General features: G+C 62.1%; 97 protein-coding genes, 3 tRNA genes, 7 rRNA genes and 2 other RNA genes (2 of these 109 cut by a window edge). 70 read left to right on the forward strand and 39 right to left on the reverse strand.

What is annotated here, in order from left to right; all coding sequences use genetic code 11:
* From fabI to gloB, 3 genes are all read right to left on the reverse strand, one after another.
* A protein-coding gene (gene fabI / locus P8T11_RS23145) for an enoyl-ACP reductase FabI (protein WP_268079832.1) crosses the window boundary here: on the reverse strand, positions 1-429 show its 5' portion. The gene continues 357 nt to the left of window position 1, outside the view; only the first 429 of its 786 coding nucleotides appear in the window; the start codon lies at positions 427-429; its stop codon lies beyond the left edge, outside the window.
* 123 nt (positions 430-552) lie between these two features.
* Entirely contained in the window at positions 553-1971 is a 1419-nt protein-coding gene (locus P8T11_RS23150; RefSeq protein ID WP_268079831.1) for a transglycosylase SLT domain-containing protein, read from the reverse strand.
* Between the two features lie 7 nt (positions 1972-1978).
* Positions 1979-2800, reverse strand: a complete 822-nt coding sequence (gene gloB, locus P8T11_RS23155; protein ID WP_268079830.1) for a hydroxyacylglutathione hydrolase — start codon at positions 2798-2800, stop codon at positions 1979-1981.
* A 20-nt stretch (positions 2801-2820) separates the two neighbouring features.
* On the opposite strand from gloB, the gene P8T11_RS23160 reads away from it, so the two are divergent.
* The 7 genes from P8T11_RS23160 (at position 2821) to P8T11_RS23190 (ending at position 9861) form a co-directional block, all read left to right on the forward strand.
* Entirely contained in the window at positions 2821-3600 is a 780-nt protein-coding gene (locus P8T11_RS23160; RefSeq protein WP_268079829.1) for a class I SAM-dependent methyltransferase, read from the forward strand.
* 52 nt (positions 3601-3652) lie between these two features.
* Positions 3653-4114: a ribonuclease HI gene (rnhA, locus tag P8T11_RS23165; protein WP_268079828.1), complete on the forward strand. Its 462-nt coding sequence runs from the start codon at positions 3653-3655 to the stop codon at positions 4112-4114.
* Positions 4115-4303: 189 nt separating this feature from the next.
* Positions 4304-5389 (forward strand): efflux RND transporter periplasmic adaptor subunit, encoded by a 1086-nt coding sequence (locus P8T11_RS23170; RefSeq protein WP_268079827.1) that lies wholly within the window; start codon positions 4304-4306, stop codon positions 5387-5389.
* 33 nt (positions 5390-5422) lie between these two features.
* The gene (locus tag P8T11_RS23175; RefSeq protein WP_268079826.1) at positions 5423-8539 is read left to right on the forward strand and encodes an efflux RND transporter permease subunit; all 3117 of its coding nucleotides are present in this window, start codon (positions 5423-5425) and stop codon (positions 8537-8539) included.
* Positions 8540-8542: 3 nt separating this feature from the next.
* A complete protein-coding gene (gene dnaQ, locus P8T11_RS23180) occupies positions 8543-9265 on the forward strand; it encodes a DNA polymerase III subunit epsilon (protein ID WP_268079825.1) in 723 nt (240 codons plus the stop codon).
* 61 nt (positions 9266-9326) lie between these two features.
* Positions 9327-9401, forward strand: a tRNA-Val gene (locus P8T11_RS23185).
* A gap of 292 nt (positions 9402-9693) precedes the next feature.
* Entirely contained in the window at positions 9694-9861 is a 168-nt protein-coding gene (locus tag P8T11_RS23190; RefSeq protein WP_268079824.1) for a hypothetical protein, read from the forward strand.
* On the opposite strand, the gene P8T11_RS23195 is transcribed toward P8T11_RS23190, so the two are convergent.
* The 5 genes from P8T11_RS23195 to P8T11_RS23215 form a co-directional block, all read right to left on the reverse strand.
* Positions 9848-10300 (reverse strand): YaiI/YqxD family protein, encoded by a 453-nt coding sequence (locus tag P8T11_RS23195; protein WP_268079823.1) that lies wholly within the window; start codon positions 10298-10300, stop codon positions 9848-9850. The genes P8T11_RS23190 and P8T11_RS23195 overlap by 14 nt on opposite strands.
* Positions 10301-10306: 6 nt before the next feature.
* Positions 10307-10573 (reverse strand): hypothetical protein, encoded by a 267-nt coding sequence (locus P8T11_RS23200; protein ID WP_088590330.1) that lies wholly within the window; start codon positions 10571-10573, stop codon positions 10307-10309.
* A 42-nt stretch (positions 10574-10615) separates the two neighbouring features.
* Positions 10616-12118 carry a TAXI family TRAP transporter solute-binding subunit gene (locus tag P8T11_RS23205; RefSeq protein ID WP_268079822.1) on the reverse strand — a complete coding sequence of 501 codons (1503 nt, stop codon included), beginning with the start codon at positions 12116-12118 and terminating at the stop codon, positions 10616-10618.
* Complete coding sequence (gene gltS, locus P8T11_RS23210; protein ID WP_268079821.1) at positions 12115-13323, reverse strand: sodium/glutamate symporter; 1209 nt, start codon at positions 13321-13323, stop codon at positions 12115-12117. Before gltS ends, P8T11_RS23205 begins: the two co-directional genes overlap by 4 nt.
* 163 nt (positions 13324-13486) lie before the next feature.
* Positions 13487-14020 (reverse strand): GNAT family N-acetyltransferase, encoded by a 534-nt coding sequence (locus P8T11_RS23215; RefSeq protein WP_268079820.1) that lies wholly within the window; start codon positions 14018-14020, stop codon positions 13487-13489.
* Positions 14021-14257: 237 nt separating this feature from the next.
* Here P8T11_RS23215 and P8T11_RS23220 point away from each other — a divergent pair, with 237 nt between their 5' ends.
* On the forward strand, positions 14258-15358 hold the full coding sequence (locus tag P8T11_RS23220) for a glycosyltransferase family 2 protein (RefSeq protein WP_268079819.1): 1101 nt from the start codon (positions 14258-14260) through the stop codon (positions 15356-15358).
* Between the two features lie 20 nt (positions 15359-15378).
* Here P8T11_RS23220 and P8T11_RS23225 read toward each other — a convergent pair whose 3' ends face one another.
* The gene (locus tag P8T11_RS23225) at positions 15379-15771 is read right to left on the reverse strand and encodes a GtrA family protein (protein ID WP_268079818.1); all 393 of its coding nucleotides are present in this window, start codon (positions 15769-15771) and stop codon (positions 15379-15381) included.
* Between the two features lie 36 nt (positions 15772-15807).
* Here P8T11_RS23225 and P8T11_RS23230 point away from each other — a divergent pair, with 36 nt between their 5' ends.
* On the forward strand, positions 15808-16617 hold the full coding sequence (locus P8T11_RS23230) for a ChbG/HpnK family deacetylase (RefSeq protein ID WP_268079817.1): 810 nt from the start codon (positions 15808-15810) through the stop codon (positions 16615-16617).
* 18 nt (positions 16618-16635) lie between these two features.
* Here the strand turns inward: P8T11_RS23230 and P8T11_RS23235 are convergent, their stop codons facing one another.
* Complete coding sequence (locus P8T11_RS23235; RefSeq protein ID WP_268079816.1) at positions 16636-17514, reverse strand: LysR family transcriptional regulator; 879 nt, start codon at positions 17512-17514, stop codon at positions 16636-16638.
* Positions 17515-17607: 93 nt separating this feature from the next.
* Here P8T11_RS23235 and P8T11_RS23240 point away from each other — a divergent pair, with 93 nt between their 5' ends.
* On the forward strand, positions 17608-18147 hold the full coding sequence (locus P8T11_RS23240; RefSeq protein ID WP_268079815.1) for a multidrug/biocide efflux PACE transporter: 540 nt from the start codon (positions 17608-17610) through the stop codon (positions 18145-18147).
* On the opposite strand, the gene P8T11_RS23245 is transcribed toward P8T11_RS23240, so the two are convergent.
* From P8T11_RS23245 to P8T11_RS23255, 3 genes are all read right to left on the reverse strand, one after another.
* Positions 18144-19031 carry an alpha/beta hydrolase gene (locus P8T11_RS23245; RefSeq protein WP_268079814.1) on the reverse strand — a complete coding sequence of 296 codons (888 nt, stop codon included), beginning with the start codon at positions 19029-19031 and terminating at the stop codon, positions 18144-18146. The genes P8T11_RS23240 and P8T11_RS23245 overlap by 4 nt on opposite strands.
* A gap of 100 nt (positions 19032-19131) precedes the next feature.
* Positions 19132-19776 carry a LysE family translocator gene (locus P8T11_RS23250; protein WP_268079813.1) on the reverse strand — a complete coding sequence of 215 codons (645 nt, stop codon included), beginning with the start codon at positions 19774-19776 and terminating at the stop codon, positions 19132-19134.
* On the reverse strand, positions 19773-20693 hold the full coding sequence (locus tag P8T11_RS23255; RefSeq protein ID WP_268079812.1) for a DMT family transporter: 921 nt from the start codon (positions 20691-20693) through the stop codon (positions 19773-19775). The genes P8T11_RS23250 and P8T11_RS23255 overlap by 4 nt, the downstream gene beginning before the upstream one ends.
* A gap of 177 nt (positions 20694-20870) precedes the next feature.
* On the opposite strand from P8T11_RS23255, the gene P8T11_RS23260 reads away from it, so the two are divergent.
* The 4 genes from P8T11_RS23260 (at position 20871) to fusA (ending at position 25648) form a co-directional block, all read left to right on the forward strand.
* Entirely contained in the window at positions 20871-22286 is a 1416-nt protein-coding gene (locus P8T11_RS23260; RefSeq protein ID WP_418910318.1) for a PLP-dependent aminotransferase family protein, read from the forward strand.
* Between the two features lie 29 nt (positions 22287-22315).
* Positions 22316-22660, forward strand: a complete 345-nt coding sequence (locus tag P8T11_RS23265) for a TIGR01244 family sulfur transferase (protein ID WP_100853148.1) — start codon at positions 22316-22318, stop codon at positions 22658-22660.
* 87 nt (positions 22661-22747) lie between these two features.
* Positions 22748-23212: a universal stress protein gene (locus tag P8T11_RS23270; RefSeq protein WP_050449174.1), complete on the forward strand. Its 465-nt coding sequence runs from the start codon at positions 22748-22750 to the stop codon at positions 23210-23212.
* Between the two features lie 324 nt (positions 23213-23536).
* Positions 23537-25648: an elongation factor G gene (gene fusA / locus P8T11_RS23275; protein ID WP_268079810.1), complete on the forward strand. Its 2112-nt coding sequence runs from the start codon at positions 23537-23539 to the stop codon at positions 25646-25648.
* Positions 25649-25675: 27 nt separating this feature from the next.
* Here the strand turns inward: fusA and P8T11_RS23280 are convergent, their stop codons facing one another.
* Entirely contained in the window at positions 25676-26485 is an 810-nt protein-coding gene (locus tag P8T11_RS23280) for an alpha/beta fold hydrolase (RefSeq protein ID WP_268079809.1), read from the reverse strand.
* 158 nt (positions 26486-26643) lie between these two features.
* Between P8T11_RS23280 and P8T11_RS23285 the strand changes: the two genes are divergently transcribed.
* The gene (locus P8T11_RS23285; protein ID WP_268079808.1) at positions 26644-27141 is read left to right on the forward strand and encodes a YbaK/EbsC family protein; all 498 of its coding nucleotides are present in this window, start codon (positions 26644-26646) and stop codon (positions 27139-27141) included.
* 41 nt (positions 27142-27182) lie between these two features.
* Here P8T11_RS23285 and P8T11_RS23290 read toward each other — a convergent pair whose 3' ends face one another.
* The 10 genes from P8T11_RS23290 to P8T11_RS23335 form a co-directional block, all read right to left on the reverse strand.
* The gene (locus tag P8T11_RS23290) at positions 27183-27980 is read right to left on the reverse strand and encodes an ABC transporter ATP-binding protein (RefSeq protein WP_268079807.1); all 798 of its coding nucleotides are present in this window, start codon (positions 27978-27980) and stop codon (positions 27183-27185) included.
* Complete coding sequence (locus P8T11_RS23295) at positions 27977-29020, reverse strand: FecCD family ABC transporter permease (RefSeq protein WP_268079806.1); 1044 nt, start codon at positions 29018-29020, stop codon at positions 27977-27979. The genes P8T11_RS23290 and P8T11_RS23295 overlap by 4 nt, the downstream gene beginning before the upstream one ends.
* Positions 29020-29706: a tol-pal system protein YbgF gene (gene ybgF / locus P8T11_RS23300; RefSeq protein WP_268079805.1), complete on the reverse strand. Its 687-nt coding sequence runs from the start codon at positions 29704-29706 to the stop codon at positions 29020-29022. The genes P8T11_RS23295 and ybgF overlap by 1 nt, the downstream gene beginning before the upstream one ends.
* A gap of 85 nt (positions 29707-29791) precedes the next feature.
* The gene (pal, locus tag P8T11_RS23305; RefSeq protein WP_268079804.1) at positions 29792-30295 is read right to left on the reverse strand and encodes a peptidoglycan-associated lipoprotein Pal; all 504 of its coding nucleotides are present in this window, start codon (positions 30293-30295) and stop codon (positions 29792-29794) included.
* A 31-nt stretch (positions 30296-30326) separates the two neighbouring features.
* Complete coding sequence (gene tolB / locus P8T11_RS23310) at positions 30327-31646, reverse strand: Tol-Pal system beta propeller repeat protein TolB (protein WP_268082288.1); 1320 nt, start codon at positions 31644-31646, stop codon at positions 30327-30329.
* A gap of 16 nt (positions 31647-31662) precedes the next feature.
* Positions 31663-32829 (reverse strand): cell envelope integrity protein TolA, encoded by a 1167-nt coding sequence (gene tolA / locus P8T11_RS23315; RefSeq protein WP_268079803.1) that lies wholly within the window; start codon positions 32827-32829, stop codon positions 31663-31665.
* 39 nt (positions 32830-32868) lie between these two features.
* The gene (locus P8T11_RS23320) at positions 32869-33330 is read right to left on the reverse strand and encodes an ExbD/TolR family protein (RefSeq protein ID WP_268079802.1); all 462 of its coding nucleotides are present in this window, start codon (positions 33328-33330) and stop codon (positions 32869-32871) included.
* On the reverse strand, positions 33330-34010 hold the full coding sequence (gene tolQ / locus P8T11_RS23325; protein ID WP_268079801.1) for a protein TolQ: 681 nt from the start codon (positions 34008-34010) through the stop codon (positions 33330-33332). The genes P8T11_RS23320 and tolQ overlap by 1 nt, the downstream gene beginning before the upstream one ends.
* Before the next feature lie 2 nt (positions 34011-34012).
* A complete protein-coding gene (gene ybgC / locus P8T11_RS23330; protein WP_268079800.1) occupies positions 34013-34435 on the reverse strand; it encodes a tol-pal system-associated acyl-CoA thioesterase in 423 nt (140 codons plus the stop codon).
* Between the two features lie 59 nt (positions 34436-34494).
* On the reverse strand, positions 34495-36225 hold the full coding sequence (locus P8T11_RS23335; protein WP_268079799.1) for a proline--tRNA ligase: 1731 nt from the start codon (positions 36223-36225) through the stop codon (positions 34495-34497).
* A gap of 65 nt (positions 36226-36290) precedes the next feature.
* Between P8T11_RS23335 and P8T11_RS23340 the strand changes: the two genes are divergently transcribed.
* The 6 genes from P8T11_RS23340 to P8T11_RS23365 all read left to right on the forward strand — a co-directional run bounded on the left by P8T11_RS23340 (position 36291) and on the right by P8T11_RS23365 (position 42335).
* A complete protein-coding gene (locus P8T11_RS23340; RefSeq protein WP_006217428.1) occupies positions 36291-36863 on the forward strand; it encodes an RNA pyrophosphohydrolase in 573 nt (190 codons plus the stop codon).
* Positions 36844-37533: a response regulator gene (locus tag P8T11_RS23345; RefSeq protein WP_100853137.1), complete on the forward strand. Its 690-nt coding sequence runs from the start codon at positions 36844-36846 to the stop codon at positions 37531-37533. The genes P8T11_RS23340 and P8T11_RS23345 overlap by 20 nt, the downstream gene beginning before the upstream one ends.
* Positions 37530-39062, forward strand: a complete 1533-nt coding sequence (locus tag P8T11_RS23350; RefSeq protein ID WP_268079798.1) for a sensor histidine kinase — start codon at positions 37530-37532, stop codon at positions 39060-39062. The genes P8T11_RS23345 and P8T11_RS23350 overlap by 4 nt, the downstream gene beginning before the upstream one ends.
* A 264-nt stretch (positions 39063-39326) precedes the next feature.
* The gene (locus P8T11_RS23355; protein WP_268082287.1) at positions 39327-39755 is read left to right on the forward strand and encodes a tripartite tricarboxylate transporter TctB family protein; all 429 of its coding nucleotides are present in this window, start codon (positions 39327-39329) and stop codon (positions 39753-39755) included.
* A 6-nt stretch (positions 39756-39761) separates the two neighbouring features.
* Entirely contained in the window at positions 39762-41291 is a 1530-nt protein-coding gene (locus P8T11_RS23360; RefSeq protein ID WP_268079797.1) for a tripartite tricarboxylate transporter permease, read from the forward strand.
* 114 nt (positions 41292-41405) lie between these two features.
* Positions 41406-42335, forward strand: coding sequence for a 2-hydroxyacid dehydrogenase (locus tag P8T11_RS23365; RefSeq protein WP_268079796.1), 930 nt, complete (start codon positions 41406-41408; stop codon positions 42333-42335).
* On the opposite strand, the gene P8T11_RS23370 is transcribed toward P8T11_RS23365, so the two are convergent.
* Positions 42329-43264: a LysR family transcriptional regulator gene (locus P8T11_RS23370; RefSeq protein WP_268079795.1), complete on the reverse strand. Its 936-nt coding sequence runs from the start codon at positions 43262-43264 to the stop codon at positions 42329-42331. The two genes, P8T11_RS23365 and P8T11_RS23370, sit on opposite strands and share 7 nt — an antisense overlap.
* Before the next feature lie 199 nt (positions 43265-43463).
* On the opposite strand from P8T11_RS23370, the gene P8T11_RS23375 reads away from it, so the two are divergent.
* Positions 43464-44093, forward strand: coding sequence for an FMN-dependent NADH-azoreductase (locus P8T11_RS23375; RefSeq protein ID WP_268079794.1), 630 nt, complete (start codon positions 43464-43466; stop codon positions 44091-44093).
* Positions 44094-44160: 67 nt separating this feature from the next.
* Here the strand turns inward: P8T11_RS23375 and P8T11_RS23380 are convergent, their stop codons facing one another.
* The 3 genes from P8T11_RS23380 to P8T11_RS23390 all read right to left on the reverse strand — a co-directional run bounded on the left by P8T11_RS23380 (position 44161) and on the right by P8T11_RS23390 (position 47204).
* Positions 44161-45066: an NAD(P)-dependent oxidoreductase gene (locus P8T11_RS23380; protein WP_268079793.1), complete on the reverse strand. Its 906-nt coding sequence runs from the start codon at positions 45064-45066 to the stop codon at positions 44161-44163.
* A 154-nt stretch (positions 45067-45220) separates the two neighbouring features.
* Positions 45221-46726, reverse strand: coding sequence for a tripartite tricarboxylate transporter permease (locus P8T11_RS23385; RefSeq protein WP_268079792.1), 1506 nt, complete (start codon positions 46724-46726; stop codon positions 45221-45223).
* A gap of 13 nt (positions 46727-46739) precedes the next feature.
* On the reverse strand, positions 46740-47204 hold the full coding sequence (locus P8T11_RS23390) for a tripartite tricarboxylate transporter TctB family protein (protein ID WP_054427363.1): 465 nt from the start codon (positions 47202-47204) through the stop codon (positions 46740-46742).
* A gap of 478 nt (positions 47205-47682) precedes the next feature.
* Here P8T11_RS23390 and P8T11_RS23395 point away from each other — a divergent pair, with 478 nt between their 5' ends.
* The 4 genes from P8T11_RS23395 to P8T11_RS23410 all read left to right on the forward strand — a co-directional run bounded on the left by P8T11_RS23395 (position 47683) and on the right by P8T11_RS23410 (position 49508).
* Positions 47683-48129, forward strand: a complete 447-nt coding sequence (locus P8T11_RS23395; protein WP_268079791.1) for a hypothetical protein — start codon at positions 47683-47685, stop codon at positions 48127-48129.
* Positions 48129-48440, forward strand: coding sequence for a cell division protein ZapA (locus tag P8T11_RS23400; RefSeq protein WP_006217444.1), 312 nt, complete (start codon positions 48129-48131; stop codon positions 48438-48440). Before P8T11_RS23395 ends, P8T11_RS23400 begins: the two co-directional genes overlap by 1 nt.
* Before the next feature lie 32 nt (positions 48441-48472).
* Positions 48473-48655, forward strand: a non-coding RNA gene (gene ssrS / locus P8T11_RS23405) — 6S RNA.
* A gap of 91 nt (positions 48656-48746) precedes the next feature.
* A complete protein-coding gene (locus P8T11_RS23410; protein WP_268079790.1) occupies positions 48747-49508 on the forward strand; it encodes an SIMPL domain-containing protein in 762 nt (253 codons plus the stop codon).
* Here the strand turns inward: P8T11_RS23410 and lgt are convergent.
* A complete protein-coding gene (gene lgt, locus P8T11_RS23415; protein ID WP_268082286.1) occupies positions 49483-50271 on the reverse strand; it encodes a prolipoprotein diacylglyceryl transferase in 789 nt (262 codons plus the stop codon). The genes P8T11_RS23410 and lgt overlap by 26 nt on opposite strands.
* Before the next feature lie 131 nt (positions 50272-50402).
* On the opposite strand from lgt, the gene ilvD reads away from it, so the two are divergent.
* The 3 genes from ilvD to msrA all read left to right on the forward strand — a co-directional run bounded on the left by ilvD (position 50403) and on the right by msrA (position 53038).
* Positions 50403-52088 carry a dihydroxy-acid dehydratase gene (gene ilvD / locus P8T11_RS23420; RefSeq protein ID WP_268079789.1) on the forward strand — a complete coding sequence of 562 codons (1686 nt, stop codon included), beginning with the start codon at positions 50403-50405 and terminating at the stop codon, positions 52086-52088.
* On the forward strand, positions 52072-52407 hold the full coding sequence (locus tag P8T11_RS23425; RefSeq protein WP_268079788.1) for a c-type cytochrome: 336 nt from the start codon (positions 52072-52074) through the stop codon (positions 52405-52407). The genes ilvD and P8T11_RS23425 overlap by 17 nt, the downstream gene beginning before the upstream one ends.
* 76 nt (positions 52408-52483) lie before the next feature.
* A complete protein-coding gene (msrA, locus tag P8T11_RS23430) occupies positions 52484-53038 on the forward strand; it encodes a peptide-methionine (S)-S-oxide reductase MsrA (protein WP_268079787.1) in 555 nt (184 codons plus the stop codon).
* Between the two features lie 112 nt (positions 53039-53150).
* Here msrA and hppD read toward each other — a convergent pair whose 3' ends face one another.
* Positions 53151-54263, reverse strand: coding sequence for a 4-hydroxyphenylpyruvate dioxygenase (hppD, locus tag P8T11_RS23435; protein WP_268079786.1), 1113 nt, complete (start codon positions 54261-54263; stop codon positions 53151-53153).
* Between the two features lie 156 nt (positions 54264-54419).
* Between hppD and P8T11_RS23440 the strand changes: the two genes are divergently transcribed.
* The 11 genes from P8T11_RS23440 to P8T11_RS23490 all read left to right on the forward strand — a co-directional run bounded on the left by P8T11_RS23440 (position 54420) and on the right by P8T11_RS23490 (position 67972).
* Entirely contained in the window at positions 54420-54896 is a 477-nt protein-coding gene (locus P8T11_RS23440; RefSeq protein ID WP_050449203.1) for an Lrp/AsnC family transcriptional regulator, read from the forward strand.
* Positions 54897-55997: 1101 nt separating this feature from the next.
* Positions 55998-57528 (forward strand): 16S ribosomal RNA (locus P8T11_RS23445).
* 343 nt (positions 57529-57871) lie between these two features.
* Positions 57872-60756, forward strand: a 23S ribosomal RNA gene (locus P8T11_RS23450).
* Positions 60757-60958: 202 nt separating this feature from the next.
* A 5S ribosomal RNA gene (rrf, locus tag P8T11_RS23455) occupies positions 60959-61071 on the forward strand.
* A gap of 705 nt (positions 61072-61776) precedes the next feature.
* Positions 61777-63307 (forward strand): 16S ribosomal RNA (locus P8T11_RS23460).
* 132 nt (positions 63308-63439) lie between these two features.
* A tRNA-Ile gene (locus P8T11_RS23465) sits at positions 63440-63516 on the forward strand.
* 22 nt (positions 63517-63538) lie between these two features.
* Positions 63539-63614, forward strand: a tRNA-Ala gene (locus P8T11_RS23470).
* A gap of 293 nt (positions 63615-63907) precedes the next feature.
* Positions 63908-66792: ribosomal RNA gene (locus tag P8T11_RS23475) — 23S ribosomal RNA — on the forward strand.
* A gap of 202 nt (positions 66793-66994) precedes the next feature.
* Positions 66995-67107, forward strand: a 5S ribosomal RNA gene (gene rrf / locus P8T11_RS23480).
* A 181-nt stretch (positions 67108-67288) separates the two neighbouring features.
* A 5S ribosomal RNA gene (gene rrf / locus P8T11_RS23485) occupies positions 67289-67401 on the forward strand.
* Together the 16S, 23S and 5S rRNA genes with 2 tRNA genes alongside form the textbook arrangement of a ribosomal RNA operon.
* Positions 67402-67552: 151 nt before the next feature.
* Entirely contained in the window at positions 67553-67972 is a 420-nt protein-coding gene (locus P8T11_RS23490; protein WP_268079785.1) for a DUF4870 family protein, read from the forward strand.
* Between the two features lie 458 nt (positions 67973-68430).
* Here P8T11_RS23490 and P8T11_RS23495 read toward each other — a convergent pair whose 3' ends face one another.
* A complete protein-coding gene (locus P8T11_RS23495; protein WP_006217453.1) occupies positions 68431-68709 on the reverse strand; it encodes an SWIB/MDM2 domain-containing protein in 279 nt (92 codons plus the stop codon).
* Positions 68710-68856: 147 nt separating this feature from the next.
* On the opposite strand from P8T11_RS23495, the gene P8T11_RS23500 reads away from it, so the two are divergent.
* Both P8T11_RS23500 and pyrC read left to right on the forward strand, forming a co-directional pair.
* Positions 68857-70050, forward strand: coding sequence for a M20 aminoacylase family protein (locus tag P8T11_RS23500; protein ID WP_268079784.1), 1194 nt, complete (start codon positions 68857-68859; stop codon positions 70048-70050).
* A 12-nt stretch (positions 70051-70062) separates the two neighbouring features.
* Positions 70063-71127, forward strand: a complete 1065-nt coding sequence (pyrC, locus tag P8T11_RS23505) for a dihydroorotase (RefSeq protein WP_268079783.1) — start codon at positions 70063-70065, stop codon at positions 71125-71127.
* Positions 71128-71253: 126 nt separating this feature from the next.
* Here the strand turns inward: pyrC and P8T11_RS23510 are convergent, their stop codons facing one another.
* Positions 71254-73080, reverse strand: a complete 1827-nt coding sequence (locus tag P8T11_RS23510; RefSeq protein WP_268079782.1) for an ATP-binding cassette domain-containing protein — start codon at positions 73078-73080, stop codon at positions 71254-71256.
* Positions 73081-73208: 128 nt separating this feature from the next.
* Here P8T11_RS23510 and rnpB point away from each other — a divergent pair.
* From rnpB to lpxC, 16 genes are all read left to right on the forward strand, one after another.
* Positions 73209-73614, forward strand: an RNA gene (rnpB, locus tag P8T11_RS23515) — RNase P RNA component class A.
* Between the two features lie 352 nt (positions 73615-73966).
* Positions 73967-74395 (forward strand): division/cell wall cluster transcriptional repressor MraZ, encoded by a 429-nt coding sequence (gene mraZ, locus P8T11_RS23520; protein WP_006226256.1) that lies wholly within the window; start codon positions 73967-73969, stop codon positions 74393-74395.
* Between the two features lie 8 nt (positions 74396-74403).
* Positions 74404-75501: a 16S rRNA (cytosine(1402)-N(4))-methyltransferase RsmH gene (gene rsmH / locus P8T11_RS23525; protein WP_268079781.1), complete on the forward strand. Its 1098-nt coding sequence runs from the start codon at positions 74404-74406 to the stop codon at positions 75499-75501.
* Positions 75501-75788 carry a cell division protein FtsL gene (gene ftsL / locus P8T11_RS23530; RefSeq protein ID WP_268079780.1) on the forward strand — a complete coding sequence of 96 codons (288 nt, stop codon included), beginning with the start codon at positions 75501-75503 and terminating at the stop codon, positions 75786-75788. Before rsmH ends, ftsL begins: the two co-directional genes overlap by 1 nt.
* Positions 75785-77515, forward strand: a complete 1731-nt coding sequence (locus P8T11_RS23535; protein WP_268079779.1) for a peptidoglycan D,D-transpeptidase FtsI family protein — start codon at positions 75785-75787, stop codon at positions 77513-77515. Before ftsL ends, P8T11_RS23535 begins: the two co-directional genes overlap by 4 nt.
* Positions 77512-80370: a bifunctional UDP-N-acetylmuramoyl-L-alanyl-D-glutamate--2,6-diaminopimelate ligase MurE/UDP-N-acetylmuramoyl-tripeptide--D-alanyl-D-alanine ligase MurF gene (murF, locus tag P8T11_RS23540; protein WP_268079778.1), complete on the forward strand. Its 2859-nt coding sequence runs from the start codon at positions 77512-77514 to the stop codon at positions 80368-80370. The genes P8T11_RS23535 and murF overlap by 4 nt, the downstream gene beginning before the upstream one ends.
* Positions 80360-81529 (forward strand): phospho-N-acetylmuramoyl-pentapeptide-transferase, encoded by a 1170-nt coding sequence (gene mraY, locus P8T11_RS23545; RefSeq protein WP_268079777.1) that lies wholly within the window; start codon positions 80360-80362, stop codon positions 81527-81529. Before murF ends, mraY begins: the two co-directional genes overlap by 11 nt.
* Positions 81526-83058 carry a UDP-N-acetylmuramoyl-L-alanine--D-glutamate ligase gene (gene murD, locus P8T11_RS23550; protein ID WP_268079776.1) on the forward strand — a complete coding sequence of 511 codons (1533 nt, stop codon included), beginning with the start codon at positions 81526-81528 and terminating at the stop codon, positions 83056-83058. The genes mraY and murD overlap by 4 nt, the downstream gene beginning before the upstream one ends.
* Positions 83055-84248 (forward strand): putative lipid II flippase FtsW, encoded by a 1194-nt coding sequence (ftsW, locus tag P8T11_RS23555; protein WP_268079775.1) that lies wholly within the window; start codon positions 83055-83057, stop codon positions 84246-84248. The genes murD and ftsW overlap by 4 nt, the downstream gene beginning before the upstream one ends.
* Positions 84245-85321, forward strand: coding sequence for an undecaprenyldiphospho-muramoylpentapeptide beta-N-acetylglucosaminyltransferase (gene murG, locus P8T11_RS23560; RefSeq protein ID WP_268079774.1), 1077 nt, complete (start codon positions 84245-84247; stop codon positions 85319-85321). The genes ftsW and murG overlap by 4 nt, the downstream gene beginning before the upstream one ends.
* On the forward strand, positions 85318-86724 hold the full coding sequence (murC, locus tag P8T11_RS23565; protein WP_268079773.1) for a UDP-N-acetylmuramate--L-alanine ligase: 1407 nt from the start codon (positions 85318-85320) through the stop codon (positions 86722-86724). The genes murG and murC overlap by 4 nt, the downstream gene beginning before the upstream one ends.
* A complete protein-coding gene (locus tag P8T11_RS23570; protein WP_268079772.1) occupies positions 86721-87671 on the forward strand; it encodes a D-alanine--D-alanine ligase in 951 nt (316 codons plus the stop codon). The genes murC and P8T11_RS23570 overlap by 4 nt, the downstream gene beginning before the upstream one ends.
* A gap of 12 nt (positions 87672-87683) precedes the next feature.
* Positions 87684-88508 carry a cell division protein FtsQ/DivIB gene (locus P8T11_RS23575; RefSeq protein ID WP_268079771.1) on the forward strand — a complete coding sequence of 275 codons (825 nt, stop codon included), beginning with the start codon at positions 87684-87686 and terminating at the stop codon, positions 88506-88508.
* Between the two features lie 4 nt (positions 88509-88512).
* Positions 88513-89739 carry a cell division protein FtsA gene (gene ftsA, locus P8T11_RS23580; RefSeq protein WP_006217473.1) on the forward strand — a complete coding sequence of 409 codons (1227 nt, stop codon included), beginning with the start codon at positions 88513-88515 and terminating at the stop codon, positions 89737-89739.
* 192 nt (positions 89740-89931) lie between these two features.
* Positions 89932-91116, forward strand: a complete 1185-nt coding sequence (gene ftsZ / locus P8T11_RS23585; RefSeq protein ID WP_268079770.1) for a cell division protein FtsZ — start codon at positions 89932-89934, stop codon at positions 91114-91116.
* 239 nt (positions 91117-91355) lie between these two features.
* On the forward strand, positions 91356-92279 hold the full coding sequence (lpxC, locus tag P8T11_RS23590; protein ID WP_050449964.1) for a UDP-3-O-acyl-N-acetylglucosamine deacetylase: 924 nt from the start codon (positions 91356-91358) through the stop codon (positions 92277-92279).
* A 197-nt stretch (positions 92280-92476) separates the two neighbouring features.
* Here the strand turns inward: lpxC and P8T11_RS23595 are convergent, their stop codons facing one another.
* Complete coding sequence (locus tag P8T11_RS23595) at positions 92477-92884, reverse strand: DciA family protein (RefSeq protein ID WP_083447561.1); 408 nt, start codon at positions 92882-92884, stop codon at positions 92477-92479.
* A gap of 127 nt (positions 92885-93011) precedes the next feature.
* On the opposite strand from P8T11_RS23595, the gene P8T11_RS23600 reads away from it, so the two are divergent.
* The 9 genes from P8T11_RS23600 to P8T11_RS23640 all read left to right on the forward strand — a co-directional run bounded on the left by P8T11_RS23600 (position 93012) and on the right by P8T11_RS23640 (position 103744).
* Positions 93012-93998, forward strand: a complete 987-nt coding sequence (locus P8T11_RS23600; RefSeq protein WP_268082518.1) for a M23 family metallopeptidase — start codon at positions 93012-93014, stop codon at positions 93996-93998.
* A gap of 175 nt (positions 93999-94173) precedes the next feature.
* The gene (secA, locus tag P8T11_RS23605) at positions 94174-96909 is read left to right on the forward strand and encodes a preprotein translocase subunit SecA (protein WP_277549616.1); all 2736 of its coding nucleotides are present in this window, start codon (positions 94174-94176) and stop codon (positions 96907-96909) included.
* A gap of 15 nt (positions 96910-96924) precedes the next feature.
* On the forward strand, positions 96925-97653 hold the full coding sequence (locus tag P8T11_RS23610; RefSeq protein ID WP_268079769.1) for a VOC family protein: 729 nt from the start codon (positions 96925-96927) through the stop codon (positions 97651-97653).
* Positions 97654-97973: 320 nt separating this feature from the next.
* Complete coding sequence (locus P8T11_RS23615; RefSeq protein WP_268079768.1) at positions 97974-98729, forward strand: GntR family transcriptional regulator; 756 nt, start codon at positions 97974-97976, stop codon at positions 98727-98729.
* The gene (locus P8T11_RS23620) at positions 98726-99712 is read left to right on the forward strand and encodes a tripartite tricarboxylate transporter substrate binding protein (RefSeq protein WP_418910278.1); all 987 of its coding nucleotides are present in this window, start codon (positions 98726-98728) and stop codon (positions 99710-99712) included. The genes P8T11_RS23615 and P8T11_RS23620 overlap by 4 nt, the downstream gene beginning before the upstream one ends.
* A gap of 60 nt (positions 99713-99772) precedes the next feature.
* The gene (locus tag P8T11_RS23625; protein WP_268079767.1) at positions 99773-101467 is read left to right on the forward strand and encodes a thiamine pyrophosphate-binding protein; all 1695 of its coding nucleotides are present in this window, start codon (positions 99773-99775) and stop codon (positions 101465-101467) included.
* 154 nt (positions 101468-101621) lie between these two features.
* The gene (locus P8T11_RS23630; RefSeq protein WP_268079766.1) at positions 101622-102404 is read left to right on the forward strand and encodes an SDR family oxidoreductase; all 783 of its coding nucleotides are present in this window, start codon (positions 101622-101624) and stop codon (positions 102402-102404) included.
* A gap of 87 nt (positions 102405-102491) precedes the next feature.
* Positions 102492-102950 carry an Lrp/AsnC family transcriptional regulator gene (locus P8T11_RS23635; RefSeq protein ID WP_006226278.1) on the forward strand — a complete coding sequence of 153 codons (459 nt, stop codon included), beginning with the start codon at positions 102492-102494 and terminating at the stop codon, positions 102948-102950.
* A gap of 182 nt (positions 102951-103132) precedes the next feature.
* A complete protein-coding gene (locus tag P8T11_RS23640; protein WP_268079765.1) occupies positions 103133-103744 on the forward strand; it encodes a gamma-glutamylcyclotransferase in 612 nt (203 codons plus the stop codon).
* Between the two features lie 22 nt (positions 103745-103766).
* Here the strand turns inward: P8T11_RS23640 and pagP are convergent, their stop codons facing one another.
* The 4 genes from pagP to P8T11_RS23660 form a co-directional block, all read right to left on the reverse strand.
* Complete coding sequence (gene pagP / locus P8T11_RS23645; RefSeq protein ID WP_268079764.1) at positions 103767-104321, reverse strand: lipid IV(A) palmitoyltransferase PagP; 555 nt, start codon at positions 104319-104321, stop codon at positions 103767-103769.
* 160 nt (positions 104322-104481) lie between these two features.
* Positions 104482-105954 (reverse strand): magnesium transporter, encoded by a 1473-nt coding sequence (gene mgtE / locus P8T11_RS23650; RefSeq protein WP_268079763.1) that lies wholly within the window; start codon positions 105952-105954, stop codon positions 104482-104484.
* A 10-nt stretch (positions 105955-105964) separates the two neighbouring features.
* Positions 105965-106375 carry an acyl-CoA thioesterase gene (locus tag P8T11_RS23655; RefSeq protein WP_100853097.1) on the reverse strand — a complete coding sequence of 137 codons (411 nt, stop codon included), beginning with the start codon at positions 106373-106375 and terminating at the stop codon, positions 105965-105967.
* A 105-nt stretch (positions 106376-106480) separates the two neighbouring features.
* The gene (locus tag P8T11_RS23660) at positions 106481-107593 is read right to left on the reverse strand and encodes a YeiH family protein (protein WP_268079762.1); all 1113 of its coding nucleotides are present in this window, start codon (positions 107591-107593) and stop codon (positions 106481-106483) included.
* A gap of 117 nt (positions 107594-107710) precedes the next feature.
* Between P8T11_RS23660 and P8T11_RS23665 the strand changes: the two genes are divergently transcribed.
* Positions 107711-108604, forward strand: a complete 894-nt coding sequence (locus P8T11_RS23665) for a LysR family transcriptional regulator (RefSeq protein ID WP_100853096.1) — start codon at positions 107711-107713, stop codon at positions 108602-108604.
* Positions 108605-108607: 3 nt separating this feature from the next.
* On the opposite strand, the gene P8T11_RS23670 is transcribed toward P8T11_RS23665, so the two are convergent.
* Positions 108608-109804 carry a M20 aminoacylase family protein gene (locus P8T11_RS23670; RefSeq protein ID WP_268079761.1) on the reverse strand — a complete coding sequence of 399 codons (1197 nt, stop codon included), beginning with the start codon at positions 109802-109804 and terminating at the stop codon, positions 108608-108610.
* Between the two features lie 76 nt (positions 109805-109880).
* Between P8T11_RS23670 and P8T11_RS23675 the strand changes: the two genes are divergently transcribed.
* A complete protein-coding gene (locus P8T11_RS23675) occupies positions 109881-111566 on the forward strand; it encodes an AMP-binding protein (protein ID WP_268079760.1) in 1686 nt (561 codons plus the stop codon).
* Here P8T11_RS23675 and P8T11_RS23680 read toward each other — a convergent pair.
* Positions 111563-112450, reverse strand: a complete 888-nt coding sequence (locus P8T11_RS23680) for an inositol monophosphatase family protein (RefSeq protein ID WP_268079759.1) — start codon at positions 112448-112450, stop codon at positions 111563-111565. The genes P8T11_RS23675 and P8T11_RS23680 overlap by 4 nt on opposite strands.
* Positions 112451-112595: 145 nt before the next feature.
* Here P8T11_RS23680 and mnmC point away from each other — a divergent pair, with 145 nt between their 5' ends.
* Positions 112596-114051, forward strand: the 5' portion of a protein-coding gene (mnmC, locus tag P8T11_RS23685; protein WP_268079758.1) for an FAD-dependent 5-carboxymethylaminomethyl-2-thiouridine(34) oxidoreductase MnmC. Its footprint extends 419 nt past the window's final position; only the first 1456 of its 1875 coding nucleotides appear in the window; it begins with the start codon at positions 112596-112598; the stop codon falls past the right edge of the window.

Raw genomic sequence — 114051 nt, forward strand, 5'->3', positions numbered from 1 at the left:
CAGCACCGACCCGTTGCGGCCTTCCATCAGCGGCAGCGCGGCCTTGGCCATGGCGGCAAAGCTGTAGGCGGAAATGTCGTGGGCGATGCGGAAGCCTTCACGCGACAAGCCGTCAAGGAAGTTGCCGGCGATGGCCTCGCGGGGGGCGAAGCCGATGGAATGCACCAGGCCGTCCAGGCCATCCCAATGCTGGGCCAGCTCGGTGAACGCGCCTTCAATCTGGCTGTCTTCGGCCACATCGCAAGGCAGCACGATCTTGCTGCCGAATTCTGCGGCGAATTCGACCACGCGATCCTTGAAGCGGTCGCCCACATAGGTGAACGCCAGTTCGGCGCCTTGCTGGTGACAGGCGCGCGCAATGCCGTAGGCGATGGATCGGTTTGAAAGCACTCCCGTAACGAGAATGCGCTTGCCGGCGAGAAAGCCCATGATGGTTCCTTTAGTTTTTTTCCTGCGGAAAGACCGCCCATTTTAAGGAGTTTGGCGGTATCCGCGTACGTGTAAAAACGGCGCCCACAGGGGGCGCCGTTCTGTGGTGACGACTGGCGGATATCAGCCGCGGGCGTTGGTGCCCGGCACACGCAAAGGGGTGCCGATCTTCAGGGCGCTGCCCTTGATGTTGTTCAGGGCGCGCAAGGCGTTGACCGAGGTGCCGTACTGCTTGGCCAATGAGAACAGCGTGTCGCCCTGGCGGACCTTGTGGGTGCGCACATTGGGGCGGGCGCTGGCAACGCGGGCCGCGGGCGCCGGTGCGGCGCGGCCGCGCGGGGCGGCAGCCTTGTTGTCGGATGGCGCCTGCTCCAGTGCGCCCACCGGCGCTGCCAGTGACGCCAGTTGCACGCCACCGTTGCCGGGGTCGCCGGGTACCAGCAGAGCCTGGCCCGACGCGGACTTCTGGCGCGAGCTGATGTCGTTGGTTTCGCGCAGTTCGGCCAGGGTCACGCCAAAACGCTTCGCGATCGAGGCGTAGGATTCGCCACGGCGCGAGTGATAGATCTTCCAGGCGCTCAGGTCGCCCTTGTAGTTCGTGAGGTTGGCGTTGAAGATTTCGACGCGGTCGGCCGGCAGCAGCAGGGTCGGGCCGTGATCGCCACGGATGACCGGGCGGTTGAACGACGGGTTCAGCGCCTTGAATTCGTCCAGCGGCATCTCGGCCAGCTTGGCGGCGATTTCAACGTCGATGTCGCTGTTCTTCTGCACCGTCACGAAGTAGGGCGTGTTGCCCACGGGGGGCAGCGACACCGCGTAGCGTTGCGGGTCGGCGATGATGTTCTTGATGGCCTGCAGCTTGGGCACGTAGTTGCGGGTTTCGCTGGGCATGTTCAAGGACAGGTAGTCCGTGTTCAAGCCGGCCGCTTCGTTCTTGGCCATGGCGCGTTGCACCGAGCCTTCGCCCCAGTTGTAGGAGGCCAGCGCCAGGTACCAGTCGCCCTGCATCTCAAACAGCTTTTCCAGATAGTCCAGCGCGGCGTTGGTCGACGCGATGGGGTCGCGGCGTTCGTCACGCCACCAATCCTGCTTCAAGTTGAAGTGCTGGCCGGTGGCCGGCACGAACTGCCACAGGCCCGAAGCCTGGGCGCGCGACAGGGCGGTGGGGTTGTAGGCGCTTTCCACGAAGGGCAGCAGCGCCAACTCCGTCGGCAGTCCGCGGCGGTTGATTTCGTCGACGATGAAGTACAGGTACTTGCCCGCGCGTTCGGCCATGCGCTGAACGGACTCGGGGTGGGACGCGTAGTAGTCGGTCCACTGCTGCGAGAGCTCGGTGTTCAGGTTGGGGATGGCGAAACCGCGGCGGATGCGGTCCCAGGCGTCGCTCGGCGGGTTGGTCAGGTCAACCGTTCGGGACGTATCCCGGGCGATGTAACGCCCTTGGGAATTGGTGGTGAGATTTTTACTGTCGGGGGCTTTCGTTCCTGCGCAACCGGCGAGGACTGCCACCATGAGTGGCAGAAGGAGTCGGGATAGATTCATCAGGCGGTCACTTGAAATCGTTCTTCCATTCACGCAGGGAGGCAAAGACCTCTACCGGCGTAGGTTGAGTGTGTCCGGCCCAGCTGGCTGCGGCACGGATGACGTCGACTTGCTGCGTACGCAGAAACGGGTTCGTCGCGCGTTCCTGGCCGATAGTCGACGGAAGCGTGGGACGTCCTTCTGCACGTAATTGCTGGGCTCGCTGATACCACTGAAGCAGGGTGCGGTTGGCGGGATCCACAGCCAATGCCCAGCGCAAGTTCGCTAGAGTGTACTCGTGCGCGCAAAAAACCTGTGTATCTGGCGGTAAAACAGAAAATTTTTCCAAGGATTCATGCATTTGCGCGGGAGTTCCCTCGAAAAGCCGACCGCAGCCCCCGGCAAACAGCGTGTCGCCACAGAACAGAACGGGTTCTATTCCGGCCGCCCGACCGGTGTAGGCAATGTGTCCGGCGGTGTGCCCCGGCACGTCCAGCACGCGCAGATCCAGATCCAGCTCGGGCAGCGCCACGCGGTCCCCTTCGGCCAACGCCACATCGCAGCGTGGCAGGCGTTCCCGAGCCGGACCGTATACGGTAAGGTCCGCCATGCGTGACAATTCGAGAACACCACCCACATGGTCGCCATGATGGTGCGTGAGTAGAATGGCGCGCAGCCTCAAGCCTTCCTGCTCAAGCCATCGCAGTACCGGGCCCGCTTCACCGGGGTCCACCACGGCGGCGTTTTCGCCATGGACGATGGCCCAGATGTAGTTGTCGGTGAAGGCGGGTAGAGGCAAGACCGCGGCATGTTGCTCGCGGCCGCCTGCGGGGGCGGTCAAGGCTTGCATGAGATCCGAAGGAATAGAACGTGGCAGAAGAAACTCCGCCGATTGTAGAACTGGCCGAATGGTTCCAGACGCCACCGGGGCAGTACGCCCTGGCCTGGGAACGGGCCCAGTTCGACGCGGCTGTCGCGGATGTGTTTGGCTATTATGCCTGGCAGGTCGGCCTGGCCGACATGAATCTGCTGCGTGCCAACCGCATGCCTTTCAAGGGCTACGTGGGAACGGAAACCCCCTCGGCGGAAAGCGTTGCTGACTGGCAGTCGCGGGTGGTGCTGGCCGAACCCGAGGCCCTGCCATTCGAATCGCAAAGCGTGGACCTGCTGATTCTGCCGCATGCCTTTGAATGCACGCAGGACCCGCACAACGTCCTGCGCGAGGTCGAGCGCGTGCTGGTGCCGGAGGGGAGGGTCGTGATTTCCGGCTTCAACCCCTGGAGCATGTGGGGCGCGCGCACGCGCATGCCCGGCATGGAGCCCTGGCTGCCGCAACCTCCCTCGTCGCAAGTGTCGCTGCCGCGCCTGAAAGACTGGTTCAAGCTGCTGTCTCTTGAGGTCGAGGAAAGCCAGTTCGGCTGCTATGCGCCGGCCTGCCGCAGCGAAAAATGGCTGCAGCGCTGGGGCTTCCTGGAGTCGGCCGGCGCCCGCTGGTGGAGCGTGGGCGGGGCGGTATATATGGTGTCGGCCGTCAAGCGCGTGGCCGGCATGCGTATCATCGGGGCGCCCTGGAAGACCAAGCCCAAGCGCGCGCGCGCCGCCTCCGTGGTGGTCAACCGCCACGCGGACGACGGTGTCGACCCCTCTTGAGCGCGGCGCCGCGCGTTTTACTTTGCACGAACAAGGACTATCAAGCAGCACCATGCAGGACAACAAAGCGATCGACCAGAAAGTGGAAATGTGGACCGACGGTGCCTGCAAGGGCAACCCGGGTCCGGGCGGCTGGGGCGTATTGCTGCGCGCGGGTGGCCACGAGAAAACCCTGCATGGCGGCGAACTCCAGACCACCAACAACCGCATGGAGCTCATGGCCGTCATTGAAGGCCTGCGGGCGCTCAAGCGCACTTGCGTCGTCACTATCCACACGGACTCGCAGTACGTGATGAAGGGCATGACCGAGTGGCTGGTGAACTGGAAGCGCCGTGGCTGGATGACCGCGGAGAAGAAGCCGGTCAAGAACGCCGATCTGTGGCAGGCGCTGGACGAGCAGGTGCAGCGGCATCAGGTGTCGTGGCGTTGGGTGCGCGGCCACACGGGCGACGAGGGCAACGAGCGGGCCGACCAGTTGGCGAATCTGGGCGTGGAAGTGGCCCGGCGGGCCTGAAGACATCGGGAAATACCCTGAAATCCGCCTGGAGAGGCGGATTTAGTTCTTTCATCCGGCTTCTGGATTGTTCCAGTATGTAAGTCCGGGTGCTACAGTGCCTTCCCCATTCCAGTTCCTGCGGCGTCGTACCAGTGGGGAATTCGGCGTGCGCCGCATCATAGCCACCTTCCACCGCCACATTCGCGCATGAAAAAAGCTGTACTGCTGGCCGCTGTTGCGGCCGGGTTGGCCGCGGGGGCCGCATTGGGCGTTTTTGTGCCGCGATGGCTGGCGCCCGGCGCAACCCCGTCCGCTCAGAACGCCGCCCAGCCGGTTGCCGCGCCTGCCGCACCCGTTCGGGTCGAGGTTGCCGCCGTCAAGGAAATTCCATTCGCGCGCGGCCTGTCCGCCGTGGGAAGCTTGCGATCGGATGAATCCGTCGTGTTGCGGCCGGAAGTGGCGGGGCGGATCCAAGCCATTGAATTCAAGGAAGGCCAGCCGGTGACCCGGGGCCAGGTGCTGATCCGGCTGGACGATTCCGTGCCGCGCGCCGAATTGGCGCAGGCGCGCGCCAACTTGACGCTGGCGCAAAGTCATTACCGGCGTGCCGTGGAGTTGCAGGGCAAGGGTTTCGTCAGTCAGCAGGCGCGCGACGAGTCCGCCAGCACACTGAAAGTGCAGGAGGCGGCCGTGGCGTTGGCGCAGGCGCGCCTGGACAAGATGACGATTTTGGCGCCGTTTGCCGGCATCGTGGGCTTGCGCAGCGTGTCCGTGGGCGACTACGTCAACCAGGGGCAGGACCTGGCGCCGCTGGAAGCGATCGACCCCTTGAAAGTGGACTTTCGCGTGCCCGAAATGTACTTGAGCAAGGTGCGCGTGGGCCAGCAACTGACGCTGCGCCTGGACGCGTTGCCGGGGCAAGAGCGCCAAGGCCAGGTCTATGCTGTCAGCCCGTTGGTTGACGCGGGCGGCCGGTCCATCCTGCTGCGCGCCACGGTTAACAACAATGACGCGGTGCTGCGCCCGGGCATGTTCGCGCGCGTGCAGTTGATGTTCAATCAGGACAAGGCGCTGGTGGCGCCGGAAGCCGCATTGTCGCCGTCGGGTGAAACGCAGTACGTTTACCGGGTCAAGGACGGCAAGGCTGAAAAGCGCGAAGTCACCATCGGCGAGCGCCGCGAAGGCCGCGTGGAAATCCTGACTGGCGTGGCGGTGGGCGACCAGCTTGTGGTGGCGGGCATACAGCGCGTGACGGACGGCGCCGCCGTCAACGTCGTCGGCGGCGGCTCGTGAGCGCGGCCCCTCTCTCTTTTTAGCGGTGACGCAATGCGTATCTCGGAAACCTGCATCAAGCGGCCGGTGTTTGCGTCGGTACTGTCGCTGATCATTGTCCTGATTGGGCTGATCTCGTATTCGCGCCTGACGGTGCGCGAATATCCGAAGATCGACGAACCCATTGTTTCGGTGGATACGACCTACAAGGGCGCCTCGCCCGAGGTGATCGAATCCCAGGTGACCAAGCCGCTGGAAGACCAGTTGGCCGGCATCGAGGGCGTAAACGTGATGACCTCGCGCAGCCGCTCCGAACGCAGCCTGATCAACATCAAGTTCAACCTGTCTCGCGACCCCGACGCGGCGGCCGCGGAAGTGCGCGACAAAGTCTCGCGCGCACGGCGCTTTTTGCCCGATGAGATCGACGAGCCCATCATCGGCAAGGTCGAGGCTGATTCCCAACCCATCATGTACATCGCGGTGGAAGCGGGGTCGTATTCGGCGATCCAGACGTCCGACTACATCAACCGCTACATCAAGACCCGGCTGTCCGTGCTGCCGGGGGCGGCGGAAGTGCGTGTGTTTGGTGAACGCCTGCCGTCCATGCGCATCTACGTGGACCGCGACAAGCTGGCCGCCTACGGCTTGACCGTGCAAGACGTGGAAGCCGCGCTGCGCAGCCAGAACGTGGAGATTCCGGCCGGGCGCATTGAATCGCGGGCCCGCGAGTTTTCGGTGGTGTCATCGACCGACCTGCAAACGCCTGCGCAGTTCGAAGACGTGATTGTCGCAAACGTGAAGGGTTACCCGGTACGCCTGCGCGACGTTTCCACGGTAGAGATCGGCGCGGCCAACGACCGCATACTGTCGCGCTTCAACGGCAAGCCCGCCATCAATATCGGGCTCACCAAGCAATCCACCGCCAACCCGCTTGAGCTTTCCAAGGCGGCTCGCGAGGAGGTGGCGCGACTGAACGAAACGCTGCCGGCGGGCATGAAGCTGAACATCGCCTACGACTCGTCGGTGTTCATCGAGCGTTCCATCGATTCCGTGTTCCACACCATCGGCGAAGCCATCGTCCTGGTGGTGCTGGTGATCTTTTTCTTTTTGCGTAATCTGCGCGCCAGCATCATCCCCATCGTCACCATTCCTGTGTCGCTGGTGGGGGCCTGCGCGCTGATGTACCTGTTCGGCTTCTCGATCAACACGCTCACGCTGCTGGCCATGGTGCTGGCCATCGGGCTGGTGGTGGATGACGCCATCGTAGTGCTGGAAAACATTTTCCGGCACATCGAGGAAGGCATGCCGCGCAAGGAAGCGGCGCTGCGAGGGTCCAAGGAAATCGGCTTCGCCGTGGTGGCCATGACGATGACGCTGGTGACCGTTTACGCGCCGTTGGCGTTTGCCACGGGCCGCACCGGGCGGCTGTTCATTGAATTCGCGTTGGCGCTGGCCGGCGCGGTGCTGGTCTCGGGTTTCGTGGCCCTGACGCTGACACCCATGATGTGCTCGGTGCTGCTGCGCCATAAAAGCAGCCACAACCGCTGGTACAACCTCATCGAAGGCTGGCTTAACGCCTGGAGCAACGGCTATCGCCGCCTGCTGGGCGCGTCGCTGCGTCATCGTTGGCTGGTGGTGGTGATTGGCGTGGCGGTGGCGGCGGGCAGCGGCGTGCTGTTCAAGGTCGTCAAAAGTGAATTGGCGCCTGTGGAAGACCGTGGCGTGGTGTTCGGCATCGTCAATGCGCCCGAAGGCGCCACGCTGAATTACACGCTGGACAGCATGCTGGGCATCGAGAAGTTCTATGCAAATATTCCCGAGGCCAGCGGCAGTCAGGTCACGGTGGGCTTTCCCACCGTGACGGACGGCACCGCGATTCTGCGTCTGAAGCCCTGGGAAGAGCGCAGCCGCAAGCAGCAGGAAATCACCCGGCTGTTGCAGCCGCAATTCGCTTCCCTGCCGGGCGTGCGGGCATTTCCCACCAACCCGCCATCACTGGGCCAGTCCGCCCGGTCCAAGCCGATCGAATTCATCATCATGAGCCAGGCGTCCTACCCGGAATTGGCGCGTCTGACCGAGGTCTTCCTGACCGAGCTGCGCAAGTATCCCGGCCTGCTCAACCTGGATACGGACCTGCGCTTGAACACCCCCGAATTGCGGGTGCGGGTGGACCGCGACAAGATGGCCGACGTGGGCGCCAACGTGGACACCGTGGGCCGCACGCTGGAGTCCATGTTGGGCGGGCGCCAGGTCACGCGCTACAAGGACGAGGGCGAGCAGTACGACGTGATTGTGCAGGTCACGCCACGCGACCGCGCCAACCCCACTGATATTTCCGGCATCTACGTGCGGGCGCGCGATGGCAGCATGGTGCAGTTGGACAACCTGCTGGGCGTGCATGAAGGCGTGTCGCCGCAGTCGCTGAACCACTTCAACCGTCTGCGCGCGGTCAAGATCGATGCGGCGGTCGCGCCGGGCTACGCGCTGGGCGAAGTGCTGACGCACATGCACCAGGTGGCGCGCGACGTGCTGCCCAACACCATCATCACGGACCTGGATGGCCAGTCGCGCGAGTTCCGCGATTCATCGGGCAGCATTTACCTGGTCTTTGGCATGGCGCTGGCCTTCATCTACCTGGTGCTGGCCGCGCAATTCGAAAGCTGGCGCAACCCCTTCATCATCATGTTGTCGGTGCCGCTGTCCATGACGGGAGCGCTGCTGGCGCTGTGGTTGACGGGCGGCACGCTGTCGATTTACAGCCAGATCGGCCTGATCACGCTGGTGGGCTTGATTACCAAGCACGGCATTCTGATCGTGGAGTTCACCAACCAGTTGCGCGACGAAGGCAAGGAACTGTTCACCGCGGTGATCGAGGCCAGCGTGCTGCGGCTGCGCCCCATTTTGATGACGACGGGGGCGATGGTGCTGGGCACCGTGCCGCTGGCCTTGTCCACGGGGGCCGGGGCAGAATCGCGCCAGCAGATCGGCTGGGTGCTGGTGGGTGGGCTGTTGCTGGGTACACTACTGACCTTGTTCGTCGTGCCGGTGGCCTATACGCTGATTGCCACCGCACGCAAGAAACCCGGCCACGCCGGTAGCGCGGAGCACCCGCCGGCCCACCCGCCGGGCGCCCACACGCCGCCGTCTTCGGCCAATGCAGCGTCGGAATAAGTCATGCGCCAGATCATCTTTGACACGGAAACCACCGGACTGGACCCCGCACAGGGTCACCGCATCGTTGAGATCGGCTGCGTGGAACTGGTCAACCGGATGCCCACGGGCAATAACCTGCACATCTACTTGAATCCGGACCGCGACAGCGACCCCGAGGCCCTGGCGGTACACGGGCTGACGACGGAGTTCCTGTCCGACAAGCCGCGCTTTGCCGAGGTGGCGGACAAGTTCGTCGAGTTCATCCAGGGCGCCGAACTGATCGCGCACAACGCCGCGTTCGATGTGAAGTTCTTCAACGCCGAGCTGGCCAAGACGGGCCGCGGCCCGATCTCCGAGTTCTGCGAAGCCATCACTGATTCACTGCTGCACGCTCGGTCGCTATTCCCGGGCAAGCGAAATTCGCTGGACGCCCTGTGCGACCGCTTCGGCATTTCGAACGCACACCGCACGCTGCACGGCGCATTGCTGGACTCGCAATTGCTGGCGGAAGTGTGGCTGGCCATGACGCGCGGGCAGGACGCCCTGCTGATCGATGTGGACGACAACGATGGCGCGGGCAGCGACGGCATCGTGTTGGCGAAGTTTGACGCTTCGGGTCTGATCGTGCTGAAGGCCAGCGATGAAGAGCTGGCCGAGCATGACGCCTATCTGGCCGCGCTGGACAAATCGGTGGGCGGCGAGTGCGTGTGGCGCAAGCTGGATGCGCCGGTGACGGCGGCGTAAATAATCGCCCCGTTCCGCTTGCGCACGTTTTTAAATCTATGCTATTATTTCGCCTCTTTCAGGGTGGTTAGCTCAGTGGTAGAGCACTGCCTTCACACGGCAGGGGTCACAAGTTCGAAACTTGTACCACCCACCAAAGACCCTTGGAAGGCTGCGCGGGAATTCATTTATTGCCGTTGTTGCCCAAGCAAAGCGTGAAAGCGCAGTGTCATTTGGAACTAGCAAACCAGTTGAAAAACTGGAGAGCAAAGAAGAAAGAAAAAGAAAGGAAAAAAAAAGCAAAGCAAGCCAACCCTAACCGGTTGGCTTTTTTGTTTTCTTGACCTGGCGCAAGCACCGCGCTTGCCGTTGTGCGCGATCGCGTCCCGGCGTCCCTATGATTGTTTTGCGGCAACCTGAGCTTGCCGGAACATAGGCGGGAGACGTCCATGCATGCCCACACCAACACCATGTTGATCATTGTCGTCACGGGCGTGGCGATGATGCTGATCGGCTTCGGCTTTCGCGACCGCAATATCGGGATGGGATTGATGGGCGTTGGCCTGATCACGGCCATCGGCACCATCTTGTACAAGGCCTACATCACTTTTTATTGAGACGCGCCAGCAGCGTATCCAACTGATTGGCGAACGCCTTGCGGTCGGCCTGGCTGAACGATGACGGGCCGCCCGTATCGATACCGGCGGCTCGTAGTTCTTCCATCATGTCGCGCATCGCCAGCCTTTCCCGGATGGTTTCTGGCGAATAGCGCTCGCCCCTCGGGTTAAGCGCCATCGCGCCTTTGGCCAGCACTTCGGCGGCCAGCGGAATGTCGGCGGTAATGACAAGGTCGCCGGGTTCCGCGCGTTCGACGATGTGTGCGTCGGCCACGTCGAAGCCGCGCGGCACCTGTACGGCGCGGATCAGTGGCGAAGGGGGCGTGAATAGCGCCTGGTTGGCCACCAAGGTCAGCGGCACCTGCCAGCGCTGCGCTGCGCGGAACAAAATGTCTTTGATGACTACGGGACAGGCGTCCGCGTCGACCCAGATGTGCATAAAAGCTTATTCGCCCAAGGCTTTCTGCAGGACGTCGGCCACGATGTCATTCGTGGACACGCCGCGTTCGGCGGCCAGGGCACGCAGCTTGTCAGCGTGCGCCTGCGACAGCTTCAGCGGAAACGGCACCAGGCCAGCCGCTTGGTCCAGCTTGCGCTGTTCACGGCGGTCGGGCGCCTGCGAGGCCACGCCGAAGCGGTCGGGGGTGGCGGACTGCTTGAGCTGGCCGGCCAATTTCAAGGCCTGGTTCTTTTGGAGGTCGAATTTATTCATGGGAATTCCTGATTAGGAGCGCAATCATAAGCGCATCCGCGATCAGCGCGGCGTGGCGCGCTCCAACCCGGCCAAACCTTCCTCGGCGCCGTCATGCAGCGGCACGCTCAGGCCGCGTCGCGCATTGGCAACCGACACCTGCGCGCCTTGCGCCGAGCCAGCGGCGAGCAGGTCCTGGCCAGTCTGGTAAACGGCACGCACCATCACCAGTGCTTCGTCGCGGGTCAGGTTTGCCGTAGTGAGCAACAGCGCGGCCGTGCCGACGGTGGCGATGGGGGCGGGCTGATTGGGATACGTGCCTGCCGCGATCTCCAACGGCATCAGGTCGCCATTGCCTGCCGTCAGCGATTTGATGGCGGCGGGGTCCAGGGGCAGCAGTTTCAACTGCGCCTGGGTCAGCGCATCGCGTAGCGGCGTGGCGGGTACGCCGATCACTTGAGCCGCCGCATCCACCGTACCGGCGTTCAGCGCGGGCAATGACGTGGCGAAAGGCGTGTCGGCCACCGTGTAATCGCGCCCCGGTTGCAGCCCGTGGGCGGCCAGTACCGTTTCCAGCGTGGCGCGCACGGCGGAACCTTCTGGCCCCAACGCAATGGTCTTGCCCTTCAGGTCGCGCACGCCCCGTATCGCGGGGTCGTCGCGCACCACGATATGAACCAGTTCCGGATACAGGCTGCCCAGCGCGCGCAGGCTACCGAAGGCTCCTTGTGCGGCGAACGGGCCGCGGCCTTCATAGGCCAGGCGCGCGGTGTCGGCTTGCGCCAGCCCCACCACGGCGTCGCCACTGCGCAGCAATGCAATGTTCTCGGCACCGCCGCCGGTAATGAGCGGCGTTACGCGGATTTGGCGGGCGCGTGCCACGGCGCTTAGCGCACGCGCGAACGCCACGTACTCGCCACGATCGGGGCCCCCCGCCAGCGGGTAGCCTTGTTGCAGACGCGCCAACCGGCCGTTGATGCGCGCGACCGACCGTTCCAGTTCCTGTTGCACAACATTCTGTGCGGTGCTTGACGCGCTGTAGGCGACGGAATGGGTGATCTGATCCAGCGCGTCCAGCAATCGCCGGGTGACGGGCGGCGGAGCACCAGTATCCAGCGATGGCGCTTCCGCTGCCTTGAAGCCGGCCGGCGTGACGCGCTTCCAGGTGTCGCCCTCTTGGCGGTAGATGGCGCTGGCGTGCGCGACCAGGCGGTCGCCGGCCTGGTTGCCGCCGGACTTCACGCCGATGATGCTGCGCGGACCCGCGCCCAGCAATGTCACCAACGACGCCGCGCCGGGTTGGTCCCAGGCTCCCAGTGCGATGTCGCGCCCCAAGGTCAGTTCGACGTCGTAATACACCACGCGGCGGCTTTCGCCCGCCGGCGCATTGCTGTCGGCGGCTGAGCCGCGTCGTTTCAGGTCGGTAATGCGGAACAGCCCTTCGCCATAGGTGGTGGCCAGGGCGGTGTCGACGTCGGCACGTAGCGCATCGGCGTCGGGCGCACGGCTGCAAGCGGCCAGCATCAGGCAGAGCGCGATCAGGACAAGGCGTTTGAACATGGTCACATGCCCCCCACGAACGGCAAGGAGATCAAGGACGTCAACACGATGACGTTCAGGATGTCGACCAGGAATGCGCCCGTGACCGGCACCACGATGAATGCTTCCGGCGCGGGGCCGTGCCGGCGCGTCAGGGCTTGCATGTTGGCGATGGCGGTGGCGGTGGCGCCCAGGCCGAAGCCGCAGAATGCGGCCGACATAATGGCTGCTTCGTAGTCGCGCTTGAGCAGCCGGAACACCACCCAGGCGGCGTACAGCGCGCAGAACAGCGTCTGCACCAGCAGCATCAGGGCCAGCGGGCCGGCCAGCCGCGCCACGCTGGACAGGTCCAGCGTCATCATGGTCATGCCCAGGAAGAGCGACAGCGCGATGGTGCCGATGATCTCAGTGGCGCGGTCGTCCAGCTTCAGGCCGAGGCGGGCGCCGCCATTGCGGATGAGCACGCCGGTGGCCAGACACCACAGGAAGTTGGGCAGGCTGACGGGGGCGCCCTCGACCAGCATGGCCAAATAACCGCCCACAACCAGGCAGACAAACGCCGCCGTCATCGACCCGATGAACGACCCGGCGGTGGCGGGCTGCGTGGGCTCGGCAAGGTCGGGCACGTGGTTGCCGGCGTGTGCCTGGGGGTCCAGGCTGCCGGCCAGCTTGTGCCGGCGCATCAGCCATTCCGCCACCGGTCCGCCCACCACGCCGCCCAGCACCAGGCCCAGGGTGGCGGACGTCATCGCCAGCGCCATCACGTCCTGGATGTTGTTGAAGTCGGCGAAGCGCGTTGCATAGGCCGCGCCGGTTCCATGTCCGCCCACCAGGGTGATCGTGCCACCCAAGAGGCCCATCAGCGGATGCATGTCCAGCAGCCAGGCCATGCCCAGACCCAGGGCGTTCTGCAAAACCAGGAATGGGATCAGCGCCAGCAGAAAGGCGATCAGGCGGGGGCCGCCCTTGGCCAGCAATTTCAGGTTTGCCGTGAGGCCAATGCAGCCGAAGAACAGCAGCAGCAGGGTCGGCCTGATGCTGGTTTCCATCGACACGGAAACGCCGCCCCAGTTCGCCAGTGCGTAGGCCAGGATGGCAAACAACAGACCGCCCACGATGGGGTCGGGAATGCTGTAGCGGCGCAGGATGCCGATGTTGTTGGTCAGCACGCGGCCGATGACTAGCACCAGGCAGCAGGCAAGCAGGGACTGGACGGGCGAAAGCGAAATCATATAAACCTTCGCGCCCGGGCGGGGCGCAGCAAGTCAGACTATCGGAACCGTTGCCGCCACTTCTTTTGGACTGCGGCCCTATATTACGGCTGCGCATGTCCCGATGTATAGAAAAGAAGCGTCAACGCGGGGCGCTTGCAATGCAAGGCCCGGGAAGGGGCGGCTACAGCGGAAAGCTGCGCGCCATGTAGCTGGCTTGAGGGCCGTAGCCCGCCAATTTGTCGGCCAAGGCCAGATCGTTTTGATCAGGCCCGGCATTTTTTTCGGACGCCCCGTTGGCGGCGGATACGGGGCGGTAGCCATGGCGGTGCCAGTAGCTTGCCGCCGACGCCAGCGACACCAGGCTTGCGCGTTGTAGTCCGCATTCCATGGCGCGCGCGGCCGCGGTGCGCAGCAGCGCCTGGCCCACCCCCAGCCCTTGCGCCGACGGCGCCACGGCGCAGTCGTGCAGGAACCAGTGGTCCGCTTGCGGGGGCAGTCTCGTCAACGCCACGTCCAGGGCAGGCGGCAAGCCCGCGTCCCAGGGATACGAAATCAGATAGCCCAGCAGGGCGTCATCGTCTGACCCGCAAGCGACCCAGCAGTGATCGGGCGCGAGCGTCCAGCGATTCAGGAAAAACGCAGCGCTTTCCAGCAGAAAGTCGGGATAGGCAAGGGCCTGGGTATCCAAGATGCCGTCCACGTCGGTGGCAAGCATAGGTCGGACTCGATATTGCATGACGGCCTGTAAAGATAAAAACTGGCGCGCATTTTAACGATGCGGGCCGGGATGCCACTACGCGGGGCGTTACGAATGGGGGACGTATAGCAGCGGTCACGCGGTTTGCGCCGGGCGGTCTGGCAGGGCGCGCGCTGGGCTATTTCATGAAAATTCGACGCAGTGCCGCACATACTTCGCGTCATTGCATTCCCTGCATTTCTAGACCAGCGTCTTATGCATCTTCATCTCCGGTCTGACCCGATCCCTCGGCGCGCGCTGCCCCACCCGTACCCGCTGGAAACGCCCCGGTCAGCGAAAGCGGCGGTCGTCTCCGCCGACGCGCCAGCCTTGGTGGCCGCGGTGGTCCCCGTAGCGGTGCCATATGACAGTTGTATCTCCTGCGTGGTTCCCTGCCTGAACGAAGCCGAGAATCTGCGTGTCCTGTTGCCGCTCTTGCGTAGCCGGCTGTCGGCGCTCTGCACCCGCTGGGAAATCATCGTTGCGGACGATGGCAGCACGGACGCCACGGAATCGCTGATGGCCGAATGGACGCAGCACGCGGGCTTTCGCTACGTGCAGCTATCCCGCAACTTTGGCAAGGAAGCCGCGCTGAGCGCCGGGCTGCAAGACGCGACCGGCGACGCCGTGATCTGCCTGGATGCAGACCTGCAGCATCCGCCCGCGTTGATCGAACAGATGCTGGCCCGCTGGGCCGCGGGCGCGGAGATGGTTTACGCCGTGCGCGAAAGCCGGCATGACGAATCGTGGTTCAAGCGTTCCGGCGCGCGCTGGTTCTACAAGCTGTTGAGCAGTGCTCGTGGCGTGGATGTGCCGGCGCACGCGGGCGACTTCCGCCTGATGGACCGGGGCGTGGTGGACGCGCTGAACGCCTTGCCCGAACGCACCCGCTTCATGAAGGGCTTGTACGCCTGGGTCGGCTTCAAAGGCGAGGCGCTGCCTTACACGCCTGACGAACGCATGCATGGCGACAGCCGTTTCGGCGGCCTGCGCCTGTTTCGCCTGGCGCTGGACGGTTTGACGGCCTTTACCACCTGGCCGTTGCGGCTGGTAAGCCTGGCAGGCGTGGCCTTCGCGTTCGCCGCGATGTCTTATGCGGCCTATCTGGTGGGCGACTACCTGCACTCTGGCAACCCCGTTTCGGGGTGGACGACCATCGTCACTGCCGTGCTTTTCTTTGCCGGCGTGAACCTAATTTCGTTGGGCGTCGTGGGCGAATACGTTGCCCGCATCTTTGACGAGGTCAAGGGGCGACCGCTTTATGTGGTCCGCCAACGGCGCGGCCAAACCATGGACGCCGGCAAGCCCGGGGTCTGAGCCCGGGGCACGTGCGCCGTTCAGGTGGCGGGCTTGCGAAACGCCCACAGCCTGCTGGCCACGAATGTGGCGAACGCCAGGGCGATCAGGATCAGGGCCAGCAAGACGTCGTAGCGGATGTTGGTGGTGTGCAGCAACAGCGCATAGGCCGACTCGTTGATGACGAAGCCCGCTGCTGAAATCAAGAAGAAACGACGGATTGCTATGGTCCAGGGAATTTGGGCATGTTTGAACGTCAGCCGATAGTGGCCCGCGAACGACACCGCGAAGGCGGCCAGCCATCCGATCAGGTTGGCAGCCAGCGGCGGCATGGCGAAGGCCTCGACGCAGCCGACGGCAACCGCCCAATGAGTTGCGGCCGCGGCACATCCGACGGCAATAAAGAGGCTGATCTGATGAAGCAAGGCGCGCATTGGGCCAGCGTGAATGGGAATCTTGAGGGAAACGCAATGAGCAAACGAGTCATTGTCTGCGGCGACGATTTTGGCATGAATGCCGACATCGATGAAGGCATGATCGCGTTGGCCGACATGCGCCGAATCAGTGCGGTCAGTTGCCTGGCGCTGGGTCCCACGTTCGCCGCCAACGCTCGCCGCCTGGCCGAACGCAACGTCGACATCGGCCTGCACGTGAATCTGACCGAAGCGCTGGGCGCCGGGGCCATGCCCATGCCTTCCTTGGGCAAGCTGATCTTCAGTGCGTATGCGGGCCGCCTGGACACTGACTGGGTCCGGACGCAGTTGAACCAGCAGTTCGATGCGTTTGAGGCCGCGTTCGGCCGCGCGCCGGACTATGTCGACGGTCATCAGCACGTGCATCAGTTGCCGGGCATACGCGATCAGGTGTTGTCGCAGTTGAAGCGGCGTCAGGGCACGCACCAGCCCTGGTTACGCCAGACCGCGCCGGGCATGCTTTGCGGCATTCCGCTCAAGGAATCGATCAAGGCGCGCGTCATCGGAGCGTTGGGTGGGGGGGCGTTGGCGCGCCAGGCTAGCCGCGACGGGTTACGTACCAATCGTCGGCTGCTGGGCGTGTATGGATTCGACGGCGGCAAGCGGCGTTATGCGGATCTACTGCAGAACTGGTTGTTCAATGCGCGCGATGGGGACTTGCTGATGTGCCACCCGGCCATGCGCGTCCAGGAGGGCGATCCGATGTCGAACCAACGTCGTGCCGAGTTCGATGTGCTGGCCAGCCCCAAGCTGGGTGACTGGATGAACGCCAATGGCGTGCGCATCTCTCGGCTGCCCGCGTATTGAGTTCCGGCAAGGCGCTGATCAGCCCTGCCGGGGCGCGTCGCGCGTCAGGCTGTCCAGCAGCCACGCACCCGCCGGCCCCAAGGCGCGGCGGGTCGACCATACGGCATCGACGCGGATGTGGCGGGGCCAACCCGGTACCGTCAATTCCACGAGCTGGTCGCGGCCAAAGCGTTGAATCATCCAGCGGGGCAGTTCGGCCCAGCCAAAGCCCAGGCTCGCCATTTCCAGCAGCATCAGGTAACCCGGCGCCGACCAGGTCGCGTTGGGCGGCGCCGCGTCCTTATCGTCCAACTCGAAGGTGCTCAGGCGCAGTTCGCGTTCGAGCCTGAGCGCATCGGTGCCGACGTTGGGCTGGCTGGCAAGCGGATGGTTGCGGCCCACGCACAGCACGATCTCGGACAGCTCCGGCAGCGTTGCATGCGCCACGTCGGGTGGATAATCGTCCTGTGCGGCCATCAGGCCCAGGTGCGCGCGGCCCTGCTGCACCAGCGCCACCACGTCTTCGTATTCGGCGATCAGGCATTCAAAGCGCAGCGCGGGGTAGCGCTGGTCGATCTGGCTGAGCATGTTCTCGAATGTCTTCGACTGGAACGTGTCCGAAAGCACCACGGTCAGTCGGGGCTCCAGGCCGTCGGCCAACTGGTTGGCGCTGCGGTTGAAGCGGTCGTTGGCGGCCAGCACCTGTAGCGCCTGGCCCAGCAGCACCTGGCCGGCCTCGGTCAGGGCGGGCTGCCGCTGACTGCGGTTGAAGAGGGTGACGTTAAGGTCCACTTCCAGGTTGGCGATGGTCTCGCTGATGGTGGACTGGCTTTTGCCTAGCTTGCGGGCGGCGGCGGAGAAGGAGCCTTCAGAGGCGACCTGGGCGAACGCAGCAAGGGATTCAAGCGAATGGCGCATTTTTATCGGATTTTCCGATGGATAGTATCTTTATCGTACCGGAAATATCGTCGAAAATCGTCGCCGTTTCCTCAAATCGACCGCAGGTGGGTCATGTCGCAATCCTCCAAAACCCCAAGCACCAAAACCCTTAAAGAGCGCTTCTTCCACGCTTTCCTGTTCGAAATCCTCGCCATCGGCCTGTGCGCGCCAGCCGCCGCCTGGGCCATGGGCAAATCCTTGTTCGAAATGGGCGTGCTGACCGCGGTGATCGCCTGGATCGCCCTGGTGTGGAACATGATCTACAACGCCGGATTCGACCGCCTGGAAAGCCGCTTGGGGTTCACCCGCAACATGCGCGTGCGGGTCGTCCACGCCTTCGGCTTCGAGCTGGGCCTGATCCTGATCGTGATTCCGCTGGCGGCCTGGTGGCTCAATATCAGCCTGTGGGAAGCCTTCGTGCTGGACATCGCGCTGGTGCTGTTCTACCTGCCCTATGCCTTCCTGTACAACCTGGCCTACGACCGCTCGCGCCCGCGCGTCATGGCGTGGCTGGGCCGCGGCAAGGTGGACGCGGTGCCGCCCGCGGCCGCCACCATGCACAGCAGCGCTTCCCGCAGCGGTAGCGAAATGGCGCGCGAAGGTGGGGTTTAGCCTTCCTTGCGCGTATAGGCGCGCGAGGCGTCCTGCATGAAGGTTTTTACGGCGGCGTCGTATTGCGGGCCGCTCCGGAAGGCGCCCGAGTGCGACGCGCCTTCAATCTTTACCAGCCGCTTCAGCTCCGGTGCCACGTTGCGGGCGGCGGCGAACAACTCGTCGCTCATCGTGTGCGGCACGACGCGGTCGGCGGTGCCATGCATGAACAACATGGGCGTGCGCATGCGCGCCAGCTTGTCCACCGAGTCAAAGGGCTGGGTCACCAACAACCCGGCGCCAGGGACTTTGCCCCAGCGCAATGTGCCCAGCATGGCGCCGATGCTGGTGAAGCTGGATTCCACGATCAGACCGGCAAAGTCGGGTTGCTCGGGGCGGGCCGCCAGGTCGATGGCGATGGCGCCGCCCAGGCTGTGGCCATAGACGAAGCGGCGCGCGGGGTCGGGTTGCAGTCGGGCCAATTCCTTCAGCCCCGCCATGGCGTCTTCAAGGGCACTTTCTTCCGAGGGCAGGCGCGGCGTCGACGCCCCGAAGCCCCGGTAGTCGATGGCCAGTATCGAATAGCCCATGCGCGTCCAGCCGTCGATGCGAAAGGCGCTGCCGTTCAGGTTCCAGCGCGCGCCGTGCAGGTAGAGCACGGTAGGCGCCTTTGGCTTGGGGCTTTGCCAGTACCAGGCGCGAATCTTGTCGCCATTGGCCAGCTTTAGGTCATAGACCTCGGTGCCAGCGGCGGGTTCGCGCCACCAGGTCTGTGGTTCGGACTGGGGGGAGAAGATCGTCTGGCGTTGCCAGGAGTCCAACTGCGAGCAGCCGACCACGCTGGCGGCGGCAAGCACGGCGGCGACGAATAGTCGGCGGGGCGAAAAGCGGGGCAGGGCGGGCATGGAAAATATGACCCTGTCGGGCCGGCTGGGTTCCGCCGTCAGCATACTCCCGGGGGTGCCGGGGCCGTCAACACCCGCTCTTTCGCCTGCCGGCCCGGGTTCAGTGCAGCAGGTCCAGCGCGACCGGGTACAGGGATGCAACCAGCAACAGCGCCATGCCCACATTGAAAGCACGAATCGCCCAAGGCTTGTGCAGCACCCGGCGCAGCCCGGTGCCGAAGGTAACCCACACGCCGATGCTGGGCAGGTTGACCACGCCGCACACCAGCGTGGCGATGACCAGGTTCGCGAAAAAGCCGTTTTGCGGCGTATAGGTGGCCACAACGCCCACCGCCATGACCCAGGCCTTCGGGTTGACCCACTGGAACGCCGCGGCTTGCAAGAACGTAAACGGCTTGCCGCGCGCCTCGCCGTCTTCCATATCGCCGGAGTTGGCAATCTTCCAGGCCAGGTAAAGCAAATAGGCCGCACCGCCGTACTTCAGCACGGTGTAGAGCTCGGGCATTTGCTGGAACACCGAACCCAGGCCGATGCCCACCAGGAAAATCATCAAGGTGAACCCCAGGTTCACGCCCAGCAGGTGGGGCATGCTGCGGCGAAAGCCGAAGTTCAAGCCGGACGACGCCAACATGACGTTATTGGGTCCCGGCGTAATCGAGCTGACCAGCGCAAACAGGGCCAGCGGCCCCAACAGCGACATGGAAGCCAGGGGCACATCGGCCCAGTTGGTCGGGAACAGATTCATTTTTGGGTCCTTACGATGGCGCGGCGTCCGCCGGCAATAACGGCGATCACGGCAGCGGCAAAGACGAACGTCGACGCCTCCACGGATTCGCCAAACAACAATGCGGCCGCTACGACGGTCAGGAAGGGTTGCAGCAACTGCACTTGTCCTACCCGGGCAATGCCGCCCACGGCCAGGCCGCGATACCAGGCGAAGAATCCAAGGAACATAGATCCGATCGCAAGATACGCGCAAGCTGACACCACGGCCGCGCTTGGCCAGGTGGCTTGCGCGGCCATCCAGCCAACCGGCGCGACGACAACGGGCGCGCTGATCGCCAGCGCCCAACAAATGGTGCGCGAGCCACCCAGCGTGCGCGCGGCGCGTCCACCTTCCGCATAGCCCATGCCGCCCAGCACAACGGCCAAGAGCAACCACAGATAGCCCGTGCTCAAGGTGCCGTCGCCCTGGCGCAGCGCATAAACCGTCACCAGTGCCGCGCCCACGATCGCCCAGCCCCAAAAGGCGGCAGAGGGCCGTTCGCCGCTGCGTAATGCGGCAAAGGCAGCGGTCGACAGCGGCAGCAGCCCGTTGAACACCGCGCCGTGCGCGGCAGGCACCGTCTGCATCGCCATGGACGATGCCAGGGGCCAGCCCACCACGATGCCCAAGGCGGCAAGAATGACGCCGGGCCATTCCTGCCGGTTCGGTCGCCGGCTGCGCGTCACCCAGAGCAGGGCGACGGCCGGTACCGCCGCCACCAGCGCTCGCCCCAGTCCGACCAATAGCGGAGCCAGTTCGGCCACGGCCAGACGGGTCATGGGCAGCGTCAGGGAAAAGACCAGGACACCCAGAAAGCCGTATCCATAGCCTTCCCATACAGAAGAGGGCGCGGTGGGGACCGCCGGGGCCGGGGGATAGAGCGTGGAGCGGGTCATGTGATTACCGGAAAACAAGAGGACGTCACCCATTGCGGGCAAGCCGTATTGCTGTCACTCTACGCATAGTTATCGGTACAGTACCGGTACACTTTGGCATATCACTTTAATCACTGGCCTGGTCAAATTCCCATGACAGTTGCTCCTCCCCCCGCTTCCTCCCTGCCTTGGCTGCCCGTGCGCCAGGCCGATGCCTCGCTGGTGACGCAGTTGGCCGACGGCCTGGCCCGTCGAATCGACGAACAAGGCCTGCGTCCGGGAACGCGGCTGCCGTCCATCCGCAAAATGGCCGAGCAGTCCGGTGTGAGCCGGTTTACGGTGGTCGAGGCCTATGACCGCCTGGTCGCCCGAGGCCTGGTGCAGTCGCGCCGTGGGGCCGGCTTCTTCGTCCGCGCGCGCAGCGGCCCCTTGGCGGCGGCGGCCACGGCCCCTGTCGCATCGCTGGCGCCGCCCGCGCGCATCGATATCGCCTGGCTGCTGCGCAGCATGTTTCGCGAAACCACCGCACAGGGCATGCCGGGCGGCGCGGGCTTGTTGCCGGCCGACTGGCTGGATCCGGAAATGGTGGCCGGCGCGGTGCGCGCGGTGGGGCGGTCGGTGCGTGCCAATCTGGTCAGTTACGGCCACCCGCAGGGCTTTGCGCCGTTGCGTCAGCAGATTGCGGCCACCTTGCAGAACGACGGTGTGCCCGCGCACCCCGAACTGAATCTGTTGACCACAAACGGGGTTACGCACGGCCTGGACCTGATCGCCCGGTATCTGGTCAAACCCGGCGACACCGTATTGGTCGAAGACCCCGCCTGGTTCGTCATCTTTGGCCGCCTGGCGGCATTTGGCGCACGCCTGATCGGCGTGCCGCGCGGGCCCGATGGCCCGGATATCGCCCTGTTGGAGCAACTGGCCGCCGAGCACAAGCCCAAGCTATTCATCATCAACAGCGCCGTCCACAACCCCACCGGCCACACGCTGTCCGCCGGCGTGGCCTACGACATTCTGCGCATCGCCGAACGCCATGACTTCATGGTCGTCGAGGACGACACCTATGGCGAACTGCATCCGGGCGGCGCCATGAAACTGGCCGTGCTTGACCGGCTGAACCGCGTCATCCTGGTCAGCGGCTATTCCAAGATGCTGGCCGCCAGCCTGCGCGTGGGCTACGTCGCGGCCAACCCCGACATTCTTCAGAAATTGGCTGACTTGAAAATGCTGGCCGGCCTGACTTCGCCTGAGCTGGGCGAGCGCGTGATCCATCGCGTGCTGATGGAAGGGCAGTACCGGCGCCACATCGAGCGCGTGCGCGCAAGAGTGGACGACGCGCGCCAGCGCTGCCTGAAAGGCTTGCTGAAGCTGGGCCTGACAGTGCCCCACGAGCCCAATGCCGGGATGTTCGTCTGGGCTGACTGCGGACGCGATAGCGAGGTGCTGGCGCGCGAGGCCGCCGACCAAGGGATGCTGCTGGCGCCGGGCACGCTGTTTTCTCCTTCGCAGGCGCCGTCGACCATGCTGCGCTTTTCCGTCTCGATCGCCGATGACCGCGGGATCTGGACCCAATTGGAAAAACTCTTCGCGCAAAACGGCTCCTACAATCAATAATATGCAGCTATCTATTTGAAGGAACCGCCATGTCCGCACCGATCAAACCCCTGACTGAAAACTTCGCCGTCGCGCCGCAACTCGGCCCCGACGACATGGCTGAAGTTGCCGCCGCAGGCTACAAGAGCGTCATCATCAACCGCCCCGATTTCGAAGGCGGCCCGGACCAGCCCACCGCCGCCGACGTGTCCAAGGCCGCCGAAGCGGCCGGCCTGAAAATCGAATACCAACCCGTGGTGGGCAGCGCCATGACGGTGTCGGATGTGGTTCGCTTTGCCGAACTGTTGAAAACCCTGCCGGGTCCAGTGCTGGCGTATTGCCGCACCGGCACCCGCTGCACCAACCTCTACGCCGCCGCTCAGCAACTGGGTTGACGTGCATCAAGCACGCGGGATTCCATTGATGTGGGCCGCGCGCCTTTCCGGTAGCATAAAGATTCCTCTCAAACAGGAGCAGGCAAGATGTTCAAGAAGATCCTGATTCCCACCGACGGCTCGCCGCTGTCGGCCCAAGCCGCCAACGCGGGCATTTCCTTCGCGCGCTCGGTCGGCGCGGAAGTCGTCGCGCTGTACGTCACCCAGCCGTTTGCAGCCACCATCGGTTTTGACGGCATGGCCGCCGCCTACGCCATCACCGACGAAGACTACGAAAAGGCATCGGCCGAGCAAGCCGACAAGTATCTGAAACAGATCACCGACCGCGCCGATACCGCCGGGGTCAAGTCCGAATCGCGCGCCGTGTCCAACTTCAACGTTGCGGACGGCATCGTGCAAGCCGCCTCTGACGTGGGCTGCGACCTGATCTTCATCGGCAGCCACGGCCGCAGCGGCCTGTCGCGCCTGCTGTTGGGCAGCGTCACCGCCAAGGTGCTGTCGCTGGCAACCACCGCCGTGCTGGTGTATCGCGTGAAAGAAGACAAGAAGTAAGGCGAGCAGCAAGGCCGGGCGTGTGCGCCTGGTCTATCGCCGCACGCCTCGCGTGCCGTGCACAGCCCCTCTTCTCAAGAGGGGCTTTTTTGTGGGCGTCGCGCGCCGTTGCGGCGCCGCGGGGCGGCAGTAAAGCCGCGATGTCGGGTTTCCTTGTCGGCCGTAGTGGCAAAGCTTGAAAGTTGGCGCGCGGCGCGTAATATTCACGCATCAGCGCGGGCGCGGTTACGCATCACCCCACACGAAACGCGGCATGGCGCCCGCCGCGGCAGCGCCCGGTCGGGCCTGCCGTACTGCCTAGTGGTTTATTGCAAGGAAGAGGCCATGACTCGCAAGACGCGCATCGAGCTTTACCGCAACATCGGCATCAGCGCCCATATTGACGCGGGCAAAACGACGACCACCGAGCGCATCCTCTTCTATACCGGTATCACCCACAAAATCGGCGAAGTCCATGACGGCGCCGCCGTGATGGACTGGATGGAACAAGAGCAGGAGCGCGGCATCACCATCACGTCTGCCGCCACCACCGCCTTCTGGAAGGGGATGGCGGGCAATTATCCCGAACACCGCATCAACATCATCGACACGCCGGGCCACGTTGACTTCACCATTGAAGTTGAGCGGTCCATGCGCGTGCTGGATGGCGCCGTCATGGTCTATGACGCGGTGGGCGGCGTGCAGCCGCAGTCCGAAACCGTCTGGCGCCAGGCCAACAAATACAAGGTGCCGCGCTTGGCATTCGTGAACAAGATGGATCGCGTGGGCGCCGATTTCCTGCGCGTGCAGCGCCAGATCGCCGAACGCCTGAAAGGCGACGCCGTGCCGATCCAACTGCCCGTGGGCGCCGAAGACCACTTCGAAGGCGTGATCGACCTGGTCAAGATGAAGGCCATCATCTGGGACGACGCCAGCCAGGGCGTGAAATTCCAGTACGTGGACATTCCCGCAGCCATGCAGGACGAGGCCCAGAAGTGGCACGACAAGATGGTCGAAAAAGCCGCCGAAGCCAATGAAACCTTGCTTGAAAAGTACCTGTCGGGCGACACCCTGACGGAAGACGAGATCAAGCAGGGCCTGCGCGCGCGCACGATCGCCAACGAGATCGTGCCCATGCTGTGCGGCAGCGCCTTCAAGAACAAGGGCGTGCAAGCCATGCTGGACGCCGTCATCGACTACATGCCGTCGCCGTTGGACGTGCCCGCCATCAAGGGCCACGACGAGCGCGACGGCGAGATCGAACGCCATTCCGCCGACAACGAACCGTTCTCGGCCCTGGCGTTCAAGATCATGACGGACCCCTTCGTCGGGCAACTGGTGTTCTTCCGCGTGTATTCAGGCGTGGTGAAATCCGGCGACTCTGTCTACAACCCCATCAAGGGCAAGAAGGAGCGGCTGGGCCGCATCCTGCAGATGCACGCCAACGAACGGCGCGAAATCACCGAGGTGTACGCGGGCGATATTGCCGCGGCCGTGGGTATCAAGGACGTCACCACCGGCGACACGCTCTCCGATCCTGGCCACATCATCATCCTGGAACGCATGGTCTTTCCCGAGCCCGTCATTTCCCAGGCGGTGGAACCCAAGACCAAGGCCGACCAGGAAAAGATGGGCATCGCCTTGAACCGGCTGGCGCAGGAAGACCCGTCGTTCCGCGTGCGCACCGACGAGGAATCCGGCCAGACCATTATTTCGGGCATGGGTGAGCTGCATCTGGAAATTCTGGTCGACCGCATGAAGCGCGAGTTCAACGTCGAGGCCACCGTCGGCAAGCCGCAGGTGGCTTACCGCGAAACCATTCGCAAGGCCTGCAACGAAGTCGAAGGCAAGTTCGTCAAGCAGTCGGGTGGACGTGGCCAGTACGGCCATGTGGTGTTGAAGCTTGAGCCGCAGGAACCCGGCAAGGGCTACGAGTTTGTCGACGCCATCAAGGGCGGCGTGGTGCCGCGCGAATTCATTCCGGCGGTCGACAAGGGCATCCGCGAGTCCCTGAACGCTGGGGTATTGGCGGGCTACCCGGTTGTGGATGTGAAGGCGACGCTGTTCTTCGGCTCGTACCACGACGTGGACTCCAACGAAAACGCCTTCAAGATGGCGGGCTCGATGGCTTTCAAGGAAGGCATGCGCCGCGCGGACCCGGTCTTGCTTGAGCCGATGATGCAGGTCGAGGTGGAAACGCCGGAAGACTTCACGGGTAACGTGATGGGCGACCTGTCTTCGCGGCGCGGCATGGTGCAGGGCATGGAAGACATAGCGGGTGGCGGCGGCAAGGTCGTGCGCGCAGAGGTGCCGCTGGCCGAGATGTTCGGCTATTCGACGTCGTTGCGCTCGCTGACGCAGGGCCGCGCCACGTACACGATGGAGTTCAAGCACTACGCCGAAGCGCCGCGCCAGGTGGCGCAGGAGATCATCGCGGCCCAAGGCTCGGGGCGCTGAGCACGTACGCAACGCAGCGCTTGAGCCTTAGCCGCCGATAAATTCCTGGATCGCGCCATTGAAGGCGCGCGGGTTGCCCAGGTTCATGCCATGGGACGAACCCACGACGGTCACGCGCTGCGCATGCGGCAGCCATTGCGACAAGGCGTCCAGCACGGCGGGATAGGGGGCGGGGCTCAGTGCCCCGCCGATCAACAGCGTGGGCAGCTTCAACGTGCGGATCTGTTGCGGGGTCAGCGCTTCGGGGTGTTCGTCGGCTTGGCCGAAGAGCGTGCCCACGTTGTCGCGCACCATTTCCTTGAACCAGGGCACCATGCGCTGCCAGGTGTCAGGCCCGGTCACGGTGTCGACGAACAGCGCCAGGCCTTGCTCGACCTCGCCCTGGCGGATCAGCGCCAATGCCCGCTGGCGGAATCCCCCGCGCGCGTCGCCGCCGCCAGGCAGTGGCAGGCCAGGGTCGGCCAAAGTCAGGCTGCGCACGGCATCAGGCTGGCTCAGCGCTGCTTCAAGCACCACGCGGCCGCCACGGGAATGGCCCACCAGATGGGCGGGGCCGCGCGCCACGGTATCGATGAATTCCAATACGTCGGCGGCGTGCTGCTCAATGGAAAACCCTTCGCCTTCGCCGTCCCAGGTCTCTGGCCAATACCGGCGCAGGCATACGGCCAGCACCCGGAATGATTTGCCCAGTGGCGCCATCTGCGACTTCCAGTAGCGGCAGTCGGACAGTGACCCGTGCACCAGCACCAGCGGCACGCCGCTGCCGTATTCGGTGTAGGACATGGCGTAGCCGCCAATCAGGGCGGTTTGCAGGGGCAGGACGGGTTCGGAACGCATGGGAGAAGAAAGCGGAAAGGCCAGGCTCGCATTCTAGCCCGGCACTGGCGGCGCCCCATCTGTTCAAGCGCTCCGGGGCGGCGCTGATAAACTCTTCGTCGGCTTTCCGAACGCAGCGTCTGCATCGCTGCCGTGTTGTCTTCATGGAGTCTGTCACGATGTCCCCTGAGTCCCTTGCCCTGTTGCCCGAATCCGCCCAACGCGTCGCCCGCCTGTTGTTGGAAATTGGGCATGACAAGCCGGTCGTGGTCCTGCCGCAAACCGGCAAGACCTCAGCGGAGGCGGCTGCGGGCCTGGGCTGCGAAGTGGCGCAGATTGCCAAGTCGATCATTTTCCGGCGTGCGTCCGATGACGCGCCGGTGCTGGTGATTGCCAGCGGCGCCAATCGCGTGGACGAGGCCAAGGTGGCCGAGCAGGTGGGGGCGCTTGCCAAGGCTGACGCCAAGTTCGTGCGCGACATGACAGGCTACGCCATCGGCGGCGTCTGCCCGATCGGTCATGCCGTCAAACCGGTCATGTTGCTGGATGCGGATCTCTTCAACTACGACAGCCTGTGGGCCGCCGCCGGGCATCCGCACGCGGTGTTCAACCTGACGCCGAGGCAGCTTGCCGACATGACCGGTGCGCCGGTGGTGGACGTGGCCCAGCGCGGTTGACGACGCACATGTGGGCCAAGCACATCGGCCCAGCGTCCATGTCAGCGCGGGTGTTCGTCCAGCCCGTCGATCAGCACCTGCCGCAGTCCGCGCGAACACGCTTCCACGCGGCCCTGCACGCCATACACCGCGGCCAGTGAATCCGGCGTGATCACCTCGGCCGGCGTGCCTTGCGCGTGTAGCCGACCGTGTTGAATCATCACCGCCCGGTCTGCGTGTTGCAGCGCGACGTTCAGGTCATGCAGCACGATAACGCTGATCAGCCCATGTTCCTGCGTTTCCTGCTTCAGCAGGCGCATCACGTGAAACTGGTAATTCAAGTCCAGCGCAGACAAGGGTTCGTCCAGCAGCAGCACGCGGGGTTGCCGGATCAGTGCTTGCGCCAGCCCCACCAACTGCTTCTGGCCCCCGGAGAGCGCATCCAGGTAGTGCAGCGCAAGATGCGCAATGCCCAACCGCTCCAGCAGACGGTCGATGTCCGTCAATGCCAAAGCTGGCGTCGCGGCGTGCCGGCTGGCGTTGGCAGCGACCAGCACGGATTCAAACACTCGCAAATGCACGGCGGCGGGCAGGCTCTGCGGCAGGTAGACCAGATGCCGGGCGCGTTCTCCCACCCCCAGCCGGCTTAGATCCTGGCCGTCCAGCAAGACACTGCCGCTGCGGGTGCGCACCAGTCCCGCCAAGGCTTTCAGCAAGGTCGATTTACCGCTGCCGTTAGGCCCGAGCAGGGCGGTGACCTCGCCCGCGGCCAGTGATGGGATCGACAGCGCATGCAGCACATCGTCGCGGGCATAGCCCGCACTCAGTTGATGCACATTCAAGGCCGCACCGCGTGTCATGGTAGTTGGCGGCGCAAGATCACCGCGATAAAAAATGGAATGCCGACCAGCGCCGTGACGATGCCCACGGGCACGACCACGCCGGGCACCAGATTCTTGGACACGACCGACGCCAGCGACAGAATCAGGCCGCCCACCAATGCACTGCCGGGTAGATAAAAGCGATGATCTTCGCCGAATAGCCGTCGCGCGATATGCGGCGCCACCAGGCCGATGAAGCCGATAGTGCCGACAAACGCCACGGCCAAGGCCGACAACAGGCTTACGCGCGCCAGTGCCGCCACGCGCACGCGGCGCACGTCAACGCCGAAACTGGCGGCCCGGTCTTCGCCCAGACGCAGCGCGGTCAGCTTCCATGACTGACGCATGGCCAGCGGCAGGGCAATGGCCACGGACAGGGCCACCACCCCCGCGCTTGTCCAATTCGAGCGGGACAGGCTGCCCATGGTCCAGAAAACCAGGCTTTGCAGCGCCTCGGCGCTGGCCAGAAACTGCACCAGCGACACCAGGGAATTGAACGAGAACACCATCGCGATGCCGAACAACACGACGCCCGAGGTATTCATGCCGCGCCATCGTGCAACCACGTCCAGCAACAGCGCGGCCAGCATCGCAAACAGGAAAGCATTGCCCGCGATCAACCAGGCGTCGGGAATGCCCGGTACGCCCAGTTGCAGAACGATCGCCAGCGACGCGCCAAACGCGGCGGCCGATGACACGCCCAGCGTGAAGGGGCTGGCCAGGGGGTTGTTCAAGATGGTCTGCATCTCGGCGCCAGCCAGTCCCAGGGCCATGCCGACCAGCGCCGCCATCAATGCGGTCGGCAAACGGATGTCCCAGACAATCACACGATACGTGGCGTCGGCAGAGGCGGGCGTGGTCAAGGTGTGCCATAGATCCCGCCAGGGCAGGCCGGATGGCCCGATGGTGAAGTCGACCAGCAGCGCCATGAAAATCGCCGCCAGCAGCAGGGCGACAAGCCCTGCGCGGCGGCGCACGATGTGCCGGTAGGCGCTGACCGCGCTTGCGGCGTTCGGCATTACTGCAGCAGTTGCAGGCGGCTCTTGGCCGTGCTGGCGGCCTGGGCATTCGGGTAGTCGCGGACGATGCGTTGCAGGGTAGCCTTGGCGCCCGCGCGATTATTCAATTCGATCTGACCGCCCGCAATAATCAGCAAGGCGTCCGGCGCGCGCGCGTTGTCGGGCGACTTCTGGACCATGGTGGTCAGTTGCTCGATGGCGCCCTTGAAGTCTTTCATGCCGTAGCGGCTGCTGCCCAGATAGAACTGGGCGCTGGGCGCAAGCTGGCTGTTCGGGTAGAGCGCGGTAAAGGCGGCCAGCGACTCGGCGGCGTCCTTGTACTGGCCTTTGCGGAACAGGTCCATCGCGCCGTCATAGGCTGCCTGCTCTTGCGGGTCGCCAGCGGATGCACCTGGCGGGTTCGTGCTGCTGGGGGCGCCGGGCCGGGCGCTGGGCTGCTGGCGGGACACCAATTCCAGTTGGTCGCGCAGTTGGGCAATTTCCTGTTGCAGGGCTTGAATCTGGTCGGCCAATTGCAACTTGGCGCGTTGGCTTTGCTCGTTCTGCTGCTGAACCTGCTGGCGCAAATCCAGGATGGCCTTGCGGGCCTCATCGTCGGAAAAAGCGTGAGCGGGCGCTGCCAGAGCCGTAAGCACAAGGCCGGTGGCCACAATCAGAGGACGCAGGGACAGAACGTTATCGCGCATAAATATTCCCGGTATAAAAACAAACGTCGGGACGGCCGGCTGACCGTCCCGACGCGTGGTAGGGCTCTTGGACTAAGCGAAAATCTTAACGCAGATATTCGATATCGGCGCGGCGGTTTTCAGCAAAGTCGGCTTCCGACGTACCCGTCGACTTCGGCTTTTCTTTGCCGAAGCTGATGGTTTCGATCTGGTTGTCGCTGACGCCCAGCAGGGTCATCATGCGACGCACGGAGTCTGCACGACGCTGGCCCAGGGCCAGGTTGTACTCGGCACCGCCGCGTTCGTCGGTGTTGCCTTCGATCTTGACCTTCTGCTGCTGGTGCGAAGCCAGGTAGCGGGCGTGGGTTTCGACCAAGCCGCGGTACTGGTCCGACACGGTGTAGCTGTCGAAATCAAAGTACACCGAGCGCTGCTGCGCCAGGATGCTTTGGGGGTTAAAGGGATCAAGGATTTGGCCAGAGGCCGAAGAAGATCCTTGGCCAGCGCCTCCGCCCTGACCCGCTTTATCGTCGAGAGGGACGGAGCTGCAAGCCGCCAGAGTGGCGGCCAGAGCGGCAATGGTCAGGCTTTTGGCAATGCGCGACTTCATGATAGTTCCTTTGCAAAGAGAGTCACACGTGTTATCGGGTAAATGGGCCCCAAGTCGGTTCACGTATTTCCCCGTTCAGTACCGAAAGCGTCTGTCGTACGCGGCCATCGCTCGAAACACCCGCAAGTACGCTACGACCATTTTGAATGGCGGCGTATAGGACTTGCATGCCATTCGGCGCGAAACTTGGCGACTGATCGTCACGACCATCAGTGATCAAGGTTTCGGAGCCTGTGGACAGGTTCAACGACGCGATTCGAAACGCGCCGTCGCGTCTCGCAACGTACAGCAGCGTCGATCCATCGGGGGAAATTCGGGGTGAGATGTTGTAACCACCATTAAACGTGAGGCGGCGTGCTTCGCCACCTGTCGAGCCGGTCTGATAGATCTGCGGCCCGCCGCTGCGGTCACTCGTAAAGATAATGGAAGCCCCGTCCGGCGTAAAGGTCGGTTCGGTGTCGATCCCGGGAGAACGCGTAATTCGCGTGGGATTGGACCCGTCCGTTGAGCCAACGACGTAAATTTGCGACAGCCCGTCCCGGGTCAAGGCCACGGCAAGCTTGGAACCGTCGGGCGACCAGCCCGGTGCGCTGTTGTTACCCTTGAAGTTCGCAACCGGAACACGCGCGCTGGTGGCAAGCGTATGCACATACACGACGGGCTTGCCGGACTCGAAACTCACATAGGCAAGCTTGGCGCCATCGGGCGACCAGGACGGCGAGATGATGGGCTCGCGCGAGCGCAGGGCGACCTGAGGATTTTGCCCGTCGGCGTCGGCCACTTGCAGCTCGTAGGTGGCGCCCTTCTTCAGCACATAGGCGATGCGCGTCGAGAACACGCCACGAACGCCGGTGATCTTCTCGTAGATGCGGTCGGCGATCTGGTGCGCAACGCGGCGCAATTCCTGCTCGGTACCTGAGAACGCCACGCCGTCCAATTGCCCCTTCTTGACCGTGTCGGCCAAGCGGTATCGCACGTCGTAACGGCCATCGGCGCCGCGCGTGATGCTGCCATATGCCAGGAAGTCGGCGCCTTTGCCGCGCCAATCGTCGTGGGCAACCGGGGAGTCGACATTCAGGCCGGAGCCGGCGGCGTTGATCAGGCGGAACTGGCCCGTGCGAGTCAGGTCGGCGCGGATCACTTCAGCCAACGCGCGGCCGTGGGTATCGTCGACGGCAAAGTCGGCAATCGCCACCGGGTATTGCGTGGCGCCCGTGCCGGAAATATCGACGCGCAATTGCGCATGGGCGGGTTTGGCTGCCATCAGGCATAACGCGATCATCAGCAAACCGAGCCCATACGATCGCCAGAGAGCGAGGAGGGAACCTCGTCGGCTATAAGCGGGAGTCATATTCATCAATCTCCTGTCAATCATACATTTTGTGCACTACGTCAATGAACTTGTCGTAGCCGCCCGTCGAGGGCTTCGGGAAGGGGTTGCAACGGCGGATGCCCGTCTCGACCGCGCGGTCGAAAGCCGGATTCCCCGAAGATTGGGTCATGTTCACGCCGTTCACTTTCCCGTCAGTCCCTAACTGTACCCGGTATTGTGCGGTGGGATTCGCCGAGCCGCTGCGCGGCGGAGGCTGGTAAGCGACGCCCGGAAGAATGCATGCGCGGACCTTCGCGGCATAGCCGCTATCGCGGCCGCCGCCCGCTTGGTTGCGGTCCGCCGTGCCGCCCGGGATGCCGGCGGCGCCCAGGGCATCGTTGCGGAACGCCTCCTTCAGCGCCTTGTCCGCGGCAGCCTTCTTGGCGGCGGCGGCTTTCTCGGCGGCAGCCTTTTCAGCGGCGGCTTTTTCGGCCGCGGCTTTTGCTGCCGCAGCCTTGTCAGCCGCCGCTTTCTCGGCCGCGGCCTTTTCAGCCGCTGCCTTTTCAGCAGCAGCCTTCTTGGCGGCGTCGTCCTTGGCCTTCTTCTCCGCGGCGGCCTTCTCGGCAGCCGCCTTTTCGGCGGCAGCCTTTTCAGCCGCTGCCTTGTCAGCGGCGGCTTTTTCCGCAGCCGCTTTTTCAGCTGCGGCCTTCTCGGCAGCCTGGCGTTCCTGATCCAGGCGCTTCTTCTCTTTCAGTTCGGCTTGCTTGCGCTCTTCTTCCAGACGCGCCTTTTCCTTGGCCTCGGCGGCCTCACGTGCCTTTTCTTCCTCTTCGCGCTTTTTCTTTGCTTCCTGGATCGCGATTTCGGGGTCGACTTCCGGAGTTTTGGGCTGAACCTCGGGTTCGGGCGGCGGAGGAGGGGGAGGAGGGGGCGGCGGCTCGGGCGCCTTTTCAGGCTCAGGCTGCGGTTGCGCCTCGGGTTTGGGCTGCGGCTTGGGCTGTTCCGGTTGCGGCGTGGGCGGCGGGGCGTCTGGCGAATCGCCGTCGGCCCAGAGCTGGACTTGGACGGGGCCGGGGGCCTCCGTGCGCCAGTTCACGCCGAAGATCAAGGCGACCAGCAGCAGCAAATGCACCGCCACGGCCAGAATGAGCGCATTCCGGTTGTCGTTGTTAGGCGGGGTGGCCGGTGGGCCGCTGCGATGTCGAATAATGGGTGGCGTCATGGGCGTTGCATGCCGGCCAAGCCGGCGGAAGGCGGCGCGTTAGCGTTTAGGTGCGGATGCGGGCTGGGAAGTGCTGACGGCGGATTGGTCCACCAGCAGGCCCAGGCGGGTGATGCCGTTGGTGCGCAATTCGTCCATCACCTTCACGACCGTCTCGTACGGTACCTTGCCATCCGCCGCGATCACCACCGGCGTTTCAGCGGTAATACGCGAGCGTACCTGCGCCACGAGTTCGGGGCGCGCGATGTCCTGCATGGTGGCGCCGGGCTCGCGCATGCGCAGGGCGATCTTGCCGTCTTCCGAAATCTGGACTTCCAGCGGTTTCACGGGCACGTCCGAAGCAGCCCCGACCGAGGGCAGTTGGATCAGGCCGGGCGTGATCAGCGGAGCGGTCACCATGAAGATGACCAGCAGCACCAGCATCACGTCGATGTACGGCACCACGTTGATGTCGGCCTTCATGCGGCGGCCGGACCTGCCGCGTGAGCTTACCGAGGGCATTAGCGCACCTGCCGTTGCAGAATGTTCAGGAATTCATCGACGAAGCTGTCGAAACGGATCGAGATACGGTCGATATCATTCGTGAAGCGGTTGTAGGCAACCACGGCGGGAATGGCGGCAAACAGGCCGATGGCGGTTGCGATCAAGGCTTCCGCAATGCCGGGCGCCACCGAAGCCAGCGTGGCTTGCTGCATGTTCGACAGGCCGATGAAGGCGTGCATGATCCCCCAGACCGTACCCAAAAGGCCGATGTACGGTGACACGGAACCCGCCGACGCCAGGAAGTTCAGGTGCGACTCCAGCGAGTCCATTTCGCGCTGGTAGGCGGCACGCATGGCACGGCGCGGGCCGTCCAGCAGGGCGGTGGCGTCGCCGGCGGAATTGCCACGGCGCGCCTTCAGGAATTCGGTCATGCCGGCATCAAAGATGCGAGCCAGTGCACCTTGTTCGTCGCGGCGCGAAGCCACCGCTTGTTGCAGCATGGACAAGTCGCCGCCGGACCAGAAGTCATCTTCAAAACGGCGAGTTTGGGTGTGTGCGCGCTTGATGGCCAGGCGCTTGGCGAAAATGTAGGTCCAGGACATGATCGAAATGCCCAAAAGCAGCAACATGATCAGCTGGACGGGCACGCTGGCGTGCGAAATCAGCGAAAGCAACGACATGTCGTTGGTGACTTGCATGGTTATTCCTGAATGAATTCCAGTTTTGCGCGAACGTCGGCCGGCAACTCCGCCGGCCGCATATGAATGGCATCGACACAGCAAACTTGGATGTTGCCTTCGGCAAGCAGTTCCCCGTCGCGTTCCGCGCGCTGCGCGAAGTGTATCGAAGCGCGGCCGAGTTTGGTGATTCGGCTGCGTATGGTAAGCAAATCGTCCAGTTTGGCCGGTTTCCGGTAGGACATGTCCAAGGAGCGGACAACGAAAAGACGTTGTTCGCGGGCGGCCAGCCCGGACTGGTTGACTCCCAGGCCACGCAGCCACTCGGTGCGGGCGCGTTCCAGGAATTTTAAATAGTTGGCGTAGAAAACAACCCCGCCCGCATCCGTATCTTCGTAATAGACACGGACCTGCAGGAGGGATTCGGCGGACTTCGGATCGGTCACGGTACGGATAAGCAATGAAGCGGGTCGGGACGCGGTGAAGTCCGTATCTACTATAGGGTTTAAAGGGTGTCGAGTTTCGTCAGTACCGTTTCAAGCGCGGACTCTACCGGAATCTTGGCGGCTTCGGTTTCCCGACGAGCCTGCAATTCCACCACACCATCGTTCAGGCCGCGTTCTCCAACTGTTACACGCAGGGGCGCACCGATCAATTCCCACTCGGCGAACATGACGCCAGGGCGGGCATCGCGGTCGTCCAGAATGACGTCGACGCCCCGCGCCAACAAGGATTCATAGAGCTTCACGGCGGTGTCACGCACCGTTTCACTTTTGCCCCAGCCCACCGGGCAGATCACCACTTCGAAAGGCGCAATCGCGCGCGGCCAGATGATGCCGCGCGCATCGTGGTTCTGCTCAATGGCCGCGCCCACGATACGAGTCACGCCAATGCCATAGCAGCCCATCTCCAGAACGGCCGGCTTGCCGGTTTCGTCAAGGAAGGTGGCCTTCAAGGCTTCGGAGTATTTCTTGCCCAGATAAAAGACGTGTCCGACTTCGATGCCGCGCTGAATGGACAGCGTGCCCTTGCCGTCCGGCGACGGGTCGCCCGCGACAACGTTGCGCAGGTCGGCCACCAGCTCGGGTTCTGGCAAGTCTCGGCCCCAGTTCACGCCCTGGATGTGGAAGTCTTCCTTATTCGCGCCGCAGACGAAATCGGCCATGTGGGCGACGGTGCGGTCGGCAATCACGTGCACCGGCTTGGCCGTCTTGACGGGGCCCAGGTAGCCAGGCTTGCAGCCGAAGTACTCGACGATCTCGCTTTCCGTGGCGAAGCGGAAGCCCGCCAGGCCGGGCAGCTTGCCTGCCTTGATTTCGTTCAGTTCGTGATCGCCGCGCAGGAGCAACAACCAGATGTCGACCTTGCCCTTGTCGCCGTCGGTGGCAAGCACGATGGATTTGATCGTCTTTTCCAGCGGCAGGCCCAGCAGCTTGGCCACGTCTTCGCACTTGGCCGCGCCAGGGGTGGCGACGTCGGCCATGGCTTGGGTGGCGTCGCCGCGGGTCGGGTAAAGCGCCACGGCTTCGGCCAGCTCGATGTTGGCGGCGTAGTCGGTATCGGCGTTATAGACCAGCAGATCTTCACCGGTATCGGCGATAACCTGGAATTCGTGGCTGCGCGTGCCGCCAATGGAACCCGTGTCGGCCGCCACCGCGCGGAACTCCAGCCCTAGGCGGCCGAAGATACGCATGTACGCGGCGTACATGGTGTCGTAGCTCTTCAAGGCGCCCGCTTCGTCACGGTCGAAGGAATAGGCGTCCTTCATGGTGAATTCGCGGCCACGCATCAGGCCGAAGCGCGGACGACGTTCGTCGCGGAACTTGGTCTGGATGTGATAGAAATTCAGCGGCAGCTGGCGGTAGCTGTGGATTTCATTGCGCGCGATGTCGGTGATGACCTCTTCGGACGTCGGCTGCAGCACGAAGTCGCGCTGATGACGGTCTTTGATGCGTAGCAGTTCGGCGCCGTACTGCTCCCAGCGGCCCGATTCCTGCCAGAGCTCGGCGGGTTGCACCACCGGCATCAGCAGCTCGATGGCGCCCGACGCATTCATTTCTTCCCGGACGATGGCCTCGACCTTGCGGATGATCTTCAGCCCAAGGGGCATGTAGGTGTAGATGCCGCCCGCGAGCTTGCGGATCATTCCGGCCCGGGTCATCAGCTGATGGCTGGCGACTTCGGCTTCGGAAGGGGCTTCTTTGAGGGTGTTGATGTGGTAGTTGGATGCGCGCATGTTTAAAGGTGGCAGCAGATACGTATAATCGACTGTAATTGTATTGAATTCGGTGGGGGTGGCCCATGCTTGACCGCGAAGGCTACCGCCCCAATGTCGGCATCATTCTCGTCAACAGTCGAAACGAGGTCTTTTGGGGCAAGCGTATCAGGGAACATGCATGGCAGTTCCCACAGGGCGGCATCAAATATGGCGAAAGCCCGGTGCAGGCCATGTATCGCGAACTCCATGAAGAGGTGGGCTTGAAGCCCGAGCATGTCCGTATTTTGGGGCGTACACGCGATTGGTTACGTTATAACGTGCCCGATCACTTCGTCCGGCGTGAGTGGCGTGGCCACTATAAAGGACAAAAGCAGATTTGGTTCCTGTTGCGCCTGGTGGGACGCGACAGCGATGTTTGCCTGCGCGCGACGCAGCATCCGGAATTCGATGCCTGGCGTTGGAGCCAGTATTGGGTGCCCCTGGACGCGGTGATCGAGTTCAAGCGAGACGTCTACACCCAGGCGTTGAACGAGTTGTCGGCGATCCTCTTTCGGCGTCATCACGAAACCCGCTACCTGCGCCAGCGCGTGCATGGGCAGCGGGCAGCAGAGAATTTGCCCGAAGGAACGGACGGTCATGCGCATATTGTTGGTTGAAGACGAACGGGACATGGCGTCCTGGTTGATGCGCGCGTTGGCCCAAAGCGGATTCGTGCCGGATCACGCGGCCGACGCCCGCACGGCCGAAGCCTTCATGGCGGGCACCGAATACGACGCCATCGTCATGGACCTGCGATTGCCCGACAAGCACGGGCTGGTGGTGCTGCGCGAAATGCGCAACCGTGACGACCGTACGCCCGTTCTGTTGCTGACTGCCCAAGGCGCGCTGCAAGACCGGGTGCGCGGGCTGAACCTGGGCGCCGATGATTTCCTGACCAAACCCTTCGCCCTGGAAGAACTGGAAGCGCGGCTGACCGCCTTGGTGCGCCGCAGCCGTGGCCGTCAGCATCCGCGGCTGCAATGCGGCTCGCTTTCCTACGACAGCGAAAGCCGGGCATTCACGCTGGACGGTTCGCTGCTGTTCCTGACGCCGCGCGAACACGCCGCGCTGGCGGCGCTGCTGACCCGCAGCGGCTATCCCGTCGACAAATCCCAACTCTTCGGCAAGGTTTTCACCCACGATAGTGAAGCCAACCCCGACGCCATCGAGGTCGTGCTGCATCGACTGCGCAAGAAACTCGCCGGCAGCGACGTGCGCATCGTGACGGTGCGCGGTCTGGGTTACATGCTGGAAAGCGTGGCCAGCGAATCCACGGAAGCTGAGTGAGCCTGCGGATTCCCGGGCTGCCGCGCGTCGGCATCCGCGCGCTGCTCATCATCCTGTTGCTGCCCGGCGTGGTGACGCTGCTGGTCATCGACAGCCTGAACGACTACCGCACCCTGTCCGAGATCACCAACGAAGCTTACGACAGCGCGTTGGTGGAACCCGCCCGCGTGCTTGAAAGCAGCCTGGAATTCACGCCCGACGGCAATCTGCAGGTTGCTACGCCCCTGTACGCGCAGGTCATGCTGGAATCCAGGGCGGGCCTGCGGAAGTACTTCCGCATCGAACAGATTGACCCGCCCATCCCCGACGCTTCGACCGTACCTAAAGAGCAAGGCAAAACGCTTTTGGGCATGCCGGAGATGCCGCGCCCGCCCGCTTGGCCGCGATCAAATGGGCAGCCCGTTTTTTACGACGGTGTCTACCGCAATGATCCGGTGAGGGTCGTGGCCGTGGTGCGCGATCTTTACTACCAAGGCCTGCACCGCCAGGTGCTGGTCGTGGTGGCCGAAAGCACGGGCAAACGGATCGAAGCCGAAAACCATGCGCGACGCCAGGAAATCTTGCGCGATGCCCGCATGCTGGCATTGGTGGTGGTGCTGGTGTGGTGGGGCGTTTCCTGGGCGCTCAAGCCGTTGCGCCGGCTGCGCGCGGACATCCGCAACCGCCGTCCCGATGATCTGACGCCGCTGGATGCCTCGCGTGTACCCAGCGAGGTGGCGCCGCTGGTCGATGCCGTCAATCATCACATCGCCCGCTATCGCCGGGTGCTGGATGAACAGTCCCATTTTCTGGCCGACGCCTCGCATCAATTGCGCACGCCGCTGGCAATCATGCTGACCCAGGCGCAGTACGCCCTGCGCGAGCGCGACCCCGCGCGTACTCGCGAAGGCCTGCGCGCCATCGTCGACCAGTTGGGTCGCACCCGCCGTCTGACCGAACAATTGCTGTCTTTGGCGCACGCCAACCAGGCTGAGCCGCTGCCGCGGCAGTTGCTCGATATGAACGCGGTGTCGCGCGAGGTCGTGCTGCAATACCTGCCGCTGGCTCATGAAAAGCAGCAAGACCTGGGCTGGGTACAGGCGGGTTCCGAAGAAGGGCTGGAAACGTCCGCACCGGTGTCGGGCAACGAGGCCGAACTGCACGAAGCCTTGTCCAATCTGGTCCACAACGCCATCAACTACGCGCCAGTTGGCGCGCGCATTACGGTGTCGGTCAGCCGCCTGGAGAATCGCGCCGAGGTGTCTGTGTCGGATAACGGCCCGGGCCTGGATCCCGTGTTGCGCGGCAGGGCCTTCGCACGCTTCGAACGAGTCGGCACTGACAAGCCCGTGGTGTCTTCGGGTTCCGGGTTGGGCCTGGCGATCGCCCGGGCTTATGCCCGCCGCAATGACGGCGATATCGAATTGCGCGACGGTGAACCCAACGCGCAAGGCGGTATGGGCCTGGCGTCGGTGCTGTGGCTACCCTTGGCGCCCACGGTCTCGCAGTATCCGCGTCCGGTCGATGTTGACTTGAACGGCGAGCAATAGGCCGGCAGGCTTTCACAATTTTTCTCTTCTTCCCCGCTTCCTGGATCTTTTCCTGTCAGGGATAACCCCCGGATTCAGGAATGCGACAGCGCATAGAAAGCGGATTAGCAGCTTCCCTCCGTAACCTGCGCTCCGGTCCGTTGTTAAGGGCCGGGCGAGGCTCGTGTCGAGCGGCGCATCAAGGGCCAGCACGGTCCAGCACCCGGAAGGAGGAAGCAAGTGCAGAAAAATATAAACAGGAAGGACTACTACGGCGGTGCGCTGATGGTCCTGATCGGGTTGGGGGCGATATACGGCGGCACCAACTATCACATTGGCAGCTTGAGCCACATGGGACCTGGTTTTTTTCCGGCCGCACTTGGTGGCCTGCTTGCCTTGACGGGCGTGCTGATCGCGATGTCCGCGCGGTCGGGCGAGTCCACGCCGCCAGCCCCGGGTGACGGCCATGCACATGGTTTGCCCGACGTGCGCGGCAGCGTCTGCATCATTCTTGGCATCCTGGCGTTTCTGCTGCTGGGCGAGTATGGCGGTCTGCTGCCGGCCACGTTTGCCGTTGTCTTCATCTCGGCGTTGGGTGACCGCAAGAACACCATCAAGCAAGCCATCCTGCTGGCGATCGCGATGTCCGCGATCGCTGTCGTCGTGTTCTGGTGGGCGCTGCAATTGCAGATGCCGCTGTTTCGTTGGGGTTGAAGCGCCATGATCTCTCAGTCTTTGATGGACCTGTGGTACGGCTTCGGGGTTGCGTTCCAGTGGCATAACCTGATGTGGTCGTTCTTCGGCGTGCTGGTGGGCAACCTGATCGGCGTGCTGCCAGGCATGGGCGCCTTGTCGGCAATTTCGATCCTGTTGCCGCTTACCTACGTCATGCATCCCGTGCCTGCCATCCTGATGCTGGCCGGTATCTTCTACGGCTCGCAATATGGCGGTGCCATCGGCGCGATCCTGCTCAACCTGCCTTCGCACCCGCCGCACGCGGTGACCTGCCTTGATGGTTATCCATTGACCAAGCAGGGCAAGGGGGGAACGGCGCTGGGCATCACGATGATCTGCTCGTTCTTCGCGGCGTCGGTCGGCATCATCGTCATGATTTTCGCCTCGCCTTTGTTGGTCGAGGTGGCGTTCAAGTTCGGCCCGACCGAGATTTTCTCGATCATGCTGCTGGGCCTGCTGGCTGGGGCGACGATGTCGCGCGGCTCGCCGCTCAAGGGCGTTGCGATGACGCTCTTCGGCCTGATGTGCGGCGTGGTCGGCACGGACGTGAACACGGGCACCATTCGCTTCTCGTTCGGCCTGCTGGACTTGTCCGACGGCCTGGAGCTGGTGGCTATTTCGATGGGCCTGTTTGGCGTGGCCGACTTCCTGATGAGCGTCAACCGCATGACCATCATCGGCAGCGGCGCCAAGTTGCGCATTCGTGACATGCGGCCTTCCAGGCAGGAACTGAAGACGGCGTTCTGGCCCATGGTGCGCGGCACCGCGGTGGGCACGCTGTTTGGCGCCATGCCCGGCACGGGGCCGACCATCACCACGTTCGTCTCCTACGCGCTGGAACGCAAGATCTCCAAGACGCCCGAAAAATTCGGTACTGGCATGATCGCCGGCGTGGCCGCGCCGGAAGCCTCGTCGCACTCCAAGACGCAGGTCGACTTCATCCCCACGATGAGCCTGGGCATCCCGGGCGACGCGGTCATGGCGCTGATTCTGGGCGCGCTGTTGATTCAGGGCATCCAGCCGGGGCCGCAGTTGATCACCGAGCACCCGGACATCTTCTGGGGCCTGATCGCCAGCTTCTGGGTGGGGAACGTCCTGCTGATGGTACTGAACGTGCCGTTGATCGGCGTGTGGGTCAAGCTGCTGCAAGTGCCGTATCGCTATCTGTTCCCGTCCGCGCTTTTCTTCATTGCAGTGGGCGTGTTCAGCACACAGAACAGCCTCTTTCAGATTTGGGAAGTGTTGGCGTTTGGCGTGATCGGCGCGATCCTGATGACATTGGAGTTCTCGGTAGCCCCCATTCTGCTCGGCTTCGTGCTGGGGCCCATGGTGGAAGAAAACTTCCGCCGTGCGCTGCTGCTGTCGCGCGGCGACCTGGCTGTGTTCGTGGAGCGCCCCATCAGCGCGTGGTTCATCGGTGCAAGCGCCTTGCTGATCTTCCTGCAGCTTTGGGCCTTCGCGCGTCGTGGCAAGGGTAAGGGCAAGAACAAGCCCGAAGTACCGCAGACGGCTTGAACTAGGCCTGCTACGCAGGTACAAGACGGCCCGGCTTCATGCCGGGCCGTTTGATTTGTGAAGCGCCATCCTGCATGCTTGCGGTTTCGAAAACCGCTTTGCAGAGCCGCCACCATGCATATCCTTTTTGCTTGCCCCCTTCACGATCCCGATGTCTGGGTGCCCCGTCTGGAAGCCGCAATGCCCGGTTGCCGCATTTCGGTGTGGAACCCCGATGGCCCGCCCTCGGGGGCAGAAGTGGCGCTGGTCTGGCGTCCACCCGTGGAACTGTTCAAGCACGAAACCAATATCTCGACCTTGTTCAATCTGGGGGCGGGCGTGGATGCGCTGTTGAAGATGCCCGAGATCCCCGAGCATGTCCGCATCGTGCGGCTGGAAGACGCCGGCATGTCCGTGCAGATGGCCGAATATGCGCTGTACGCGCTGCTGCGTGTGTCGCGCGATTTCGAAGCGTTCGACCAGGCCCAGGCGCGCCAGCACTGGGATACCCGCGAAGGCACGCGCCAGGCGGATTGGCCCGTTGGCGTGCTGGGCCTGGGGCAGGTGGGCGCGCGCGTCGCGCAGACGCTGGCTGATTTCGGCTATCCCGTGGCGGGTTGGTCGCGGTCCCCGCGTGATTTGCCGGGCGTGGAATCCTTTGCGGGCGAAGCCGCCTTGCCGGCGTTTTTGGCTAGAACGCGCTTCTTGATAAACGTGTTGCCGCTGACGCCTGATACGCGCAACATCCTGAATCGCGACACGCTGTCGCAACTGCTGCCCGATGCGCACCTGGTCAATGTCGGCCGTGGCGAGCACCTGGTCGAAGATGACCTGGTTCAAATGCTCGAAGAGGGCGAGATCGCAGGCGCGACCCTGGATGTGTTCCACACCGAGCCGCTGCCCAATGATCATCCCTTCTGGCGCGATCCGCGCGTGCATGTCACGCCGCACATCGCCGCGCGTACCTTGCGAGATGAAAGCATCGAGCAAATCGCCGGCAAGGTGGCCCAACTGATGCGCGGTGAACCCATCACCGGCGTGGTCGAACGCAACCGGGGCTACTGAGCCGGAGGCGTTGCGGCTTTTTCCAGCCGCTGATACATCGACGGCAGGCGTTGCGACAGAAAATCCAGCAACGTCCTGACCGCCGGCATCATGCCGCGCCGAGACGGGTAGATGCAATGCACGATGCCTTCCGGCGATTGCCATTGGGGCAGCACCTGCACCAACTGGCCCCGGCGCAGTTCCTCTTGCGTGGCAATGGACGGCAGCAGCGCAATGCCGCGGCCACGCACCGCGGCCTCGGTCAGAACGATGAAGTCGTTGCACGACAGTTGCGGCTTTAGCTCAACCTGCAGCTCTTCGCCCTTGTCATTGCGCAGCGGCCAGCGCACGTCGTGTTGCGGGTCTGAAAAGCTCAGCGTGGTGTGCGACGCCAAGTCCTGCGGCGTGTCCGGCGTGCCATGGCGCTGAAGGTAGCCCGGGCTGGCCACCAAGGTGCCGCGCGCCGTGCCCAAGTGGCGTACCACCAGCTCTGCGTCGGTATCCAGCTTGGTCCGCACGCGCAACGCCAGGTCGACGCCTTCGCGGATCAAGTCCACGCGCCGGTTGGTCACCAACAACTGCACGGATATCGCCGGCCATGCGTCCAGGAATTCAGGCAGCAGGGGCGCCAGTACATCCTGCGCAATGGAAACGGGGCAACTGACGATCACCGGGCCGGCGGGCTCGGATTGCAGTTGGCGCATGGCGTCGTCCGCGGCGCGCGCGGATGCCGCCATTTCACGGCAGTAATGCAGATAGCGTTCGCCTGCGGACGTGAGCCGCAGGCGTCGAGTCGTGCGTTGCAGCAGGCGCACGCCCAGGCTTTCTTCAAGGTGCGAAATCCGCCGTGAAAGGCGCGATTTGGGGATGTCCAGCGCCCGGGCAGCCGCGCTGAAACCGCCTTGCTCGACGACTTGAGCGAAGTAATAGAGGTCGTTTAGATCTTGCATTATTGTTCTATTCCTGGAACGAATAGTTCATCATATCCCTGTTTATGCGAACAATGAACCGGTCTACAGTGACGCCATGCAATCGGGATCTGCCAACGCCACCCGGCGCCCAGCCCCAGTCCGGTACCTCTTTTGAATCGGACGTGGCGCTGACGGATCCCCGCCTGCTCATGGCGGGCCACCACTGGAGAAATTCGCAATGAAGACCCTTGTCATCCTGTCCTCGATCCTCGGCAACCGTTCCCACAGCAAGGAATTGGCCGATCATTTTATTGCGCGCGTCAAAACCGCCCACTCGGCCGATAGCGTGAAAATCCGCGACATCGGCGCGCAGCCCATTCCCTACTTCGATGGCAGCACTGCTGGCGCGCTGTTCACCCCGGCGCAAGCCCGCAGCGTGGAGCAGCAGCGCATTGTCGAGCTCAGCGATTCGTTGGTCGCTGAACTGATGCAGGCCGACCGCATCGTGTTCGCCGTGCCGGTCTACAACTTCAATCTGCCCGCGCAATTCAAGAGCTATCTGGACCACGTAGCCCGTGCCGGCGTCACGTTCCGTTATACGCCCGAAGGCGTGCCGGAAGGTCTCGTCAAGGGTAAGCAGGTGTTCGTGTTGACGGCGCGGGGCGGCAAGGCCGAAGGCACGCCGTCCGACACGATGACGCCGTACCTGCGCCAGATGCTCAGTTTCCTGGGGATGGACGACGTCACGTTCATCGCGGCCGAAGGCATGGCGATGGGCGAAGTGGCTGCGCTGGAGGGCGTGACGCTGGCCAAGCAGCGTATCGATGCCCTGGCGCTGGACGCGGTGCCGGACAGCCTGGCGGCCTGATCTGCCTCGTCCGCTTGTAAAAAAGGCGAGCCTGTAGGCTCGCCTTTTCATTTTCGCTTGGAAGAACTTAGTCGCGCAGTCGCTTTACCAGGCTGGATGTGTCCCAACGGCCGCCGCCCATCTTCTGGACATCGGCATAGAACTGATCCACCAGCGCGGTCACCGGCACGCGCGCGCCGTTGTTGCGCGCTTCCGCCAGCACCAGGCCCAGGTCTTTGCGCATCCAGTCCACGGCAAAGCCAAAATCGAACTTGTCGTCGACCATGGTGCCGCCCCGGTTCTCCATCTGCCAGCTTTGTGCCGCGCCTTTGCTGATCACGTCCAGTACCAACTTCATGTCCAGCTTCGCAGCCTGGCCAAAAGCCACGGCTTCGGACAGGCCTTGCACCAGGCCGGCAATGCAGATCTGATTGACCATCTTGGCCAATTGGCCAGAACCAGGTTCGCCCACCAGCGTCACGGCGCGGCCAAAACATTGGGCCACGGGCTTGATGGCTTCAAACACCGCTTCTTCGCCGCCGCACATGATCGTCAGTGCGCCATTGACGGCGCCGGCCTGGCCGCCAGACACGGGCGCATCCACGAAATTCAGGCCCAGGCCCTTGGCCTGTGCGTAGAGCTCGCGGGCGACATCGGCCGAGGCGGTGGTGTGGTCGACGAACACGGCACCGGGCGCCATGCCCGCAAATGCGCCGTCGGGTCCAAGCACGACGCTGCGCAGGTCGTCGTCGTTGCCCACGCAGGCGAAGACGATCTGGGCGCCTGCCACGGCTTCGCGCGGCGTGCCGGCATGGCGGCCGCCGAACTCCGCGACCCAGGCCTGAGCCTTGGCGGGCGTGCGGTTGTAGACCGTCACGTCGTGCCCGGCGCGGGCCAGATGGCCGGCCATGGGCAGGCCCATGACACCCAGGCCGAGGAAAGCGACTTTCTGGGCTACGACCGCGTCGTAGCTCTTGGTACCGATCGTTGCCATCGCAGGAAACTCCGCTCAATGTGAGTAAGGTAAGTCTTAGGGAAGTAACCTTAACGCAATCAAAAGCCGGCGGCGAGTCCATCAAAAAAAACCCCTGGGACAAGCCCAGGGGTTTTGGAAAGCGAAGCCGCCGCGCCGGGCGGCCTGGCCGCTTTTATTCTTCTTCGACGAAGGTCTCTTCGCGCTTCTTGCGGATGGCGGGCAGCGCCACCAGGATCACAAGGAACGCCGCCACGGCCAACAACGAAGCTGACAGGGGACGGGTCACGAAGGTGCTGAAATCGCCACGCGACAGCAGCAGGGCACGACGGAAGTTCTCTTCCATCATGGGGCCCAGAACCAAGCCCAGCAGCAGCGGTGCGCCTTCGCACTTCAGCTTTGACCACACGTAGCCGATGATGCCGAAGATGGCGGTGGTGAAGATGTCGAAAGCGTTGTAGTTCAAGGAATACACGCCGATCGTGCAGAACACCAGAATCGCCGGGAACAGGATGCGATAAGGCACTTTCAGCAGCTTGACCCACAAGCCGATCAGCGGCAGGTTCAGCACTACCAGCATCAGGTTGCCGATCCACATCGAGGCGATCAGGCCCCAGAACAGCTCGGGGTGGCTCGTCATGACTTGCGGGCCGGGCTGGATGTTGTGGATCGTCATGGCGCCAACCATCAGCGCCATCACGGCGTTACCCGGGATACCGAGCGTCAGCAGCGGAATGAACGACGTCTGCGCGGCAGCGTTGTTCGCCGATTCCGGGCCGGCCAGGCCGGCCGGATGGCCCTTGCCGAAGCGTTCCGGATTCTTCGAGATCTTCTTTTCCAGCGTGTAGGATGCGAACGACGACAGCACGGCGCCACCGCCCGGCAAGATACCCAAGGCCGAACCCAGGGCCGTGCCACGCAGCACGGCGGGAGCGGCTTCCTTGAATTCCTGCAGGTTCGGGTACAGCGAGCCGATCTTGTCGGTGATGTCGACGCGGTTTTCCTTCTGCTCAAGGTTGGTCATGATTTCGGCGAAGCCGAACACACCCATGGCCACGATGGCGAAGTCGATACCGTCTTGCAGTTCGGGAATGCCGAAGTCGTAGCGGGCAACGCCCGAGTTGACGTCGGTGCCTACCATGCCCAACAGCAGGCCCAGGATGATCATCGAGATCGCCTTGGGCAGCGAACCCGAAGCCAGAACCACGGCGCCGACGAGACCCAGGCACATCAGCGAGAAGTACTCGGCGGGGCCGAACTTGAACGCCACCTCAGCCAACGGGGGAGCAAACGCGGCCAACAGCAGCGTTGCCACGCAACCGGCGAAGAACGAGCCCAGCGCGGCGATGGCCAACGCGGCGCCCGCACGGCCATTGCGGGCCATCTGGTGGCCGTCCAGCACGGTCACCACCGCAGACGTTTCCCCTGGCAGCGCCACAAGAATCGCCGTGGTCGAGCCGCCGTATTGCGCGCCGTAATAGATGCCGGCCAGCATGATCAGGCCGGCAATTGGGGGCAGCACATACGTGATCGGCAGCAGCATTGCGATGGTCGGGACCGGGCCGATGCCCGGCAACACGCCAATCAGCGTACCCAGAATGCAGCCCAGCAATGCGTAGGCCAGGTTCTCGGGCGTAAACGCCACCGAGAAACCCAACAATAGGTTGTCAAACAATTCCATGACCGGTTGCTCCTTAGTTCATGCCCAGAAAGGACGGCCACAGCGGGAAGATCAGCCCCAGCCCCTTGACGAATGCCAGATACGAGAAGACCACCAGGAAAATCGCGTTGGCAACGGCGACCTTCAGGCTGAACTCATGGCTGGCCAGGCTGCTTACGACAACCAGGATGAATACCGAAAGATAGATGCCCAGCGGCTTGAGGATGAAGCCGTACAAGACCACCGAACCCACGACGAGAAAGACAATACGCCAGTCGAATTTGTCGACATGCGTTTCGTGGGCTTTCTTGGAAAGAGAGCCAAGCAGCACGATGGCGCCCAGCAAAGCCAGAACAATGCCTAGCCAGAAAGGAAAGTACCCAGGGCCCATTCGGGCGGCAGTACCCATTTGGTAGCTGCTGGCCTGCCAGGCGAATCCCAGTCCAAGGGCGATGAACATCACCCCCGACCAGAAGTCCTGTCGATTGCGTAGCTGCATGATTGGTTGGCTCCTATTTACAGCATGTAGATAAAAAAGTTTGTAGCCGGATGGGACCCGCTGAAAGGCGAGTGACAGGCACAAAAAAGGCACTTCGGGGTGCCATTAGTTATTCTGAAAGCGGCGGCGTGGTTTCTTGGAAGGGCGAATGGTAATGGACGCCTGCCATGCTGCAAACCCTGTAAGCTCGGTGAAAGGCTGGGGTTTTCCCTAGAATTCGGGTACTCCCGGGCCTCAGATGTAACGCCACGGGAAGAATGAGGGTTTTTTGAAAGCTAAGTGAAAGTTTATAGAAAGAAATGCGAAAGCCGAATCGGCCGGATGTGGGAATTTTGGAGGAGGCGCTTTTCTTCTTGTGCCGGAATCGGTTAGCCTCCCGCCGCCCTGATCAACACCGTATTTCCTACCGAATATTGCCGGGTTTCTCACCTTGCGTGAAGTGGCCCGGTTCACCTCAGGATGGTTTACGATAGCGCCCATGCTGCAAGACCTAGACCAACTCGCCGCCCGAATCGGGCAACTGGTGCAACGCACCCGCCAACTCCACGCAGAGCGTGATGCGTTGCGCCTCCGCCTGAATGATTTCGAAGCTGAACAGCGCGTGCTGAAGCAACGCGCGGTCGAGCGCGAGGCGGACATCGCCACGTTGCAAAGCAAGCTTCAGGATCACGACGGCGCGGTTACCGCAATGCTCGAACAAGCCCAGCAGGCCGAAGCCGCCTTGCGCGAGCAGCTTGCCCGAGAATCCGCCGAACGACAATCGCTGGAGTCGCGTTTCGCCGCCCGCGAAACCGAACTGCAGGGTAGCCTGCAAACCCGCGACACCGAACTACAGCGCTTGCGCGTGGCCGCCGCTTCGGCCCGCGAGCGCATCGACGCCGTGCTGGCCCGCCTGCCGGGTGCACCGTCTGGAGAGCAACACTGATGGAACGCGTAGACGTAACCATATTGGGACGCGACTATTCGCTGGCTTGCTCGGCTGAAGAGAAGCCCACGCTGATGGCCGCTGTGCGCCACGTCGACCAACTGATGCTTCGCATCCAGGGAACCGGCAAGATTTCCAGCAACGAACGCATCGCCGTCATGGCGGCGTTGCAGGTCGCTGGCGAGCTTCTCGCCATGAAAGCGCCCGACGGCCCGTTAGGGGGTTTGGCGGTTGGCGACTTCAAGCGTAGAATTGAGGACATGAACGCAGTACTCGATGACGCCTTGTCGGGTCAGGAAAAACTGCTCTAACGTTCATAAAGCTGTATTCAAGAATTTTCAGTTTGTCCCTGCCGTGTCCGTGACTAGGCCATACATTCTCTGAACCTATGCTTTCGGCATATGGTTGCGGGAGTGTAGAGCTGGAGTGATCGTCTCTCGTAGACGAACCCGACGCTCTGCGGAACGCGACCACCTCTTACCCTAGGGTTCGAGATGCCGGCCTTGACGGCACAGGCGGGGCATTTACCCAGCGGGCCTGCCAACAGCGCAGGTCCGCGTCGGGTGCCACAACCATCCCCCTCTCTTTCTCTCTGTCCTCCCTCCTAGGACCCGTCCATGTTTAAACACCCTGTTCTCTCGCTGACGAAACTCGGCGCAGCGTGCGCAGCCGTGGCCGCCATTGCTGCTGTTCAACCCGCATTTGCACAGACGCAGGCGCCCAGCGCACCCGCAACGGCGGAATCGTCCACGAACCGTTCGCCGGAAATGACACTGCAAGCGGCGGCCTCGTCGGAGGTCAAGCAGGACACCGTTCGCATTTCCTTGTCCGCCGAGGTCGAGGCGCCTGATCAGCCCGCCGCCGGCAAGAAGCTGACCGCGGTGCTGGACGATGTGGTCAAGCGCGCGCGCGACACCAAGGGTGTGGAAGTGCGCACGGGTGGTTTCAACGTGTGGCCCAACACGAACAGCAAGGGCAAGATTGCGTCGTGGCGCGGCCAGGGCGAGATCGTGCTGGAGTCCAAGGACTTCGAAGCCGCTGCCGCATTGGCAGCCAAGCTGTCGGACAAGACCGCCATTTCCAACATCGGGTTCTCGCTGTCGCGCCCGGCACGCGAGGCCGAAGAACGCAAGCTGCTGAAAGAAGCGGCCCAAGCGTTCAAGGATCGTGCATTGGCTGCTGCCAACGCATTCGGTTTTTCGGGTTACCGCTTGTCCAAGCTGGAGCTCGGCGGTTCGGGCGGCCCCGTGCCGATGCCGCGCATGCTTGGCGCGGCCATGGCCAAAGACGCCTCTGGCGGCTACAGCCCGGACGTCCCGCTGGAAGCGGGAGACGTCACGGTCAGCGTGGCCGTCAACGGGACGATCGTTTTGCAGTAAGGCTGAACATGATGGCGCCCAAAGCGACCATCGGCAGGGATAGCCACTGTCCCATGCTTAATCCACCCGCGAGCAGACCCAGGAAGTTGTCTGGCTCGCGGGTGAATTCCACCAGGAAGCGGAACGTTCCGTAACCCATCAAGAACAGTCCACTTACTTGCCCCAGTGGACGCGGCTTGCTCGAAAACCACCACAGCAGTGCAAACAGCACAATGCCTTCCAGACCCAGTTCATAGAGTTGGGACGGGTGGCGTGCCAGCCCGTCGCCGCTGCCGGGAAACACCATCGCCCACGGCACATCGGTCGGGCGGCCCCAAAGCTCGCCATTGATGAAGTTGCCCAAGCGGCCAAACCCCAGGCCCAGCGGGATCAGCGGCGCGATGAAATCGCTGATCGCGAAAAAGGGCAGCTTCTTCTTTCGTGCAAATAAGAGCATGACGAGGATCACGCCGATCAGGCCGCCGTGGAATGACATGCCGCCTTGCCACAAGTACGCGACTTCCAGCGGATGCGCCAGGTAGTAGGCAGGCTTGTAGAACAGCACATATCCAAGTCGGCCGCCCAGTACGACGCCCAGCACGCTATAGAAAATCAGGTCTTCCAGGTCGCGCACGTTTAGCGACGTAGTGTGCCCGCTTGTGATGCGCCGGCGGCCAAGCACATACACCAGGGCGAAGCCCGCCAAATACATCAGCCCGTACCAGTGGATGGCAAGCGGCCCGATCTGCAACGCTACGGGATCGAATTTTGGATATTGCAGCATGTTCTGCCCGACACAATGAAGTTGAATGATAATAACCGGCGAGCTCTGAAGATTCGCATGCATGCAAGCGAGCCAGCTTCCCGGGTGCGTTCGTCATGCCCGCGCCCCGACGCCGACAGGAGAGACAGACCATGCCGAACAACGAACGTTCCCGCCACATCACCGAAGGCGTAGCACGCGCACCCAACCGCGCCATGTATTACGCGCTTGGCTACAAGGAAGCCGATTTCGATAACCCCATGATTGGTGTGGCCAACGGCCACTCCACGATCACGCCCTGCAATAGCGGCCTGCAGCGCCTGGCGGACGCAGCCATTGACGCTATCCGGTCGTCCAGCGCCAACCCCCAGGTGTTCGGCACGCCAACCATTTCCGACGGCATGTCCATGGGCACCGAGGGGATGAAATATTCGCTGGTTTCGCGCGAGGTCATCGCCGACTGTATCGAGACTGCCGCCCAAGGCCAGTGGATGGACGGCGTAGTGGTCATCGGCGGTTGCGATAAAAACATGCCTGGCGGCATGATTGCCCTGGCGCGCACGAATGTGCCGGGCATCTATGTCTATGGTGGCACCATCAAGCCGGGCCACTACAAGGGCAACGATCTCACCATCGTCTCGGTCTTCGAAGCCGTTGGCGAATATACGATGGGTCGCATGCTCGAGGCCGATTTCAAGCAGATCGAAAAGTGTGCCATCCCCGGCTCGGGCTCCTGTGGTGGCATGTACACCGCCAACACCATGAGCTCCGCCTTTGAAGCCATCGGCATGAGCCTGCCTTATTCCAGCACCATGGCCAATGAAGATGACGAAAAGGTCGTCTCGGCCGCCGAGTCGGCGCGAGTGCTGGTCGACGCGGTCCGGCGCAACCTGCGCCCGCGCGACATCATCACGCGCGAATCCATCGAAAACGCCGTGTCGGTCATCATGGCCACGGGCGGGTCCACCAATGCGGTGCTGCACTTCCTGGCCATTGCCCACGCCGCCGACGTGCCGTGGACCATCGATGACTTCGAGCGTATCCGCAAGCGCGTGCCGGTGTTGTGCAACTTGAAGCCCTCCGGCAAGTACGTCGCAACGGATCTGCATCGCGCAGGCGGCATCCCCCAAGTCATGAAGCTGTTGCTCAATGCCGGACTGCTGCACGGGGACTGCATCACGATCACAGGCAAGACCATCGCGCAAACGCTCGCCGATGTGCCGGACGTGCCACGCGCCGATCAGGACGTCATCATGCCGCTGGATCGCGCGCTCTACCCGCAGGGGCATCTGGCTATCTTGAAGGGCAACTTGTCGCCGGAAGGCTGCGTGGCCAAGATCACCGGGCTGAAGAATCCCGTCATGACCGGTCCGGCGCGCGTCTTCGATTCCGAGGACGATGCGATGACGGCCATCATGGCGCAGCGCATCAAGGATGGCGATGTCGTGGTCATCCGCTACGAAGGCCCCAAAGGCGGGCCCGGCATGCGCGAAATGCTGGCACCCACTTCCGCGTTGGTCGGACAGGGCTTGGGCGAAACGGTCGGCCTGATCACCGATGGCCGATTTTCCGGCGGCACCTGGGGTATGGTCGTTGGCCATGTCGCGCCCGAAGCATTCGTGGGTGGGCCGATAGCCCTGATCCAGGAGGGCGATTCGGTTACCATCGATGCCCACAAGCTGCTGCTGCAGCTCAACATCAGCGACGAAGACCTGGCGGCTCGTCGCCAGGCCTGGGTCCAGCCCAAGCCGCGTTATACACGCGGTGTGCTTGCCAAGTTCGGCAAGCTCGCCAGCACCGCGAGCCGTGGGGCAGTTACCGATGCATTTGAAGATTAGTCTGTGGGCGGCCGTCGCCTGCGTGTTGAGCGCAGGCGCGGTCCAGGCGCAAACGACCGGCCTGGACTTGGCCAAGAGCAAGGCCTGTATGGCTTGCCATCAGGTAGAGGTCAAGCGCGTAGGTCCGCCGTTGACGAGTGTGGCGGAACGCTATGCGGGGCAGGGCGACGCCATGGTGGATTACCTGGCCGGCAAGATTCGCGGCGGTGGCCGCGGTGCCTGGGGTGCGGTTCCCATGCCTGCCCAAACCCATGTCAGCCAGGAAGACGCCCGTCTGCTGGCCGAATGGATATTGTCGCTGGCGCCGGCCAAGCAGTAGTCTTAATCTTGATGCCCCGACGTGAAACGCGGGAAGTGGGCCGCAAGGCGTGGCCCCTTATAAATGAGGAATTGCCATGACAGAACAACCATCCCCAGGCAATGAGGTTGCCGTCCTTGGCGGCGGCTGCTTCTGGTGCGTCGAAGCGGTCTTCGTCGATTTGCGCGGCGTGAAGAGCGTGTTGCCCGGCTACAGCGGCGGGCACGTCGACAACCCCAGCTACGAACAGGTGTGCGGCAAGGACACCGGCCATATCGAGGTCGCCCGAATCGAATTCGACCCCGCCGAACTGTCTTTCAGTGATTTGCTGCGTGTGTTCTTCGCCACGCATGACCCCACCACGCCGGGGCGCCAAGGCAACGACATCGGTCCACAGTATGAGTCGGCAATCTTTTGGCAGAACGAGTCTCAGCGTGAGCAAGCTGAATCGGTCATTGCCGAGGTCGAGGCACAACAGGTTTACGACGCGCCCATCGTCACCAAACTGCTGGCGCCCGCCAAATTCTGGCAAGCCGAGGATTACCACAGCAATTATTTTGCCCTGCACCCCGAGCAAGGCTACTGCCAGTTCGTGATCGCACCCAAGGTTGCCAAGTTCCGCAAGCAATTCCAGGATCGTCTCAAACGCTGACGTGCTTGGCTGCCCGTGTCGGTTTGAACGGGCGAAAAAAAACCTCACAATAAGGTGAGGCCTCAAGGCCAGTGCCGATGCTAGGGCATTTGGGCACTGGAGGGGGAAGCGCTTACTCGACGTTCTTCACCACGCCGCGGCGCATCTGGTCCAGTTCGATCGATTCGAACAGGGCCTTGAAGTTGCCTTCGCCAAAACCGTCGTTGCCCTTGCGTTGGATGATCTCGAAGAAGATCGGGCCGATCTGGTTCTCTGTGAAGATCTGCAGCAAAAGGCCGCCACCGGGTGCACCATCCAGCAGGATACGGTTTTTCTGCAGCCGCGCCACATCTTCACCGTGGTTGGGCAGGCGCCGGTCCAGCAGTTCGTAGTAGGTTTCCGGCGTATCCAGAAACACCACGCCCGACGCGCGCAGCGCTTCAATGGTGCTGTAGATATCATCCGTCGCCATGGCAATGTGTTGGATGCCTTCGCCGCGGTACAGGTCCAGATACTCCTGGATCTGCCCCTTCTCTTCGGTGCCTTCCTCATTGATCGGAATGCGGATATTGCCGCAAGGCGACGTCATCGCCTTCGACTTCACGCCCGTCACCTTGCCTTCGATATCGAAGTAGCGAACTTCACGGAAGTTGAACAGGCGTTCGTAAAATTCCGACCACTCGGCCATGCGGCCCTTGTGCACGTTGTGCGTCAAGTGGTCCACCAACGTCAAGCCAGCTCCGCGGTGGTTCAGGTCCGCCTGCGCATTGCCCGGATCCACGGGCACGAAGTCCACGTCATAGATGCTGATATCACCAATGCCGCCATGACCTTCCTTGCCAGTCCAGCGGTCAACCAAGTAGATCAGCGAGTCGCCGATGCCCTTGATGGCCGGAATGTTCAGTTCCATCGGACCGCTGTGCGAGTCGAATCCCCACGCGCCCAGTTCCAATGCGCGCTTATACGCGGCATTGGCATCTTGAACGCGGAAGCCAATTGCACAGATCGACGGTCCGTGCAGGCGCGCAAAGCGCTGGGCAAAGGAATCCGGCTCGGCATTGATCAGAAAATTTACGCCACCCTGGCGGTACAGCGTGACGTCCTTGTGGCGGTGCTTGGCGATGGCTTTGAAGCCCAGCAGTTCGAACACCTTGCGCAGCGCAGCGGGGTCCGGCGCGGCATATTCAATGAACTCGAACCCGGCGGTGCCCATCGGGTTGTCCCAGGGTTGGAAAGCGCTGCTCATAAGTCTGCTCCCTTGCATCGTTTTTCAGGACGACTTGTTATTCAAGTCTAGAAGACGATTGTAGGTAGGAACGACGAGCAGACAATTGCAAAGATGGCGTTGAAGTGCCGTGTTTGAGCAATAATATTGCCCTATGTGTAAATTAAGGGGCAAAAAATGTCTGATATAGAGCTGGATAGGACAGATCTAAGGATTTTGGCCGAATTGCAGCGCGATGGCCGCCTTAGCAACCAGGAACTGGCCGACCGTGTATCCCTGTCGCCCAGTCCGTGCTTGCGGCGTGTGCGCCGACTGGAAGAGAAGGGCTTTATCAAAAAGTACGTAGCCCTGATCAACGCTGAGAAAGTTGGGCTCGGTCTGCTTGCGTACGTCAACATCCGCCTGAACAAACATAGCGGCTCAAGTCACGCGCCGATGAGTGATTTCGCTCGTGACGTGCAGTTGTGGCCTGAGGTGGTCGAATGCTATGCCATGTCTGGCGACATGGATTACCTGCTGCGAATACAGGTGGCTGACCTGGCGCACTTTTCACGCTTCGCCATGGATACACTCATGCGCCACCCCGCCGTCGTGGACATGCGCTCTTTCTTTGCATTGCAGCAAATCAAGGAAACCACCGAGTTGAGGCTTTAGCGTGGACGGCCCCGCAATGTAAGCGGTCGCTCTATATAGAGCGTCGTCTACCTACTGTGTCGTGCCCGTATTGGCGGAGCCGCTGGGCCATCTATATAGAGAGTCAAGTTATCCGCAAAGGTGTGTCCCCATAAAAATTCATCTTTTTGCAAAAAGGGTGTCATCTGGAGCGCCTTGCCAAAATTTCCGTGCTATAGTCTCGCTCCTTCGCAGTTCAGGCAGTTTTTGAACCGCGAAGCTAAGCAAGCACAACAGGCCGTCCGGCAGGCAATCCGCAAGGAAACCTACCCAGCCTGCCGCAAAGCAGCCAGCAAGTAGTTAAGTTAATAGCTACGCCGGGAGCCAAGCGGTTATTGCATGGATTGCGGCAAATCAGGCAAAAGCCAGTTGCGCAATCTGCAAAAATCGTGCTATAGTCTTGGGCTTGGCTGGTGATGGCGATTCAGGGTTTACCCGGATCAAGATTACAAGCCACCTGGTTCAGTAACCAGCCTCTGGATTCCAGAGCCAACGCGAAGCGCAAGCGAGCGGCGGGGTTGCAAGATAGGGTGCAAATTAGGCAAGAGCCGGTTGCATAATCTGCAAAAGTTGTGTTATAGTTTCAGGCTTGGTAGTTGCCGAAAACTCAGGTTAACCCGAACGGGTTCTGATGTTTCGATAGCTGCTAAGAGAGGGTGATCTGAAGAGGTTGCAAGCAAGAGGGCGGTGGCGCGAAAGCGAACGAAGCTGACTTGACAAGCGATAAAAACTTCTTCATAATCTCGCCTCTCTGCTGCTGAAAACAGCAAGCGACGCAAAGCGAAAGCCGCAGCGAAGCTGGTGGGTTCAGCGAGTGGCAAGAAGTTGGTAGTACAGAATTTAGCAGTACCGCTCTTTAACAATTAAACAACCGATAAGTGTGGGCGCTTGATGCGATGCACTGTGATTCAGGTCTGGGGTCAAACCTTGGCTTGCTTCACAAGCACAATGAAATCAAGTGCTCACTAGAAGTGAAGTACCTTAGACGTCAAGTTTAAGAACATACCTCACTTCCTTTGAGTAGCGACGTATGACCTGGTTCGGATTTATTCGGACCAAGAATACGAAACAAATACAGAGATTAAACTGAAGAGTTTGATCCTGGCTCAGATTGAACGCTAGCGGGATGCCTTACACATGCAAGTCGAACGGCAGCACGGACTTCGGTCTGGTGGCGAGTGGCGAACGGGTGAGTAATGTATCGGAACGTGCCTAGTAGCGGGGGATAACTACGCGAAAGCGTAGCTAATACCGCATACGCCCTACGGGGGAAAGCAGGGGATCGCAAGACCTTGCACTATTAGAGCGGCCGATATCGGATTAGCTAGTTGGTGGGGTAACGGCTCACCAAGGCGACGATCCGTAGCTGGTTTGAGAGGACGACCAGCCACACTGGGACTGAGACACGGCCCAGACTCCTACGGGAGGCAGCAGTGGGGAATTTTGGACAATGGGGGAAACCCTGATCCAGCCATCCCGCGTGTGCGATGAAGGCCTTCGGGTTGTAAAGCACTTTTGGCAGGAAAGAAACGTCATGGGCTAATACCCCGTGAAACTGACGGTACCTGCAGAATAAGCACCGGCTAACTACGTGCCAGCAGCCGCGGTAATACGTAGGGTGCAAGCGTTAATCGGAATTACTGGGCGTAAAGCGTGCGCAGGCGGTTCGGAAAGAAAGATGTGAAATCCCAGAGCTTAACTTTGGAACTGCATTTTTAACTACCGAGCTAGAGTGTGTCAGAGGGAGGTGGAATTCCGCGTGTAGCAGTGAAATGCGTAGATATGCGGAGGAACACCGATGGCGAAGGCAGCCTCCTGGGATAACACTGACGCTCATGCACGAAAGCGTGGGGAGCAAACAGGATTAGATACCCTGGTAGTCCACGCCCTAAACGATGTCAACTAGCTGTTGGGGCCTTCGGGCCTTGGTAGCGCAGCTAACGCGTGAAGTTGACCGCCTGGGGAGTACGGTCGCAAGATTAAAACTCAAAGGAATTGACGGGGACCCGCACAAGCGGTGGATGATGTGGATTAATTCGATGCAACGCGAAAAACCTTACCTACCCTTGACATGTCTGGAATTCCGAAGAGATTTGGAAGTGCTCGCAAGAGAACCGGAACACAGGTGCTGCATGGCTGTCGTCAGCTCGTGTCGTGAGATGTTGGGTTAAGTCCCGCAACGAGCGCAACCCTTGTCATTAGTTGCTACGAAAGGGCACTCTAATGAGACTGCCGGTGACAAACCGGAGGAAGGTGGGGATGACGTCAAGTCCTCATGGCCCTTATGGGTAGGGCTTCACACGTCATACAATGGTCGGGACAGAGGGTCGCCAACCCGCGAGGGGGAGCCAATCCCAGAAACCCGATCGTAGTCCGGATCGCAGTCTGCAACTCGACTGCGTGAAGTCGGAATCGCTAGTAATCGCGGATCAGCATGTCGCGGTGAATACGTTCCCGGGTCTTGTACACACCGCCCGTCACACCATGGGAGTGGGTTTTACCAGAAGTAGTTAGCCTAACCGTAAGGGGGGCGATTACCACGGTAGGATTCATGACTGGGGTGAAGTCGTAACAAGGTAGCCGTATCGGAAGGTGCGGCTGGATCACCTCCTTTCAGAGCTTAAGTGCTCGTGTTAAGCGTCCACTCTTATCGGTTGTTTTTTGTAGCTGGGGTCAATCGTTATTGGCCCGGCGTAGAAGTTAACGCATAGCGCTGCTTGCAGCGCTATGCGTTGGGTTTTACTCAACAGCTATATTCGTTCTTTAACAATCTGGAAGAAGCACAACGAAATGTACTTATTAAGTACTCGACGCAAGTCGAAGAAGATAAGTACGGGTTGTGATTGCATTATTTTGTTCCAAGTTCTCAAGACTGAGGTGAATAACCTCAGACTGCTTTGAAACTTATGAACGGCACAAACGCTAATACTCAGGTCCTATAGCCTACAGCGTTATAGGATCAAGCGACTAAGTGCATATGGTGGATGCCTTGGCGATCACAGGCGATGAAGGACGTAGTAGCCTGCGAAAAGCTACGGGGAGCTGGCAAACAAGCTTTGATCCGTAGATGTCCGAATGGGGAAACCCACTGCAGCAATGCAGTATCCCTAGCTGAATACATAGGCTAGTGGAAGCGAACCGGGTGAACTGAAACATCTCAGTAGCTCGAGGAAAAGAAATCAACCGAGATTCCGAAAGTAGTGGCGAGCGAAATCGGAAGAGCCTTTACGTTTTAGCACGCAAGATAGTCGAACGGAATGGAAAGTCCGGCCGTAGCAGGTGATAGCCCTGTAGATGAAATCTTGTGTGTGGAACTAAGCGTAAGACAAGTAGGGCGGGACACGTGAAATCCTGTTTGAAGATGGGGGGACCATCCTCCAAGGCTAAATACTCGTGATCGACCGATAGTGAACCAGTACCGTGAGGGAAAGGCGAAAAGAACCCCGGAAGGGGAGTGAAATAGATCCTGAAACCGTATGCATACAAACAGTAGGAGCCTCCTTGTGGGGTGACTGCGTACCTTTTGTATAATGGGTCAGCGACTTACATTCAGTGGCAAGGTTAACCGAATAGGGAAGCCGTAGCGAAAGCGAGTCCGAATAGGGCGATTCAGTCGCTGGGTGTAGACCCGAAACCAGATGATCTATCCATGGCCAGGTTGAAGGCACGGTAACACGTGCTGGAGGACCGAACCCACTAATGTTGAAAAATTAGGGGATGAGCTGTGGATAGGGGTGAAAGGCTAAACAAATCTGGAAATAGCTGGTTCTCTCCGAAAACTATTTAGGTAGTGCCTCAAGTATTACTGCGGGGGGTAGAGCACTGTTATAGCTAGGGGGTCATGGCGACTTACCAAACTATGGCAAACTCCGAATACCCGCAAGTACAGCTTGGGAGACAGAGCACCGGGTGCTAACGTCCGGACTCAAGAGGGAAACAACCCAGACCGCCAGCTAAGGTCCCGAATTATCGCTAAGTGGGAAACGAAGTGGGAAGGCATAGACAGTCAGGAGGTTGGCTTAGAAGCAGCCATCCTTTAAAGAAAGCGTAATAGCTCACTGATCGAGTCGTCCTGCGCGGAAGATGTAACGGGGCTAAGCGATAAACCGAAGCTGCGGGTGTGCACTTTTAGTGCACGCGGTAGGAGAGCGTTCTGTAAGCCTGCGAAGGTGGCTTGTAAAGGCTGCTGGAGGTATCAGAAGTGCGAATGCTGACATGAGTAGCGATAAAGGGGGTGAAAAGCCCCCTCGCCGTAAGTCCAAGGTTTCCTGCGCAACGTTCATCGGCGCAGGGTGAGTCGGCCCCTAAGGCGAGGCAGAGATGCGTAGCTGATGGGAAACTGGTTAATATTCCAGTACCGTCGTACAGTGCGATGGGGGGACGGATCGCGGAAGATCATCAGGGTGTTGGATGTCCCTGTTGCTGTATCGAAGATGGCGCTTAGGCAAATCCGGGCGCGTAAATCAAGGGTATGGCACGAGCGAGCATTGCTTGCGAAGTGATTGGAAGTGGTTCCAAGAAAAGCCTCTAAGCTTCAGCTGTACGAGACCGTACCGCAAACCGACACAGGTGGACGGGATGAATATTCCAAGGCGCTTGAGAGAACTCAGGAGAAGGAACTCGGCAAATTGATACCGTAACTTCGGGAGAAGGTATACCCCGGTAGTGTGAAGCGCCTGCGCGCTTAGCATGATGGGGTCGCAGAGAATCGGTGGCTGCGACTGTTTATTAAAAACACAGCACTCTGCAAAGACGAAAGTCGACGTATAGGGTGTGACGCCTGCCCGGTGCCGGAAGGTTAAGTGATGGGGTGCAAGCTCTTGATCGAAGCCCCGGTAAACGGCGGCCGTAACTATAACGGTCCTAAGGTAGCGAAATTCCTTGTCGGGTAAGTTCCGACCTGCACGAATGGCGTAACGATGGCCACACTGTCTCCTCCTGAGACTCAGCGAAGTTGAAGTGTTTGTGATGATGCAATCTACCCGCGGCTAGACGGAAAGACCCCATGAACCTTTACTGTAGCTTTGCATTGATCTGTGAACCGGCCTGTGTAGGATAGGTGGGAGGCTTTGAAGCGTGGTCGCTAGATCGCGTGGAGCCATCCTTGAAATACCACCCTGGTTTGTTTGCGGTTCTAACCTTGGTCCGTTATCCGGATCGGGGACAGTGCATGGTGGGCAGTTTGACTGGGGCGGTCTCCTCCCAAAGTGTAACGGAGGAGTTCGAAGGTACGCTAGGTACGGTCGGAAATCGTGCTGATAGTGCAATGGCATAAGCGTGCTTGACTGTGAGACTGACAAGTCGAACAGGTGCGAAAGCAGGACATAGTGATCCGGTGGTTCTGAATGGAAGGGCCATCGCTCAACGGATAAAAGGTACTCTGGGGATAACAGGCTGATACCGCCCAAGAGTTCATATCGACGGCGGTGTTTGGCACCTCGATGTCGGCTCATCTCATCCTGGGGCTGTAGCCGGTCCCAAGGGTATGGCTGTTCGCCATTTAAAGAGGTACGTGAGCTGGGTTTAAAACGTCGTGAGACAGTTTGGTCCCTATCTGCCGTGGGCGTTGGATACTTGACGGAGCCTGCTCCTAGTACGAGAGGACCGGAGTGGACGTACCTCTGGTGTACCGGTTGTCATGCCAATGGCATTGCCGGGTAGCTAAGTACGGAAGAGATAACCGCTGAAGGCATCTAAGCGGGAAACTCGTCTGAAGATTAGGTATCCCGGGGACTTGATCCCCCTAAAGAGTCGTTCGAGACCAGGACGTTGATAGGTCGGGTGTGGAAGCGCAGTAATGCGTTAAGCTAACCGATACTAATTGCTCGTGAGGCTTGATCCTATAACACTGATGGTTATGACCTGGTGGTATAGCGTTCCAAGTGTCGTTCAATACAAAATCTGGCTGCACCGTCGGCAGCCAGCCAACACCAATTACATCCCCCCTGTGCGTGATCATCGAGCTAGTCTCTGGTCACCCACACGTTGTGTTTCTTCCAAGATTGGAGCCGTTGCGTTAACCCGCAGCTGCTCAACCCGTTACGCCTGACGACCATAGCAAGGTGGTACCACTCCTTCCCATCCCGAACAGGACAGTGAAACGCCTTCGCGCCGATGATAGTGGACGGACGTCTGTGAAAGTAGGTCATCGTCAGGCTTTTATTGCGCAAAACCCCACAGGTGATCCTGTGGGGTTTTGTTTTATATATAAGTGAGAACCTATACTTCTCGCCGCTGTAAGACGAAGAAATTCAGAAAGCAGCAGCGTTGCAAGACAGTGCAAATGAGCCAAGGGCCGGTTGCACAAGCTGCAAAAATGATGTTATAGTTGAAGGCTTGGCTGCTACCGAAAGTTCAGGGTCACCCCGATATTTCGATAGCCGCTAAAAAGGGAGCCCAGTAGAAATACGGGTGAGTGAGGTCTGAAGAAAGTTTGTAAGTCAGGCAGCGCAGTACTTGAGTCGCGGTAAGCGAAGCAAATGCGACACTGGTTTGACAAGCGATAAAAACTTCTTCATAATCTCGCCTCTCTGCTGCTGAAAACAGCAAGCGACGCAAGGCGAAAGCCGCAGCGAAGCTGGTGGGTTCAGCGAGTGGCAAGAAGTTGGTAGTACAGAATTTAGCAGTACCGCTCTTTAACAATTAAACAACCGATAAGTGTGGGCGCTTGATGCGATGCACTGTGATTCAGGTCTGGGGTCAAACCTTGGCTTGCTTCACAAGCACAATGAAATCAAGTGCTCACTAGAAGTGAAGTACCTTAGACGTCAAGTTTAAGAACATACCTCACTTCCTTTGAGTAGCGACGTATGACCTGGTTCGGATTTATTCGGACCAAGAATACGAAACAAATACAGAGATTAAACTGAAGAGTTTGATCCTGGCTCAGATTGAACGCTAGCGGGATGCCTTACACATGCAAGTCGAACGGCAGCACGGACTTCGGTCTGGTGGCGAGTGGCGAACGGGTGAGTAATGTATCGGAACGTGCCTAGTAGCGGGGGATAACTACGCGAAAGCGTAGCTAATACCGCATACGCCCTACGGGGGAAAGCAGGGGATCGCAAGACCTTGCACTATTAGAGCGGCCGATATCGGATTAGCTAGTTGGTGGGGTAACGGCTCACCAAGGCGACGATCCGTAGCTGGTTTGAGAGGACGACCAGCCACACTGGGACTGAGACACGGCCCAGACTCCTACGGGAGGCAGCAGTGGGGAATTTTGGACAATGGGGGAAACCCTGATCCAGCCATCCCGCGTGTGCGATGAAGGCCTTCGGGTTGTAAAGCACTTTTGGCAGGAAAGAAACGTCATGGGCTAATACCCCGTGAAACTGACGGTACCTGCAGAATAAGCACCGGCTAACTACGTGCCAGCAGCCGCGGTAATACGTAGGGTGCAAGCGTTAATCGGAATTACTGGGCGTAAAGCGTGCGCAGGCGGTTCGGAAAGAAAGATGTGAAATCCCAGAGCTTAACTTTGGAACTGCATTTTTAACTACCGAGCTAGAGTGTGTCAGAGGGAGGTGGAATTCCGCGTGTAGCAGTGAAATGCGTAGATATGCGGAGGAACACCGATGGCGAAGGCAGCCTCCTGGGATAACACTGACGCTCATGCACGAAAGCGTGGGGAGCAAACAGGATTAGATACCCTGGTAGTCCACGCCCTAAACGATGTCAACTAGCTGTTGGGGCCTTCGGGCCTTGGTAGCGCAGCTAACGCGTGAAGTTGACCGCCTGGGGAGTACGGTCGCAAGATTAAAACTCAAAGGAATTGACGGGGACCCGCACAAGCGGTGGATGATGTGGATTAATTCGATGCAACGCGAAAAACCTTACCTACCCTTGACATGTCTGGAATTCCGAAGAGATTTGGAAGTGCTCGCAAGAGAACTGGAACACAGGTGCTGCATGGCTGTCGTCAGCTCGTGTCGTGAGATGTTGGGTTAAGTCCCGCAACGAGCGCAACCCTTGTCATTAGTTGCTACGAAAGGGCACTCTAATGAGACTGCCGGTGACAAACCGGAGGAAGGTGGGGATGACGTCAAGTCCTCATGGCCCTTATGGGTAGGGCTTCACACGTCATACAATGGTCGGGACAGAGGGTCGCCAACCCGCGAGGGGGAGCCAATCCCAGAAACCCGATCGTAGTCCGGATCGCAGTCTGCAACTCGACTGCGTGAAGTCGGAATCGCTAGTAATCGCGGATCAGCATGTCGCGGTGAATACGTTCCCGGGTCTTGTACACACCGCCCGTCACACCATGGGAGTGGGTTTTACCAGAAGTAGTTAGCCTAACCGTAAGGGGGGCGATTACCACGGTAGGATTCATGACTGGGGTGAAGTCGTAACAAGGTAGCCGTATCGGAAGGTGCGGCTGGATCACCTCCTTTCAGAGCTTAAGTGCTCGTGTTAAGCGTCCACTCTTATCGGTTGTTTGATATAGCTGGGATCAGTTGTAGGCTTGGGTCGAGGGAATCTTCCCTGGGTCTTCAGCTACCTGACTGCTGATCCGAGAAGGTTTTGGGTCTGTAGCTCAGTTGGTTAGAGCACCGTCTTGATAAGGCGGGGGTCGTTGGTTCGAATCCAACCAGACCCACCAAGTATTCTGCGATGCAGGATATGGGGGTGTAGCTCAGCTGGGAGAGCGCCTGCTTTGCAAGCAGGATGTCATCGGTTCGATCCCGTTCACCTCCACCATTGATTCTCATAATCGCCCTGGTGGTGATGTAGAGGCTAACTCATAGCGCTGTTGTCAGTGTTATGAGTTGGGTTTTACTCAACAGCTATATTCGTTCTTTAACAATCTGGAAGAAGCACAACGAAATGTACTTATTAAGTACTCGACGCAAGTCGAAGAAGATAAGTACGGGTTGTGATTGCATTATTTTGTTCCAAGTTCTCAAGACTGGGGTGAATAACCTCAGACTGCTTTGAAACTTATGAACGGCACAAACGCTAATACTCAGGTCCTATAGCCTACAGCGTTATAGGATCAAGCGACTAAGTGCATATGGTGGATGCCTTGGCGATCACAGGCGATGAAGGACGTAGTAGCCTGCGAAAAGCTACGGGGAGCTGGCAAACAAGCTTTGATCCGTAGATGTCCGAATGGGGAAACCCACTGCAGCAATGCAGTATCCCTAGCTGAATACATAGGCTAGTGGAAGCGAACCGGGTGAACTGAAACATCTCAGTAGCTCGAGGAAAAGAAATCAACCGAGATTCCGAAAGTAGTGGCGAGCGAAATCGGAAGAGCCTTTACGTTTTAGCGCGCAAGATAGTCGAACGGAATGGAAAGTCCGGCCGTAGCAGGTGATAGCCCTGTAGATGAAATCTTGTGTGTGGAACTAAGCGTAAGACAAGTAGGGCGGGACACGTGAAATCCTGTTTGAAGATGGGGGGACCATCCTCCAAGGCTAAATACTCGTGATCGACCGATAGTGAACCAGTACCGTGAGGGAAAGGCGAAAAGAACCCCGGAAGGGGAGTGAAATAGATCCTGAAACCGTATGCATACAAACAGTAGGAGCCTCCTTGTGGGGTGACTGCGTACCTTTTGTATAATGGGTCAGCGACTTACATTCAGTGGCAAGGTTAACCGAATAGGGAAGCCGTAGCGAAAGCGAGTCCGAATAGGGCGATTCAGTCGCTGGGTGTAGACCCGAAACCAGATGATCTATCCATGGCCAGGTTGAAGGCACGGTAACACGTGCTGGAGGACCGAACCCACTAATGTTGAAAAATTAGGGGATGAGCTGTGGATAGGGGTGAAAGGCTAAACAAATCTGGAAATAGCTGGTTCTCTCCGAAAACTATTTAGGTAGTGCCTCAAGTATTACTGCGGGGGGTAGAGCACTGTTATAGCTAGGGGGTCATGGCGACTTACCAAACTATGGCAAACTCCGAATACCCGCAAGTACAGCTTGGGAGACAGAGCACCGGGTGCTAACGTCCGGACTCAAGAGGGAAACAACCCAGACCGCCAGCTAAGGTCCCGAATTATCGCTAAGTGGGAAACGAAGTGGGAAGGCATAGACAGTCAGGAGGTTGGCTTAGAAGCAGCCATCCTTTAAAGAAAGCGTAATAGCTCACTGATCGAGTCGTCCTGCGCGGAAGATGTAACGGGGCTAAGCGATAAACCGAAGCTGCGGGTGTGCACTTTTAGTGCACGCGGTAGGAGAGCGTTCTGTAAGCCTGCGAAGGTGGCTTGTAAAGGCTGCTGGAGGTATCAGAAGTGCGAATGCTGACATGAGTAGCGATAAAGGGGGTGAAAAGCCCCCTCGCCGTAAGTCCAAGGTTTCCTGCGCAACGTTCATCGGCGCAGGGTGAGTCGGCCCCTAAGGCGAGGCAGAGATGCGTAGCTGATGGGAAACTGGTTAATATTCCAGTACCGTCGTACAGTGCGATGGGGGGACGGATCGCGGAAGATCATCAGGGTGTTGGATGTCCCTGTTGCTGTATCGAAGATGGCGCTTAGGCAAATCCGGGCGCGTAAATCAAGGGTATGGCACGAGCGAGCATTGCTTGCGAAGTGATTGGAAGTGGTTCCAAGAAAAGCCTCTAAGCTTCAGCTGTGCGAGACCGTACCGCAAACCGACACAGGTGGACGGGATGAATATTCCAAGGCGCTTGAGAGAACTCAGGAGAAGGAACTCGGCAAATTGATACCGTAACTTCGGGAGAAGGTATACCCCGGTAGTGTGAAGCGCCTGCGCGCTTAGCATGATGGGGTCGCAGAGAATCGGTGGCTGCGACTGTTTATTAAAAACACAGCACTCTGCAAAGACGAAAGTCGACGTATAGGGTGTGACGCCTGCCCGGTGCCGGAAGGTTAAGTGATGGGGTGCAAGCTCTTGATCGAAGCCCCGGTAAACGGCGGCCGTAACTATAACGGTCCTAAGGTAGCGAAATTCCTTGTCGGGTAAGTTCCGACCTGCACGAATGGCGTAACGATGGCCACACTGTCTCCTCCTGAGACTCAGCGAAGTTGAAGTGTTTGTGATGATGCAATCTACCCGCGGCTAGACGGAAAGACCCCATGAACCTTTACTGTAGCTTTGCATTGATCTGTGAACCGGCCTGTGTAGGATAGGTGGGAGGCTTTGAAGCGTGGTCGCTAGATCACGTGGAGCCATCCTTGAAATACCACCCTGGTTTGTTTGCGGTTCTAACCTTGGTCCGTTATCCGGATCGGGGACAGTGCATGGTGGGCAGTTTGACTGGGGCGGTCTCCTCCCAAAGTGTAACGGAGGAGTTCGAAGGTACGCTAGGTACGGTCGGAAATCGTGCTGATAGTGCAATGGCATAAGCGTGCTTGACTGTGAGACTGACAAGTCGAACAGGTGCGAAAGCAGGACATAGTGATCCGGTGGTTCTGAATGGAAGGGCCATCGCTCAACGGATAAAAGGTACTCTGGGGATAACAGGCTGATACCGCCCAAGAGTTCATATCGACGGCGGTGTTTGGCACCTCGATGTCGGCTCATCTCATCCTGGGGCTGTAGCCGGTCCCAAGGGTATGGCTGTTCGCCATTTAAAGAGGTACGTGAGCTGGGTTTAAAACGTCGTGAGACAGTTTGGTCCCTATCTGCCGTGGGCGTTGGATACTTGACGGAGCCTGCTCCTAGTACGAGAGGACCGGAGTGGACGTACCTCTGGTGTACCGGTTGTCATGCCAATGGCATTGCCGGGTAGCTAAGTACGGAAGAGATAACCGCTGAAGGCATCTAAGCGGGAAACTCGTCTGAAGATTAGGTATCCCGGGGACTTGATCCCCCTAAAGAGTCGTTCGAGACCAGGACGTTGATAGGTCGGGTGTGGAAGCGCAGTAATGCGTTAAGCTAACCGATACTAATTGCTCGTGAGGCTTGATCCTATAACACTGATGGTTATGACCTGGTGATATAGCGTTCCAAGTGTCGTTCAATACAAAATCTGGCTGCACCGTCAGCAGCCAGCCAACACCAATTACATCCCCCCTGTGCGTGATCATCGAGCTAGTCTCTGGTCACCCACACGTTGTGTTTCTTCCAAGATTGGAGCCGTTGCGTTAACCCGCAGCTGCTCAACCCGTTACGCCTGACGACCATAGCAAGGTGGTACCACTCCTTCCCATCCCGAACAGGACAGTGAAACGCCTTCGCGCCGATGATAGTGGACGGACGTCTGTGAAAGTAGGTCATCGTCAGGCTTTTATTGCGCAAAACCCCACAGGTGATCCTGTGGGGTTTTGTTTTATATATAAGTGAGAACACACGCGCGTGTGATTGTCGGTGATAGCCGAAATCACGGATGTGGTTTTGTTCTGTAGTACCAGGCAGTACCCAAGATTCGAGGGGTTGACGCTTCGGTCAACCGTTCAAGCAGTTACGCTTAACGACCATAGCAAGGTGGTACCACTCCTTCCCATCCCGAACAGGACAGTGAAACGCCTTCGCGCCGATGATAGTGGACGGACGTCTGTGAAAGTAGGTCATCGTTAAGCTCTTATTTCGCAAAGCCCCGCCGGTTCCCGGCGGGGCTTTGTCTTTGGCGAAGCAGGCATGTTGTGGCTGGCAAAACTCATATGCAACGCCTCGTCAATCAGGCTGCGACCCGCGCCAATGCTGATTGTGCCGAAATAACAACGCCCGTAGATGGGCGGGTTTTGTGCGGTAAGATTGATCGAGTCAATTCGTTGGAGCGTTATCGTGAGTGATCCCCAGACCCCCTTGCCTGGTACGACTTTAGACCTGCGCACGCTGACCCATGTGGCTTACGGTTTATTCGCCTTGGGCTTTTTGACGAGTGGAATTCTGGGCATTGCGACGTTGGCGGCTGTGGTGCTGATGTATGTGAAACGTTCAGACGCTGCCGGTACGGTTTACGCAGCTCACTTCGACTGGATGCTGCGCACGTTCTGGTGGGCAATGTTGTGGTTGGCCATCAGCGGAATTGCCATCTATATCTTCATTGGTTGGATCAGCCTGATCGCGACCATAGTCTGGGTGCTGTATCGTCTGATCAAGGGTTGGCTGGCATTGCTGGATGGCGGCGCACCGACCACGTATGCTTGACGAGTAGAGACCGCTCTTTGAGCGCATGGAAAGCCGGCAGAGATGCCGGCTTTTTCACGTGTACTGGCAAAGGTTGTTCGCGATCGAGAGGGCCGCCTTGGCATGATCTCTTGCCAGGCAATGAATGGGATCTGCATGCAGCGTAAACATCGCGTGGCGGTGCCCCGCATGAGCTTGAATAGACCTCTGCAGCGGGTGAGAGCGTGCGAAGGCATGCCGAGCCGCGGCACGAGAGCCGGCAGATTTTTCGCGAGACCTGGGGGAAGTGTGGCGCCTTCAGGAGATCGGGACGATCAGGGCGACAGCAAGACGGTGCTTTGCCGCGTCCACAAGATGTGGACTGGGGTGTGGTGCGCCGAGGATGGCGCATGCATGACGGTAATGAGCTAGCCCGGCAAAAGCCAGGGCATCGCGACAATCCAAGAGGCAGGGACGTACGGGGTACGCCCTTTGCCTGCTTACTTCAGATGTGCGTTGACCAACTTGGTCAGTTCGAACATCGTGACCTGATCCTTGCCAAAGATCGGACGCAGCTTGGCATCGGCGTTGATGTTGCGCTTGTTGCTGGCATCTTGCAGGTTGTGCTTCTTGATGTATTCCCAGATCTTCTTGGTGACCTCGGTACGCGGCACGGCTTCCGAGCCGATGACAGCGGCCAATTCGGCGCTGGGGGTCAGGGGCTTCATGAATGCAGCGTTCGGCTTGCGCGCGGTCGCGGGTTTGGAGGTTGTGGCCATAATGCGGCGCTCCTTCTCTGGCTGTTGGAAAAATTGTCCTGCGGCCGGAGCATAACGTGTCTCTCTGGTAAAGACAAAGGCATTTATCCTCTGTAGCAACTAAAATGCGCAGACCGTCCCCTCTATCACGCCATTCTGTAACGTCCTATGTACGCACGATCTGCTTTGGAATCAATTCGGCTTTTTCATGACGAATTGACGGCGCTGCGGCGCGATTTGCACGCTCACCCCGAGCTCGGCTTTGAAGAAGTCCGTACGTCCGGCATCGTGGCGGGCGCGCTGGAGGCGTTGGGGATCGAAGTGCATCGGGGCATCGGCAAGACCGGTGTCGTGGGCGTGATACGCGGTCGGCGCTGCGATAGCGGGCGCATGATCGGCCTGCGCGCCGACATGGATGCCTTGCCCATGACGGAAGACAATGACTTTGGTCATAAGTCGACCAAGCCTGGCTTGATGCACGGATGTGGGCACGATGGCCATACCGCGGTGCTGATCGGGGCAGCCAAGTACCTGGCGCAAACACGCAATTTTGATGGCACTGCCGTCCTGATTTTTCAGCCTGCGGAAGAAGGGCGCGGCGGAGCGCGCGCGATGTTGGAGGATGGTCTTTTCGACACGTTTCCGTGTGATGCGATCTATGCCCTGCACAATTGGCCCGGCCTGCGGCCTGGCACCATCGGCATCAATCCGGGGCCGATGATGGCGGCTGCCGATCGCTTTGAAATCCAGATCACCGGACGTGGCGGCCACGGCGCGCATCCGTACCAAACGATTGACCCGGTGACCATTGCCGGGCAGATCATCACCGCATTGCAGACCATCGTGTCGCGCAACGTGAACCCGCTGGATTCGGCGGTGGTTTCGATCGGGTCGATGCAGGCAGGACACCCGGGTGCAATGAGCGTGATCCCGCGCGAGGCCAAGCTGGTGGGCACCGTGCGCACGTTCCGTAAATCGGTGCAAGAGATGGTCGAGACGCGCATGCGCGAACTGGTCACCGCCATCGCCGGCGCGTTCGGTGGTACCGCTGAATTGATCTATGAACGCATCTATCCCGCTACCCTCAACACGCCGCAACACGCTAACCTTGTGGCCGATATCGCCACCGAAATGATCGGCAAGGAAAACGTGGTGCGTGACCTGGTGCCCTCGATGGGCTCCGAAGATTTCTCATTCATGTTGCAGAGCAAGCCTGGCGCGTATTTCCGTCTGGGCCAAGGCGGCGCCGAGTCGGGCTGCGTGCTGCACAATTCCCATTTTGATTTCAACGATGCGGTCATTCCTCTGGGCAGCGCGATGTTTTGCGCGCTGGCAGAACGGGGTATGCCGCTGGCAGATTAAGAAGCCCTTTCCATGTCTACTCAAAGCACGACTCAGCTCACGATTACCCGCCCGGATGATTGGCACCTGCATTTGCGCGATGGCGCGGCGCTGGAAGCGGTGGTGGCGGATACCGCCCGCCAATTCGCGCGCGCCATCATCATGCCGAACCTGAAGCCGCCGGTGACCACGACCGAGCAGGCATTGGCGTACCGTGATCGCATCCTGCAAGCTTTGCGCAAGGCGGGCGGAAATGCCGATGCCTTCACGCCGTTGATGACGCTTTACCTGACCGACAACACGTCTGCCGAAGAGATCCGCACTGCGCATGCGTCCGGCCAGGTCTACGCGGTAAAACTCTATCCCGCAGGCGCCACGACCAACTCAGATGCTGGCGTCACGGACTTGCTGGGCAAGTGCACCAAGGCGCTGGAAGCCTTGGAGAAGTGCGGGATGCCGCTGCTGGTGCACGGCGAAGTCACCGATCCGGCGATTGACGTGTTCGACCGCGAGGCCATTTTCGTGGAGCGCGTCATGAAGCCTTTGCGCCGCGCGTTTCCTGCCTTGAAGGTGGTGTTCGAACACATCACGACGAAAGAAGGCGCGGAATACGTGCGCGACGCCGAAGGGCCGACCGCTGCGACGATCACGCCGCAGCACATGCTGTACAACCGCAACGCGATTTTCCAGGGCGGGGTGCGTCCGCATTGGTACTGTCTGCCGATCCTGAAGCGCGAGACGCATCGATTGGCCTTGGTTGAGGCGGCTACTAGCGGTAGCCCGCGTTTTTTCCTGGGCACCGACAGCGCGCCCCATGCGCGTGGTCTGAAAGAGCATGCCTGCGGTTGCGCGGGGTGCTACACGGCACTGCACGCAATGGAGCTGTACGCGACTGCCTTTGACGCTGTTGGCAAACTGGACAAGCTGGAAGGCTTTGCGAGCTTCCATGGTCCTGACTTCTACGGCTTGCCGCGCAACACCGGCACGCTGACGCTTGTCCGCGAGACCTATCAGGTGCCCGAAGAACTGGCCTTCGGCAATACGACGCTGGTGCCGCTCGCCGCAGGCGAAGCGCTGGCATGGCGGGCGCACGCTTGAGCCGCTAGACGCGCGGTCTGACGGCGGGACCGCCAAGGCAAACGGGGTGGACGGCATCATGCCGTCCACCCCGTTTCTTTTACCGTGCCGTCTTTGTCGGTTTGCCTATATATATAGTGGTGCGGGTTAGAGCGTGCCGTCGCGGCGCGCTTCCAGCAGTTCCCAGCGGGCGAACTTCTCTTCTAGTTCGCTTTCCAGTTTGGCGAGTTCGCCGTTGATGCGATCCACTTCTGCTGGCGCTTCGCGGTAGAGGCTGCCGTCCGCCAACTTGCCGGCTAGCTCGACCTGCTTCGCTTCGAGCGCGGCGATGGCATCGGGAAGGCCTTCAAGTTCTCGCAAGTCCCACGCGTTGATCTTGCTGGCTTTGGCCGGCTTGGCGCGGGCAACTTTGGCGCGGGCTGCGCTTTCGTCCAAAGGTTTGGACGCGGCTTCTTCGTCGGAAGGCGGGGCGGCGGGAGCCGGACGCTGGGCGACCCATTCGTCATAGCCGCCGACATAATCGCGCCAGCGGCCGTCACCTTCATACGCGATTGTTTGCGTGACGACGTTGTTCAGGAATGCGCGGTCATGGCTGACAAGTAGTACGGTGCCAGCGTATTCCTGCAGCAGCTCTTCCAGCAGTTCCAACGTTTCGATGTCGAGGTCGTTGGTGGGTTCGTCCAGCACCAGCACGTTTGCCGGGCGGGCGAACAGGCGGGCCAGCAGCAGGCGCGCGCGTTCGCCGCCAGACAAGCTGCGCACGGGCGAGCCGGCTCGGGCGGGCGAGAACAGGAAGTCGCCCAGGTAGGTCATGACGTGCTTGCGCGTGCCGCCGATTTCAACCCATTCGCTTCCCGGGCTGATGATGTCCACCAGCGAGGCGTCCTCATCCAGCTGCGCGCGCATCTGATCAAAATAAGCGACCGCCACGTTGGTGCCCAGGCGGGTCGTGCCGGTGTCGGGCTGCATCTCACCCAAGATGAGCTTGAGCAAGGTGGTCTTGCCCGCGCCGTTGGGGCCGACGATGCCGATGCGGTCGCCTCGCAGGATGGTCGTGGAGTAGTCGTCCACCACGATCTTGTCGCCAAACGTCTTGCCCACGTGTTCAAGCTCGGCTACCAGCTTGCCCGAGCGTTGACCTTCGGCCAGCGCCAAAGAGACGTCGCCGATGCGCTCGCGGCGTTCGGCGCGCTGGACCCGCAAGCTTTCCAGACGGCGTACTCGGCCTTCGTTACGGGTGCGGCGCGCCTCGACGCCCTTGCGTATCCATACCTCTTCTTGCGCCAGCAGCTTGTCGAAGCGGGCCTGTTCCAGGCGTTCCGATTCCAGCCATTGGGCTTTGCGTTCTTGCCATTGAGAAAAGTTGCCCGGGAAACTCAACAGGCGGCCGCGGTCGAGTTCAACGATTCGAGTGGTGACTGCGTCCAGGAATCGCCGGTCGTGGGTGATGATGACTGCCGCGCCGCGCCAACTGCGCAGCATGTCTTCCAGCCAGGCAATGCCTTCGAAGTCGAGATGGTTGGTGGGTTCGTCCAGCAGCAGCAGATCGGGCTGCTCAACCAGCGCACGCGCCAGTGCCACGCGCTTGCGCGTGCCACCCGAAAGCCCCGCGATTTGCACGTCGGCCGGCAGGCCCAGCTTTTCCAGCATCGCTCGCACGCGCGACGGGCGCTGCCAATCCTCGTGGTCGCCTTCCACGTTGCAGACTACGTCGAACACCGTGGCGTTTTCATCCAGTTCAGGTTCCTGTTCGACCGTAGCCACGCGCAGCCCAGAGCTGCGGGCAATGTCGCCATCGTCGGGGACGGTGCGGCCGTCTAGCAGCCTCAGCAGCGACGACTTGCCGGCGCCGTTGCGGCCGATGAGGCCAATGCGCTCGCCGGCCTGGATGGCGAAGTCGGCGTGATCCAGCAGCGGGTGGTGCCCATAGGCGAGCTGGATGTCGGTAAGAGTGATGAGGGTAGCGAGGGCCATGTAGTCTGTCTTTTCTGCGGCGTACAAGTGGATCAGGGCGTATTGTCGCAGGAACGTCGGTGGCTCGTTGGGCGGACCCAAGGGGATCTTGGGGACAGTGCCGCGACCTGTAATAGAATACGAACCGCAAGGCGGGTCGGGCGATCGCGGTGGATGCGAATCCATCGAGGAAGGTCCGGACTCCATAGGGCAGGGTAACGGCTAACGGCCGTCCGGCCGCGTCCTCGGGCGCGGTTGAGGAATAGGGCCACAGAGACGAGACTGGGAAGCGGGCGCGCATTGCGCGCACCGATACGGCCATCTCCGTATCGCGCGGTTCGGCAACGAACTACGGCGTCGCAGGGTGAAACGCGGCAACCTCTACCCGGAGCAACATCAAATAGGCATGCGTGCGGCCCTCGGGCCGCGAAGGGCGGCTCCGTCCAAGCATGCGGGTAGGTGGCTAGAGCGGCTCAGCAATGATCCGCGCAGAGGAATGATCGTCCGTCAGGGAAACCTGGTGTACAGAATCCGGCCTATAGATCCGTCTTGCATCGAATTTCTCATCCACGCGCGGACCGGGCATCGAACCGGGGCCGTGCGGCATGCTTCCACCATTTTTTAAGGTGGCCGCCGGGCGCGCTCGCTGGGAAGCCTTGTCAGCCGGGGCGGAGGGCGCACAGTAAAACAATGCAAAGGCATCGTTAGGCGCTACTTCTTACGAAGGACTTTTAGAGTGTGCCGCAACCTCCTGATATATCAGGAGGTTTTTCTTTTTGCGGTTTTACATATTGGCCTAAGTCCTTGTTGTGATTGAAAAAATTGCAACCACGCGCTTGACCGCCCCATTGCCATACCGTAGAGTGGGAAATAGTAGGAAATTGTGCAATTAAGTGGGGTAAAAGTGGTGTTTCAGGGAAGCAGCGCACTCACGCTGGATGCGAAGGGGCGGATCTCGATTCCGACCCGGCATCGTGACGCGCTGATGTCGCAGGCCGATGGCCGGCTGACCCTGACCCGCCACCCTGACGGCTGCTTGCTGGTGTACCCGCGGCCGGAGTGGGAAAAGAAGCGCGAGCAGATTGCCGCCTTTCCCATGACGGCTCGTGCGTTGCAGCGGCTGTTGCTGGGCAACGCTCAGGACGTGGAACTGGATGGCTCCGGCCGGGTCCTGATCGCTCCTGAACTGCGCAACGCTTCCGGTATGACGCGCGATGTGATGCTGCTCGGTCTGGGCGCGCACTTCGAGCTGTGGGACGCCGCTACTCTGGCCAGCCGCGAGGCGGAAGATTTGGCCAAGGGTATGCCGGATGTGTTGAACCAGTTTTCGTTCTGAAAAATTTTATGGAATTCGAACATCGGCCCGTTCTGCTGGAGCCGACGGTGGACGCACTATTGCTGCCTGACTTTGGTGGCAAAGGTGCGGCACGGTCGCCCTCCCAGACCGAGCCGGATACGGCTACGCGGGCGGAACGCGGTGTGTTTGTCGACGGCACCTTCGGTCGCGGCGGGCATAGCCGCGAACTGCTAGGACGCTTGGGCAAGTCTGCTCGGCTGGTCGTGTTCGACAAGGACCCCGAGGCGATCGCGGTAGCCAATGCGTTGGCGGCGGCGGACCCGCGGGTCACGGTAGTACATGGTGGCTTTGCCACCATGGCGGAAGAATTGCAGCAGCTTGGCATCGACAAGGTCGATGGCGTGATGCTGGATCTGGGCGTTTCGTCGCCTCAGATCGACGACGCCGAGCGCGGCTTTTCGTTCATGCGAGACGGCCCGCTCGATATGCGGATGGACACCACTCGTGGTCCCACGGTGGCGGATTGGCTGGCGCAAGCCAGTGTGGATGAGATGCGGGAGGTCATAGCGGATTATGGCGAAGAACGGTTTGCTTTTCAGGTTGCAAAGGCGATTGCTGCTCGCCGCGCAACACGGCCGCTGTGCACCACGCTCGAGCTTGCCGAGTGCGTCGCCAGCGCCGTCCGCACGCGCGAAAAGGGGCAGCATCCGGCCACACGCACCTTTCAAGCTTTACGGATTTACATCAATCGGGAACTCGAAGAGCTCGCGCGCACCCTCGCGGCAGCTCTAGACCTGCTTGCCCCGGGAGGGAGGTTGGCGGTGATCAGCTTTCATTCGCTTGAAGACCGCATGGTCAAGCAGTGCATCGTGGCGGCGGCCAGGCCGGCCGCCGCGCATGCACGCCTGCCCCTGCGCGAAAGCGAAATGCCCCAACCCGTCCTGCGGTCGCTGGGCCGCGTTCTGGCCGAAGATGATGAAGTCTCGGCCAATGCGCGTGCCCGGTCCGCCGTCTTGCGCGTCGCCGAACGTACGCACACGCCGCTGCCCCCCGAGGGCGGCTTCGCATTTGTGAAGATAGGCTCGCTGCCCGGCAGCGATCTGGCTCCGCCGCCTCGTCGCGGTGGCAAAGGGGGGCGTCGCTGATGGGGCGTGTCAACCTGATCGTTGCGGCTTTGCTGATGCTGTCGGCCATTTCCCTGGTCACCAGCCGGTATCAGTCGCGCCTGCTCTTTGTTGAGCTGGGAAGCGATCAGGCGCAGGCACGCGACCTGGAAACCAATTGGCGCCGGCTTCAATTGGAGCGCGCCGAACTCGCCCGCAATGCGCGGGTGGACGCCATTGCCCGCGACGGCCTGAAGATGATTTCCATCGTTCCGGACCGCACTTTGTATGTGAATCAAGCGCCCGCCGCTGCCGGAGGCGGGCAATGAAGCGCGTTCCTTTCTTCGATAACCCCGTGTTGCGCGGGCAGTTGCCCACATGGCGCGCGCGCCTGGTGCTGATTCTGCTGTTTGGCGGATTCGCGGTGTTGGCGGGGCGTGCTCTGTTCCTGCAGGGCTTGTCGACGGAGTTCCTGCAACAGCAGGGTGAACGTCGTTATGAACGCACATTGACCCTTGCCGCCACGCGCGGCAAGATCCTTGACCGCAATGGCGCCGTGCTGGCATCAAGCGTGCCCGCGCGAGCCATCTGGGCCATTCCCGAAGACACCAAGCAAGGCACGCCAGCGCAGATGGATGCCCTGGCGAAGCTGCTGGACACGCCCGTGGCCGATTTGCGCCGCCGCCTGGTGGACGAAGACAAGAACTTCGTCTACTTGAAGCGCCAGGTCTCGATGGACGTGGCTGACAAGATCAAGCAATTGAACGTGCCCGGCGTGCACCAGCAGCCTGAAACCCGCCGCTACTATCCGGATGGCGACGTGATGGCCCATGTGGTCGGCTTCAACAACGTTGAAGACCAGGGCCAGGAAGGCGTCGAACTCACGTTCAACCAGCAGTTGCAAGGCCGCCCGGGCAGCCGTCGCGTCATCAAGGACCGATTGGGACGTGTGATTGAAGATGTGCAGGCCGTGACCCTGCCGGTGGACGGCCGGGACCTGCGTCTGTCCATTGATACCCGCTTGCAGTACCTGGTGTTCAAGGAGTTGAAGGACGCCATGGACAAGCACCAGGCCAAGGGCGCGACCGCTGTGATCGTGGACGTGCATACGGGCGAAATCCTGGCGTTGGCGAGCGTGCCGACCTTCGATCCGAACAATCGCGAAACCTTCCACGGCGCAAAACTGCGCAACCAGGCCATCACCGACACCTTCGAGCCGGGCTCGATCATGAAGCCGTTCACGGCTGCTCTGGCCTTGGACCTGGGCCGCATCACCACATCCACGCTGTTCGAAACCGGCAATGGCCGCTTCCACTACCAAGGCAGCACGATCAGCGACGTCAGCCGCAATGGCACCCTGGATGTGGCGGGCGTGTTGCGCAAGTCCAGCAACATTGGCATGACGATGATTTCCGAGAAGCTGGAATCCCGTGAAATGTGGGACCGCTTCACTGAATTGGGCCTGGGGCAGGCGCCTCAGGTGGGATTCCCCGGCGCCGCGCCGGGCCGTCTGCGTCCGTGGGACCGCTGGCGCCTGATCGAAAAAGCGACGATGGCCTACGGTTACGGCCTGTCTGTGTCGCTGTTGCAAGTGGCGCGCGCCTATACCGTTTTCGCTCGTGACGGCGACATGGTGTCGCTGACGCTGGTCAAGCGTGACAGCGATCCCACCAGCGTCAAGATCTACACACCGAAAACCACCGCGATGGTACGCGCCATGCTGGAAGCGGCCGCCGGCCCCGAAGGTACGAAGGCCGCCCAGGTGCAGGGCTATCGCGTGGCAGGCAAGAGCGGCACCGCGCGCAAGATTGTTGACGGCAAGTACAGCATGCAACGCTACCGGAGCTCATACGTGGGCTTCGCTCCGGTGTCGGACCCGAAGATCGTCGTGGCCGTGTCCATCGACGAACCGACCGTTGGCGGCTACTACGGCGGCGCCATTGCCGCGCCCGTGTTCTCCCACATCGTCGGGGGAAGCCTGAGACTGATGGGGGTGCGGCCGGACGCGCCTTTCGAATCCACGATTGTTGCTGGTATCAAGGAGCCAGGCAGATGAGCGCCAAAGGCTCCCTCTTTCCCCCTGTCGCCACGGTTGCCGAAACCGTGGCGTGGCTACATGCCCACGTCTCATTGACGGCGCACCTCAAGCTGGACTCGCGCGATATCGAGCCGGGCGACGTGTTCGTTGCCTGCCCCGGCCTGTCCAGCGACGGACGTCTCTATATAGATAAGGCCTTGGCGTTGGGCGCCAGCGCCGTCCTGTTCGAAGCGCCTGCCAGCGACGCCATGCTGGCCGCCGCGGCCGACACGCCGATGCTGCCGGTAAACGGCTTGCGCACGCTGTTGGGCGAGCTGGCCGACACTTGGTACGGCCGCCCTTCCGCCGCGCTGGCGGTGGTGGCGGTAACGGGAACCAACGGCAAGACCTCGTCGGTGCAATGGATCGCGCATGCGTTAAGCCGCAACGACAAACCTTGCGGCACCATCGGCACCTTGGGCGCCGTGCTGCCCGACGGCAGCACGTTGGGCGGTGACCTGACCACGCCCGATGTGCTGACCGTGCACCGCACGCTGGCCGCGATGCGCGACGCCGGGGCGCAGGCCGTTGCGATGGAAGCCTCGTCGATCGGTATCGAACAAGGTCGGTTGGATGGCGTGCGCGTGGCCTTGGCTGCCTTTACAAACCTGACCCGCGACCATCTTGACTATCACGGCACGATGGAACAATACGAGGCCGCCAAGGCGCGCCTGTTCAAGTGGCCGGGCCTGACCGCCGCCGTCGTCAATGCCGACGACGAAGCCGGCCGCCGCCTGATTGCAGGCCTGCCCGCGGGCATGGCCGCCATGGGCTACAGCCTGAGCGATTCGCCCGAGATTCCCGCCGCGATGCGTGCGCGAGACCTCCAGGCTACCGCGCAGGGCCAGATTTTTACGCTGGTGTCCCCGCACGGAGAGGCCCAGATCGTGACGCGCCTGCTGGGGGCGCATAACGTGTCGAACCTGTTGCTGGTGGCAGGCGTCCTGTACAAGCTGGGCCTGCCGTTCGCGCAGATTGCGCGTGAGCTGGCCGCCACGAATCCGGTTGATGGCCGTCTGCAAACGGTGGAAACCGTGCCCGTATCCACCCAGGTTTCCGCTGGCCGCGGAACGTTGGTGGTGGTGGATTACGCCCACACGCCGGATGCGTTGTCGCGCGCGCTGACCGCGTTGCGCGCGGTGGCGGTTGCGCGATCGGGCCGCTTGATCTGCCTGTTCGGGTGCGGCGGTGAACGCGACCCCGGCAAGCGTCCTGAGATGGGCCGCATCGCTGCGGAATTGGCTGATCACGTCGTGGTGTCTAGCGACAACCCGCGTACCGAATCGCCCGAGGCGATTGTCGAACAGATCCTGGCCGGCATCCCCGAAGCGGCGCATGCCGACGTTCAAGTCGACCGCGCGCGCGCCATCATGCAGACCATCTGGTCTGCGTCGCCTGAAGACGTGGTGCTGCTGGCGGGCAAGGGGCACGAAACTTATCAGGACATCGCGGGTGAAAAGCTGCCCTTTGATGACCGCGAGTGGGCGCGCCTGGCGCTGCTGCTGCCGCAGGTCAAAGGCGTGTCGACGGACACGCGGCGCATAGGCGCTGGCGAACTGTTCGTGGCGCTGGTCGGTGAAAACTTCGACGCGCACAACTATCTGGACCAGGCCGAAGGCCGTGGCGCATGCGCGGCGGTAGTGGCGCATGCCGTGCCTGATGCCAGGCTGCCGCAACTGGTGCTGGGCGACACCCGCATTGCGCTGATGCGCATCGGTGCGGCGTGGCGCGCGCAGTTCACGTTGCCCGTGGTGGCGGTGACCGGCAGCAACGGCAAGACCACCACCAAGGAAATGATCTCGGCCATGCTGGCCGAATGGCAGGGCGAGCCGGGCCGTTTGGCCACCGCCGGCAATTTGAACAATGACATCGGCGTGCCGCTGACCCTGCTGCGTTTGCGCGCCGAACACCGCGCCGCGGTGTTCGAGCTGGGCATGAATCATCCGGGCGAAATCGCCCAGTTGGCCGCCATGGCGGCACCCACGGTTGCGCTGGTGACCAACGCGCAACGCGAGCACCAGGAATTCATGCACACCGTGGAAGCGGTGGCGCACGAGAACGGCGCAGCCATCGCGGCGCTGCCGGACGACGGCGTTGCCGTCTACCCCGGCGACGAGCCTTATTCAGAAATCTGGGACGCGTTGGCCGAGCCGCGCCGCGTGCTGCGCTTTGGTTTGCAGCCGGGGTTGGACGTCTACGCCGAGCACATTCTGGCCGACGTCGGCTCAACCCGCTGCCGCGTCGTGACGCCGGTGGGTGTGGCGGATCTGATTCTGCCGGTGCCCGGCCTGCACAACCTGCGCAACGCGCTTGCCGCCATCGCCAGCGCCATCGCCGCGGGCGTGCCGCTGGACAGCGCCGTACGCGCGCTGGCTGGCTTTGCCCCCGTCGCGGGACGCATGCAGCACAAGCAAATGAGCGACGGAACGCTGCTCATCGACGACACCTACAATGCCAACCCCGATTCGGTTCGCGTTGCCATCGACGTGCTGGCGCGTATTGGCGGCACACGTGTCCTGGTGTTGGGCGACATGGGCGAGATCGGGGACAACGGCCCCGCCTTGCATGCCGAGGCGGGCAACTATGCGCGCGAGCAAGGGCTTGACGCGCTAATCACGCTAGGCGAAGCCAGCCGGGCGGCCGCGGCCGCTTACGGTCCTGGCGCGCACGCCTGCGCATCGGTAGACGAAGTGGTGGCCGCCTTGCGCGGCTTGCGCCCGTCCAGCGTATTGATAAAGGGATCGCGCTTTATGCGCATGGAGCGGGTAGTGAAGGCTTTTTCCACGAACGACGAACAGGCTGCCAAGGCGCAGGGAGAGCAGCATGCTGCTTGAACTGGCCCGTCTGCTTTCCGATGATGTGCGCGCCCTGGGCGTGTTCGAATACATCACCTTGCGCGCCGTGCTGGCGTGCGCGACGGCGTTGCTGATCGGCCTGGTGGCGGGTCCGCGTGTGATTCGCAAGTTGACCGAAATGAAGATCGGCCAGGCCGTGCGCGCCTATGGCCCGGAAACGCATCTGGTCAAGACCGGTACCCCCACGATGGGCGGCGTGTTGATCCTGATTTCCATCGCCATCAGCACCTTGCTGTGGGCTGACTGGACCAACCGCTTCGTGTGGGTGGTGCTGCTGGTGACGTTCGGCTTCGGTTGGATCGGCTGGATGGACGATTACCGCAAGGTGGTCTATCGCGACCCCGAAGGCATGCCGGCGCGGCAGAAATTCTTCTGGCAAGCCACCATCGGCATCGTGGCCGCGGTGTACCTGGCGTTTGCCGTGTCGGCCCCCGCCAACACCGACCTTTGGCCGCTGTTCAAGGCCTGGGTGGGAAGCGGCTTCACGATGTCGTTGCCGACGCGTGCCGACCTGATCGTGCCGTTCTTCAAGTCGGTGAGCTATCCGCTGGGCGTGCTGGGATTCGTGGCGCTGACGTGGGCAGTCATTGTCGGCACCAGCAATGCCGTGAACCTGACCGATGGCCTGGACGGCCTGGCCATCATGCCCACCGTGATGGTAGGCAGCGCGTTGGGCATCTTCGCCTACGTGGTCGGTCGCGTGGACTATTCGAAGTACCTGTTGTTTCCGTATATTCCCGGCGCGTCCGAACTCATGGTGCTGTGCGCGGCGATAGGGGGCGCGGGACTCGCGTTTTTATGGTTCAACGCGTATCCGGCCCAGGTGTTCATGGGCGACGTGGGCGCGCTTGCGCTGGGCGGCGCGCTGGGCACTATCGCCGTCATCGTGCGCCAGGAAATCGTGCTGTTCATCATGGGCGGTGTGTTCGTGGTGGAGACGCTCTCGGTGATGATCCAGGTGACGTGGTTCAAGTACACCAAGCGACGTTATGGAACAGGTAGACGCATATTCCGCATGGCCCCGTTGCATCATCACTTTGAAGTGGGCGGCTGGAAGGAAACCCAGGTGGTCGTGCGTTTCTGGATCATCAGCATGATGCTGGTGCTGATTGGCCTCTCAACCCTGAAGTTGCGATGAATACGATGGAAACCTCCCGCGCTGACGCGCCGCTCGTCCTGATCCTCGGATTAGGCGAGACGGGTGTCGCCGCCGCACGCTGGTGCGCCCGCCTGGGCGCCCGCTTGCGCGTGGCCGACACGCGCGCCGAACCGGGTGGTCTGGCCGCGCTGCGCGACGCGCTGGCGCAAAACGAAGTCGAATATCGTCTGGGCTGCGATGCGTCGTTCGACGCGGCGCTGCTTGATGGCGTGACGCAAGTGGTGCTGAGCCCGGGCCTGGCGCCCACGCAAGCGCCAGCCGCCGACTTGCTGCGCGAGGCCGAGGCCCGTGGCATTGAAGTGGTGGGCGAGATCGAATTGTTTGCCCGCGCGCTGGCCGATCTGTCCGAAACGCGCGAATACCGTCCGCGCCTGCTGACGGTGACGGGCACCAATGGCAAGACGACCGTTACCGCGTTGACGCGTGACCTCATCGACGCCAGCGGCCTGTCGGTCGTGGCGGCCGGCAACATCAGCCCGGCTGCGTTGACGGCGCTGATGGACGCGCTGGACAACGACGCGCTGCCGCAAGTGTGGGTGCTGGAACTGTCCAGCTTCCAACTGGAAACGACGCGCTCGTTGATGGCTGACGCTGCCATCGTGCTGAACGTGACGCAAGACCATCTGGACTGGCATGGTGGCATGGACGCCTATGCGGCGGCCAAGGCGCGCATCTTGACGATGGCGCGCATCGCCATCGTCAACCGCGACGACCCGCTTACCCTCGCCATGGTCAAGACCGTGAACGCCTTGAATGTGCGCAGCTTCGGCCGCGACATGCCCGAACTGGTTGGCGACATGGGGCTGGAACTGGGGCAGGGCGTGGCCTGGTTGGTCGCGTGCGAACCCATCGATTTCGACGAACCCGCGCCGCCCACGCGCCGCAAGAAAGATGCGCCCGAACCCGTGCGCGCCAACGGCCGCATGAGCCGCCTGATGCCCGTGGACGCGTTGCGCATCCGTGGCATCCATAACGCCCTGAACGCCTTGGCCGCCTTGCAGTTGGCGCGGTGCCTGGACCTGGGCTGGGGCGCCATGTTGCGCACGCTGCGCGAATACGCTGGCGAGCCGCACCGCGCGGCGTTTGTGCGCCAGATTGGCGGTGTCGACTACATCAATGACAGCAAGGGCACCAATGTGGGCGCCACGGTGGCCGCGCTGGAAGGCCTGGGCCAGCCCGTGGTGCTGATCGCGGGCGGACAGGGCAAGGGCCAGGATTTCTCGCCACTGCTTCCCGTGGTGTCGCGCCATGCGCGCGCCGTCATGCTGATCGGCGTGGATGCGCCCGAGATTGCGCGCGTGCTGGCGCCCACCGGCGTCAACTGCATCACCGTTGATTCGCTGCATGCCGCCGTGCGCGGCGCGGCCGACCTGGCGCAACCCGGCGACGCCGTGCTGTTGTCGCCCGCCTGCGCCAGCCTGGACATGTTCCGCAACTATCCGCATCGTGGCCAAGTGTTCGTGGAAGAAGTCGAAGACCTGGCCCGCGACCGGGGAGAAGTGGCATGAGCCTGATCGCCGATCTCACCGCCAGCGTCAATGCCGTACGGCCCGGCCGTACCAAGATGCGCAACTTCGATCTGCCGCTGGTCATCGCGGCATCGACGCTGTTGCTGCTGGGCTTGCTGATGGTGTATTCGGCGTCGATCGCGTTGGCCGATGGTCCGCGCTACGCCTCCTACGGGCGCTATTACTTCGTGATCCGCCATGGCCTGTTCGTCAGCACCGGCCTGCTGGCGGGCGCGGTGGTGCTGGCCATTCCCATCCGCGTCTGGCAGCGCATGGCGGTGCCGCTATTCGTGCTGGCGATTGTCTTGCTGGTGGCGGTCTTGATTCCCGGCATCGGCCGCGAAGTCAACGGCGCGCATCGCTGGATTCCGCTGGGTCCGCTGAACTTCCAACCTTCCGAATTGATGAAGCTGGCGGCCTTGCTCTACGCCGCCGATTACACGGTGCGCAAGCAGGAACACATGCAAGCGTTTGCCCGCGGCTTTCTGCCGATGGCGGTCGCGCTGGCCGGTGTGGGAATGCTGCTGCTGTTGGAACCCGACCTGGGCGCCTTCATGGTGATTGTCGCCATCGCCATCGGCATCCTGTTTCTGGGCGGCATCAACGGCAAATACTTCAGCAGCCTGCTGGGCGTGCTGGTAGGCACTTTCCTGACGCTGATCTGGCTGTCTCCCTGGCGCCGGGCGCGCCTGTTCGCGTACCTGGACCCCTGGAACGAAGACAATGCCTACGGCAGCGCCTATCAGTTGTCGCATTCGCTGATTGCGCTGGGCCGGGGCGAATGGCTGGGCGTGGGCCTGGGGGCCAGTGTCGAGAAACTGCATTACCTGCCCGAAGCGCACACCGACTTCCTGATGGCGGTAGTGGGTGAAGAGCTGGGTTTTGCCGGCGTCATGCTGGTGATTACGCTGTTTGCCATCATCATTTATCGCGGTTTTGATATCGGTCGCCAGGCTATCGCCATGGAACGCACGTTCGCGGGCCTGGTGGCGCATGGCGTGGCCATGTGGTTTGGCGTGCAATCGTTCATCAACATGGGCGTGTGCCTGGGCCTGTTGCCAACGAAGGGTTTGACCCTGCCGCTGATGAGCTATGGCGGATCAGGCGTGGTGATGAACCTGTGCGCGCTGGCCATGCTGATCCGGGTAGACGTCGAAAACCGCGTGATGATGCGTGGGGGGCGGGTATGACCGTGGCCCGCACCATCCTGATCATGGCCGGCGGCACCGGCGGGCACATCATGCCGGGCCTGGCCGTGGCTGACGTGCTGCGCGAGCGCGGCTGGCGCGTGCTGTGGCTGGGCAACCCGGACAAGATGGAAGGCAAGCTTGTGCCACCGCGCGGTATCGAACTTGTGCCGCTGCGCTTCCAGGGCGTGCGCGGCAAGGGTGTGTCCGCGCTGCTGAAGCTGCCTTTCCTGCTGCTGCGCGCGTTTGCACAAGCGTGGTCGCGTCTGGCCGATGTGCGTCCGGACGTGGTGTTGGGCATGGGCGGCTACGTTGCCTTTCCCGGGGGCGTGATCGCGGCCCTGCGCGGCACGCCGCTGGTGGTGCACGAACAGAATGCCGTGGCCGGCACCGCGAACAAGTGTCTGGCCAAGATGTCGCGCCGCGTGCTCAGCGGCTTTCCAGGTGTGCTGCCCAAAGGCGAAGCCCTGGGTAACCCGGTGCGTGCCGATCTGTGCGCGCTACCTGATCCGGCTGAGCGCTACGCTGGCCGTTCCGGCCCGCTGCGACTGCTTATCGTGGGCGGCAGCCTGGGCGCGCAGGCGCTGAACATGGTTGTTCCGCAGGCGCTGGCCCGCCTGCCGCAAGACCGTCGCCCGCAGGTTGTTCATCAGTCCGGCGAACAACATCTGCCCGCGTTGCAACAAACCTACGCCCAGGCGGGCGTGCAGGCCGATTGCCGCGCGTTCATCGATGACATGGCGGGCGCCTTGGGCGATGCCGACCTGCTGATCTGCCGCGCGGGCGCCATGACGGTGTCTGAAGTGGCGGCAGCGGGCGTCGCCGCGCTGTTCGTGCCGTTGCCGCATGCCATTGATGACCACCAGACCGCCAACGCACGCTTCTTGAGCGACGCGCAGGCCGCTTGGTTGCAGCCGCAGGCCGCCATGACGCCCGAGTGGCTGGCGGACTGGCTGGGCCAGCGTACCCGACAAGAACTCGAGGCCGTCGCCGTCCGGGCCCGCGCGCATGCGCAGCCGGAAGCCGCGGTCCATATCGCCGATGTCTGCGAACAAGCAGCGGGGCGTTCATCATGAAACACAGAATTCAACATATCCATTTCGTAGGCATCGGCGGCTCTGGCATGAGCGGCATTGCCGAAGTGCTGCTCAACCTGGGCTACACGATCAGCGGTTCCGACCTGAACGAGTCGGCGGTCACGCGCCGCCTGGCCGGCCTGGGCGTGAAGATCGCCATTGGCCACGTGGCCAGCAACGTCACCGGCGCGGCCGCCATCGTCACGTCCACCGCGGTGGCGGGCGATAACCCCGAAGTGATCGCCGCGCGCGCCGCGCGTATCCCCGTGGTGCCGCGCGCCATCATGCTGGCGGAACTGATGCGCTTGAAGCGTGGCATCGCGGTCGCCGGCACACACGGCAAGACCACCACCACCAGCCTGGTGGCCAGCGTGCTTGCCGCTGGCGATCTGGACCCCACCTTCGTGATCGGCGGCCGCCTGAACTCTGCCGGCGCCAACGCGCGGCTGGGGCAGGGCGACTACATCGTGGTCGAGGCCGACGAGTCCGATGCGTCGTTCCTGAACCTGTTGCCGGTGATGGCCATCGTGACCAACATCGATGCCGATCACATGGATACCTACGGGCACGACGTGGCCCGCCTGAAAAGCGCCTTCATCGAGTTCACGCAGCGCCTGCCGTTCTATGGCAGCGCGGTGCTGTGCTCGGATGACGCCAACGTGCGCGAGATCATGCCCTTCGTGTCGCGCCCGATCACCACTTATGGCCTGAACGAAGAGGCGCAGGTGCGGGCCTATGAGGTCCAGCCGTCTGGTACGCGCATGCGCTTCAACGTGCAGCGCACGCACCTCGACACGTTGCTGCCGCCCTTGCAGGTGGAACTGAACTTGCCCGGCCTGCACAACGTGCGCAACGCGCTGGCCGCGATTGCCGTTGCCACCGAGCTGGGTGTATCCGACGATGCCATTTGCGATTCGCTGGCCGCCTTCAAGGGCGTGGGCCGCCGTTTCACGCAGACGGGCGACTTTCCGGTGCCGGCCAGCCATGGCGGTGGCACCTTCACGGTGATCGACGATTACGGCCATCACCCCGTGGAGATGGCCGCCACGCTGGCTGCCGCGCGCGGCGCCTGGCCCGATCGCCGTATCGTGCTGGCCTTCCAGCCGCACCGTTACACGCGGACGCGCGATTGCTTTGAAGATTTTGTGCGGGTGCTGGGCTCCGCCGACGCCGTGTTGCTGACCGAGGTCTACGCCGCGGGCGAGCCGCCGCTGGTGGCCGCCGATGGCCGCGCGCTGTCGCGCGCGCTGCGGGTAGCCGGCAAGGTTGAGCCGGTGTTTGTCGAAGACGTGGCTGAACTGCCGCAGGCCGTGGTCGACTTCGTGCGCAACGGCGACGTCGTCATCGTGATGGGAGCGGGTTCGATCAGCAAGGTCCCCGCCCAAGTAGGAGAGCTGGCATGAGCACGCAATTCGGCAAAGTGGGTGTGTTGTACGGCGGACGCTCCGCCGAGCGCGAGGTGTCGCTGATGTCCGGCAAGGGCGTGCAGCAGGCGCTGGCCAGCGCCGGCGTGGACGCGCACCTGTTCGATACGGGCGAACGCAGCCTGGCCGAATTGGCCGCGGAAGGCTACGACCGCGTCTTCATCGCGCTGCACGGCCGCTACGGCGAAGACGGCACGATCCAGGGCGCACTGGAACTGCTGGGCATTCCGTATACCGGCAGCGGCCCGATGGCGTCCGCGCTGGCCATGGACAAGACCATGACCAAGCGCGTATGGCTGCAGAACGGCCTGCCGACGCCCGAGTTCGAAGTGCTGGACGCCGACACGGAGCTGCGCCTGGTGCCCGACCGCCTGAGTCTGCCGCTGATCATCAAGCCGCCGCATGAAGGCTCGACCGTCGGCATCACCAAGGTTGTGGGTTATTCCGACATGAAGGAAGCCTATGCCGCGGCCGCGCGCTTTGACAGCGAAGTGCTGGCCGAGCAGTTCATCACCGGCCGCGAGCTGACCGTGGCGGTGCTGGGCTCGGGCAAGGGAGCGCGTGCGTTGCCCGTGATCGAAATAGCCGCGCCTGGTGGCAACTACGACTACGAACACAAATATTTTTCGGACGACACCGAGTATTTCTGCCCCGCAACGCTGCCGGACGGCGTTGCTGAAGAAGTGGCTGATATCGCCGTCAAGGCCTATCAGGCGCTGGGCTGCGAAGGCTGGGGTCGCGCCGACTTCATCCTCGACCGCGACAACCGGCCGTGGCTGCTTGAAATGAATACCTCGCCTGGCATGACCAGCCATTCGTTGGTGCCGATGGCCGCGAAGGCCGTGGGGATCAGCTATGCCGATCTGTGCGTGGCGATTTTGTCCGAAGCCTCGTGCAAAGTGCACAGCGCCTCGCGTAACGCTTGACCTGGATAATCCGTGTGGAACGACGCTCGCACTACCAACCTGATCGCCAACACGCTAGCCGTGCTGGCGGTTTGCGCCATGCTCATCGCGGGCGTGGTCTGGGTAGCGCAGCGCCCGTTCTTCACGTTGACGGCCATCGAGCTGGAATCGATGCCGGACACCGAATTGCACTACGTGTCGCCGCAGGCCGTGCGCTCGGCCATCGCGGGCCGCTTCAAGGGCAACTTCTTCACGGTGGACCTGGACGACGCACGCGAGATTTTCGAATCGGTGCCCTGGGTACGCCATGCCACCGTGCGCCGGATCTGGCCCAACGTGCTGCGCGTACGGATCGAGGAACAGCAGCCGCTGGCGTTGTGGAACGAGAACCAGATGATCAACACCTGGGGCGAAGCGTTCACGGCGAACACGGGCGAGGTGGACGACGAAACCGTGCTGCCGCAGTTCTCCGGTCCGGAAGGCACGGAGCCGCTGGTGGTTCAGCGCTACGCCGAGCTGGCGCGCTGGTTCGCGCCGCTGGACATGCATGTCAAACAGTTGGAACTGAGCCCGCGCTATGCCTGGCGGGTGGTGTTGTCCAACGGCATGCTGCTGGACCTGGGCCGCGATCCGGGCGCCGATGCACCGGACCCGCACGGCCTGCCCGGCGCTTTGCCGTTCGCGGCACGCATTCAACGCTTTGTGCAGGCGTGGCCCGTCGTGTCGGGGCGCCTGGAAGGGCGCACCATCACGCAGGCCGACCTGCGCTATCCGAATGGTTTCGCCCTGGCGCTGGCTCCGTTGGCCGCGTCGGAAACCAAATCCAAATCCACACCGAAACCTCCCAAGAAACGCTAACGCCATGACCCGTGACATCAAGGACCTTATCGTCGCCCTCGATATCGGCACCAGCAAGGTGGTGGCTGTGGTGGCTGAAATTTTGCCCGAAGGGCGATTCGAAGTGCTAGGCCTGGGCCAGCACGAATCGCGCGGCATGCGCAAGGGCGTGGTCGTCAATATCGAGACCACTGTGAATTCCATTCAGCGCGCGCTTGAAGAAGCCGAGCTGATGGCAGATTGCAAGATTCGCGACGTCTACACCGGCATTGCTGGCAGCCATATCCGCAGCTTCAATTCCAGCGGCATGGTCGCTGTGAAGGACAAAGAAGTCACCGCCACCGACGTTGCCCGCGTCATCGAGACCGCCAAGGCGGTGAACATCCCGACTGACCAGCAAGTGCTGCATGTGCTGACGCAGGAGTTCATCGTCGACGGCCAGGAAGACATCCGCGAGCCTATCGGCATGAGCGGCCTGCGCCTGGAAGTGCGCGTGCACATCGTGACGGGCGCGGTCAGCGCCGCGCAGAACATCGTCAAGTGCGTGCGCCGCTGCGGCCTGGAAGTGCAGGACCTGATCCTGCAACCGCTGGCCTCCAGCCTGGCCGTGCTGACGGCCGATGAAAAAGAACTGGGCGTGGTGCTGGTGGATATCGGCGGCGGCACCACCGACGTTGCCATCTTCACGGGCGGCGCGATCCGCCACACGGCGGTGCTGCCGATTGCCGGCGACCAGATCACCAACGACATCGCGGCCATGCTGCGCACGCCGACGCCGGACGCCGAAGAGATCAAGCTGCGCTACGGCGTGGCCAAGCAGGTGCTGGCCAGCCCGGACGAATCCGTGGAAGTGCCTGGCCTGGGCGATCGCGGTCCGCGCCAGGTCAAGCGCCAGGCGCTGGGCGCCGTGATCGAACCGCGTGTCGAAGAACTGTTCACGCTGGTGCAGCAGGTGGTGCGTGACTCCGGCTACGAAGACCTGCTGGCGTCAGGCGTGGTGCTGACCGGTGGTTCGGCGCAGTTGCCCGGCATGATCGAACTGGCCGAGGACGTGTTCCTCAAGCCGGTCCGCGTGGCGGTGCCTGAATACGAAGGAAGCTTGGCCGACGTGATGCGCAACCCGCGCTTCTCGACGGTGATGGGCTTGTTGCAGGAAGCTCGGATGCAGCGGGTGCGCGGCCGCAAGGTTGCCGCTCAGACAGGCAATTTCAAGAGCCTGCTAGCACGCATGAAGGAATGGTTCATGAATTAAAGAGGAAGGGGCAGGTTGGGGCCTGCTCCTTGGAACGCGTCGCGGCAGTATTGCGGGGCGGTCCAGAACGGGGAGGCGTCTCAAACCCGTGGCGGGCCATAGCAGTCGGCATCGGCTTTGAGGCGATTCACAAAATATAGGTTGTTGGGGAATTTTTGTGATTTGCAAAATCGGACTTGTGAGGGAGTCATCATGATGAACTTTGAGATGCTTGAGAACAACACCAAAGGGACCGTAATCAAGGTCGTTGGTGTGGGCGGTGCGGGCGGCAATGCCGTCGCGCACATGATTCGCAGCGGCGTGCACGGCGTGGATTTCATCTGCGCCAACACCGATGCGCAAGCGCTGGCGGCAACCAATGCCCCAGTGCAAATTCGTCTGGGCCGTACCGGCCTGGGGGCGGGCGCCAAGCCCGAGCAAGGACGTGCGTCGGCTGAAACCGCGCGCGAGGAGATCCGTGCTGCGCTGAATGGCGCTCACATGGTCTTCATCACCGCCGGCATGGGCGGTGGCACCGGCACCGGCGCGGGTCCGGTCGTGGCCGAAGTGGCGAAGGAACTGGGCATCCTGACCGTTGGCGTGGTCACCAAGCCTTTCACGTTTGAAGGCAACAAGCGCCTGAAAATGGCCGAGGACGGCATTGCCGAACTGGCCAAGCACGTGCATTCGCTCATCGTGGTGCTCAACGAGAACCTCTATGACCTGATGGACGAGGACGCGACGCAGGAAGACTGCTTCCGTTCGGCCGACGATATCCTGCACAACGCTTGCGCGGGCATCGCCGAAATCATCAACGTCGAAGGTAACGTCAACGTCGACTTCGAAGACGTCAAGACGATCATGGGCGAGCAGGGCCAGGCCATGATGGGCACGGCATCGGCATCGGGCGCAGACCGCGCGCGTGTCGCCGCCGAGCACGCCATTGCATGCCCTCTGCTGGAAGGCGTGGACTTGAACGGCGCGCGTGGCGTGCTGGTCAACATCACCGCCAGCCGCACGCTGAAGATGCGCGAAACGCGCGAAATCATGGAAACGATCCGCAGCTACGCTTCGGACGACGCGACCGTGATCTTCGGTACCGCCTACGACGAATCCATGGGTGAAAACCTGCGCGTGACCGTGGTTGCAACCGGCCTGGGCCGTGCGCAGTCGCGTCCGCAATTGGTGCAAAACACCGCTGAGGTGCTGCGCACCGGTACCGACAACATGCCCATGGGCACGATGCCGGCCGGTCAAGGCGGCGATTACCGCAATCTGGACATGCCGTCGGTCATGCGCAATCCGCGCAGCCAGGCGTCGGCTCAAGTGCGTGCTCTGGAAAGCTCGGGAATGGATCATTTCGACATCCCGGCGTTCTTGCGCAAGCAGGCAGATTGAACGAAGGAGCCGATCACAGGCTCTAATCGCACTCCCTCATCTCCGGCTCGCTTGTCCCCGCGGGCGAGCCGGAGGCGGAGCGGTCCGTGTTTCCCTTGCACGGTTCTTTTAAGGGACGGAAGTATCGGTCGGTCCGGGTCGCTTGATGGCGCCAAGGATCGGACAGCGTTACAATACGTCAGTTACGCCGGCAATCTGTACTCTTCGTGCCGGCTTCCTGGCTCTAATACCCAAGCACCATGTTCCGACAGCGCAGCATTCAGAATCTAGTCCGCACGACAGGCGTCGGCGTCCACTCCGGACGGCGGGTAGAACTCACTCTGCGTCCGGCACAGCCCAATACGGGTATTGTTTTCCACCGCGTGGACCTGCCTGAAGTCGTGGACCTGCCTGCTCAGGCCACTGGCGTGGGCGATACGCGCATGGCGTCTGTCCTGCAACAGGGCAACGTTCGCGTTTCCACGGTAGAGCACCTGATGTCGGCATTGGCCGGCCTGGGTATCGACAACCTGCATATCGACCTCACTGCCGAAGAGGTCCCCATCATGGACGGCAGTGCGGCAACCTTTGTTTATCTGTTGCGCTCGGCGGGCATTGTTGAGCAGAACGCGCCCAAGCAATTCATCCGCGTCAAGAAAACCGTGGAAGTGCGCGAAGGCGAAGGCCGCAACGAGAAATGGGCCCGGCTGGAGCCGCATGAAGGCTACGCGCTGGCCTTCTCGATTGACTTCCGCCACCCCGCCATTGATTCCACCGCCAATTTCGCCGAGATCGATTTCGCGACACACTCGTATGTGCGCGAAATTGCCCGCGCGCGCACCTTCGGGTTCGTGAATGAAGTGGAAGCGCTGCGCTCGATGGGCCTGGCCCGTGGCGGCAGCCTGGACAACGCCATCGTCATGGACGAATACCGCGTGCTGAACAGTGACGGGCTGCGCTACGACGACGAATTCGTGAAGCACAAGATCCTGGACGCCATTGGCGACCTGTATTTGCTGGGCAAACCGCTGGTGGCGCGCTATGTGGCGTGCAAGTCGGGCCACGGCCTGAACAACCAATTGGCCCGCGCGCTGCTTGCTCAGCAAGACGCCTGGGAGATGGTCACCTATGAATCGCAGGCAGAAGCGCCGCAGGCCTTCCGCCACGAGTGGAAGCTGGCATAACGCCAGGTTCCCATCCGGATGCGGATAACGGGGCCCCTGGCCCCGATTTTTTTCCGTGATCCTGCTGAATGGATGGCGCCGGCTGTCATCCCTAGCGCAAAAGCTGCCATCCGGTTGCAAACCATTGTCCTAGTCCGACAAGAACTTGGTTTCGCTTCGTTTCCAGGCGCCCCGGGCGCCGGACAAAGCCGGGTGGCTCAGCTACTCTTGTGATGCCTCAAGAGCTTGGCCACCGCATCGGCCAAGGGGCCAGGACGTAGTTTTTCGTGCAGCGTCTCGAACGCGCCCAGCGCGGTGTCGCCCAGGGGTTGCGCCTCTTTGGGAGGGCGCGCCTGACGGGCGCCGGGCTTCGGTAAACCCGCTTGTACCTTGACGGCAATTTCGTTAAGGTTCCAGCCTTGATCGGCCAGGGCGCGCGCCACGCGCGGCGCCAATTGACGCATCTTGGCGGCATGGGCGGCGCTGGGCACGACCAGATGCAGGCACTGGTTTTCCAGCTTGCCTACCTGGCAGACAGCACCTAGCGGGGCGGGCAGAACCGCCGCCACCGCATACTGAATTTGCAAGTGCTTGCGGGCGGTCGCCAACACACCGGCGCCCCGCATGTCATGACCCAGCCATCCCAGGGCGGTATTTTCTTTCCGCCGGCTGGAACCGGAACGTTGACGGTATGAAGTGGGTCTATTCATCCCGGCTCTATAGAATTAGGAAGCAATCTTGAAAATCGTGATTATGCACGCCCGGGACGGGCGGGACGGGCATTTCACCCTGGGTGGTGCGCGGCTGGCGTTGTTGCTTGGGGCGGCACTGATGACGGCAGCCATCTTTGGCGCCGCCATTCAGCGATACCTTACTCCGATCCTGCCGGCCGTACACGCCGTGGGTTGGCCGTTGGCGCAGCAGCCTGGCCGTGACACCGATTTTCTGCGTGGAAACATGAACCTGCTGGCCGCCAAGGTGGGCGCGCTGCAGGCCAAGCTGGTCAGCATTGATGGCCTGGGTCAGCGCGTGGCCAAGGTGGCGGGCGTGGCGTACACCGACCCCGAACTGGCCAAGCAACTGGCCGCGGCGCAGCCAGAGGCGCTGACGCAACCTGAAGCCACCCACGTCATGGACGACCTGTTCACCGACCACCCGCCGCCCAGCGCGGCCTCGGCTGAGGCCTTGGGGCGCCAACTGGACGAAATCCAGGCGCGCCTGGCGCAGCAGTCCGATAACCTGAAGCTGCTGGATGCGGCTCTGACCAAGCGGTCAGCGGACCAGGCGCGCATGCCGACCGCCATGCCGATTACCGATTATCCCTATCTGAGTTCGTCTTACGGCTGGCGCCGCAACCCGGTGACGGGGCGCACTGCCATGCATGAAGGGCTGGATTTCGCAGCCCCGTCCGGCACGCCGATTCTTGCCGCCTCCGGTGGCGTCGTGCTCGAAGCCAAGTACCTGCCGGGCTTTGGCAACATGGTTGAGATCGACCATGGCGATGGCTTGATCACCCGCTACGCCCACGCTTCGTCCCTGATGGTGAAGCAGGGCCAGCTCGTAGAGCGCGGCCAGCAAGTGGCCCGCGTGGGCAGTTCGGGCCGTTCCACCGGGCCGCATCTGCACTTTGAAGTCCGTCTTGCCGGGCAACCGCTAGACCCAAGATTGTTCCTGGGAACGCCACAGAATGCGCCGCCTGCCGTGGCGCAAGCCGCGGGGACTGAACCTGTGGTGCGCTGACCGGTCAAACCGCACAACATAAGTGCTCTGGCAATAGGTCCAGGCTATTACGCGCCAGGTGCGTTAAACTGGTTCGTTTCCCAGCGGACCCCCGCTCAACCAATAAATCAAAGTCACGGGAGGCGTTGCCCTTGCCTTTTGCAGGTGCGGCGTGGCTCGTGCGGCCGACATACGCATGGTTTCTCTGCTCAAAAAACTCATAGGTAGCCGCAACGACCGGCTGCTTAAGCAGTATCGCAAGCTGGTAACCCAGATCAATGGGCTGGAGCCCAAGATTTCCGCGCTTTCCGATGCGGAGCTGGCGGCCAAGACTGACGAATTCCGATCCCGATACGCCCAAGGCACGTCACTGGACGACATGCTGCCGGAAGCCTTCGCCGTTGTGCGCGAAGCGGGCAAGCGTGTGTTCGGGATGCGCCACTTCGACTCTCAGCTGTTGGGCGGCATTGCGCTACACGGCGGAAAGATCGCCGAAATGCGTACGGGGGAAGGCAAGACGCTGATGGCGACGTTGCCCGTTTACCTGAACGCTTGCGCCGGCAAGGGCGTGCACGTTGTCACGGTGAACGACTATCTGGCCCGCCGCGACGCGGAATGGATGGGGCGCCTGTACCACTTCCTGGGCATGACCACGGGCGTGGTGGTGCCGCAGCAGCCCAACGAAGAGAAGAAGGCCGCCTACGCCGCCGACATCACATACGGCACCAATAACGAATTCGGTTTCGACTACCTGCGCGACAACATGGAATACCGTGTTGAGGACCGCCGCCAGCGCGTGCTGTTCTACGCCATCGTCGACGAAGTGGACTCGATCCTGATCGACGAAGCTCGCACGCCGCTGATCATTTCCGGCCAGGCCGAAGATCACACCGAGCTCTACATCCGCATGAACGCGGTGCCGCCCCTGCTTACGCGCATGGCCAGCGAGCCCAAGCCGCAGGAACCGGAACCCGAAGGCGATTACTGGGTCGACGAAAAGAGCCAGCAGGTCCATCTGTCGGAAGCCGGGCACGAAAATGCCGAGGCCATTCTGGCCCGCCTGGGCATCCTGCCGGAAGGCGAATCGCTGTACGACCCCCGCCACATTGCGCTGATGCACCACCTGATGGTGGCCTTGCGCGCCAACAACCTGTTCTTCCGTGACCAGCAATACGTGGTCCAGGACGGCGAGGTGGTGATCGTTGACGAATTCACGGGCCGCCTGATGGTGGGTCGCCGTTGGTCTGATGGCTTGCACCAAGCCGTCGAAGCCAAGGAAGGCGTGAAGATCCAGCACGAGAACCAGACGCTGGCATCCATCACGTTCCAGAACTACTTCCGCATGTACGAAAAGCTGTCCGGCATGACCGGTACGGCCGACACGGAAGCGTACGAGTTCCAGGAAATCTACGGGCTTGAAACGGTCATCATCCCGACCAACAAGCCCATGATCCGCAAGGACCAGAACGATCAGGTCTTCAAGACCGATCCGGAAAAGTACAACGCGATCCTCGAAGACATCCGCGACTGCCACGAGCGTGGCCAGCCCGTGTTGGTGGGTACGACCAGCATTGAAAACTCCGAGCTGCTGTCGGGCCTGTTGAAAAAGGCCAAGCTGCCGCACGAAGTGCTGAACGCCAAACAGCACGCTCGCGAAGCCGAGATCGTGGCAGAAGCCGGCAAGCCGGGCCACATCACCATCGCCACCAACATGGCCGGTCGTGGTACCGACATCGTGCTGGGCGGCAGCGTGGACAAGCAGGTTGACCTGATCCGCGCCGACGAATCGCTGTCGGAAGCTGAAAAGACCGCGCGCATCGATAAGATCCGCGCCGAATGGAAGCCGCTGAACGAGCAGGTCAAGGCCGCGGGCGGCCTGCGCATCATCGGCACCGAACGCCACGAATCGCGCCGTATCGACAACCAGTTGCGCGGTCGCGCCGGCCGCCAGGGCGACCCGGGCTCGTCCCGTTTCTACCTGTCGCTGGAAGACTCGCTGATGCGTATCTTCGCGGGTGACCGCGTGCGCGCCATCATGGAACGCCTGAAGCTGCCCGAGGGCGAGCCGATCGAGGCGGGCATGGTGACGCGCTCGATCGAAACCGCGCAACGCAAGGTGGAAGGCCGCAACTTCGACATCCGCAAGCAATTGCTGGAATACGACGACGTGGCCAACGACCAGCGCAAGGTGCTGTATTCGCAGCGTAACGATGTGCTGGAAGCCGCGAGCGTCGGCGCCACGGTGAGCAACCTGCGCGACGCCGCCGTGGTCGAGCTGTTCAACACCTACGTGCCGCCGGAATCGGTGGAAGAGCAGTGGGACGTGCCGGGGCTGCAAAGGGCGCTGGAATCGGACTGGAACCTGCACCTGCCGCTGACCGAGATGTTGGACAAGGAAACCACCCTGACCGACGAAGACCTGCGTGAGCGCGTGGTAGCGGCTGCTCGCGATGCCTATCAGGCCAAGGTTGACCAGGTCGGGGCGGAATCGTGGTCGCAGTTTGAACGTTCGATCATGTTGCAGTCGATCGACACGCATTGGCGCGAACACCTGTCGTCGCTGGACTACCTGCGCCAGGGCATCCACTTGCGCGGTTATGCGCAGAAGAATCCCAAGCAGGAATACAAGCGCGAAGCCTTCGAATTGTTCTCGGGCATGCTGGATCGCATTCGCGACGACGTGGTGCGTGTGTTGATGACGGTGCGTGTGCAGTCGTCCGAGCAGGTCGAACAGGCCGAGGCCGAAGCCGCGCAGTCGCATGTGCAGAACGTGCAATACCACCACTCCGATTACGACGAAGCGCTGGCCAAGACGGAATCGGAAGAGGGCGCGCAGCCCGTGCGCAACGCCATGCCCAAGGTCGGACGCAACGATCCGTGCCCGTGCGGCAGCGGCAAGAAGTACAAGCAGTGTCACGGCAAGCTGGTCTGATCAGGGGATAACGCCATGCTGCATTCCGTCGGCCGTACCGAATTCGACCATGCCGTCGTGATGGTGCGCGATCGGCTGGATGCGCTGGCCCCGCATTTCGAGCGCCAGGGGTTTCACCTGAGCGATAAGGCGGTGCATAACCTGGGGTCGTGCAATCGCCTGATCGTGCTGGAAGGCACGTATGTCGAACTGCTGGGATGGCCCACGGGCGCCCCGCCGGCCCGCAAGGAAATCGCCGATTCGCCCTTCGGGCTGGAAGCGTTGGTGTTTCGTACGTATGACGCCGACGCCACCTACGAACGCCTGAAGGCGGCCGGCTTCGCGGTAAACCCGGTACAGGAACTGACGCGCCCGGCGATGCTGGACGGTCAGGAAGTACAGGCTCGCTTCCACACCGTGCGCTTTGCCGAGCAGCCTTTGCCCGGCATCCGTATGTATTTCTGCCGTCACCTGACACCCGAGTGTGTCTGGTCTCCGGACCTGATGGCGCATCCCAATGGCGCGCGCAGCCTGATGCGCATTGATGCCCGCGCGGCCGATGCCCGAGCCGTGGCCGAGCGCCTGGCGCTGGTGGCTGACGTCACGGCTGAAGCCGTCGATGGCGGCTGGGATGTGCCCTTGGCCAACCTGCGCATCCACGTGCAAACTGATCCCTCGGCGTCAGCCCCCACGCTGTCCACGCTGACCCTGGAAAACCGCGACGGCGCCCATTACACCCTGGACACCGGAACACCGGCGCCCTAGACACCGGTACGTAGGATGGGTGTAGCGCGCGAAACTGGCCGCTAGAACCCTGACATCACAACGCGCGAACCCATCAAGCAGCGATTGAATTCTTGGCTGGATCTGCCAGGACGCAATCGCCGCTTGATGGGTTTCGCGCGTTTGATATTGGTTTCCTTTTTAGAAATCCTTCGCGCTGCACCCATCCTATGATGGCTCCAATGGCGGTAGCCATCGCTTTGGGCAATCACGATCGGGGCAAACCCTGCTTGCATTGCAAAGTGTATGCACTTTAGTATGCACTTCATACCCGCTGATCACTCATCTCAAATCGACCAGCCATGACGCAGCCTCCTTCAGCGATTCGCCCCGCCGCCCGCACGTCTGCCGGGCAGGCCGAGCTGTATGGCGCGGTCAAGGCGATGGCGGTGCGGTTTGATTTCAAGCCGGGTGAACGCATCAACGAAGTGGATCTGGCGCGGCGCTTGAATGTCAGCCGGACGCCGCTGCGTGAAGTATTGAACCAATTGATGGTCGAAGGCTTCCTGACCCGCTCCCTGAACCGCGGCTTCATTGCCCGGCTATTGGACGCCAAGCAGATCCACAGCTTGTACGAATACCGGGCGGTGCTCGAGGCCGGGATCGTCCGAGCCGCCTGCGAACGCGCCAGCGACGAAGAATTGGCCGAATTGCGCCAGTTTGTGGAACGGTCCCGCGATGTGCCGGAAGACAGCGACGCCACACGTCTGCTGGAATTGGACGAGGCCTTTCACCTGCATCTTGCGCGCCTGTCTCGCAATGAAGAGTTTGTGCGTGCGCTGGAAAGCGTGAATGCCCGTATCCATTTCGTGCGCTGGATCGACATGCAGCAGGGCCGACGCAGCCACACGCAGGGCGAGCACCTGCGTATCGTCCAGGCGTTGGAACGGCGTGACCTGGATGCTTTGCCCGCGCTGATCAGCGCGCACATCGGACGTCGCCTCGACCAGATCACCGACGTGATTCGCACCGGATTTTCAACGATTTACATGCGGGACCAGGCCGAACCCGCCACGGTAGTGCCGGCCAACACCACAACAGCAGGGGAAAAACAATGACTCACACGATGAAGCGTATTTTGGCGGGCCTATGCACGCTGGCAGCCGCGGGGGGCGCCTTTGTCGCCGCGCCCGCCGCCGCCGAGGAACGGCCGTTGGTGCTGGTGGTGCCGTACCCGCCGGGCGGCAGCACCGACATCCTGGCGCGTATTCTGCAGCCGCGCCTGTCGCAGCAAATGGGTGGGCGCACCGTGATCGTGGAAAACCGCCCCGGCGCCGCCAGCCAGATCGCCACCGCTTTCGTGGCGCGCGCCGAGCCGGATGGCAGCACGCTCCTGGTCAGCTTTGACAACCACGGCATCAACCCCGCCGTGAAGCCCAAGCTGCCCTACGACACCTTCAAGGATTTTGTCGCCATTTCTCAGACCGTGCGGTTTCCGCTGGTCATTGGCGCCAACCCCAATGTGCCTGGGGATAACCTGAAAGCGTTCCTGGCGATCGCCGCGAAGGAATCGCCCAACAAATTCAACTACGCCTCGACCGGGGTGGGTTCGCTGAACCATCTGGCGCCCGAAGAACTCAAGCGCCTGTCGAAAGTCGAGCTGCTGCACGTGCCGTATGGCGGCGGCGGGCCGGCCATTCAGGCGGTGTTGGGCGGGCAAGCGAATATGACGTGGCTGAGTTTCGCGGCACTGCGTGGGCAGATCCAGGCCGGCAAGATCAAGCCGCTGGCGGTGGCGGGCGAAAAGCGCCTGCCGGAATTGCCCAACGTGCCCACGGTGGAAGAGTCGGGCTTCCCCGGCTTTGTCGCCTATTCGTGGAGCGGCATGTTCGCACCGAAGGGCACGCCCGAGGCAACCGTGAAAAAACTGACGGCCGACTTCAAGGCGGTGTTGGCCGACCCCGAGATCAAGAAGAAGGTGACGGAAGCGGGCTTCGAAATCGTGGCCTCGGACGGCCCGGCGCTGGATGCCTATGTGAAATCGGAATATGACCGGTGGAGCGCCTTCATCAAGAAGAACAACATCAATCTGGATAACTGAGCGACGGTTGGCCGGACGGCGCGCCCGTCCGGCCCTGTCCGCGAACCTTGTGGAGATGACATGGAAAACTTGAACGGCGCCGAAGCCATGGTGCGGATGCTGCAGCACAACGGCGTCAAACATATTTTTGGCCTGTGCGGCGACACCAGCCTGCCGTTTTACGATGCACTGTACCGCCTGGATCACGGCATGCAGCACATCCTGACGCGCGACGAGCGCAGCGCGGGCTATATGGCGGACGCCTACGCCCGTGTGACCGGCAAGGTCGGCGTATGCGAAGGCCCCAGCGGTGGAGGCGCCACCTATCTGTTGCCCGGCCTGGTCGAAGCCAATGAGTCCTCGATTCCCGTGCTGGGCATCACGTCGGACGTGGCGGTGGGTTCGCGCGGGAAATATCCGCTGACCGAGCTGGATCAGGAAGCGCTGTACCGTCCGCTGACCAAGTGGAACCGCACGATTGACCGCGCGGACCAGATTCCCGGCATGGTGCGCGCGGCGTTCCGCGCCATGACCACCGGCAAGCCGGGCGCGGCGCACCTGTGCTTTCCGTATGACGTGATGAAGCAGCAGGTGGATGCGTCCGATATCTGGGCGCAGCCCGAACACGGCCGCTTCCCGGCCATGCGTTTTGCCCCGGATCCCGCCGACGTGGCGCGTGCCGCGCAGCGTTTGATCGGCGCGCGTGCGCCCGTGATCATCTGCGGCGGTGGCGTGGTCATCGCCGGCGCCAGCGGCGCCTTGCAGGAACTGGCGGAAAGCTTGAAGGCGGCGGTGTGCGTGACCGTCAGCGGACAAGGCAGCCTGGCCGACACGCATCCGCTGAATGCGGGCGTGGTGGGCTCCAACGGTGGCGTGATGGCCACCCGCGACGTGGTGGCGGCGGCCGACGTGGTGCTGTTCGTGGGTTGCCGCGCCGGCTCGACGTCCACGGAACATTGGCGCTTCCCGAACCGCGACGTGCCCATCCTGCACATCGATATCGACCCCATGGTGATCGGCGCCAACTACCTGACCGACGTCGGCCTGGTGGGTGACGCGAAGCTGGCGCTGGAAGCCTTGGGCGCCGAAGTGCAGGCGCGCCTGGCGCACCGCAATTCGGACGCAGTGGACGGCGCAGTGCTGGCCGGCCGCGCCAAGGCCGCGCGCCTGGCGCAACTGGAGCCGCTGGCCAACAGCCTTGAAACGCCGATCCGCCCCGAGCGCGTGGTGCAATCGCTGAACCGCTTGCTGCCCGACGATGCGGTGGTGTGCGCGGACCCGGGCACGCCTTGCCCGTACTTCTCGGCCTATTACGATGTGTCGCGCCCCGGCCGCCACTTCATCACCAACCGCGCACACGGTGCGCTGGGCTTTTCCATGTCGGCCGCGTTGGGCGCCTGGGTTGGGCGGCCGCAGTCCAAGTGCGTATCCGTGATGGGCGACGGCAGCTTCGGCTTTACCGTGGGCGAACTGGAAACCATCGTGCGCCACAAGGCGCCGCTGCTGATGATCGTGTTTTCGAATTCGGTCTACGGCTGGATCAAGGCCAGCCAGAAGGCGGGCTACGATCAGCGCTACTACAGCGTGGACTTCAACCGCACCGACCACGCCCGCATTGCCGAAGCCTATGGCGTGAAGGCGTGGCGCGTGGAAGATCCGTCCAAGCTGGACGACGCCATCAAGGCCGCCATGGAACACGACGGCCCGGCACTCATCGACGTGGTGGCGCAGCCGCTGCAGGACACGGCGGCCCCGGTCAGCCAGTGGATGGGTTGATACGCGCTTGACGGCACATTGACCACCCAGTCAACGCAAGAGGCCCTTCGGGGCCTCTTTTTTTTGGTCCAAGGTGTTGGCAGCCGGTCCTATACTGATCCGCTTCGGCGCGGCGTTGCCGCGTGGTCTGCAACACGTAAAAGGGGAATCAGGCATGGATTTGGGGATCAGTGGCAAGACGGCCTTGGTGTTCGGCGGCAGCCGTGGCATGGGCCGCGCGTGTGCGCTGCAGTTGGCGCGCGAGGGTGTGGCGGTGACCATCGCCGCGCGCAATCCCGAGACGCTTGCGCAAGCCGCGGCCGAGATTTCCAAGGAAGCCGGCATCGGCGTGGGCTGGGTGTCGGCCGACCTGACCCAGGAGCACGGTCGCGATGCGGCCATGGCCGCGTGCCCGCAACCCGACATCCTGATCAACAACGCCGACGGCCCGCTGCCCGGCGATTTCCGGGATTGGACGCGCGAGGACTGGATCGCGTCGTTGGACGCGATGATGCTGGGGCCCATCGACATGATCCGGCGCGTGGTCGATGGCATGGTCGAGCGGCGCTTCGGCCGCATCGTGAACATCGTGTCGCGCAGCGTGAAGGCGCCGCATGCGGAACTGGGCCTGTCCAATGGGGCGCGTTCGGGACTCATCGGCTTCGTGGGAGGCCTGGCGCGGCAGACGGTGCGGCACAACGTCACCATCAACAACCTGTTGCCGGGGGCCTTTGCCACCGACGCGCAGGTCCGGCACGTACAGGGCATGCTGGCGCAATCGTCGGACAAGACCTTCGACCAGCTGTGGGAAGAGCGCGGACGCGCCAACCCGGCCGGGCGCTTTGGCCAGCCGGAAGAAGTGGGTGCGTTGTGCGCCTATCTTTGTTCGGCGCAAGCCGGCTACATGACCGCGCAAAGCCTCTTGATCGATGGGGGCGGCTACCCCGGCACGTACTGAAACCAGCCACGCACGGCGGCGGCTTCTGGCTGGACGCGCGCCGGACTAACGGGCAAGATTGGCTCCCATCGCGTTCGAGAAAAACTCATGGACCAGACCGACATCAAGATCCTGGCGTTGCTGCAGAAAGACGCTACCTGTTCGGTCGCTGAAATTGCCGAACAGGTGAATCTGTCGGTGACGCCATGCTGGCGCCGCATTCAGAAGCTGAAGGATGACGGCGTTATCGCGCGCAACGCCATCTTGCTGGACCCGCGTGCGCTGGGCCTGAACCTGACGGTATTCGTGTCCATCAAGACCAGCCAGCACAACGAGAAATGGACGCAAAGCCTGATCAATGCCGTCATGGCCTTGCCAAATGTGGTGGAGTTTCACCGCATGGCCGGCGATATCGATTACCTGCTCAAGGTGGTGGTCGAGGACATGGCGGCGTATGACCGCTTCTACCGCCGGCTGATCGGCGCGGTGGACCTGCTGGATGTCAGCGCCAGCTTCTCGATGGAAATCATCAAAAGCACGACTGAATTGCCGCTGGACGCGGTGTAGCGGCGGGGTGTTGTCGCGGTATTGGCTGTTGAGCAAAATTTTTTCGCGGCCGGCCACTCCGGCGGATGCAAATTTCTTTCGGCGTGTTGCGCAAGGCCTATCTCGCAATGCTTTTGCGCAGTGTGCGGCGTAGGATATCTCTCGTTCCCATCGGGGCATGAATCGGGATATCAGAGGACCCTATGTCGTTCGCAGTACCCGCCGGCTGTGCCGGTTTGGCAAAAGCGCGGCAAGCGCGATCGGTGGACGACCTGCTGGCCGACTGGAACGGCGTCGACAACTTATGGGTGTTCGCCTACGGTTCCCTGATCTGGCACCCCGGCTTTGCGTGGCGCGAGCGCCGCCTGGCGACGGTGCGCGGCTATCACCGGTCGTTGTGTCTGTGGTCGCACGATCATCGTGGCTCCCCCGACAATCCCGGCCTGGTGTTCGGCTTGAACCGGGGCGGTTGCTGCCGGGGCGTGGCCTACCAGATCGCGGCGGCTGACGTGCCTGATGTGTTCCAGGCGCTGTGGCGCCGGGAGATGGTGACCGGCGCCTACACCCCCCGTTGGCTCGCTTGCCATACCGAGGCCGCCCCGGTGCGTGGCCTGGTCTTCCTGCTGAATCGCGCCTGCGATGAGTACGCTGCCGACCTGAGTGACGACCGCTTGATCGCGTCCGTGCGCAATGCCGTCGGCCAGTCGGGGCCTTGTCTGGACTACGTGGTGGAGACCGAGCGCGCCTTGCGCGCGCACGGTATTGACGACTGGCGCCTGGGTGATCTGGTTCGCAGACTGGGCCAGGCTTTCTGAGTTCTGGCCTTGCGCCTTAGGTTTAGAAGTGCCAGCGTCCGAACATATACAGGACGTTGCCCGCGCCGCTTGAGCCGGGTATATAGGTCGCGTAGAACATGGCGTCTTTGTAGCCGGCGCCCACCAGCGGCAGGATGCCGGGAAACGGCACGTAGCTCATGATGTCGTGCCGCGCGGTCAGGAACACCGTGTAGCCCGCGCCCAGGCGAAAGTTCTCGCTGACTCGCCCTATTTTCAGGAAGCCATAGCCGGCAATGGGTTCGACCTTGCTGTGCGAATCCAGGAACGCCATGGCGTACAGGCCCTGCCAGTCGCCGTCTTCGTCGTAGAGGCTGCGGCCATAGCCACCGCCCCAGGCCAACTCGTTGAAGCTGTCGATTTTTTCTTTGCTGTACATGGCGCGGTTGTGCCAGGCGTAGCCGGAAACGTAGAGGTCGTTGCCGCCTTCGGTCCAGATCTGGTCAAGGCGATTGCAAGCGGACTGTGCCCACGAGGGCATGCTTTCACAGGCTTGCGCGGCAGCGGTGAAAGTCGAGAGCAGCAGGCAAAGCATGGCTGCTCGAAATTGGGCGGTCATTACGGGTACAGAAGGATGAAGATGACAAGTTGGTGACTGTACATGTTGTCATCGCCCGATCCCTGTCAGAACGCTGTCATCAAACGGCGTTCGTGGCCCCGGCCCCAGGAAAGAGGCGGCCAGGCGACCACAAAATCAAGAATTTTCTGTGGTGGCAGTACTACAGCAGGAAGATGGTGGCCAAGCCCAGGAAGATGAAGAATCCCAGCGAGTCGGTGGCGAACGTCAGCAACACCGACGACCCCATGGCGGGATCCTTGCCGAAGCGCGCACGCACCATCGGCACCAGTACGCCCACCGAGGCGCCGACCAGCATGTTGCAGATCATCGCCGCCATCATCACCAGCGCAATCGACATTGAGCGCGAGATCACCCAGGCGAACAACGCCGCCACCAGGCTGCCGCACAAGCCGACGAGCAAGGTCACGAACAATTCGCGCTTGACCAATTGCCACAGGTTGCGGCCGGTGATGCGGCCCATGGCCAGAGCGCGGATGATCAGCGTCATGGTCTGGTTGCCGGAGTTGCCGCCGATGCCCGCCACGATCGACATCAGGAACGCCAGGATCACGATGTGGCTGACCGTGCCTTCGAACCGCGATGCCACGAAGGATGCCGTGGCGGCGGTACAGAGGTTGAGCAGCAGCCACGGCGCGCGGTTGCGCAGCGCGGTGGTGACGGGCGCGAAGATGTCTTCTTCTTGCAGACCCGCGCGCGACAGCGCTTGTTCCTGGGAGTCTTCGCGCATCACGTCCACCACATCGGCGATGGTGACGCGGCCGATCAGGCGCCCCTGGTCGTCCATCACGGGGGCGGAGACCAGGTCGTAACGTTCAAAGGCCCCTGCCGCGTCGGCGTCGGAATCCAGCGGGTTCAGCGTCAGGAAGTCGGCGTTCATGACGGCGCGCACTTCGGTTTCCGGTTCGCTGACCAGAAGGCGCGACAGCGGCAGGATGCCTTGCAGCTTGTCTTGGCGGTCCACCACGAAAATCTGGTCGGTGTGGTCGGGCAGTTCGTGCAGGCGGCGCAGATAGCGCAGCACCACTTCCAGCGTGACGTCCTCGCGCACCCGGACCATTTCGAAGTCCATGATCGCGCCCACGCTGTCTTCCGGATAGCCCATGGCTTCCAGCAACTGCGCGCGTTCTTCTTCGGTCAGGCCTTTTTGTACTTCGGCCACCACGTCGGGCGGCAGGTCGGGCGCCAGGTCGGCGAGTTCATCGGCGTCCATGTTGCCGGTGGCGGCAACCAGGTCCTGGCGGTCCATCGCTTCAATCAGCGATTCCCGCACCCAGTCTTCAACTTCCAGCAGTACGTCGGCGTCGTGCTCGGGGCTGACCAGCTTCCAGATGGCCTGGCGTTCATCCTTGGGCAGCGATTCCAGGATGAAGGCGATGTCGGCCGGATGCAGGCCGTCCAGCAGCGTCTTAAGTTCGGCCTCGTGCTGGCGGTGAACCAGGTCTTCGACCAGCGTGGCCTTGGCGTCGCCTTCTTCCTGGCGATGCACCAGGTCGGCCACCAGTTGTTGGCGGCGCAGGCGTTCCTGCACTTCGGCCAGGGCGGTCTGTGCGTCTTCCGGGTCGAGGCGGCGGGGCGTCGCGGGCGGTTTCTGCGCGGCGGCGGACTGCGTCATGCGTTACGGCTCAAAGAGAAGGGAGGGGGCGGCTGCGCCGTGCTTCATCGGTGGCGACATACGTCAGCGTGGCCTCGGTGACCTTGACGACTTCGGCGTCCAGGCGCTGGCGTTCCGCGTAGACCTCAACCGACACCGTGATGGACGTGTTGCCGGTCTTGACGATGGATGCGTAGAAGCTGAGCAGGTCGCCCACGAAGACGGGCTCTTTGAACTGGAAGGCGTTGACCGCCACCGTGGCGACCCGGCCGGCGGCGCGGCGCGCGGCGGGAATGGACCCGGCGATGTCGACCTGGGCCATGATCCAGCCGCCAAAAACGTCCCCGTGGATATTCGCGTCGGCCGGCATCGGCATGACGCGCAATACCGCGTCGCGATTGGCGGGCAAAGTCGTAAACGGGGATTTGGGGCTGGAGGTCATGCGGCCGACTCCAATGCATGGGAATCAGCCGATTATGCAGGAAAAACGAGACAGCGGCGTGCGTGGCGCAAGCCGTCGCGGCGCTTTGCCGCGACGGCTTGAAAATCAGGTGGCCAACTTCACGATCCCGTAGCCGCCAACCAACAGCCAGGCGTAAAGAATCAGGCCCAGGGCCATCACGCGGGGGCCCGCTTTCTTGATCTGAGCGAAGCGCGTTTCGATACCCAGCGCCGTCATGGCCATGGTCAGCGCAAAAATGTCCAGGCGGCGGATGGCGGCAATGGCGTCGGCGGGGATGATGTTCAGCGAATTGATGATGGCAAGCACCAGGAAGCCCACGGCAAACCACGGAATGGGCAGCTTGCCGCCCTTGGCCTGGCCGCCTGACTGGCTGGCCGCGCTGCGCAGGTACATGCCCAGCACCAGCAACACCGGCACCAGCAGCGCCACGCGGGTCATCTTGACGATGGTGGCGACTTCGGTGGTGGCGGGGTCGATATTGCTGGCGGCGCCCACCACCTGAGCCACTTCGTGGATGGTGCCACCGATATAGATACCCAAGGCCTGCGTGTCCAGGCCGAGCCAGCCGGCGTGATACAGGATGGGGTACAGAAACATGGACAGCGTGCCGAACAGCACCACGGTGGCAACGGCGACGGCGCTTTTGTGGGGGGCGGCCCGCAGCGTGGGTTCGAACGCCAGCACGGCGGCCGCGCCGCAGATGGCGCTGCCCGCCGCAGTCAACATGGCGGTGTCGCGGTCCAGGCCCAGGATACGTTGCCCGACAACGGTGCCGATCAGCAAGGTGCCCAACACCACCGCCACCGACACGGCCAGGCCCGGCAAGCCCACGGCCGCGATCTGCTGGATGCTGATATTCAGGCCGTAGAAGGCCACGGCAATGCGCAACAGGCGCCGCGCGGTGAAGTTGACGCCCACGCCCCAGTCAGCCGGCATCGTGCCGCGCAGGAAGTTGCCGTACAGCATGCCGCAGACGATGCCCACCACCAGGGGCGAAAAGCCCAGCTGGCGGATGGCGGGCAGGTCGGCCAACTGCATCACGGCGGCGGCCATCAGCCCGACGAAGAGCACGCCGTTGAGTTTGTCGCGCCAGGGGGTGGCGGTGACGGTGGCCGATGGGTTGGTGGTGCCCGTGCTGGCCGACTGTGCCGGGGCGGCGGGGGAAAGGGGAACGGTGGTGCTGGTCGAGGTGCTCATGGCGGCCCTTTGGGCATATCTAAATAACTTCCCGAAATATTAGAGGCCGCGTCGTTATTTGAAAAATCTTTATTTTGAATATTTAATATCGGAAATTCTGATATCAACGGGGGCGCTATGACACCAGATCAGTTGTTGTCATTTGCATGCGTGGCCGACACGGGCAACATCAGCCGTGCCGCACAAGTGCTGAATTTGTCGCAGCCGGCCGTGTCGGGCCAATTACGCGCGCTACAGGACTGGTTCGGCGAACCCTTGTACCGCCGCAGCGGTCACGGCATCGTCCTGACCGAGGCGGGCGAGCGCTTGGCTGAGCAGGCCCGGCAATTGCGGCAGGTCTACCGGCAGGCCCAGGCGGTTCGGGAATCCTGGCGTGGCTTGGAAACGGGCGCCTTGCGCCTGGGCGCCAGCACCACGCCCGCCAGTTACCTGTTGCCACGCTTGGTGGCGGATTTCCGCTCGGCGTTTCCGGCGGTCAGCCTGCACTTGTCGGATGGCAATACCCGCGAAATCGTCGAGCGCCTGCCCGCGCTGGATCTGGCGTTTATTGAAGGCGATGTGCCGTCAGGCCTGCCGTCGGACACGGCGGTGCATGCCTGGCGTCAGGATGAGGTGGTGGCGATTGTGCGGGCCGACCATGCGCTGGCCGCCAAAGGGGCAGTGACCTTGCGGGACCTGGCGGCCTCGCCGCTGGTGATGCGCGAGCCGGGCTCGGGGGTGCGCCGGCTGGTCGAGCGCGCGTTCGCCGATGCCGGGTTGACCCCGTCCGTGGGGCTGGAGCTGGCGGGCGTGGAAGGTGTGAAGCAGGCGGTGCGCGCGGGGCTGGGGGTGGGGTTCGTGTCGGTGATGTCGATGCGGCACGAAGACGGCGCCTTGGCGGCATTGCGCCTGTTGCCCAGGCCGCTGACACGCACGCTGAGCATTCTGGTGCCGCATGCTGATGCCGCCGCCCGCGCCGCCGAACGCTTTCTGGCGATGTGCCTGGCGGTCGGGGCGGCAGACGGCGGGTAAGGCTCAGGCCTTGGCCAGACGCTTCAAGGCAAGTTGGACCCAGTACGTGCCACCCAGGGGCAGCAGTTCGTCGTTGAAGTCGTAGCTGCCGTTGTGCAGCATGCAGGGGCCCAGGCCGTGGCCGCTGTCGCGGTGATCGCCGGTGCCGTTGCCGATCCAGACATAGCAGCCCGGCAGTTCCTGCAGCATGAACGCAAAGTCTTCCGCGCCCATGGTCGGTTGCACGTGGTCGTTGACGTTGGCGTCACCCACGATGTCGCGCAGCACGTCGGCGCAGAACGCGGCTTCTTCGGCGTGGTTGATGGTGGGCGGATAGTTGCGCTGGAACGTGAACTCCACTTCACAGTCCATGGCCGCGCAGGTATGGCGCGTGATCTCTTCCATACGGCGTTCGATCAGGTCCAGCACGTCCAGCGTGAAGGTGCGCACGGTGCCGCGCAGTTCCGCGTGGTTGGGCACCACGTTGTCGGCGCTGCCCGCGTGGATCTGGGTAATGCTGAGCACCGCGGCATCCAGCGGATTGCGGTTGCGCGTGATGATGGTCTGCAGCGATTGCGCCAACTGCACAGCCGCCATGACGGGGTCGATGCCCAGGTTGGGCATGCCCGCGTGTGTGCCCTTGCCTTTGACGACGATCGAAAATTCGTTGCTGGACGCCATGATGGGGCCGGGGGTCAGGCCGAACTGGCCGGGCTTCATGCCGGGCCAGTTGTGCATGCCGAACACGGCTTCCATCGGAAAACGCTTGAACAGGCCGTCGTCGATCATGCGCTTGGCGCCGCCGCCGCCTTCTTCGGCCGGCTGGAAAATCACATACACCGTACCCGCGTAATCGCGATGCTGCGCCAGGTATTGCGCCGCGGCCAGCAGCATGGCCGTGTGGCCGTCGTGGCCGCAGGCGTGCATCTTGCCTTCGTTCTTGCTGGCGTGCGCGAAGCTGTTGACCTCTTGCATGGGCAGCGCGTCCATGTCGGCGCGCAGGCCCACCGCGCGATCACCGGGCAGCTTGCCGCGAATGATGCCGACCACGCCCGTGCCACCCAGGCCGCGATCAATCTCGATGCCCCATTCTTCAAGCTTGGCCGCCACGACGTCGGCGGTGCGGAATTCTTCGAAGGCCAATTCAGGGTGCGCGTGGATGTCGCGGCGGATCTTCGAAATATCCTGGTGCCAGGCGACGATGGGTTCGAGCAGTTTCATGGGGGAATTGGGGCGGAAAAAGGGAACGCAACAAGGTTATCATCATTCAAAAATCTATTTAATGGAGACAAACACCATGACGCGACCGTGGCTTGCTCACTATCCGCAGGGGGTGCCGGCAGAGATCTCCACCGAGGGCTATTCCTCGCTGGCCGACCTGTTGGATCGGGCCTGCAAGCAGTACGCCACCCGCATCGCCTGCACGGCGATGGGCAGCGATATCACCTATGCGCAACTGGATCGCCATGCGCGGGCGTTTTCCGGATGGCTGCAAAGCCTGGGCCTGGAGAAGGGCGCACGGGTTGCGCTGATGATGCCCAATGTGCCGGCCTATCTGGTGGGCATGCTGGGCACCTTGCGCGCCGGTCTGGTCGTCGTGAATGTGAACCCGCTGTACACGGCGGATGAACTTGAACGCCAATTGCAGGACAGCGGCGCATCCGTCATCCTGATCCTCGAAAATTTTGCGCACACCTTGCAGGCGGTGAAGAACCGCGGCCAGCTCAAGCATGTCGTTGTGACCGCGCCGGGCGATCTGCTGGGCGGCCTGAAGGCGCCGCTGGTCAACTTCGTGGCGCGTCATATCAAGAAGATTGTTCCTGCCTGGAGCATCGACGGCGCGCAACCGTTGCCCAAAGTTCTGGCGGCGGGCGCGAACTTGCCGTTCACGCCACCCACGCTGACGATGGACGATATCGCGGTGCTGCAGTACACGGGCGGCACCACCGGCGTGCCCAAGGGCGCGATGCTGTCGCATCGGAACCTGACCGCCAATGTGTTGCAGACCGAAGCCGTGGCGCAGCCCGTGGTGCATGACTTGTCAAATACCCAACTTACGATCATCAGCGCGCTGCCGCTGTACCACGTGTTCGCAATGACCGTCTGCGGCTTGTATGGCATGCATGCGGGCATGCGCAACGTGCTGATCATCAACCCGCGTGATCAGCCCTCGCTGATCAGTGCGTGGCGCAAGGTCCCCATCAATCTGTTTCCCGGCGTCAACACCTTGTTCAATGCGCTGGCGCACAACGCGGATTTCGCCAAGCTGGATTTTTCGGCGCTGCGCCTGACCTTGGGTGGCGGCATGGCGGTGCAGCAGTCCGTGGCCGAACGCTGGTTGAAGATCACCGGCAGGCCGCTGATCGAAGGCTACGGCTTGTCGGAAACCTCGCCCGTGGCCACGGTGAATCCCACCAACGCCACGGCCTATTCCGGCTCTATCGGACTGCCGCTGCCGTCCACCGACGTGGCCATTCTTGACGATGCGGGCCACGAAGTGCCGCTGGGCGAACGCGGCGAAGTGGGCATACGCGGGCCGCAGGTCATGCTGGGCTATTGGCAGAAGCCCGACGAAACCCGCCAGTCCATGACGGCGGACGGTTTCTTTCGCACGGGCGACATCGGCATCATGGACGACAAGGGCTATACGCGCATCGTCGACCGCAAGAAAGACATGATCGCGGTGTCCGGATTCAAGGTCTATCCGAACGAAGTCGAAGCCGTGGTGGCGCAGATGCCGGGTGTGCTGGAGTGCGCGGCCATCGGCGTGCCGGACGAGCACTCGGGCGAAGCCGTCAAGGTGTTCGTGGTGAAAAGCGACGCGTCATTGACCGAGGCGCAGGTGCAAGACTGGTGCCGCGAAAAGCTTACGGGCTACAAGCGCCCGCGCTTTGTGGAATTTCGCGATGAGCTGCCCAAGAGCAACGTGGGCAAGATTCTGCGCCGGGAATTGCGCCCCGACGCGCCCGCCAAGGCGTCTTAGGCTTCGGCGGGAGGCTCGCCGCCAAGGTGCGGCGCAATCATCTCGTGCAGGGCGCGTTCGATGGCGGGGTTGCCCGCCACAACGCGCCCGCCGATGGGCCAGGGATCCAGCTTGTGCATGTCTGAACACGTGCCGCCCGCTTCGCGCAGGATCAGCGTGCCGGCTGCCACATCCCACGGCGCCAGCCCCATTTCCCAATAACCGTCGTAGCGGCCGCAAGCCGTCCACGCCAGGTCCAGCGCGGCCGCGCCCATGCGGCGCACGCCGCGCGCGCGCTTGATGGCGTCGTTCAGCATGGGCATGTATTGCCCGGCGAAGGAAAAGTCGCGGAACGGAAAGCCGGTGGCAAGCACGGAATCTTCAATGGTCTGCGTGCGCGAACATTTGATGCGGCGGCCATTCAGCCAGGCCCCGATGCCATACACCGCGGTGAACAGTTCTTCGCGGTTGGGGTCGTAAACCACGCCGGCCACGGGCGTGTCTTCGGTCAGGGTTTCCGTGGCTGATACCGCGGTGCCCGCATGCGCAATCAGCGCGATCGACACGGCGTAGTGAGGGATGTCGTGCAGGAAATTCGTGGTGCCATCCAGCGGGTCGATGTACCAGGTGGCGCGGCCTTGGGGTTTGCCACCGGTTTCTTCAGCCACGATGCCGAACTTCGGCGTGCGCGTTTGCAGCTCCTGGATGATCACGGCCTCGGCTTCGCGGTCTGCTTGCGATACGAGATCGTTGCGCGCCTTGCGGTCGATCACGAGGTCGGCCCGATGATGCGCGTAGGATTGCAGGATGGCCGCGCCCGCATGCGCCGCCGTGACTGCCGCGTCGATCGCGGCGCACAGGTCGATGGGTTGGGCCAGTGAGCGGGGCTGATCATAGGTGTCCATGTAAACCAGTGTAAGCCCAGGTATGCGTCAAATCCGCGGCAGCCATGGGAAACCGCGCCGCCGCGTGGCGTCTATCCAACGCCCGGGCCGCTGCCAGTCGATAATTCGCGTTTGTCACAACCTTGAACCTTTCTTTGAAGAGCCCATGTCCGCGCCTTACGTTCCCCTGACCCCCGCAGTGGCCGGCGTCGATGCCGACGGCAAGCTCTATAACGCCGAATCAGACGACGTCCACCCCCTGCATATCGGGTCATTCAGCGACCGGGAACAGGTATTCCTGCGTGGCAACGGGCTGCCCGAGCGCTGGCGTGGACGCGACGTATTCACCGTCTGCGAGACCAGTTTCGGCCTGGGCCTGAACTTTCTGGCGCTGTGGCACGCGTGGCGGCAAGACCCGCGGCGGTCCTCGGCGTTGCATATCGTGTCGATGGAAGCGCATCCGTTCGCTTTGGATGACTTGTCGGCATTGCTGGCGCGTTATGCGCCGGCGTCCCTGGCCGGACTGGCGCGGCATCTGGTGGAGCAGTGGCCCACGCTGTTGCCGGGGCTGCATCGGCTGGAATTCGAGAATGGCGCGGTGACGCTGACGTTGGGTTTTGGCGATGCGCAGGTGCTTGCGCCACGCCTGGACGCGCGCGTGGATGCGTTCTATCTGGATGGCTACACGCCAGAGCACGAGCCCGACACGAGGTCGGCGCCCTTGCTACGCGCGCTGGCGCAATTGGCGGCGTCCGGGGCCACCTTGACGGCCGCGGTCGGTACGGAAGCACTGCGGCGTGCGTTGCAGGACGCGGGGTTTGATGCGCGCTGCGTGCCGATCAACGGAGGCAAGCGGCAAATGATCCAAGCCACTGCCCGCGTGCAGGGCCGAGTGGCCGGCGCCGCCGCGACGCCCGCGGCCGTCAAGCATGCGGTGGTGGTGGGCGCAGGCCTGGCGGGCGCCGGCATTGCGCAAGCGCTGGCCGCGAGGGGCTGGCGGGTCACGGTGTTGGACGCGGGCCGCGCGCTGGGGGCGCCGGCGCACGCGGGTCATGTGGCCGCGGCGCTGACGCCCGTGGTGGCACGTGACGATAACGCGCGGGCACGGCTGTCGCGCGCCGGCAGCCAGCGCGCGCTGGCGCGTTGGCAAGGGCTGGCTGGCGATGCCGCGCCGCGCGTGTGCGGCACGGTTCAGGTCGAGCGTGACGCGGGCAAATCCGCAGCGTTGGCAAGCACATTGGACGCGCTGGCGTTTCCGCGCGACTGGGTGCGGCAAGTGGATTGCGACGAGGCCAGCGCCTTGGCCGGCTTGCCGGTGGCGCGCGGCGGCGTGTACTTCGCGCAGGGCATGCTGGTTCAACCGAACCGACTGATCGACGCCTTGCTGGAAACGCCCGGCGTGAGCGTTGTGCCGGGCAGGGTGGCCCAGGTCGAACGCCAGGGGCAAGGATGGCGCGTACAGGATGCGCAGGGCGGGGAATTGGCGCACGCCCACACCGTCATCCTGGCCAATGCCTTTGGCGCGCGCGCCGTGCTGGCTGAAAGCGGGCTGCTGGACCCCTTGCCGCGTGTGGGTCAGATGCACGCACTGGCGGGCGAAGTGACGCTGGTGCCCAGCGAGG

The sequence above is a fragment of the Achromobacter spanius genome (assembly GCF_029637605.1).
GTDB lineage: Bacteria > Pseudomonadota > Gammaproteobacteria > Burkholderiales > Burkholderiaceae_B > Achromobacter > Achromobacter spanius_E.

Bases quoted from the DNA above. Each gene is read 5' to 3' on its own strand.
- murF (WP_268079778.1), top strand. From the start codon at position 77,512: ATGAGCGCCAAAGGCTCCCTCTTTCCCCCTGTCGCCACGGTTGCCGAA.
- P8T11_RS23380 (WP_268079793.1), bottom strand. From the start codon at position 45,066: ATGGCAACGATCGGTACCAAGAGCTACGACGCGGTCGTAGCCCAGAAA.
- ybgF (WP_268079805.1), bottom strand. From the start codon at position 29,706: ATGCGCGATAACGTTCTGTCCCTGCGTCCTCTGATTGTGGCCACCGGC.
- P8T11_RS23230 (WP_268079817.1), top strand. From the start codon at position 15,808: ATGAGCAAACGAGTCATTGTCTGCGGCGACGATTTTGGCATGAATGCC.
- P8T11_RS23490 (WP_268079785.1), top strand. From the start codon at position 67,553: ATGGGCGGGTTTTGTGCGGTAAGATTGATCGAGTCAATTCGTTGGAGC.
- murG (WP_268079774.1), top strand. From the start codon at position 84,245: ATGACCGTGGCCCGCACCATCCTGATCATGGCCGGCGGCACCGGCGGG.
- P8T11_RS23335 (WP_268079799.1), bottom strand. From the start codon at position 36,225: ATGCGCGCATCCAACTACCACATCAACACCCTCAAAGAAGCCCCTTCC.
- secA (WP_277549616.1), top strand. From the start codon at position 94,174: ATGGTTTCTCTGCTCAAAAAACTCATAGGTAGCCGCAACGACCGGCTG.
- mgtE (WP_268079763.1), bottom strand. From the start codon at position 105,954: ATGACGCAGTCCGCCGCCGCGCAGAAACCGCCCGCGACGCCCCGCCGC.
- ftsL (WP_268079780.1), top strand. From the start codon at position 75,501: ATGGGGCGTGTCAACCTGATCGTTGCGGCTTTGCTGATGCTGTCGGCC.
- P8T11_RS23215 (WP_268079820.1), bottom strand. From the start codon at position 14,020: ATGCTTGCCACCGACGTGGACGGCATCTTGGATACCCAGGCCCTTGCC.
- P8T11_RS23495 (WP_006217453.1), bottom strand. From the start codon at position 68,709: ATGGCCACAACCTCCAAACCCGCGACCGCGCGCAAGCCGAACGCTGCA.
- P8T11_RS23425 (WP_268079788.1), top strand. From the start codon at position 52,072: ATGCATTTGAAGATTAGTCTGTGGGCGGCCGTCGCCTGCGTGTTGAGC.
- lpxC (WP_050449964.1), top strand. From the start codon at position 91,356: ATGTTCCGACAGCGCAGCATTCAGAATCTAGTCCGCACGACAGGCGTC.
- P8T11_RS23285 (WP_268079808.1), top strand. From the start codon at position 26,644: ATGTCCCCTGAGTCCCTTGCCCTGTTGCCCGAATCCGCCCAACGCGTC.
- P8T11_RS23535 (WP_268079779.1), top strand. From the start codon at position 75,785: ATGAAGCGCGTTCCTTTCTTCGATAACCCCGTGTTGCGCGGGCAGTTG.
- gltS (WP_268079821.1), bottom strand. From the start codon at position 13,323: ATGATTTCGCTTTCGCCCGTCCAGTCCCTGCTTGCCTGCTGCCTGGTG.
- P8T11_RS23395 (WP_268079791.1), top strand. From the start codon at position 47,683: ATGCTGCAAGACCTAGACCAACTCGCCGCCCGAATCGGGCAACTGGTG.
- P8T11_RS23370 (WP_268079795.1), bottom strand. From the start codon at position 43,264: ATGCAAGATCTAAACGACCTCTATTACTTCGCTCAAGTCGTCGAGCAA.
- P8T11_RS23655 (WP_100853097.1), bottom strand. From the start codon at position 106,375: ATGACCTCCAGCCCCAAATCCCCGTTTACGACTTTGCCCGCCAATCGC.
- P8T11_RS23195 (WP_268079823.1), bottom strand. From the start codon at position 10,300: ATGCACATCTGGGTCGACGCGGACGCCTGTCCCGTAGTCATCAAAGAC.
- tolQ (WP_268079801.1), bottom strand. From the start codon at position 34,010: ATGCAAGTCACCAACGACATGTCGTTGCTTTCGCTGATTTCGCACGCC.
- ilvD (WP_268079789.1), top strand. From the start codon at position 50,403: ATGCCGAACAACGAACGTTCCCGCCACATCACCGAAGGCGTAGCACGC.
- P8T11_RS23220 (WP_268079819.1), top strand. From the start codon at position 14,258: ATGCATCTTCATCTCCGGTCTGACCCGATCCCTCGGCGCGCGCTGCCC.
- P8T11_RS23365 (WP_268079796.1), top strand. From the start codon at position 41,406: ATGCATATCCTTTTTGCTTGCCCCCTTCACGATCCCGATGTCTGGGTG.
- P8T11_RS23570 (WP_268079772.1), top strand. From the start codon at position 86,721: ATGAGCACGCAATTCGGCAAAGTGGGTGTGTTGTACGGCGGACGCTCC.
- ftsA (WP_006217473.1), top strand. From the start codon at position 88,513: ATGACCCGTGACATCAAGGACCTTATCGTCGCCCTCGATATCGGCACC.
- P8T11_RS23320 (WP_268079802.1), bottom strand. From the start codon at position 33,330: ATGCCCTCGGTAAGCTCACGCGGCAGGTCCGGCCGCCGCATGAAGGCC.
- ftsZ (WP_268079770.1), top strand. From the start codon at position 89,932: ATGATGAACTTTGAGATGCTTGAGAACAACACCAAAGGGACCGTAATC.
- P8T11_RS23630 (WP_268079766.1), top strand. From the start codon at position 101,622: ATGGATTTGGGGATCAGTGGCAAGACGGCCTTGGTGTTCGGCGGCAGC.
- P8T11_RS23680 (WP_268079759.1), bottom strand. From the start codon at position 112,450: ATGGACACCTATGATCAGCCCCGCTCACTGGCCCAACCCATCGACCTG.
- P8T11_RS23670 (WP_268079761.1), bottom strand. From the start codon at position 109,804: ATGAAACTGCTCGAACCCATCGTCGCCTGGCACCAGGATATTTCGAAG.
- P8T11_RS23665 (WP_100853096.1), top strand. From the start codon at position 107,711: ATGACACCAGATCAGTTGTTGTCATTTGCATGCGTGGCCGACACGGGC.
- murD (WP_268079776.1), top strand. From the start codon at position 81,526: ATGAATACGATGGAAACCTCCCGCGCTGACGCGCCGCTCGTCCTGATC.
- P8T11_RS23640 (WP_268079765.1), top strand. From the start codon at position 103,133: ATGTCGTTCGCAGTACCCGCCGGCTGTGCCGGTTTGGCAAAAGCGCGG.
- P8T11_RS23600 (WP_268082518.1), top strand. From the start codon at position 93,012: ATGCACGCCCGGGACGGGCGGGACGGGCATTTCACCCTGGGTGGTGCG.
- ftsW (WP_268079775.1), top strand. From the start codon at position 83,055: ATGAGCCTGATCGCCGATCTCACCGCCAGCGTCAATGCCGTACGGCCC.
- msrA (WP_268079787.1), top strand. From the start codon at position 52,484: ATGACAGAACAACCATCCCCAGGCAATGAGGTTGCCGTCCTTGGCGGC.
- P8T11_RS23290 (WP_268079807.1), bottom strand. From the start codon at position 27,980: ATGACACGCGGTGCGGCCTTGAATGTGCATCAACTGAGTGCGGGCTAT.
- gloB (WP_268079830.1), bottom strand. From the start codon at position 2,800: ATGCAAGCCTTGACCGCCCCCGCAGGCGGCCGCGAGCAACATGCCGCG.
- pal (WP_268079804.1), bottom strand. From the start codon at position 30,295: ATGAAGTCGCGCATTGCCAAAAGCCTGACCATTGCCGCTCTGGCCGCC.
- P8T11_RS23245 (WP_268079814.1), bottom strand. From the start codon at position 19,031: ATGCCCGCCCTGCCCCGCTTTTCGCCCCGCCGACTATTCGTCGCCGCC.
- mraY (WP_268079777.1), top strand. From the start codon at position 80,360: ATGCTGCTTGAACTGGCCCGTCTGCTTTCCGATGATGTGCGCGCCCTG.
- rsmH (WP_268079781.1), top strand. From the start codon at position 74,404: ATGGAATTCGAACATCGGCCCGTTCTGCTGGAGCCGACGGTGGACGCA.
- tolA (WP_268079803.1), bottom strand. From the start codon at position 32,829: ATGACGCCACCCATTATTCGACATCGCAGCGGCCCACCGGCCACCCCG.
- P8T11_RS23620 (WP_418910278.1), top strand. From the start codon at position 98,726: ATGACTCACACGATGAAGCGTATTTTGGCGGGCCTATGCACGCTGGCA.
- P8T11_RS23595 (WP_083447561.1), bottom strand. From the start codon at position 92,884: ATGCGGGGCGCCGGTGTGTTGGCGACCGCCCGCAAGCACTTGCAAATT.
- P8T11_RS23610 (WP_268079769.1), top strand. From the start codon at position 96,925: ATGCTGCATTCCGTCGGCCGTACCGAATTCGACCATGCCGTCGTGATG.
- P8T11_RS23265 (WP_100853148.1), top strand. From the start codon at position 22,316: ATGTCCGCACCGATCAAACCCCTGACTGAAAACTTCGCCGTCGCGCCG.
- dnaQ (WP_268079825.1), top strand. From the start codon at position 8,543: ATGCGCCAGATCATCTTTGACACGGAAACCACCGGACTGGACCCCGCA.
- P8T11_RS23660 (WP_268079762.1), bottom strand. From the start codon at position 107,593: ATGAGCACCTCGACCAGCACCACCGTTCCCCTTTCCCCCGCCGCCCCG.
- P8T11_RS23225 (WP_268079818.1), bottom strand. From the start codon at position 15,771: ATGCGCGCCTTGCTTCATCAGATCAGCCTCTTTATTGCCGTCGGATGT.
- P8T11_RS23250 (WP_268079813.1), bottom strand. From the start codon at position 19,776: ATGAATCTGTTCCCGACCAACTGGGCCGATGTGCCCCTGGCTTCCATG.
- rnhA (WP_268079828.1), top strand. From the start codon at position 3,653: ATGCAGGACAACAAAGCGATCGACCAGAAAGTGGAAATGTGGACCGAC.
- P8T11_RS23360 (WP_268079797.1), top strand. From the start codon at position 39,762: ATGATCTCTCAGTCTTTGATGGACCTGTGGTACGGCTTCGGGGTTGCG.
- P8T11_RS23235 (WP_268079816.1), bottom strand. From the start codon at position 17,514: ATGCGCCATTCGCTTGAATCCCTTGCTGCGTTCGCCCAGGTCGCCTCT.
- P8T11_RS23400 (WP_006217444.1), top strand. From the start codon at position 48,129: ATGGAACGCGTAGACGTAACCATATTGGGACGCGACTATTCGCTGGCT.
- P8T11_RS23410 (WP_268079790.1), top strand. From the start codon at position 48,747: ATGTTTAAACACCCTGTTCTCTCGCTGACGAAACTCGGCGCAGCGTGC.
- lgt (WP_268082286.1), bottom strand. From the start codon at position 50,271: ATGCTGCAATATCCAAAATTCGATCCCGTAGCGTTGCAGATCGGGCCG.
- P8T11_RS23200 (WP_088590330.1), bottom strand. From the start codon at position 10,573: ATGAATAAATTCGACCTCCAAAAGAACCAGGCCTTGAAATTGGCCGGC.
- P8T11_RS23355 (WP_268082287.1), top strand. From the start codon at position 39,327: ATGGTCCTGATCGGGTTGGGGGCGATATACGGCGGCACCAACTATCAC.
- P8T11_RS23175 (WP_268079826.1), top strand. From the start codon at position 5,423: ATGCGTATCTCGGAAACCTGCATCAAGCGGCCGGTGTTTGCGTCGGTA.
- P8T11_RS23240 (WP_268079815.1), top strand. From the start codon at position 17,608: ATGTCGCAATCCTCCAAAACCCCAAGCACCAAAACCCTTAAAGAGCGC.
- P8T11_RS23500 (WP_268079784.1), top strand. From the start codon at position 68,857: ATGTACGCACGATCTGCTTTGGAATCAATTCGGCTTTTTCATGACGAA.
- P8T11_RS23255 (WP_268079812.1), bottom strand. From the start codon at position 20,693: ATGACCCGCTCCACGCTCTATCCCCCGGCCCCGGCGGTCCCCACCGCG.
- P8T11_RS23385 (WP_268079792.1), bottom strand. From the start codon at position 46,726: ATGGAATTGTTTGACAACCTATTGTTGGGTTTCTCGGTGGCGTTTACG.
- P8T11_RS23440 (WP_050449203.1), top strand. From the start codon at position 54,420: ATGTCTGATATAGAGCTGGATAGGACAGATCTAAGGATTTTGGCCGAA.
- P8T11_RS23675 (WP_268079760.1), top strand. From the start codon at position 109,881: ATGACGCGACCGTGGCTTGCTCACTATCCGCAGGGGGTGCCGGCAGAG.
- P8T11_RS23635 (WP_006226278.1), top strand. From the start codon at position 102,492: ATGGACCAGACCGACATCAAGATCCTGGCGTTGCTGCAGAAAGACGCT.
- P8T11_RS23510 (WP_268079782.1), bottom strand. From the start codon at position 73,080: ATGGCCCTCGCTACCCTCATCACTCTTACCGACATCCAGCTCGCCTAT.
- P8T11_RS23295 (WP_268079806.1), bottom strand. From the start codon at position 29,020: ATGCCGAACGCCGCAAGCGCGGTCAGCGCCTACCGGCACATCGTGCGC.
- P8T11_RS23345 (WP_100853137.1), top strand. From the start codon at position 36,844: ATGCGCATATTGTTGGTTGAAGACGAACGGGACATGGCGTCCTGGTTG.
- P8T11_RS23280 (WP_268079809.1), bottom strand. From the start codon at position 26,485: ATGCGTTCCGAACCCGTCCTGCCCCTGCAAACCGCCCTGATTGGCGGC.
- P8T11_RS23390 (WP_054427363.1), bottom strand. From the start codon at position 47,204: ATGCAGCTACGCAATCGACAGGACTTCTGGTCGGGGGTGATGTTCATC.
- pyrC (WP_268079783.1), top strand. From the start codon at position 70,063: ATGTCTACTCAAAGCACGACTCAGCTCACGATTACCCGCCCGGATGAT.
- P8T11_RS23170 (WP_268079827.1), top strand. From the start codon at position 4,304: ATGAAAAAAGCTGTACTGCTGGCCGCTGTTGCGGCCGGGTTGGCCGCG.
- P8T11_RS23615 (WP_268079768.1), top strand. From the start codon at position 97,974: ATGACGCAGCCTCCTTCAGCGATTCGCCCCGCCGCCCGCACGTCTGCC.
- pagP (WP_268079764.1), bottom strand. From the start codon at position 104,321: ATGACCGCCCAATTTCGAGCAGCCATGCTTTGCCTGCTGCTCTCGACT.
- tolB (WP_268082288.1), bottom strand. From the start codon at position 31,646: ATGACTCCCGCTTATAGCCGACGAGGTTCCCTCCTCGCTCTCTGGCGA.
- fusA (WP_268079810.1), top strand. From the start codon at position 23,537: ATGACTCGCAAGACGCGCATCGAGCTTTACCGCAACATCGGCATCAGC.
- P8T11_RS23340 (WP_006217428.1), top strand. From the start codon at position 36,291: ATGCTTGACCGCGAAGGCTACCGCCCCAATGTCGGCATCATTCTCGTC.
- P8T11_RS23270 (WP_050449174.1), top strand. From the start codon at position 22,748: ATGTTCAAGAAGATCCTGATTCCCACCGACGGCTCGCCGCTGTCGGCC.
- P8T11_RS23190 (WP_268079824.1), top strand. From the start codon at position 9,694: ATGCATGCCCACACCAACACCATGTTGATCATTGTCGTCACGGGCGTG.
- hppD (WP_268079786.1), bottom strand. From the start codon at position 54,263: ATGAGCAGCGCTTTCCAACCCTGGGACAACCCGATGGGCACCGCCGGG.
- P8T11_RS23150 (WP_268079831.1), bottom strand. From the start codon at position 1,971: ATGAATCTATCCCGACTCCTTCTGCCACTCATGGTGGCAGTCCTCGCC.
- murC (WP_268079773.1), top strand. From the start codon at position 85,318: ATGAAACACAGAATTCAACATATCCATTTCGTAGGCATCGGCGGCTCT.
- P8T11_RS23375 (WP_268079794.1), top strand. From the start codon at position 43,464: ATGAAGACCCTTGTCATCCTGTCCTCGATCCTCGGCAACCGTTCCCAC.
- P8T11_RS23625 (WP_268079767.1), top strand. From the start codon at position 99,773: ATGGAAAACTTGAACGGCGCCGAAGCCATGGTGCGGATGCTGCAGCAC.